We start from the raw sequence: 115,343 nt of genomic DNA on the forward strand, positions 1-115,343 counted from the left end.
CGCCGGCGCCGCGCGCTTGTCGACGCGCAGGAGCGGCTGAGCCGCGACATGACCCCCGACCGCCAGCTGGTGCGCCCCCTGCTGGTGGTTCTCCCCGCCGACACCCCGGAGGCCACCCATGGCTGACAGCGACGCCCTCCTCGTCGTCGAGGACTGGATCAGCGAGCACTTCTTCACCACCGACGCCCGCAAGGAGTCCTACCTGGCCCGCGTCCTGGACCGGGTCAAGCAGTGGCGCGACGCCGAGCACCCCACCACCAGGGCGCGGTTCACCGCCGAGCGCTCCAAGCTGGCCACCGCCATGGCTGCCCTCTACGCCGACGACGACCCGGACCCCGACGCCGCCGCGGCTCTCCACGCCGACCTCCGACGCATCCTCGGCTACGAGCCCGGCCCCTATGAGACGACGGTCAACGGCCCCGTCCGGCTGCTCCGCTCACTCGGCCTCGAACCGACCCTCGCGCTGGTGGAGGCCAAGCCCGCCGCCACGCTGGACGAGCTCTTCGCGCGCCACGCCGAGACCCTCGCCGAGCCGTACGTCGTCGACGACGAGGACCCGATCCTCTCGGCCACCAAGCTGGTTTCCACCCTGTTCCTCGACCACGAGGAGACGAAGTTCGCGCTCATCATGGCCGGCCGCTGGCTGGTGGTGGCGGAGGCCTCCCGCTGGCCTGAGGGTCGCTACTTGGCCGTCGACCTCCACACCGTCGCCGAGCGCGGCGACACCAAGCAGGGCGGCGAGATCGACCGGGCGCTGGTGGCCGTCGACGCCGAGTCGCTGGCCCCCGACGCCGACGGCAACATCTGGTGGGACGCGACGCTGGAGGCGTCCGTCGCCCACACCGTCGGGGTGTCCGCCGACCTGCGCGAGGGCGTGCGGGAATCGATCGAGCTCATCGCGAACGAGGTGGTGGACCGACGGCGCGCCCAGGGCCTCGACCCGCTACCGCAGGGCCAGGCGCAGCCGCTGGCGCTGCAGTCGCTGCGGTTCCTCTACCGGATCCTGTTCCTCCTCTACGCCGAGGCGTCGCCGGAGCTGAAGATCCTCCCCGTGGGGGACCCGGACTACGCCCGCGGCTACTCCCTCGACCGGCTCCGCGAACTGGTGCAGGTGGAGCTGGCCTCCCCGCGCGCCCGCGCCGGCACCCACCTGTACGAATCGCTGGCCCTGCTCTTCCGCCTCGTCGACCGCGGCCACTCGCTGGTTGAGGAGCGAGGGAGCGAAGCGACTGAGCGTCTCGAAACCTATGAAACGCAACCTGATGCAGGAACCGAAGACCGCGAGTACGAGCACACCAACTCAGACCGCCTAGTCGAGCGCGGCCTCGAGTTCCAACCCCTCCGCGCGGACCTCTTCTCACCCCAGGCCACAGCGCTCATCGACGAGGTCGGCCTCGGCAACCACGCCCTCCAGGAAGTCCTGCGCCGACTCCTGCTCAGCAAGGAACGCTCCGGCAAGGAGCGCGGCTTCATCAGCTACGTCGAGCTCGGCATCAACCAACTGGGCGCCGTCTACGAGGGCCTGATGAGCTACACCGGCTCGTTCGCTGACGTCGACCTCTACGAGGTGGCCCGCGACGGCAACCCGGAGAAGGGCTCCTGGGTGGTCCCAGTAGACCGCGCCGACCACCTCGCCGACAAGGACTTCGTTCTCGACACCGACCCCGTCACGGGCCAGAAGAGCCGCCGCCGCTACACCCGCGGCCAGTTTGTCTTCCGGCTCTCCGGCCGCCAGCGGCAGCGCTCCGCCTCCTACTACACCCCCGAGGTGCTGACGAAGTTCACGGTCTCCGAGGCGCTCGCCGAGCTGCTGGACCAGGACGGCCACACCACCACCGCCGAGGAGATCCTCGGCCTCAGCGTCTGTGAGCCCGCCCTCGGCTCCGGCGCGTTCGCCATCGAGGCCGTCCGGCAGTTGGCCGAGCAGTACCTCAAGCGACGGCAGGAGGAACTGGGGGAGAGGATCGACCCCGACGTCTACCCGGCCGAGCTGCAGAAGGTGAAGGCGTACCTCGCCCTGCACAACGTCTACGGAGTCGACCTCAACGCCACCGCCGTGGAGTTCGCGGAGATCACACTGTGGCTGGACACCATGGCCGAGGGGCTGCAAGCCCCCTGGTTCGGGCTCCGGCTGCGCCGCGGTAACTCGCTGGTGGGGGCGTCTCGTTCCTTCTATACGCGCGACCAGGTCAACGACAAGCGCTGGCTCACCACCCCGCCCACGGCTGAGCCGCTCACCGACATCGCCGCCCGCATCGAGCAGGACCGCCCCGAACTCAGCGGCTCCGGCGGTCGCATCCGCCACTGGCTGCTTCCAGCCGCCGGCTGGGGCGCCACGTCAGAATCCAAGGAGGCGAAGGAACTCGTTCCCGCCCGCGTGGCCAAGGTCAAGGCGTGGCGCAAGACGATCAAGAGCAAGCCAAGCAAGAAGCAGCTCGACCAGCTGGTGGCGATCTCCCACCAGGCCGAGGAGCTGTGGGCTATGGCCTATCGCCGCCTGAAGGTCGCCGAAGAACAGTCGGCCCGTCACATCAGGCTCTGGGGCTCTCCGCCTTCGCTGGCTGAGGTGCCGCGGAGCGGCCTCGAAGCCTCAAAGACCCGCACCCCAACAGTGACCCGCGAGCAGATCGAAGAATCCCTCGCCGACGACGACGGCGCCTACCGCCGACTCCGCCGCATGATGGACGCCTGGACCGGGCTGTGGTTCTGGCCGCTGACCGGCGACGAGGTGGCCCCGCCGACCCTCGACCAGTGGATCGACGCCGCCCAGGGCATCCTCGGCACCCAGAAGTTGTCGTCCCGTGGAGCCAAGCAGGGGATGGGAACGCTTTCCCCGGGGGACCAGTGGCAAGCCATGGCCGACCAAGAGAACTTCGAACTCGCCAGCGCCGGCGCCAAACGAGTCAGAGACGTGCTCGACGACCACCCCTGGCTGCGTCTCTGCGAGGAAGTGTCACGCGAGCAGGGATTCTTCCATTGGCAACTCGACTTCGCGACCGTGTTTGGGCGCGGAGGCTTCGACCTGCAGGTTGGTAACCCGCCGTGGGTACGGCCTGACGTCGATTTGGATGCGCTCCTGGCTGAGAGTGACCCCTGGTGGCAGTTGGCTCTCAAGCCGTCGGAGGCTGCGAAAATGGCGCGGCGAGTCGAGACCCTTCAGCTCGTCAGTGCCGGTGTCATCGTGACTGCGGGAGCGGCCGAGATGGTCGCACTCCGCGAGTTTGTCGGCGACGCCACCACGTACCCGGAGTTGTCTGGTCTCAGGCCCGATCTCTATCGCTGTTTCATGGCTCAGACGTGGACACACAGCTCACACCGAGGGACGGTGGGCTTGATCCACCCCGAAACGCATCTGACTGACGAGAAGGCCGGGGGGCTTAGAGAACTCACGTACCCGCGACTCAGACGACACTGGCAGTTCGTGAACGAGCTGCAACTATTCGCGGAGATTGACCATCACGTCAGCTACGGCGTACATGTGTATGGGGCTGTGCATCCGGTGCGCTATCTGAATGCAGCCCGGCTCTACCATCCCGAGACTGTGGAGCGCTCGGAGAAGCATGATGGCTCGGGAGAGGAGCCAGGGCACAAGCACGCGGGGGGGTGGGACCGTCGGCCCCACCGCTCCCGCATCCAGGTAGTTGACGATGCCGAACTTGCCATCTGGCGTGACGTCTTGGAGAGCCCGGACGCCCCAGTGCGTCGAACTCGAATGCTCTACTCCTCTAACCGCTCCTCGTCCCGTGTCCTGAGCGCATTGGCCAAAGCCGAGCGACTAGGTGCTTTCGGTCTTCGCTTCTCGACCGGGTGGAACGAGACCACCGATCGCCAGAAGGGTCGCTTCGTACAGGAATGGGGTCCGGCCACCTGGGAGGACGCCATCCTCCAGGGCCCACACCTGCACGTCGGGAACCCCTTCTCCAAGTCCCCGAACCCGACCATGAGGCACAACCAGGACTGGTCGGCGGTGGACCTGGAGTCGCTCGCACCGGACGCGCAACCAGCGACCTCCTACAAGCCGGCTGGCGACCGAGCCGTGTACGACTCCACTTACGGCACGTGGGAAGGTGACCCGGTTCGCAACCACTACCGAGTCGCCTGGCGTGCGATGGCGGCCAATGCCAACGAGCGAACCCTCTTCGCGGCGGTGATCCCTCCAGGTAGCGCCCACATCCATGGAGTGAGCGCACTCTCGGCCCGCGATCCCAGAACCCTGGTCCTGGCAGCAGCCGTTTGTAGCTCGCTTCTCGCTGACTTCGCGATTCGATCCGCACCCAAAAGCGCCGTGAGTTTTGAAGCCATCTCAAGGCTCCCTTCCCCAGACTTGAATCACGAGTTGGTGCCTCGACTCCACCTCAGGGCTCTCCGCCTCAATTGCCTCACGGCCGCCTATGCACCTTTGTGGCGAGATATGTGGGACCCACGGTTCACAGAGGACAAGTGGTTGCTGGGTGCGGGTGACCCAGAAGAGCTTGAGCTCGGGGCCGTTGGACCGGAATGGACACCTACCACCCCGTTGCGCCGCGATGTCGACCGGCGCAACGCTCTAATTGAGATTGACGCGCTGCTGGCCACAATGCTCGGAGTCACCGCCGACGAGCTCGCCACGATCTACCGCACCCAGTTCGCCGTCCTGCACGGCTACGACCAGAACGACTATATCTACGACGCCAACGGCCGCCTCGTACCGACCCAGGTCCGCCAACTGTGGCGAAAGAAGGGCGACAAGCTCACTTCGGAGGAGCGAACCGCTACCCACCCGGCGGGCACGGTCTACACCTACGAACTTCCGTTCGCCTCGCGTGATCGCGAAGCCGACTTCCACAAGGCGATGGCCCGCATGCGAAAACTGTCGTAGCCCTACACACGTTTGTCTTAAGGGCTGGGGGCATGCGACCAGCCAACTGGATAAGGTTTGCCCACTGCACGAACACGGAGGTTCCATGCGCGATCACTTGGACACAGTCGGCCGCCTCGTCAAGCGGATATTTGAGAGCCATCTCCCGCGCATGGGCGACGACTGGTGGGAGCGTGGCGTGATCAAGGCCCTCTCCTTCCAACAACGCAAGGACGCCGCCGAAAGGGGCTGGAGAGCACTGGACGACCTCGACGTGGCAGCGCTCTTCGTCGCCTTGGACAACAACTGGGACATGTTCATCCGGTGGGGGATTGTCACAAAGGAGGGCCGCAACTGGCTCAAGGAGGCGATCAGCATCCGGCACCGCTACGCTCACGAGCCGGTCGGTTCGACGAGGGAACCTCGCCGCGCATACCGAGACGTGGACACGCTGTTTCTTCTCGCCCAAGCCCTTGACCCTCAAGCCCCCGAGATCGTCGAGCTCGAGGCCGCCCGCGATGCGCTGCTCCCCACAAGGGAAGGAACGGCTCCCCGGGACGAGATGCCAGTAGCCGCGCCTGACGACTCGGACGGCCCTGACTCGGGAGTGGATTGGCTGGTGCCCGCAGCCCTGGTGAGATTGCGAGCACGCCCAGAGATCGTTGGGGTAGTCATGTCGGTCGACCGTGGCCAGGTCGAGAGGACTGCGATGGTCTTCCACGATGGGTCTGCCCATCAATACTTCGAATCCCAGCTGGAACCCCAGTCGACGGGTCCTCAAGAGAAGTTGAACGCAGCAGAGATGCGCACGGGTTTCACGGCCGCAGAGCTGCTCAACCCGGCAGTGAGCCGGCTGTATTCGTTCAACACTGGGCGCATCGAGTACGAGCCCTACCAGTTCCGACCGGTCATGAAGCTCATCAACTCCGACCGGCCTCGGCTCCTCATCGCCGATGACGTTGGCGTGGGAAAGACGATCGAGGCCGGTCTGATCATCAAGGAGCTCCAGGCACGCCAGCGGTTGGACTCCATACTCGTGATCTGTCCCAAGCAACTAGTTGTCGAAAGCAAGTGGCGTCAGGAACTTAGGCGATTCGATGAGGACTTCATAGAGTTGGACAGCGCCACTCTCCGCTACTGCCTCGACGAAGCGCGACTAGAAGGGCAGTGGCCCGCTCGGTACCGCAAGGCGATCTTGCCGTATTCGCTGTTGGACGAGCGGCTGCTGATGGGCCAAGGAGAGGGCAGGTCCAGACGTCATGGATTGCTCTCAATCATCCCGCCGGTGAAGTTTGACCTGGTGATAGTGGATGAGGCCCATCATCTGCGTAACCGCGAGACCTGGCGCCACCGTGTCGTCAGCCACCTGTTGGCCTCCTCGGAGGCGGCTGTCCTGGTGTCGGCGACCCCAATTCAGACCGGCAGCAGTGACCTGTTCAACCTCCTCCGGCTTCTGCGGCCGGACACCTTCACCGATTCCGGAGCCTTCGACCGCATGAAGGAGCCGAACGCTTTCATCGCGGAGGCAGATGCGGTTGCCCGGCGGGGCGGTCCAGATTGGCAACTTGATGCGCTCATCGCGCTGGAAGGGGCGGCGGAGACCGCCTGGGGGAAAGCCGTGATGATGGCCGACCCGCGGATGGATGCGGTTCGGACGCTCCTTGAAGACGAGGACATGACGGAAGAGAAGCGGGTGCGCGTAGTGCGCTTGTTGCAGAACCTCAACACCTTCTCGGGTTTGATCAACCGGACCCGGCGGCGAGACATCGGCAACTTCACGGTACGGAAGCCGGAAACGCACGCGGTGGACTTCACGCCTGAGCAGCAACTTGTTCACGATGAGTTGCTGGACCTGTGCCGACGCATCCTGGCTCCACGTGCCGGCAGCCAGTCCCTGGAGTTCCTGCTGTCGACTCTGCGGAGGCAAGCCTCCAGTTCCCTCAATGGGTTGGCCCCCTTCATTCACGACGTGCTGAACAACCGCCTGGGTGCCGAAGAGCTGAGTGAGGCCGACTTCGAGGGGGAGACCCTCGCCGCTGATGGCCTCTTGTCATTCAGGTCTGAGATCCAGGTCTTGGCACATCGAGCGAGCGAGCTCCGCGAGGATCCCAAGCTAGATTCCCTATTCAGCATCGTCCAGGAGAAGCGGAAGCTCGAGAACAACAAGGTACTGGTCTTCAGCACCTTCCGACACACTCTCGCCTACATCCTTCCCAGACTGCGGGAGGCCGGGGTTAGAGTGGGTCTGGTCCACGGAGGGGTTCCCGATGATGACCGTCGCGAGATCCGGTCGCGCTTCGCTCTGGACCGACAGAATCCAGATGCGCTCGATGTCTTGTTGTCCTCCGAGGTAGGGACTGAGGGATTGGACAACCAGTTCTGCGACGCACTTGTCAACTACGACATCCCGTGGAATCCGATGCGCATTGAACAGCGCATTGGCCGCATCGATCGTCGGGGTCAGAAGAGCGAGTCCATATCTATCAAGAACCTCATCGTGAACGGAACCGTTGACGCTGCCATCTATGAGCGATGCCTGCTGCGGATAGGGGTGTTTCACGACGCGCTCGGTGCGAGCGAAGAGATCCTTGGAGAAATGAGCCGGGAACTCCACTCCATCGCTGAGGACCTCACCCTCACCGACGCCGAACGCGACGCGAAACTTCAGCAGCTCGCCGATAACAAGCTTGCTCGAGTGCAGGAGCAGACCGAACTCGAAGAGCGCGAAGCCGCCCTCTTCGGACTCGCCGTGCAGAAGCTGGATGAGGATGGAGTGGCCGCGAGCGCGAGCCCGTGGTTGGCGACACCACAGATGGCCAGGCTGGTTGAGGAGTATCTGGAGCGACAGGGGCACGATCGCGCGCCTGGGATGTTCGACCGGCCGGTGGCCGTTTTTCGCCCTGATCGACAGACTCGGGCGGTCCTTGTCGATGCGGCAAGGAGCGATCCCGAGAACTCAGGAAACATCCGTTGGCGACGATGGTTGGAGGACGCAGGAGACGCCACCCGTCGGCTCACTTTTGATCCTGCGCTTGCTGAGGACGAGGGTGTTGAGCTGTTGTCGGCCGCTCACGGTCTCGTGAGGGCTGCCGCTCGAGCAATCGGAGTGCCCGATGGCGAAGTCGAAGTTCCTCTGCGAGTTGCCTCTGACGAAGTGCCCTCAGGCCGCTACCCATTCGCTGTGTTCGGGTGGAGAACGCTAGGTCTCAAGGACAACTACGAGTTGGCCGTAGTCGCCACCGAGTCGAAGCTAGGTGGGACGGTGGGCGGATTGTTGCTGCGGGCGGAGGATGGAGATTCTGCGCTGACAGACGCCGAAGCCGACGCGATCGAGGTCCGCCACTACGAAAAGTGGCTTGAGGCCCGCGCCCAGCACATCGAAGAGACAACCGTCCACATCGCAGCCCAACTGGCCTCTCTTGAGCTCAGTCACCGAGCGAGAGTGGCGCAGCTTGAGGATCAGCTTGCAGAAGCGTCGCACCCAAACATCGTCAGGATGCGGGAGAGCGAGCTGCGTTCCGTTGAAGAGGACTTTGCACGGCGCAGGACGGACCTTCAGCGAGCGGAGAGTCGCTGTGACATCACCACGTCCCGAATCTGCCGTGGGGTCCTCGAGGTCGTTTCAGGATGAGTGACCCTCGTTTCGCCAGGCTTTGTCAGGACCGCCGCTCACAGGCGGATGCTGCGGACGCGCTGCTGGGTGATGGACTCAAGACACTGCTCGCAGACCTATATCCTGACCAGGCTCACTTCCTCTACGAGCTGCTTCAGAACGCTGAAGACGCTCGAGCCAGCAACGTGGAATTCATTCTGGAATCGGATCGGTTGCTCTTCAATCATGACGGCCAAGACCTCTTCACCTATGACGACGTAGAGGCCATCACGACAATCAAGTCCACCAAGAAGAGCGACGACACCAAGATTGGCAAGTTCGGCGTTGGATTCAAAGCAGTATTCTCGTACACCGCCCGGCCCGAAGTCAGATCGGGACAGTTCAACTTTGCGATCGAGGATCTGTTTGTTCCCGTCCCGTTATCCGGGCAGTCACGCGCTGGCCAGACGGAGTTCGTGATTCCGTTCGACAATCCAGATAAACCCGCAGCGACAGCTTTCTCTGAAATCGCTCAGGGGCTGTCAGCGATGGAAGCCACGACTCTTCTATTCTTACGGGGGATTCGCTCGATCCAATTTCTGATCCAGGACGGGCGGTGGGGGGAACTGAGTAGGGATGAGCATGAGTACCCATATGTCTCGGTTCAACGGTCTGAGAATGATTCGGTCGCGGTTTCGCATTGGCTGCGACTGATCGGCGGGTCAGAACTCTCCCCTTCCATCCCCTCAGAACAATACGTGTCTGCCGCCTTTCGGATCGAGGCTGCGCCGGAGCCGGTGAAAAAGGGGGCTAGGACTCGATCCACGTCAGTCGTTCCGGTCGAACATGGAGCGGTATGCGTTTACTTCCCGGCCGAGAAACAGGTCTCTGGACTTAAGTTCCACGTCCATGCACCTTTCGAACCGACACCGGCCAGGGACAGTGTCCGGAACACCCCCGAGAATGCGGGGCTGGTAGAGGCAATCGGTGTCCTGGTGGCCAACCACCTGTCGGATCTTCAGAAGGATGGTTGGCTCAGCGACGGTCTGTTGGCCGCCCTTCCCAACGACCAGGACCCGGTAGGCGAACTGTTTGCGTCGGTGACCTCTGCGGTGCGCCAAGCTTTCTGGGACAAACCAATCACCCCGCGGAATGCAGGCGGTCCGCGACGGGCGGCTGATCTTGTGGAGAGTCCCCCCGAGTTCCGTCGCCTGCTGGATTCGAACGACCTGGCGGTCCTGACATCTTTGCATGACGGCACCTACCCTGAGGAGCCGCGCTGGGTTGCTGAACGAAGCGGGAGGGCAGGAGCCCTACTGAGAGGGCTGGGCGTAGCCAGGTTCGGTTGGGATGAACTAGAGGATGTCCTTGACGGCGCTTCTGGTTGGTCTTTCGCGCGTGGTCTTGATCTGACTTCGTTGCAGACCCTCACGCACTGGCTAGAGTCGATGGACACCAGTCATCTGGCAAGCTTCTACGAACTCCTGGGACAGGGAATCGAGGAAGAGCACATCGACACGTGGCGTCTTGAGTCCGGGGATGTACCGCTACTGCGTGTCATCGGGGAGGGGGGAGTCAGCCACCCGAGTCCGCCGAGAGGATATCTTCCTGTCAACGCCGAAGATCAAGCCCCAGGCAGGGTCCCGACCGCACTGTCGTACTTCGAATCGGATCGTCCCAGCCGCAGGAAATCTCGACTAGAAGCCTTCTACCATGCCCTAGGGGTGCGACGCTGGGATGCCCGTGCCCTCATCGATGCGAGGCTTGAGCGCTATTTAGCGATGGATAGTGAGGAGCAGCCTGAGCTCACCATCGCCGAGCATTTCGAGGACCTGAGGACCTTCGTAGCTCACCTCGAGACACAGCCTCAGGACCTCCCGTCAGTCAGAGAGAGAATCTTCCTGTTAGGGGATGTGGATGGGGATCTTCAGTGGATGCGCCCATCGAAGTTGTTCTTGGACACCCCCATCGAGAACACAGGCATCCGTCACCTCTACCGGGGGTTGCTGCCGTTGGCTTCGATTTACCTTGGAAAGGTACCTGCGATCGGGCAGTTCGCCAAGGACCTCGGGGTGGTGCATTCCTTCGCCATCCGTACCCACGACGTCTGGAGCAACCCCGAGCGGCGAGAAGAGTGGTTCCCTCCGGGGACAAGGAGATCCAGTCAAGGCCAGAAGTCGGACTGGGATCTACCAGAGGCCGTTTCGATCCTGCGATCAGGCGACCCAGTCCTACTTCGCTCACTATGGCAGCTGGCAGTGGACTCACCGAAATCCAAAGCATGGGCTACTTTCCAGCTCAACGGGAGTGCTCAGGTGCACCAACTTCCATCTCGGCTCGCGCAGCGGCTGCGAGGCAAGCCATGGGTCCTAGACGCGGCGGGAGATCTGCGGACCGCCGAATCCATGGCCGCCGAGGAACTCCCGCGCGGGTGGCCTGAGCCGCCACGCGGTTCGTTGGCGATGGAACTGGGCTTTGGATCTGATGCGCACAGCCACGCGCGCGAACAGCAGGAGAAGGTCCGGATGGCACGTGAGGTGGGAGTACCGCCACACCTGTTGCCGTATCTCGCGGGCCGAGAAGCGGATGATCCGGTCTGGGCTGCCGTTGAATCTCTCCTCCGAGGCAGCCAGCTCCCCGAGGCCGTGTCGGCAGATCCCGCTAGGCGAGCCGGGGTGGTGGCGGAGGACGCAGGGTTTGCAACCGAGTATGAGACCGAGATTCGAGAGCGGTCGGTTGTCCTCGGCCGGCAGGAACTCCGGGAACAGACACGCCAGTACCTACGCGCCCAGTACATTGGCGAAGACGGCGTGATGTATTGCCAGATCTGCGTCCGTCCCATGCCCTTCAAATTGCGGGGAGAATGGTACTTCGAGACGGTGCAGTGCGTTCCCCGGCGCGTCAAGCAACATCACCAGAATGGACTGGCGGTCTGCCCGCTGTGCGCAGCCTTGTACAAGCACGCACGCGCAACGCCCGACGCCGATGTCATGGAGCGCTTGCTTAACCTTGACCTGCCTCCAAACACGGGCCACGGGCACCTGCCCGTCACTCTTGACGGGCGCGAGCGTCAGGTGCGCTTCACGGGCATCCACCTCTTGGACATTCGTGCCGTCCTCCAAGTGGCGGGCGAGTCGCTCCCCAGCGCATAGGTATTAGATCGATTTTGGGCAGAGCGCATACCGCTGCACTCAATGTTCCGTCTTGAGCAGCGTCGCTGCGGGAAGAGAGGGGCGCTTGTTCGGGGATCGGGTCCGACCGAGCTCTTGCCGTGGGTCACGCCGCCTGGTCGCTGAGTTCCTCAGCGACCTCCGTGAGGGGGGTGAGTCCCTCGTCCACTTCGAGCGCCCAGAACTCCAAACCGCTGATGTTGTGCACATCGAGGAACCTTGCCGCGTCATCTAGGTCGTCGAACTCGTGCTCCCCATCGATCAGTACGGTCCCGTCGTCGGTGATCACTGCGTCGACGACCCAATCCGGATCGACGGGGTCCAGCAGGTCTCCAGGCCGGAGAAGGCCAGCGTCCACCAGTTCGCGAAGCGGTGGTTCGTGGCGCTCGAGTGCGCTGAAGTTGTCGTCCACGGTGCCAGCGGCTCGGCCAGAGCGCAGCTTCGAGAATGCATCACGGGTGACCTGAGCGATCAGATCGCGACGTCTCGCGAGGAACTCGTCGTAGTCCAACAGATGCCAATCCTCCGGCAGGGCATGCCAATACATCTGCTGCTGGAGTTCCTCTCCACGGATGTGCCGGGCCTGCAAGAGCTCCGGCCAGTACTCGGCCGGCGGCCGGTCGGAGATGAGAATGTTGGTCGCCCAATCGGTAGGCGCGTAGTTGGCGATCTGGTTGACCCGCTTCACGTCGTCGATACCGAGCTCACGACCGAGGTAGGCCCGAGGGAACAGGTGGTGCCCCTCCATGCCCTTGACCGTTGGCAGCGTCGGGTCCATCCACTGCGACACTGGCATGTCCAACATGAACATCTTGGCCTCGAGGATGTTGAGAGCGGCCAAATAGCATTGATAGGCGGGCGACAGCGCAGCGTTGGAATACGCAAGCATCTGCGGCATGCCGAAACGCCAGAAGTCCGAAGTCATCTCGGAGTCGACGATCTCGTCCAGCGCTTTGACGAAGCCGTCCGCATCGCCAGTCGCTACCAAGTCCAACCGGCTCAGGTCCTTGCTCAGCTGGGACTCGGCTGAACCTGTGTACCTGCCGGTGAGTTGGGCCATGAAGATCCAACGAGCGATCACCGCTCGGAGGGTCGTGATGTCGACGCGAAACCTCGTGCGCCCCAGGAGGAACAGGATGTAGCTGGAGATCACGTTCAAGGAGGAGGTGATGTTGCGTGCCCGGCGGAATCCTGCCATCTGGATGGCGTGGATGAACTCAGTCCAGTTGACCCGATCGGTGACCACTGGGAGAGCTTGCTGCAGTCGCCTGAGTTGCTCGTGCAGTTTCTCTTCATCCACGTAGCCGGTCTGCGGGTCGCGTGCCTGGAGTGCTGTGTAGGCGTCCTGAAGACGGGCGCGGCCTTGTCCGACGGCCACCAGGGCACGGACCACATGGAACGTCTCAACGGCGAGGAACGGGTTCACGGGTGTCCAGTGGATCGGGCTGCCTGCGATTTCCGACGCCCGTTGGGGCGTGATCCGGGAATGCCGGGAGAAGTCCTCGATCTGCTCCCGCCCTTCAGGCCAGAAAACGGAGAGCCAGGTCAGGATGTAGTCGGACGCTCGGAGGCGGACTCCTTCAGAGTTGATGCGCACGAAGATGTCGGCGACGAGGCCCTTTCCCGACTCGCCGGCGATGTGAACCACGTTGAAGGTGTACTTCTTGAGGTCACCCAGCCGTTCGAAGACCCTGTCCAAGTGGTCCTCCTGCTCGTCGGTCAGCTCGCCGACGGATGACTCGTAGCGCTTGATGAACTCCCGCTCAGTCCTCTTGGACGACTCGAAGTACGTCGCTATGTTCCCGATCCACTGGGGCGACTTCGCGAGAGCGGGAGTACGGACCTCAAACCGCTCCGAGAAGGGATTAAAGGAGATGGTGATCTGCTTCTCCATGTAGTCGGAGTTGCGCACTGGACGGCCCTTGATCGAGGCATAGAGGCTGGTGATCCTTTGCTGACCATCGACTATCTGGTGGCGCCCTCCCAGTCCAGAGCCATGTCCGATCGCGCGGCTGGCCTCGCCAGATGCGTCGTCCCAGAACATCAGTTCGCCGACGGGGTAGCCCCTGTACATCGAGTCGAAGAGGTCGCGGACCTTGGTCGTGGGCCACACGAAGGGGCGTTGCAGATCGGGTAGGCGGATGCTGCCTTGCTCAATGCCGCCTACAAGTTGTTCGACTTGCCAGGAGACCGTCTTGAAGATCGATGCCATAACTCCACTCCGGTGTAGATCACTTCCCCGCACCTTACCCACCGAGTGCCATCCAGAGCAGACGGAGAGGCTACCCTCGATCTTTCATGACCGTCCTGTGTGGGGCTTGTCGGCGCCGGTGGCGTCGAGGTTGTTCTGATTCTTGCAGGTGGGTGCGACAAGGCCCCGCGTGACGTCTGCGGGGCGGGTTTCCAGGCCGAGAGCTTCGAGATTCGGTGGGTCGTGTGGAGGCCTGGGGGTCAGGTGGCGGGTGCCGGGAGGCCTCGTAGTCGTTGGAGACCGTTGATGATCAGCCCACTCCAGGGGGATTGTTCGGTGAGGTGGAGGATGACGCGGCGGGCTCGTCTGGCGAGGGTCGCGGGGATGGTGTAGAGGCGGTAGCGGAGCCGTTTCGGTTCCCAGCGGCGAGCTTGGTGACCGGCCAGCGCCAGCATCCCGCTCCAGGCCTGCAGCTCGGAGGCCAGCGCGACGATCTGGCACCAGATCCGATTCTGGTCGAACCCCTGCAACGGGAGGTTGGCCAGGCCGGTGTCTATCGCGATCCGTATCCGGTCTTCGCAGCGGGCCCGTCGACGATGCCGCAACTCCAGCCGCTGCAGGGTGCCGGTGGTGGTGTTGGTCGCGAAGGCGGTGAGTCGGTAGCCGTCGACGTCATCGAAGCGCAGCTGAGCGCCGGGGTGGGGCCGTTCTCTGCGGACGATCACCCGCATCCCGGTAGGCCAGCCGTCAAGGTTGAGCAGTCCGGTGAAGTCGGCCAGGTCGGCCCCTTCCCGCGGCTGGCCGTCGGCGTTGAGGGCGGGGACCCAGACCCAGTCGGGGACCTGCTGGTAGAGGGCGGGGGTGTCGAGTGGGAGCGTGAATCCCACCGAATACGACACCCGATGAGTCGCGAGCCAGGCGGTGAAGTCCTTCGTGCCGCCGGCCCCGTCCGCGCGGACCAGGACCCTGCGCCCCGGGCGAGGGCTGCGGTCGGGGAGCTGCGCCAACGCCTGCTTGGTGACGGTGATCGCGGTGTTCGAGCCGGCGTTCCCGGGCCGCAGGTGGACCACCAAGGCTTCACCGGTGCCCTCGGGGCCGTGGTCGGCGAACGCCATCAACGGGTGGAACCCGAACCCTCGCTTGAACGTCGGCGCCGCGCGCTGCTTCTCCGAATGCGCGGTGATCAGCGACGCGTCGAGATCGATCACCACCGGATCCTCGGCAGTCGACTCGTGGTCGGGGGCATGCTCACCGGCCAGCGACCAGACCCTGGCGCGGGCATGCTGCCTGGCTGCGGCGATCGCCTTGATGGCCTTGTCCGCATCCTCGGCCGGGGCGGCGATCAGGCGGGACACAGTTGGGTCCGACGCCACCGACCCGTAGACGCCTGGTTCGGCGCGCAGGGTAGCGAGGTCGCTCAACGCTTCACCGCCGAGCACCAGCGACAGGGCCAGATCACAGATGATCTTCCCCGGGTCGTGGATCGCCAACGGTTTCCGCCACCCGTCCAAAGCCTCCGACCGGGCCCGGTCGAGGCCAGCGGCGCGGATGGTTTCGGTCAGCAGGATCCCGCCGGCCTGGCCGACCGCGGTGACCTTGGCGGTATCGACATGAACCCTCGGATAGGAGCCGGTACTCTTCACCTCGAAGGTGCTCCTTCTTGCTGGTCGATGTTTCTCTAGACAAGTCACATCATCCCAAGTCAGGAGCACTTTCGCCATCTCAGGCCGCTACAGTCCACCCACCGTCATGAAAGCGCGAGGCTAGCCGTACGCGCCGAAGTAGGGGGCCAGCCTTGATGCGTCGCGAGGCCAGGCATCGTCGCGTGTAGCCGCCCTGTGAGCAGCCACGGCAACGCGACGATCGGGGAAGGGGCCTTCGCCGGAGTTGGCCGGGTGCCACAGCGTCACGCGGGATGGCGACTTCCTCTGCGCGGGACGGCGTGGCGTTCACCCGAGAGGGATATGTTCAGTCCAAGGCGCAAGCTAGCAGCCTGGGAGGTGTCGTGCGGGACGACTTGGTGACAGGGATTCTGCCAGTGCTGGGGAGGTCGTCGGAGCTTGGCTTCAATGTCTTCGATGTCATGCACCACGGTCTTCACGAGAAGCAGATCTCGAATGTCTTCCGGTGGCTCCTCGATTCGCAGGGAACCCACCGCATGGGCGATACGTCCACGAGAATCTTCATTGACGAGGTCAATCGTGCGAGACCAGCGGAGGACCCGTTCCCCTACGACGGCTACTCGGTTTGGCAGGAGCTGAACACCTCTGAGGCAGGCCAGCCTGCGGATATCGCTGACCTGTTTCTGAAGAGCGAGGAGTCCGGAGTGGTCATCGAGAACTACTTCACTTCCGATGGGCACGGTCATGGCTACGACCAGTACCTCGCCTATAGCCAAACCGGTGTGTTCGGGCTCGGTGATGCGACGGAGGCGCGGGAGGCCGTCCCCCGGCGGGGCGCTGTGGTGCTGCTGTGCAGAGACGAGGATCGCTCGCTCCTGACGAAGGGCTGGCAGAACGCTGTTGTCATCACTTACGCGAGGCTGGTCGAGCGACTCAGGGAGGAACTGGCCGGCGACGGTCGTTGGCAACGCCAAAACCCTGAGGCTTTCATGTTCATCGAGCAGATGCACCGCAAGTTCGTCAGGGGGAGAGGACCCGTGCGGGATCAGGAAGTGCTGGAATTCGTGGTGGCAATGTGCGACACGGGGGAGGCGCGGAGGTATCAAGTACCTAGCAAGACTGTCGCTGCCGAGCAGTTCGCCAGTGACGTAGCCGAGCAGGCCAGGGAACGCTTCGGCGAGGGAGCAGAGTTGCTGCAGCGCGTCAGGACTCGCCTCAGGAGCTACAGCGCCGAGGTGCTCGCGCCTCAGCTCAACGCAACGATGGGCGAAGGGAGGATCGCTAAGGTCAGTGCAAACTTCCGGGGGATCTACCAGTGGACCGTCAACTTCGAACTCGCCTCGGAACAAGGGGACTTCGGCGAACCTCCCCTACAGATCAAGTTCGGTCCATCCGCGTGGTTCGCTATAGAAGAAGACTCCAACTGGCAGCATGCGGTCGATCCAACTGAAGCGGACTACTCGCGGCTATTCCTCACCAGGGCCGCGGTCCGCGAGATCCGGCAGTCGAGTGTGAAGCTGCAGGAAATCCTCGACGGCCTAGAGCCCACGGATCGGCGACTTCACGATGAGATCCTGCAACTGATGGGCGGCGCGGAGGATTCTGCGACTGGGGGTGGGGTCATCTCATGATGCGTTTGAACATGGCTGTGTCGCGCGAGGGTCGCGCGGAACTCGAACGTCAGGAGCTGAAGCCGAAGGCGCTCACCTTCTGGCTGGGAGTTGGCGACGCAAGAGCCAGGTCTCTCTGCGCTGGCAAGTCGGTGTGGACACTGGCTGATTTGGAGTCGGTCTCCGAAGGGCTCGGCGTCGATCTCCCGGAGATGCTTGCTCGATGTGCCGCTCGGCTGCAACCACAGTAGAGGGGGCCCATCCGACAGGTTTGTCAGCGGTACTGGCGTTGCTGAGCTGAAACGATGGCCGCGACCATATCCGAGGGCAACTCCACTACTTCGATGGTCACTCCCAAATCCGAAATTGCCGCCGCTTGCCAGGATGATCCTTGTAGATGCCGGACGGCAGCCGCGTCGCTGATGCAAAGCACAAGCCGTTCAGGAGGAGGATCAATGGAGCGGGCCACCCAATGGAGCTTCACCGCATCTGTCACGAGCTTGCTCTTCTGAGCGACTTTGGCAGGCCCCTGATGTGCCCAGCACTCGACGAGGACGGTGAGGTCCTCGTCAGCGCCGTCCAGCTCGACCCGCGGTCCGGACGGGTGTAGAAAGCGTCGAGGGCTGAGGGCGACTCCGAGCCTCTCCGAGAGACGATCCAGCATGATTCTCTCGGCGGCTCGCTGCTCATGTGACGAGCCTGCTGGTGGCGTGGCGGTGGAGGCTGTTCGATCTAGTCGCTGTGGGGCGTCCACCGGTGTGCTGACTCCGTAGGCCATCGCGGTGTCGTTGGCTTGATCGAGTATCTCGTTCACGATCTTGCCGGCTGGCCCGATGGCTCTGCGCACCAAGCCCTCGGCTGCGAGCTGTCGGCAAATGGCGTTGACGGTTTGGCGGGGCTTGATGCTCGCTCTCTCGGCCAGCTCATCGTCGTCCAGTGGAGTGGGAGAGGTCTTGATCGCACGCAGAACCTTCTGATGGTTACTCAGGCCTGGATCATGGGTCACAGGTTTCCTCCTCAAGCCTCGAACCCCATCCACTGTCGTCAGGGAGTTGTCTCGATCTCGAATCCGAGTCGCTGCAAGTGGGTTGCTGCCGCTGCGGTCGAGACCCCGCCACTGAAGTCCTGCCATTCAAGGGGAACCCCGTGTTGGTATCCGTGGGCCGCTGCCGCGATTGCTTTTGAGTCGTACCTCTTACCGTTGTGAAGCAAAAGGTACTTCCTGGACTCCCTGAAGCCGTAGCGCGAGAGGAAGGTCTCCCGGCCAATGCGGTCGAACTCATCCATGGCTGCCAGTACGGCGGAGCGGTCGGTGAGTTGGGCAAGGGTCATATCGACGAGCTTACAGACGGGTCCGCGGAATTGTCTCTAGTCGCAGAGGATCCGTCACGCCGATCTTCGATAGGTTGGGGCGGTCGAAGAAGACTCATCGTCCGATACGGGAGGAGACGCGTGAGCGAGTTGCTGCCGGGCCGCCAGGCCATGCGCCTGCGTGCCGGCCTGATCGACTACCTCACAACCACATTCGCCCTCGTTGATTCCGACGCACAGGCGGCTCTCCGTGAACTTCTGGAGGACGAGGCGGAGGGGATGTTCAAGGGACCCTATCTCCGCGCCGGTATGTCTTTCAGCGCCGCGCCGCGCCGCGCCGTCTCACCGCTGGACTGGATGCCCGCCGGCTTCGACCCGTATGCCCACCAGGCAGCGGCGTTCCGACGGCTCTCCAGCCTGAACGGTCGTCCCCAACCGATGCTGGTGACCACTGGCACCGGGTCGGGCAAGACCGAGGCCTTCCTGTACCCGATTCTGGACCATTGTCTTCGCGCCCGCCGTCAGGGCGTGGGCGGGATGAAGGCGCTCATCCTCTATCCGATGAACGCACTGGCGAACGATCAGGCGCAGCGCCTTGCCCGGCTGATCACCGGGCGCGACGCGGACGGGCATCAGCCCCTGGGCTCGATCACGGCCGCCCTCTACACCGGCGAGGCAGCCGTCTCCGCCGATGGGAAGCGCTCTGGTCCCAGCACCAAGGTGACTGAGAACGGACTCATCACCGACCGCGCGATCATCCGCGATGATCCGCCGGACATCTTGCTGACCAACTACAAGATGCTCGATCAACTCCTCCTGCGGTCTGCGGACCAGAAGTTGTGGGAGAAGTCGGCCGAGTCGCTGACCTACCTGGTGCTCGATGAATTCCACACCTACGACGGGGCGCAGGGCACGGACGTCGCGATGCTGTTGCGTCGGCTTGGGCTGGCGCTGAAGTCGTACTGGCCGGAGCGGGGGAGTGTGGGGGACACCCACAGTGCGGAGGACTGGGGTCGGCCGTTGGGGCGGATCACGCCTGTGGGGACGTCCGCGACGCTCGGGCCGCGGGAGGATGCGCCGTCGGGTGCGATGGACATCGTCGATTTCGCCACGCGGGTGTTCGGCGAGAAGTTCGACGATGGCTGTGTCGTGGGGGAGCAGCGCTTGGCTCCGGATGAGTGGTCGGAGGCCGGGGTTGGGATGGCCGGTCGGCCGGCGGTTCCTGAGGTTTCGACACGGGGCTCGCTCCGCTCGCGCCCGGCTCAACCAGCGGAAGTGCAGGGCTCGCTCCGCTCGCGCCCGGCTCAACCAGCGGAAACGGAAGTCACCGAGCAGGTTGCCGCCGACGTCGTCGGGCAGATCGACGACGACACCGATCCAGCGGAGCTGTGTCGGATCGTCCTGACCGCTCTTCACGAGGATCCGCACACCGCCGACCTCAAGACGCTCGCGAAGTCCAGCGCATTCATCCGAGACTTCCTCGCGGCCACCGCGCAGGCCACCCACGTCACTGAGCTCGCGCGGCTCGTCCGCGGGACTCCGGAGACGCTGGAGGTCCGCCGTCGGTTCGTCATCGCCGTCCACGGGGCCCTCGGGCACCTGCGAGCCCGCGGTAAGGACGGGGGGCCCGACCGGACCATGCCGTCCACCGAGGCGCACATGTGGGTGCGGGAGCTCAGCCGCATCGACCGCTACGCGGATTCCGCCGCCCGCTTCCGCTGGGCCGACGACGGCCCTCCCGTCGCGAGCGAGGACGCCACCCAGGGCGGCGGCATCGCCTTCCCGGCCATCCACTGCCGGTTCTGCGGCCGCTCCGGCTGGGGAGTCGAGCTCGGCCCGGTCGGCGACACACTCGCGGCCAACGACGAGAACATCCGACGCCACCACGTCACCCGCGAGGGCCGTTTCCGGCCGCTCCTCAACGCCTCGGCCGATGTCGACTCCGACGCACCGGCCGAGACCGGGCTGGCCTGGTTCGATCCCCGCGAGCGCCGGATCACCACCACGCCGAGCGATGTTGATCCCACGGCCGTCCGCGAGGGCCGCGTGCTGCGCGTCGTCACCCACATCGGCGAGGACGCCGACGACGACTCCGCCAAGGACACCTGCCCCAGCTGCGGGCAGACTGACGCCATCCGCTTCACCGGCAGCGCCATCGCCACGCTGATGTCGGTGACGCTGTCCAACATGTTCGGCCAAGCCACCCTCGACGAGGCCGAAAAGAAGTCACTGGTCTTCGTCGACTCCGTCCAGGACGCCGCCCACCGCGCCGGCTTCGTCTCCTCCCGCTCCCACACCCTCACCCTCCGCTCCGTGCTGCGCGCCGCCGGCGACGCGCCGCGATCGCTGCCCGCCCTGGTGGAGCACGCCGTCGAGCAGGCCAAGGACGACAAGTTCAAGCGCTACCGGCTGCTGGCACCCAACCTCACCGCCCGCGAGGAGGAGTTCAAGCCGTTCTGGGAGAAGGACAACCCGGCCGCCAAGCTCACCGCCATCGCCCAGGAACGCCTGCTGTTCTCCGCCACGCTCGAGTTCGGGCTCACCAGCAGCTTCGGCCGCACCCTGGAGCGCACCGGCACCATGAGCGCCCACGTCGCCATCGACGGCGCCGACCTGCTGCGCTCCGCCAGGAAGACGCTCGACTCGCTCGACCCCGGCCTGTTCCCCCACGATGTGGACGACCGGATGCTCACCGCCTGGGCGCGCGGCGTCGTCGAACGCATCCGCACCCAGGGCGGCATCTGGCACCCATGGCTCGAGCGATACGTCACCGAGGACGGCAACCGCTGGCACCTGTGGAGCCGCAAGGGCCGCGCCAAGTACATGCCGCCCTTCCCGCCCGGCCGCTCCACGCCCGCCTTCCCGCGAGTGGGCGGCGCGAAGATCGAAGCGTCCAAGGCGCTGCTCGATCCCGTCACCGGCACCCGCGCCTGGTACGCCCAGTGGGCCCATCGCTGCCTCCTTGTCGACGGCGCCGCCGGCGGAGTGCTGGCCCGCACGCTGCTGGACCAGCTCGCCAAGGATCAGCTGCTCCACGCCGTGGAGACCCGCAGCGGCGCAACCGTCTACGCCATCGAGCCGGAGCGCGTCGTCGTGGCGCCTACCGAGGACTCGGACGTCGACGCCGGCCGCCACACCCTGCGGTGCACCACCTGCCACGGCGAGTTCCCCGTCAGCCTCGACACCGGCGCGGAGCTCGACGGCGGCCCCTGCCTCCACGCCACCTGCGCCGGCACCCTCGCCCCCCACCCCGGTGACGCGGACAACTACTACCGCGCGCTCTATCGCTCCGCCGAGGTGCGGCGCGTCGTCGCCCGCGAGCACACCAGCCTGCTCGACACAGCGAAGCGCCTCGAGTACGAGAACGCCTTCAAGTCCAGCGCCGACGACCCCACCGCGCCTAACGTGCTGGTGGCCACCCCGACGCTGGAGATGGGCATCGACATCGGCGACCTGTCCTCGGTAATGCTCGCCTCCCTGCCCCGCACCGTCAGCAACTACGTCCAGCGCGTCGGCCGCGCCGGACGCCTCACCGGCAATGCGCTGGACCTGGCCTTCGTGCAGGGCCGCGGCGAGTTCCTGCCCCGCCTCGGCGACCCGCTCTCCCTCATCAACGGCGCCGTCACCCCGCCCGCCACGTACCTGAGCGCCGAGGAGATCCTCCGCCGCCAGTACATCGCCCACCTCGCCGACAGCCTCGCCCGCGACCCTCAAGCCATCCACCCCCGCACCACCGGCACCGCTTTGGCGCAGCCCACCGGGGGGAAGGCCACCTTCCTCGACCAGCTCGTCGAGGCCTCCCGGCAGCCCGGTGCCGTCGACCGGTTCCTCGCCGCGTTCGCGGTCGACGGCGACCTCACCGCCACCCTCCGCCCAGACGCCGCCGACGCCCTCCGCGAGTGGGCCACCCCCGGGCCCGACGGCTCCAGCGGACTGGTGGCCACCATCGGCCGCGCCGCCCAGCGCTGGCACGCCGAGCAGCAGGACCTCAAGGACCGCCTCGACCAGCTCGTCGCCGAACTGCCCGACCTCGAGGCCCGCGAGCAGGACAGCGACGACGACGCCCGCGCGCTCAAGGAGGCCCGCGCCGAGCAGCGCATGCTGGAGGCCCAGATCGGCGCCGCGTACGGCGACTTCTGGATCTCCGCGCTGGAGCGGATCGGGCTGCTGCCCAACTACTCGCTGGTCGACGACTCCGTTCAGCTCGACGTCACCATGAGCTGGATCGACTCCGACACCGGCGAATACCACTCCGAGGCCGCCGACTACTCCCGCGCCAGCGCCAACGCCCTGCGTGACTTCGCGCCCGGCGCGTCGTTCTACGTGGGCGGCCACCAGATCGACATCGACGCCGTCGAGGTGGGCCACGACGGCTCCGCCATCCGCACCGTGCGGCTGTGCCCGCACTGCGGCTACAGCCACGACGGCGACGACACCCCCACCACCTGCCCGCGCTGCGGGAAGTCGGGCATCAACGACGTCGGGCAGCGGTTCGAGACCATCGAGCTCACCCGCGTCTCCGCGTTCGTGCGGCGCGACGAGTCCCGCATCGACGACTCCAACGACGAACGCGTCCGCGCCGGCTTCTCCATTATGACTGCGGCCGACGTCGACCCGCAGACCGTGCAGGACCGCTGGTACACGACCGGCGGGCTGGGCGTGGCGTACCTCAAGGGCATGGACGTGCGCTGGTACAACCTCGGCCCCCGCCGCCACACCGCCGGTGAGATCACCATCGCCGGCAACCGGCTCACCGGTCCCCGCTTCCGGATCTGTGAGGCCTGCGGCCACCTCGACCGCACCGGGCTGGCCAACAAGCGCGACGAGCACCGGCCCTGGTGCAAGCACCGCCACAGCCACGAGGAGCACACCCGCTCCGTGCTGCTCACCCGCAAGCTCACCACCGAGGGCGTCGTGCTCACCCTGCCGCAGGGCATCGCGTTCGGCGACGACGTGTTCGCCGTGCCCAGCCTGACCGCCGCCGTCCTGCTCGGGCTGCGCGAGAACTACGGCGGCGCGCCCGACCACCTCGACGTCGCCTTCATCAAGGACCCGCTGCTCGACAACCGCGACGCCCTCCTCCTGCACGACCTCGTCCCCGGCGGCACCGGATACCTGGCCGAGCTCGCCGATCCGCGCGAGCTGTGGCAGGTGCTGACCGGCGCGCTGGAGCGGGTCAAGGACTGCGCCTGCGAAGACGAGGGACGGCTGTCCTGCCACCGCTGCCTGCTGCCGTTCGCCGCCCCCTACAACCGCGAGGTCACCTCTCGGGTCGCCGCGGAGCGGCACCTGCGGACGCTGCTGGGCATCGACGGCGGGGAGCCTCCGCTGGTGCCCTCGTGGAACGTCACGCAGGCCCCGCCCCCGCCGGACCCGACGGGGGAGTCGTGGCTGGAGGAGCGGTTCCGCGCCGCGTTCCTGCGGCTGGCCGGCAAGCTGGGCGGCACCGTCAAGCAGACCCCCAGCGTCTCCGGCAGCAACATCATCACCGTGTCGCTCGGCAGCCGCACCTTCCGGCTCCGCCCGCAGGTGCACGTCGCTAACTCCAAGCCCGACTTCGTCCTCTCCAGCGAGGGCCTGCCCGACGTCGCGATCTTCACCGACGGCTGGCAGTTCCACGCCTCCCCGAAGTGCAACAACATCGCCGACGACGCCGCCAAGCGCCGCATCCTCCGCCAGGGCGGCACCCTCGTGCTGGCGATCACCGCGCAGGACCTGGCGCTCGACGAGGCGGGCGACGGGGTGGCGCCGCCGTCATGGTTCAGAGCGCCGCTGGTCCAGAGGCTGAACGCCGAGCCGACGATGCAGCACACCGCCGCGGCGCGGGAGGCGCTGCTCGGTGGGCCGCTGGCGTTCCTGGCCGGGTGGATGCAGCAGCCAGACCCCGACAATCTGGAGCGTTTCGCCCGGGCGGCCGCGTTCTCGGTGTTCGCCTCCGGCGCCGCTCCTGCGGATGAGCCGGTGGAGGACCTGGCCGTCGGTCTGCTGTCCGGGTCGGGCGGGCAGACCCGGGTCTGGCGGCACGGGAGTCTCGCCGTCGCGGTGAGCGTCCCGGCTCCGTGCTCCGTGCGGCTGGCCGCGGTGCTCGACGACACCGTCGACCTCTCGGCTTCCGAGGCCAAGGATGAGTGGCGCGAGTGGCTGCGGCTGGCCAACGTCATGGCGCTGCTGCCCGCGTCGATCGCCACGTTCGAGGCGCGATCCTTTGCTGCACTTCCGACCGTCCCGGTGGTGGACATCGTCCACCGGGGTGTGGAAGTCGGCGCCGAGTGGCAGCCCATCGCCGAGGAGTTGGCGGGGGAGTCGGCGTCCGTGCTGGAGCTCATCGCCGCGCTCAGCCAGGCCGGGGTGGCCGCGCCGGACGCCGAGGTGGGCTACGAGCTCGACGGCGTTCCTTTCGACCTGGTCTGGACCAACGAGCGGATCGCGGTGCGGTTGGATGCCGAACCGGTGCCCGATCAGCAGGGGTGGCGCATCCTCGCGCCCGACGCGGCCGTGATCGCGGCGGCATGGAAGGAGCAGCCCCGTGGCTGAGAGTGTGATCATCTACCCCAAGCAGGACAAGCTGCTCGACGCGTCGATCAAGCAGAAGGCCTACACCTTCCTCGAGAAGCTCGCCCAGGACGACAGCGCGCCGGGATTGCACATCGAGCCGGTCGCCAACGCTGCAGATTCGCGGGCCCGGACGGGTCGCGTCGACATCCAGTACCGGGCGTTGCTGTTCAAGCTCACCACCCCCACCTCGACCGCCTACGTGGTGCACGGCATCTACAACCATGACGACGCCTACAAGGCGGCCGCCAAGGTGCAGCTGACGATCAACCCGATCAACGGGCTGCCCGAGTACAACGAAGTGGCCAGCGAAGCGGCACCCACGTGGGAACCGCCGGTGGCCGTTCCGCCGCTGCCGGCAGGTCCCGAGCCGTTGATCGCCTTCAGCGCCGCCGACCTCACCGTCTCTCTCGGCATCCCGCCGACCACCTCGGAGCAGGCCGTCGCGCTGACCAGCAAGGACGCGATGCAGGCCTTCGCGCAGACGCTGCCCGAATGGCAGGGTCTCGCGCTGCTGCTGCTGGCCGACGGCGAGTCGATCACGCAGATCCAGCAGGAGCTGGAGATCATGAACCGGCCGATGAGCCACGAGGAGGCCGCCACCCGGTTCGTCGAGCCGGAGCCGGTCAGTGACCAGGAGCTTCTGGACAGCTTCGACCACCCCACCGCCCAGATGGGATTCGCCAAGCTCGCCGGAGCGGACGAGCTGCGCCGGGTCATCACCGGCGGCGACTTCTCCGCCTGGCGCGTCTTCCTCCACCCGCAGCAGCGCACCTGGGTGCGGGGCGACTGGAAGGGCCCGTACCGGATCTCCGGCGGCGCCGGGACCGGCAAGACCGTCGTCGTGCTCCACCGGGCGCGACGGCTCGCCGTCGAGGACCCGGAAGCGCCCATCGTCGTGACCACGTTCACCACCAACCTTGCCGCTGAACTTGCCCGTAGCCTCGAGCGCCTCGACCCCGCCCTGCGTTTCGCCGACGCCCTCGGCGCGCCCGGCCTCCACGTCAAGGGCATCGACGCGCTGGCCCGGGCGGTGCTGCAGTCGGCGGGGGCGGACGTGAGCGAGGCCGTCGCGGCCGTGCTGGGGGTGGGGCGCACCGACATCGGGGGCCGGACCGACACCGACGCCGCCTGGCGGCAAGCCGTGCTGCGGGCCGGTGAGGACCTGGACGAGAAGCTGCGCAAGCCCGCTTTCCTGGCCGCCGAGTACGAGATGGTGATCCTGCCGCACCGCATCACGCAGCTGGCGGACTACCTGAAGGTGGCGCGGACGGGGCGCGGGGTGCGGCTGTCGCGGGCCGGACGCAAGGCGGTGTGGGCCGTTGTCGAGGCCTACCGCGGCGCCGCCCGCGAGGCGGGCACGTTGGATTTCGCTGAGGCCGCCTCGATTGCGGCAGCCCACCTCGAGACGACGGGGGAGCGGCCCGCCCGGCACGTGCTCGTCGACGAGGGGCAGGACTTCAAGCCGTGCCACTGGCAGCTGGTCCGGGCGCTGGCTCCCGAGGTGCCCAACGACGTCTTCATCGCCGAGGACGCCCACCAGCGGATCTACGGGCAGAAGCTGGTGCTCTCGGCGTATGGGATCCGGACGCAGGGACGGTCGCGGGGGTTGAAGCTGAACTATCGCACGACGGCGCAAAACCTGGCGTGGGCCGTGGGCGTGCTGACGGGGCAGGAGGTCGTCGACTCCGACGGCGAGGCCGAGACCATGGCCGGCTACCTGTCGGCGCGCACGGGCCCGAAGCCTAAGCTGCGGTCGTTCCCGACGCTGACGGCGGAGCTGGACTTCGCGGCGGACCTGGTCGGGTCCTGGGTGGGCGGTGGGGACGTCGCGCCGGAGACGGTCGCGGTGCTGGTGCGCGACCGGGTGACCCGCGACCGCGTCGTCGCCGGGCTGGGGGAGCGGGGCGTCGAGGTGCGGGCGCTGGAGGCCGGCACGGTGAAGCCCGGTTACCCGGTGGCGCTGACGATGCACCGGGCTAAGGGCACGGAGTTCACGCGGGTGCTGCTGTTCGGGTTGAGCAAGGACTCGATGCCGATGGGATTGAAGGCCTACGACTTCGACGCCGAGGAGCTCAGCGAGGCGCAGCTGCGGGAACGCTCGCTGCTGTACGTCGCGGCCTCGCGCGCCCGCGATGAGTTGGTGGTGACCTACAGCGGCACACCGTCGTCGCTGCTGCCAAGCTGATCCTGAGCGGATCAGGTGAAGGAGGATTCCGGGCCGCTGACGATACCTGGTCGCCACGGGGTCCACGTCTGAGGATGCGGACCCACTACCAATAGCCACTGCGCAACGCGCTACGCCGCAGTCGATACCTCAGTGGCGAAAAGAGCTGATCTGCCTAGAGTGGCGCGCTTCCGTTAAGGCGTGCGTGGCGCCATAATGGCTCCATGCCGAATATTCAGATCAAGGACGTGCCGGACCAGACGCATGCTGTGCTGCGACAGCGGGCTAGCGCGGCGCACCAGTCACTTCAGGAGTACCTGCGCTCGAAGCTGATCGCCGAAGCCGCCCAGCCGACGTTGGACGAGGTGTTGGCCAGGGCCGGCGGGCGCGCCGGCGGATCGCTGCCGCTGGCCGACGCGGTGAGCGCGTTGCGGTCCGACCGTGCTGGTCATTGACGCCAGCGTCCTGGCCGTCGCACTGCTTGACGACGGCCAGGACGGTGACACAGTGCGGGACAGGCTGCGCGGTGAACGACTCGCCGCACCCGCGCTGGTCGACCTCGAAGTGGCCTCGGTGTGGCGCGGCCTGGCCCTCGGCGGCCACCTGGACCCGCGCCGGGTCCGGCTTGCTCTTGACGACCTGCAGGAGCTGCCACTCCAGCGCGTCGAGCACACCCCGCTGCTGGTTCGCTGTTGGGAACTGCGGGACAACCTCACCATCTACGACGCCGCCTACGTTGCCCTCGCCGAAGCACTCCAAGCGCCCCTGCTCACCGGTGACAGGCGCCTCGCACGATCCACCGGCCCACGCTGCACCATCGAGGTCGTCAAGGCCCACGGTTGACGTCACGGTTGCCTCAGAGGTCGAGGATCTGCCGCAGCCACTCCCCCGACTTCGCGTCGCTTGCCGGCAATATGTTCGTCACCTCAACCAGTCTGCCCCACAGACTTTCGGTACTCTCACGCGCCGCTGGGGCTTCAGGCGATCTTGCTCGGGTAGCGCTGGCGCGCGACCTCTCCGCTGGGCCGACGCAGGCGGCGGGCTTCGTCTGGCCGTTTCCTGCTAGGTGACCGCGACCCCGGCCAGCGCAAGCGCCAAAACCAAGACCACCGAGCCGACGGCGACCCAGGCGCGGTCTCGCGGCTCACGGGGCAGGGCCGGCCACCGCCAGCCCAGGGCCGCCGCAGTCGCCGACGTGAACGTCGCCTGGACCATCCAGATGGGGAAGGGGTCCACCATTCCCATCACGATGGCAGGAAGAACCACCCCGATGAGCGTGGTGCCCGTGACGCTCCACAGCACGTAGGAGAGGGCGCGATGGCGGCTGGGATCGTGCCGCGTGATCCGCCACATCGCCCATCCAGTACCGACGACGGTGGCGAGGGCCAGTGCGGCGGACAGAGCCAGGACGAATGTCTCGCTCATGGCTAGTGCGCTTCGTCCAGTAGGGCGCTCACGAGGTCGCCCTGCAGGGTGAGCAACTGGGCACCGGTGGGCACCGAATTGACGACGTAGGCCAGGCCGCGCCCGGTGCGGGGGCAGAACCCCACGTACGAATGGTGCGACCCGGTCAGCCCGTTGTGGAAGATGAGTTCCTCGCCGCCGGCAGTGGAGGCCCGGACCCACGTGATGCTCATCTGGGCCTCCGGCATCCAGGGCAGGATCGGCGCCGGGGCCACCGGGTCGAGCCCAGCGGAGCCCGGTTGGCGGCCGTCCCGCGTCAGCCGCAGCCAGGACGCAAGATCCTGGCAGGTGGACCACATGCCGCCGCCCGGCCCCAGACCCCCCAGGATCCACGGCTCTGCGGGTCGCCCGCCGAGCAGGCCCTTGGTCCATCCCTCCGGCAGGTCCGCCACAGTCGCGGGGAGCAGCGTGTCGGTCAGTGCGAACGGCTCCAGGATGCGTTCCGTGAGCAGCTCGCCGTAAGTGGTCGCGGCCTTCTCCGCCAGGAGATGGGCGAGCAGGGCGATGCCGGCAGTGGAGTAGGAGTAGCTGCCCCGTCCTTCCGTGCCCTGCTGGAGGATGTCGGCGACTGTCTCGGCCACGTCCTGCCGCAAGCCGTCTGCGTGGAGCAACCCGAACCACGTGTTCTGGCTCCCGGCCGCTTTCGCCGTGAAGTCCGGGAGGCCCGAGGTGTGGGAGGCGAGCTCCCGCAGCGTGACGTCGGCCACCTCGGATCCGCTTGCGTCGGTGATCTCGCCGACGGTGGTGTCAAGGCTCACTTCGGCCTTGGCAACCATGTCCATCAGCACTGCGCCACAGAAGGTCTTCGACACCGAGCCGATCCCGAAGGGGGTGGTCTCGTCGGCGCCAATGCCCGCAAACTGGGTGGCATCCCCGTCGACATAGGCCAGTGCCACGCGATTGAGCCCCCGGAGATGGGGGTCCACGCGCCGGAGCAGCGCAGGATCACCGGTGCGGCCCGCGGCGGCCCCCACCGGGCGCGGGCCAACGAGCGCCAACAGCGCCATCGCACCGGCGCCGGCGCCGGCAGCCAAGAGACCCCTCCTCGAGACCTCGGAAGTGCGCACCCGTCTCGCCGCCCCGCTCAGGTGAGAGCCGAAGCTCGCGCCGGCGGAGCGGCCGCGGTGTCCGAAGGCGCGGGTCGCGATATCTCCGGGCTGGGCCCACGTCGTCGAAGCACGGTGACCAAGTACCCGGCGTATCCGGCGCAGACCAGCGTGGTCGCGGCGAGCATGACCAGTTCTGCCTGCGCATCCGCCCTAGTCAGATTCCCGCTGATGTTGAGGAGGGCGTGGAAGGCGATGAGCGGAACGATCGTGCCGGTAACGGCGAACAGCAGCGCCAGGACGATTCCCAAGGTGACACCGAACGCGATCTGGATTGCCTGATCCAACGGCGCCATTCCCCTGGTGAGGTTCACGATGTGCCCGATGCCGAAAGTGACGCCGGAGATCACAACCGCGCGCGTCAACGTGCTGGTGCGTTGGATCCCGCGGAACAACATGCCGCGGAAGATCAGTTCCTCAAGGAAACCGACAGCGACCATGAGAACGATGATCAGCGCCACCGTGGTGAAGTTGAGGTCGTCCCTGAAACCCTTCGTGAACTGCATCAGCGCGATCAGCAGGAGCGGGATGTATAGCAGCGTCGCGTTGAAATCGCGCCTGCGCAGGGGGCGGACGCCGTAGTACGTCAGCCAACCGTGCTTGCGGAGGCGGACCACGAGCCACACCGCGAGCAGGACCAGCACCGCGCTGGCCCCCGAGTTCGGAACGCCGACAAGCGTGGAAAGCCAGTCGCCGATGTTGACCGCAATCACGTAGATCGCTATCCACGCGACCGCGTGCCAAATGGGACGGTTCTCTTGCAGCCTGTTCATGACAGCCACTTCCTTAGGGGCGGAGACGACCAAGTGGTATCCACCTGCCCTGCCGCTGATACTACGCTGCGTAGGAGAGGGGTGCGGCCTTCAGGGTGGACGGTGAGGAAATGGTTGGTATCGCGTAGCGTTACGCGATACTGTTGTCTTGTGATCGTCAGCTTCAGGCACAAGGGTCTGGAGCGGCTGTATCGGGATGGTTCGAAGAAGGGTGTTCAAGCGGCTCACGTCCCCAAACTGCTGCGCATCTTGTCGCTGCTTGACGTGGCACAGACCCCGGACGACCTCGCGATCCCGTCGTTTCGGACCCACCCCCTCAAAGGGGACCTGGCCGGGCACTGGTCGGTCTGGGTGAACGGCAATTGGCGGATCACGTTCCGCTTCACTGAGAGCGACGTCGAACTCGTCGACTATCAGGATTACCACTGACCAGGAGGTGGACAACATGGTGATGAAGACTCCTGTACATCCCGGCGAGATCCTGCGTGAGGACGTGCTGGGCAACCTGGGGCTGAGTGTCGGGGAGGCTGCGTCCCGGCTCGGGATCTCCCGGGTGACGTTGAGCCGAGTCCTGCACGGCCATGCCCGGGTGAGCCCCAACCTTGCTGTTCGACTGGAGGGGGCGGGCGTTGGTACCGCCCGTGCTTGGCTGGCACTGCAGTCGGCTCATGACCTCGCGGCCGAGCGTGCCGCCGGGCTGCCCTCCGTCCGCAAGCTCGACCCCGTCGCCTGACAACATCCGGATCTGCCGCACCTGGTGCTTCAGGCGACCTTGCTTGCGTAGCGCTGGCGCGCGACCTCCCCGCTGGGCCGACAAAGGCGCAGAGCTTCGTCTGGCCGTTTCCTGCTAGGTGACCGCGGCCCGGCCACCGCCAGCCCAGGGCCTGGGCCGGGGTGGGGGCGGTTCATGAGGCGGTTGGCGAGGCGAGTTCTTGTCGTGCGGGCCTACCAGCGTGAGGGTGCGTAGTCCTTCAGGAAGACGCCGAACAGGTCGTCGCCGGCCTGCCCGCGGACGATCGGGTCGTAGACCCGGGCGGCTCCGTCGACCAAGTCCAAGGGCGCATGGAACCCCTCCTCGGCGAGCCGAACTTTCGTGGGGTGCGGTCGCTCGTCGGTGATCCAGCCGGTGTCGACGCTGGTCATCAGAATGCCGTCGGACTCGAACATCTCCCGCGCGCTCGTCCGGGTCAGCATGTTGACCGCCGCCTTCGCCATGTTGGTGTGCGGATGGCCGGGACCCTTGTAGCCGCGCCCGAAGACCCCCTCCATCGCTGACACGTTGACCACGTACGCCCGGGCCGGACCGCTCGCCACGCTTCTCGCCGCCTCGGCCAGGCGCGGCCGCAGGCGGCTGATGAGGATGAACGGCGCCGTCTCGTTGCAGAGCTGCACCTCGAGCATCTCGAGCGCGTCCACCTCGCCGACGCCCTGGACCCAGCTGTTCGAGTCGTGAAGGTCGGGAACGAGCCCTCCGGCGTCGATCGCTGAGCCGTCGGCCAGACGCGCCAGTGACGACGAGCCCGGAGCCAGAGCCATGTCTGTCAGGCGCTGGGCGTGGCGCGCCGCGGCCTCGGCATCCGCGTGAGTGGAGGCAGAGCCGGTGACCGCGGCGTCCGCCGCCGCGAGCAGCGGGTGGGCCTTGACCGACTCGGCCAGTGCCAGAGGATGCAGGTCTCGTGTGTGCCCGAACGTCAGGAGTTCTGGGCCTTGGCCTTCGGGCCACAATCCGTCCGGGATCGGGATCGACTCGGCGTCGACGAGGGGCGCGTACGCACCAGGCGAGCGCCGTACGGTCTGTGCCGCGTTGTTGATCAGGATGTCCAGCGGGCCCCGGGCGGCCACCGCGTCGGCCAAGGCGATGACCTGGGACGGATCACGCAGGTCGATGCCGACCACGTGCAGTCGATGCAGCCAGTTGGCGGCGTCGGGCATCGCCGCGAAGCGTCGCACCGCGTCGCGCGGGAAGCGGGTGGTGATCGTGGTGTGGGCACCATCGCGCAGCAGCCGGAGCGCGATGTGCATTCCGATCTTGGCCCGGCCGCCGGTCAGCAGCGCTCGCTTGCCGGTCAGATCCGTCCGCGCGCCGCGCTTGGCGTGACTCATGGCCGCGCACGCGGGGCAGAGCTGGTGGTAGAACGCGTCCACCAGCGTGTACCGCTGCTTGCAGATGTAGCAGGGTCGGGCCTTCATGAGCGTCCCGGCCGTCGGTGCCTCGACGCCTGAGGTGAGCGCCAGCCCCCGCGTCTCATCATCGATGCGGTCGGGTGCGCCCGTGGCCGTCCCGGCGACGATCGCCTTGTCGTTGTCCTGGATCGCCGCTCGCCTGACGCCTCGACGGTGGCGCTTGACCGCCTTGAACATCCTGCCGGTCGCCCGTCGGACGGCCACGAAGTCGGGGTGGGCCTCGTCGAGCTCGTGGATGGTGCTCAAGACCCGCAAGGTCGCGGCCAGGTCGTCTGCGTCGACTCCGCTGCCGACCGCCGCCGAGGAGGGTGCTGGAGTGGGCTCGGGCGCTGATGGATTCGACACGGCGCTAAGCGTACTCAGGACTCGGCTGCGGGCACCTCACAGCCCCATGGGTCCATCGAAGCCAAGGCGTCCATGAGTGTCTCAGCCGCGGTGCCTGGAGTCCCCATCCCCTGCCCCCGCTGACCGGAGGCACGGACCAGGGGGGACAGCCCGAGTTGTGAATGTGCGCAACTGCCGAATTGAGAACGTCACGGTGGCGGGGAACCGCTGGATAACGTAGTGCGTGCGTAGTACGCTGAGTTTGTGGGTGAAGGCATCGACTGGCGGCACCGGGGCGAGTACATCTCAAAGCACGGGCTGACGCCGGACGTCGCCGACGAGGCCTTCGCCGATCCGAACAGGCTGGCCATCGACCCAGATCCTTCGTCTGACTCGGGCAGAACCATCCGGGTCATCGGCTGGGCATCCACGACCAGCATGCTGATCACGGTCATCGTGCTCCCGGATGAAGGGATCACCTGGGGAGTCAACGCGTGGCCGTCGAACAGTACAGACCAGCGCCGATACCGAGAGGAACAGTTGGATGTCGATCAGTGATCTCATCGCGGCCGAAGCTGAAGCGGCCGAACGCAACCGAGATGCCGGCCTCAAGCCAGGAAGCAGGGTGACCCGCGGACACCAGCGTGCCAAGACGCTTCAGGTTCGCCTGAACGCCGAGGAACTCGAGGCGTTGACGCGGCTCGCAGAACGACGCGGCCTCCCCGTGTCCACACTGGCTCGGGACATTCTCCTGACCCAACTGGCGGGTTCCGACGAATCCGCCGGGGCGTTGATTGCCAGGATCCGGGCAGAGTTGGACGACCTTGCCTCACGAGTAGCCTGACCCGTCCGACCAACGTCCTGATCTGCCGCAGGTGGATCTGCGGTGCGGTTGGTGTCCACTCCACCCATGGCAGTCACTTGAGCAGCTTGATCGCGACGGCGATCTTCCGCAAGTGCTCGCCGGTCCTGTCCCTGCCACGGAAGGGAGAACGAAGTAAGGATGGCCACAACCGTTCCGAACGCACTGATTTGGCGTCGACACCGGTATACGCCTCCCCACCGAAGACCCGCACACTCGGGCGGTGGACCGCTGATACCAGTGTGGTATCCAAGGGCAGCCGCCCCGTTCCAGCCAGCCGGCTGCCGGTACCCGCAGCAGCTACGCTCACTCACAACAGGACGGTGCTGCCATCCGTGCAGCTGACCGGGACGAGGTGCCATGACGGTGGTGGAACGGTTGGCCGAGCGCTTGGCGCACGGGGTACGGGGATGGATGGCCATCGCGTCGACGCTGCTGTTCGCGGTGTTCACCGCGATGGTGCTGCCCGACCAGGCTGAGGCAGGGGCCTTCTACACGGTCCGCTACCCCGCCCCGGACACGTCCCTGTGGTACTGGCCGGGGGCCCTGTACGCGGCGGCCGAGGCGTGGGGACCAGACGGCCGAGCCGCGTATGTCCAGGCGCGCGTGACGTTCGACGTCATCTGGCCGTTGGTGTACGGGGCGTTCCTGATGACGACACTCGCCTGGGTTTGGGCGCGAGCGACAGCCGCGGGGAGTCGTTGGCGGTCGGTAGCGGTGCTTCCGGTGGTCGTGGTGGCGCTGGACTACGCCGAGAACATGTGCGCCGCGACGGTGATGGCACGTTATCCGGCCCGGACGCCGGTGTCGGCGGAGTTGGCGCCGATCTTCACCGCCGGCAAGTGGCTCACCCTGTCCGTCAGCTTCCTTCTGCTGGTGATCGGCGTGGTCATCGCCGTCACCGCATGGTGGCGGGCCCGCAGGTCGCGGCCACCTCGATCACAGGCCGGGTGAGAAGGCGATCGGCAGCACCACCTCGTTGCGACGGAGGAACCACGGCGTCCAGGGAGGATCGAAGCGGGCGAATCGGGGCGGCCCGCTCACCTCGAGTCCAGCCTGCTCGACGGCGCCACGGAGAGCTGCCAACTGTTGCTGGTAGATGTGCTCCGTCCAGCGTCCGGTGAAGGGCTTGACCGCGGCCACCTGGGCAGGGACCTGCCGCACCTGGATGCGTGGATCGGAAGGTGTCGGCAGCGTATCCAACGTGAACTCGGCCGGCATCACGAAGGCCACCACGTGTCGGCCCGACTCGGCGCCGGGCTGCTGGACCACGGGTGAGGTCATGGCGATCTTGGTCGGTGCCTGCTCCTGCAGCACCGGCGCGGTCATCGTGACCTTGCCCCGGGTGCTGTTGCGGCCGGAGATGAAGGCCACCAGCACCCCGAATGCCTCGTTGCCCGCGCGGGTGAACGAGGCTTCCACCTCCACCTCGGCCACCGGGTGCGCGGGGTAACGGCGCGCCTCGAAGAGAGGGAAGCGCCTGAGGACCTCGTACGGTTGCTGTTCCGTCATGGCACCAGCGTGACACTCCGGACCCGACGGACTGCCCGGAACTCCCACATCCGGCCCGGAAGATGTGGGGGTAGCGGGCGGTTGCTTGCCCGCCTCGGCCTCTTCGAGCCAGGTCAGGCTGTGACGTCGGCGGTCCTGAAGCGGCCCCAGGCCAGCGAGGCGAAGATCGCCACCCAGCCCAGTTGAACCAGAAGGCCGGACGCGAGGACACTCCAGTCGACCTCGAGGCGGAGGAACTCGGCGAAGTCGAACCAGTGATGCGTGAGCAGATAGGGATGGATGGCCGACAGTTGCGGCAGCGTGTCCAGCACCGACGACACCACGGCCACGACGGTCGTCGCGGCCATCGCGCCGACCGGCACCTCCGTCAGGGTTGAGAAGAACAGCCCGACGGCGACCAAACCTGTCAGCGACAGGGCCACAAACGCCGCGACGCCCAGCATCCGGGCCACGCCCGCGCCGAGGGACACCGTGGTGCCGGACAGCAACGTCATCTCCGAAAATCCGAAGAATGCACCGCCGGCGGCGAGAGCGACGATCGTGATCACCAGCACGGCCGCGAACGCGAAAGCGAGTGCGACGAGGGCCTTAGCCGCCAGCAACCGGGTTCTGGCCACCGGTACCGTCAATACGTACCGCAGGGTCCCCGTCTGGGCCTCACCGGCGATGGCGTCGCCGGCCGTGATGCCGATGGTCAAGGGCAGCAGGAACGGCAGGCACATGAACAGTGCGGCGATGACCAGGAAGAGTCCGTTGCCGGTCACCCTGTCGATGAAACCTGGGCCCTGCCCGCTCATGCCGGAGTTGCTGGCAATGAACAAGACGAGGGCGAGCAGGAGTGGCACCAGGGCCAGACCCGCCAACAGGGCCAGCGTGCGCCGTCGCCCGAACAGGAGCCGAAGCTCGCTGCGGACCAGCCGTCCGAACGAACCCCTAGCGCGCGACATCGAAGCCCTCCCCGGTCAGTTCAACGAACAACTGCTCCAAGCTGCGCCGTCGGACCTCGAGCCCGTCCAGGCCGACGCCGGCGTGCACCAGCGCTGCGGCCACCCCCGACGGGGGAGTGGCGCCGAGCGCAGCGTGCAGCACGGCGCCCTCGGCGGTTACCGACTCGAGCCCGAGCCCGCGGAGCACTTCGGCGGCGGTAGCGACGTCGTCGAGGTTGGTGGTGACCACCAGCGTCGCGGCATCGTCGGCGACCAGCGATGCCCGTTCCGATTGGACCAGCAGCCGACCCTGGCTCATGATCCCGATGTGCGTGCAGACCTGTTCGATCTCAGCCAGCAGGTGGGAGGAAACCAGCACGGTGGCGCCCTCGGCCGAGAGCTCGCGGATGAGGTGGCGGACTTCCCGGGTGCCCTGGGGATCGAGGCCGTTGGTCGGCTCATCGAGCACCAACAGGTCGCGGGGCCTCAGGAGCGCCGCTGCGAGTCCCAACCTCTGCTTCATCCCGAGCGAGTACTGACGGTACGGCTTGCGGGCGGCGGCGGTGAGCCCCACCCGTTCGAGAGCCTCGCCGATCCGTTGCCGCGACGAGGACCGGGTGGACGTCGCGTCACAGGCGTCGAGCCGGGCCAGGTTGGCGCGTCCGCTGAGGTAGGGATGGAAGGCGGGTCCCTCGACCAGCGCCCCCACGCGGGGAAGCACCTCCAGGGCGTCTCCCGGCATCGGCCGGTCGAGCAGGCGTGCGGAGCCGGACGTGGGGGAAACGAGGCCCAGCAGCATGCGGATGGTGGTGGTCTTCCCTGACCCGTTGGGGCCGAGGAAACCGTAGACAGCACCGTGCGGTACTGCGAGGTCGACCCCGTCGACCGCCACCTGCCCGGAGCGGAAGCGCTTGGTCAGCCCCGAGGTCTCAATGGCGGGGGCGCTCACGCCATCGCACGCAGCGTCTCGGCGGGCACAGCACCCACGAGCACGCGGCCGTCGTCGGTCATGAGGATGCTGAGCAGCGTGGAACTGAGCAGGCGTCCCTCCGGAACCTCCGTGGTGAGCTGTTCGAACAGCGCTGCGTTGTCGAGCCCCATCCCCCCGGAGTGGTCGGGGGTGAACTCGTCCATCAGTTCCTGGGCCTCGTCCGATCCGACAAGGCGATCGGGCATACCGGACATGGCGCCCGGGTCAGCGGCGAGGAGCTTGGTGAGGTCCATTCCCTGGAGTTCGACGACGCTCTCCCATCCCGAGCCGGTGACCGTCGGCATCTGATGTTGAGTGCCCTCGTGCGACGGCATCGCGCCATCCTGCTCGGGGAGCGGTACGACGACCTCGCGCTCGGTGGCTCCCGCGGGAGGGGAGAAGTCGAACACCGATTCGTTGGGCATCTGGAAGGAGACGTCGGTGAAGGAGATCTCGACGGCTGGCGCTGTCTGGTCCTGGGTGCTCCAGGTCTGTACGCGGAGGGGGGTCATCGTTTCGCCGTCGACGGCCACTACGACGCGCTCCACGAGGGTGGCGTCGGTGTCGGGGGTCACGACGAGCTGGTAGACGTCCCTGCCCGCGATGATCATCTGGGAGTCGACGCTGATGGTGCTGGACTCGTCGGCCTTCGCGAGCGCTTCCGCTGCGGCTTCCTGCGGGGTGGGCAGTTCCGCCTTGCGGGCGAGGACCTCGGCACGGGCCTCCTCGCTCATCGCCTCCAGGCGCGCCCGGTCAGCATCGCTGACGCTGTAGTGCACGGCCTCGTCGTCGGAGCTGGAGTAGGTCCACAGGTCCGCTCCGTCGGCCACGACCGAGTACTCGGACACGGCGCCCAGCAGTGCCACCCGCGACCGCTGCTCGCCGTCGGTCCACACCTTGAGCGTGGAGCTGCCGCCCAGCAGCGACATCGGGTCGGCGCCGGTTGCCTCGGTGAAGAGGAGGTCGGGTAGGCCGAGACGTGCGGTGTGCACCACCGTGCCGGACATCGGCTGCGGGTCGGCCTCGAGCACTCGAGCGACGAGTTCCTCGGCGGAGATGTCGGGCAGATCATTCGATTCGCCCGCGGCCAGCAGTGGCTGGGCGGCCAGGGAGGCAGCGACGGCCACGACGACGACGATCGGCACCGCCCACGGGGAGCGGAGCGGGGAACGGCGGTCAACCTGGGAATCGGTCATGGTGCCACGATAGGCGCCGCTCGCTGAGAGGCTGCTGAGAGCCGGAGCGTGCGGCGCTGGGGTGCGGACGACGCGTGAATGACATGATGAAGCCGTGCGCGTACTGGTGGTCGACGATGAGCGCACCCTCGCGCGCGCGCTCCAACGGGGACTGACCGCTGAGGGTTTCGCTGTGGACGTCGCTCACGACGGTGACGCGGGGCTCACGTTGGCCACCCACGGCGACTACGACGCCATCGTGCTCGACATCATGCTGCCGAGGCGCAACGGGTACGCGGTGACCGCTGAGCTGCGGAAGCGCGGCGTCTGGACCCCGGTGCTGATGCTGAGCGCGAAGGACGGCGAATACGACGTGGCCGACGCCCTCGACCTCGGTGCAGACGACTACCTCACCAAACCGTTCTCGTTCGTCGTGCTCGTGGCGAGGCTCCGGGCTCTGGTTCGGCGACCCTCCGGCGCCAGGCCGGCCGTGCTCGAAGTGGGTGCGCTCACCCTTGATCCGTCCACCCGAGCCGTCACGCTGGGCGGCGCGGCGGTGGAATTGACCGCCCGCGAGGTGGCGTTGCTGGAATACCTGATGCGCCACAGCGACCGCGTGGTCGGCAAGGTGGAGCTGCGTGACCACGTCTGGGAGGGCACCGGCGAGGACCTCAATGTCGTTGAGGTCTACGTCGGCTACCTGAGGCGCAAACTGGGTCGCGACGTCATCTCGACCATCCGGGGCGCCGGCTACCGGGCCGTCGGATGACTGGCCCCGTGCGGTGGGGAGGGCTGTCGCTGCGTCTACGGCTCACCCTGCTGACAGCCGGCCTGCTGGCGGTGGGGCTGTCCTTGGGCGCCGTCGCGCTGACCGCCGTCGTCTCCTCCAGCCGCGTCGCCGAACTCGACCGCGCTGCCACCGCCCGCGTGGAGACCATCGCCCGGCTCGCTTCCGACGACCGGCTCCCGGATCCGCTCCCCGTCACCCAGCCCGGAGAGATCGCGCAGGTGCTCGACACCGATGGGTTGGTGGTGTCGAGCTCCGCGTCGGCCAGCCGAACGCTGCCGCTGCTGAGCGCCGAGGAGGCAGCGCTCGCCACGGAGCGACCCGGGGTCACCTTGCCCACCGCCTACGACGACCGCGCCCGCATCGCCGCCAGGACTGCGACCTGGCGAGGGGAGCGCGTCACCGTGGTGGTCGCGCTGCCGCTGCGCGACGTGGAGGGGGTGCTCGGGGCGCTTCGCGTATCGCTCGTCGGGGTCGTGCCCATCCTGACCCTCGCGCTGGCTGGACTCATCTGGCTCGCACTGGGCAGGGCGCTGCGCCCAGTGGAGGAGCTCCGGGTGGCCGCCGCACGGGTGGCGAGTGAGGGCGGGCCCGGGGCGTTGCCGGTGCCCGACGCGGATGACGAGCTCGCCGCGCTCGCACGCACGCTCAACGAGATGCTTGATCGACTGGATCGGGCGGCGTCGCGGCAACGCCGATTCGTGGAGGATGCCGCGCACGAGCTCAGGTCGCCGCTGTCGTCACTCAGGGCGAGCATCGAAGTGGCCCTGTCACATCCCGACGCCTTCCCGACGGGGGAGCTGGCGGCCGAGCTGGAGCCGGAAGTGCTGAGGATGCAGGCACTCGTCGACGACCTGTTGCTGCTGGCCCGGGTCGGGGCGGCGGGTGGACGTCGTCGTCTGACTGATCTGCGGGCGGTGGCGGAGCAGGTGGCGGGTACGCGCCGCGCAGGGGTGGCGCTCGAGGTGATGGGGGAAGGCGAAGCGACGGTGGACGGGCCGGCCGTGGAGCGGGTGCTGCGCAACCTCGTCGACAACGCGGTGCGGCATGCCAGCTCCCAGGTTCGCATCACGGTTGCAGGGCCCCGCGTCGTGGTCGAGGACGACGGGGCGGGGATCGCGCCGGAGGATCGGGAGCGTGTGTTCGAGAGGTTCGTCCGCCTCGATGAGGCGCGCCAGCGTGAAGCCGGGGGCAGCGGTCTGGGGCTCGCCATCGCTCAGGAGATCGCCCGCGACAACGGCGGCGACGTTGCGCTGGGCGACTCGGAGCTGGGCGGACTTCGGGCGGAGTTGACGCTCGCCGCTCAGCCGCCTCCCTGTTAGACGGCTGTTTCCGGATCGTGAGATATAGTAGAAGGATCAACTACCTCCCTGAAGGATGATTCTGCATGACCTTGGTCGCCCCGCCCGAGCACATCACCGCTAGCCGCATCTTCACCGAGCGGCACACCGCCTACCGCTTCACGTCGGAGCCGGTCACCGACGACGAGCTGGCTCAGGTGTACGAACTGGCGAAGTTCACCCCCACGGCCATGAACAGCCAGCCGCTGCGGATCACGTTCGTGCGCACTCCCGAGGCGAAGGCCCGCCTGCTGCCGTTGGTGGCGGAGTTCAACCGCCACAAGTCGGAGTCGGCTCCCGTCGTGGCCATCCTCGCCGCTGACATCGACTTCCACGAGCACCTGCCCGTCGTCTCGCCCCAGTCCGCCGGAGCGCGCGACCGGTTCGAGGCCGACGATGCGATGCGCGAGGCGTTCGCGCGTAACAACGCGTGGCTCCAGGCCGGCGGGTTCATCCTCGCCGTGCGTTCCGTCGGGCTCGACGCCGGCCCGATGGGCGGCGTCGACCTCGCAGGCCTCGACCGGGAGTTCTTCCCCGGCACGTCGCTGCGCAGCCTCATGGTGGTCAACATCGGCCATGTCGCCGAGGACGGCACGTTCCCGCGGAACCCGCGCCTCGCATTCGACGAGGCAGCCAGCCTGATCTGATCCGCGTCGGCCCCGGCCCCGCGCGAACCTAACGCCGCCACATGAGCCTCTTGTCGCGGGAAAGCGTTACATGTAACGTGGATCCATGAGCGTCAGCGACAGGGTGGGTCAGTACCGCGAGCGAATGCGGGCTCGCGGGTATCGTGCGGTGCAGGTGTGGGTGCCGGACGTGCGGTCGGAGCAATTCGCTCGTGAAGCCCGTCGCCAGGCCGCCCTAGTGGCGGACTCTGACCGCAGACATGACGAGCAGGACTTCATCGAGGCCGTTTCCGTCGACTGGGACGAGGAGTGAAACGCGGCGAACTATGGACGGTGGCGGGCGGTGTCTACGCCTCGAAACCGCAGCCGGCGATCATCGTTCAGGATGATGTCTTCGATCAAACGGACTCGGTGACCGTCGTGCCCCTGACCACGAGGCTCATCGACGCTCCACTGTTGCGATTGCGAATCCCCGCAGGTGGCGCGGGTGGGTTGTCCCAGGACAGCGACGTGATGGTCGACAAGCTGACAACGGTGAGGCGGAGTAACGTGCAGGTGCGCGTCGGCAGGCTCTCCAGCCAGCAGATGGTCGACTTGGAGCGACTCCTCATGACCTTCCTCGGGATGGCCCGCTGACAGATGGCGTCAGCGGGCTCCCGCGTCGATGAACGTGGACTCAGCCGGTGCAGAGCGCCTGCAACTCCGCCATGGAGGCCCCGAACTCAGTGGTGGCCTCGGTGACGTCTCCCATCTCACTCATGTCCTGGTCGACGTAGACCTTCTGGATCGCGTCGCGCATCTTCGTGGCGTCTTCCTGCACGGCGCTGGCGGCCGCCTTGACCTCCGGGTTGACCACGTTGTCCGCGGCCGTGCGGTAGGCCTCGACCAACTCGGTCCAGGTGTCCACGGCTACCTGCGGATCCGTGGTGCCGACCGAAGCGATGTCAGCGATCGCGTTGCTCGCGTCCGCGAGGGGGCCGGACATGCTCGCGCAGGCGTCCGCCACCGGCTGCTGGGCGTCGGTGCCGGCCGGCGTCGACGCGTCGGAGTCCGCGCTGGGGTCGGCGGAGGCGGACTCGGTGGTGGGGTCGGCCGACGCCGACTCGGTGCCGGTTTCGGCGGTGGTGGTGGTGTCCGTTGCGGGGGCTTCGACGGAGGCGGAGGGCGTCGTCGACTCCCCTGGGGTGCCGGAACATGCGGCGAGCCCGAGGGCTGCCATGGCGGCGATGATGGAGGTGCCGATTCTGTGATTCATGATCTTTCCTTTCGGCGAATCTCGGTGCTCCTCATGCAGGAGCCGTAGTCGGAGCATAACTTTCACCCGGTGCACCCCGACCGCTCAACGGGCCGGCGCGATTCGGCCGTGGCCCTCCCGAGGTGGAGGAGCCGGATGCTTAGCTGACGTTCACACTTCTGCCGCCGAGGGGCCCACGTGAAGATCTGGAACGCCACCATCACCGCGCTGCTGTCGGCTGCGCTCGCCGCCACCATGTTTGTCCTGCCGCCCAGCGCGGCGGCAACCGGTCACGCCACCGACACCCCGCCGTCGGCCCCCTCCAACGCGCAGGAGCAGGCAGCCCGCGACGCGTTCACCCGCATCCTCGGCACCGCCGCGAACCGGTTCGAGATCACCGTGCCCGCCGATCCGCCGTCCGGGCAGGACACCTATTCCGTCAGCGCCAGCGGCGACAAGATCAGGGTCACCGCCTCCACGCCCTCGACGGCGGTGGCCGGCCTGAACCATTACCTCGGCAGCATCGGGCAGTCACTCAGCTACACGGTGCGCAACGTCGACCCCGCCGTCGCCTACCCGCTGCCCGACGGCGAACTCGGCCGGACCGCCAATGTCGCCGCCCGCTACTACGGCAACGACACAGAAGATGGCTACACCGGCGCCCACCGCACCTTCGAGCAGTGGGAGCGATTGATCGACGAACTGGCCGCGCTCGGCTTCAACCAGGTGTTCATGCCGGTGGGCTCCGAGGCCGTCTACTTCGACGTCCTGCGCCAGTTCGGCTACACCGCAGCCGAGGCCGCCGCGTGGATCCCGACCCCGGAGCACCAGCCGTGGTGGCTGCTGCAGAACATGGCCGGCTGGCCCGCGGGTACCACCGAGGCCTCGATCGAGGCGCGTGCCGCGCTGGGCCGGCGGATCGCGGACCGGCTCCGCGAACTCGACATGACGCCCGTGCTGCCGGGCTACTTCGGCACCGTGCCGCCCGGCTTCGTGACCCGCAACCCGGGAGCGGTGGTCGTGCCGCAGGGCGGCTGGGTGGGCTTCCAACGCCCCGACTGGCTGGACCCCAACTCGACGGCGTTCCCCGCCGTCGCAGCGAAGTTCTACGAGTCGTCGGCCGCCCGCCTCGGCCGCTCCACCATGTACAAGATGGACCTGCTCCACGAGGGCGGCCAGCGCGGCACGGCCGACATCCCCGCCGCGACCAAGCGCATTGAACAGGCCCTCCAAACTGCCAACCCCGGCGCCACCTGGGTGTTCCTCGGCTGGCAGGCCAACCCCCAGAACGACATCATGGGCGCGGTCGACCCCGCCACCACGTTCATCGTCGACGGCATCACGGACCGCTACCCGGGCAGCAGCCGCGAGGCTGCCTGGCTGAGCCGGCCCTGGGCGTACGGCACCATCTGGAACTACGGCGGCGACACCACCATCGGCGCCAAGCTCAGCCGCTGGAACACCGACTACTTCCGCTTCAAGGACCAGGCAGGGAGCGCCATGCGCGGCCTCGCCGCGATGCCGGAGGGCGGCGACAACAACGGCGCGGCACTCGACTTCTTCGCCAACCTCGCCTGGACCACCGGCCCCGTCGACATCGACCAGTGGTGGTCCGACTACGTCTTCAAGCGCTACGGCTCCCGCGACGCCGACGCCGTGGCGGCATGGCAGATCGTCAGCCGCACCGCCTACACCCTCCCGACCAGCGGTGACTTCGCCGAGGCCCACGACAGCCTCTACGCCGCGATCCCGTCGCTGACGGCGGCCACCTCGTCGCAGTGGTCGCCGACGCGTTCCACCTATGACCTGGCCGAGTTCGCCACCGCCCTGCCCCGGCTCCTCGCCGCCGCCGAGAGGCTCGGCGACAACGCGGCCTACCGCTACGACCTGATGGACGTCGCTCGCCAGGTGCTCAGCAACCACGGGCGCGTCCTGTTGCCCGAGATCCGCAACGCGTTCAACCTCGGCGGCGCAGCGCAGTTCGACGAACTGACCGCCCGCTGGCTCGAGAACATGGCGCTGGTGGACCACCTCGCAGGAACGCAGGAGATCAGCCTGCTCGGGCGCCTGCTCGACGAGGCCCGCAGCGCCGGCACCACCGTCGAGCAGGCCGCGGCCTTCGAGAGGAGCCAGCGCACCCTGCTCACGGTGTGGGCGCAGCGCTCCGGGCACGCGAGCGGGCTCGGTGACTACGCAGGCCGCGAGCACCAGGGCCTCGTCGGGACCTACTACCAGCCCCGCTGGGAGAAGTTCTTCGACGCCCACCGCACCGCCCTCACCACGGGCGGGGCCGTGCAGTCCTTCGACTGGTTCGACGACGCCCAGCCCTGGCTGGCCTCGACCGATCGCACCGGCATCTGGTCGACGCCCCGCGGCGACGTGGTGGCACTCGCGCGGGCGGCCCAGGCCGCCGTCGAACGCCCGCTGCCGGAGCCGCCGCCGGACCCGTGGCTGCCGCGCAGTGACGTGACGGTCACCGGCTGGTCCAGCCAGGAGACGGTGGGTGAGGACGGCGCCGCCGCCAACGTCAACGACGGCGACACCGGCACGTTCTGGCACTCCCGCTGGGACGGGACCGACGTCCCCGCGCCGCCGCACTGGGTGACGCTGCGCGTGGCCGGCGGGCACACCGTCGAGTCGCTGCTGTACGTGCCACGGCAGGACAGCGTCAACGGGCGCGCGAAGCACTACACCGTCTACGCCTCGGCGAGCGACGACGACTGGTCGAACGCGACCGTGGTCGCGTCCGGGGAACGGCCCAACAGCGCAGCCGCGACCACCATCGACTTCACCGCCCCGACGGTGGGACCGTTCATCCGGTTCCAGATCGACGAGTCCTGGACGCAGGCGGTGGGCGGACACCAGTTCGGCACGGCCGCGGAACTGCGGCTGGGCGCCGACGCCACCAATGTGGAGCCCCCCGCCCCCGGCGACCACTACCTGTCGGACCTGCCTTTCCTCGCGGAGGATTCCGGGGCGTTCCCGGTGCAGCGTGACCGGGAGGTGAGCCAGCCGGGCGAAACCCCGCAACCCATCCGCATGGCGGGTGTGGCCTACGAGAAGGGGCTGGGAATGCAGGCGCCGTCGACGGTGTCGTTCCTGCTGGGCGAGCAGTGCAGCCGGTTCAGCGCCGTCGTGGGCCCGGACGACACCATGAGCGGGCCGCAGCAGTTTCCGTCGATCATCTTCCGGGCATGGGGAGACGGTGCGCTGTTGTTCGAGAGCGACGTGCTGCTGAAGGGCCAGACCGCGGCCGTGGACGTCGACGTGACGGGGGTGTCGGAGCTGGAGTTGGAGCTCGATCCGGCAGAGGGCGTCGTCAACGGCGGGCAGACAGAGGCGGCCTGGTGGGATCGGGGCGACTGGGCCGATGCCAAGGTCGCCTGCCCGGCCTCGCCCTCTCCCTCTCCCTCGCCCTCGCCTTCGCCTTCGGTGTCACCCTCGCCGTCGCCCTCGCCTTCGCCTTCGGTGTCACCCTCGCCGTCGCCCTCCGCGTCGCCGTCGCCGAGCAAGTCGTCGAGCCCGAAGCCGACGACCCCCCGCCCCACGAGCACCGCCCCGACGCGCAAGCCGTTCGTGCCCACCGCCCCGTACACGGAGGCCGGGAAGCACACGCTGAACGGGCGCGACTGGATGACCACCTGCGAACCGTACTCACGCACGGAGCGCTGCCGCACCGACATCTGGGCCACCGTCGTGGTCATCGAGGACGGCGAGTTCGTCCGCAAGAGCGGCTGGGCGTTCAACAACCTCACGTACCTGCCGCACATGACCCGCGCGCAGTGGGGTCAGAACCCGCTGGCCAACCACAACGACACCGGGTTCACCTCCGCCGGCCGCCAGTGGCGCACGGAGTGCGACACGGCACTCACCGGCCAGGGCGGGTGCCGCAGTTACACGATGACGACGGTGTACGCCGCCGCCGCGCAGCAGGCGGGGGGCTACGCCTTCAGCCAGCGCAACGAATGGGTCTTCAACAGCATGGTCCTGTTCGGCTGAGGCCGTTCAGAAGATGCCCAGCTCGCCGAGAGGTGAAAGGATGGAGGGCGTGACTGCAATCTGGGCCCACCGAGGTGCATCGGCATACGCACCGGAGAACACCATGCCGGCATTCGAGCTCGCCCTGAAGATGGGTGCCGACGGCCTGGAACTGGACGTCCAGCGCACCGCAGACGGGCAGCTCGTCGTCGTCCACGACGAGGCGATCAACCGCACGTCCAACGGCTTCGGCAAGGTCGTGGACCAGACGCTGGAGGAACTGCACGGCGCAGACTTCTCGCACGGCTTCCCCGGCCGTCGCAACACCAAGATCCCGCTCCTGCGTGACGTGCTGGACCTCGTCAAGGGCACCGACGCGACGGTGAACGTCGAGCTGAAGAACACCGTCGAGCTCTACCCGGGGATCGAGGACGACGTGCTCGCCGCCGTCACGGATGCCGGGATGCTGGACCAGACGCTGTTCTCGTCGTTCAACCACTACAGCTTGGCCAACCTGCGCGGACGGGTGTCGCCGGATCACCTCGGCCTGCTGTTCTCGGACGGCCTCTACGAGCCGTGGGAGTACGCCAAGCGGTTCGGCGCCGGTGCCGTACACCCGCACTACCTGGCGCTGCGCCACCCTGATTTCGTGTGGTTGTGCCACGAGCGGGGCATCAAGGTGCATGCCTGGACGGTGAACAACGACGAAGACGCGCTGCGTCTGAAGAGCATCGGCGTCGACGCGATCATCACGAACTTCCCGGACCGCCTGGGCGAGACCGTCCGTCGCGGTTACCTCTGACCCACCCCGCCGACGGCGCGAGCCGCCCCGCGCGCTCGGGCCGACGTCGCCGAGCCCCGCTCGATAGGGTGGGCGCATGAGCAACCCGTTCCGCCCAGAGCTGTGGACCCCCGTCGAGGGCTTCGAGTTCACCGACATCACGTACCACCGCGCCAAGGACGTGCCCGCCGTGCGGATCGCGTTCGACCGGCCGGAGGTGCGCAACGCGTTCCGCCCGCACACCGTCGACGAGCTGTACCAGGCGCTCGAGCACGCCCGCACCTCGTCCGACATCGGCTGCGTGCTGCTGACGGGCAACGGGCCGTCCGAGAAGGACGGCGGCTGGGCGTTCTGCTCCGGCGGGGACCAGCGCATCCGCGGCCGCGCCGGCTACCAGTACGCGGAGGGTGAGACGGCGGAATCCGTCGACGCCGCCAAGCTCGGCCGCCTGCACATCCTCGAGTGCCAGCGTCTGATCCGTTTCATGCCGAAGGTCGTCATCGCCCTGGTCAACGGGTGGGCCGCCGGCGGCGGCCATTCGCTGCACGTCGTCTCAGACCTCACGCTGGCGTCGCGCGAACACGCCAAGTTCAAGCAGACCGACGCCGACGTCGGCTCGTTCGACGCGGGCTACGGCTCGGCCTACCTCGCCCGCCAGGTGGGGCAGAAGTTCGCGCGCGAGATCTTCTTCCTCGGCGACGTCCACGACGCCGAGGACGCCCACCGCATGGGCATGGTCAACCGGGTGGTGCCGCACGCCGACCTCGAGGACGTCGGCTTGGAATGGGCCGCCAAGATCTGCGGCAAGTCACCCACCGCTCAGCGCATGCTCAAGTACGCCTTCAACGCCATCGACGACGGGCTGGTCGGCCAGCAGATCTTCGCGGGCGAGACCACCCGCCTGGCCTACATGACCGACGAGGCCGTGGAGGGCCGCGACTCCTTCCTGGAGAAGCGCAGGCCGGACTGGTCGAAGTTCCCGTACTACTACTGAGCCATCGCGGCAGCGCAAGGCACGCACCCGCGTCTGACAAGCGACGACTCCCCGCGGAACGCCGGAAAGTAGTACGTCTGACCTCTCGGGGACCACTCTCCAATCGACTCGGCGCTCAGTAGGGTGACCGGGTAGACCTACCGTGTGGAAGTGAGGGTCGATGGTGATCCTGGAGCCCTACTCAGTCGCCGAACTCCGAACTGCCTTCGCCGCGGGCGCCGGGCTTGATCTGTTGCTGTTCCACGGCCACGTGCCGGAACACCCCGGCCAGGTCGACAACGGCTGCCTCAGCGAGCACTATCCCGCGCCGTTCGAGTCCGACGGTGAGCTCTTCCGCACCGTCGAGCACTACCTCGCCTGGCGCAAGGCGACCCTCTTCGGCGACACCCATTCCGCACAGCGCGTGCTGAGGGCAGAGTCGCCGACGACGGCCCGGGCCATCGGCCGCACCGTCCGGCCGTTCAACGACGAGGTGTGGAAGTCGCACCGCTTCGAGGTGGCGGTGGCCGCCAACGTGGCCAAGTTCGCCGCGGATCCGCAGTTGGCCGACCACCTGAGGTCCACCGGGCGCGCGGTGCTGGTCAACGCCTCGCCCATCGACAGGGTGTGGGGCATCGGCCTGTCGGCAGAGGACCCCGCCGCCCAGGACCCCACCTGCTGGCCCGGCCTCAACATCCAGGGCTTCGCCCTCATGGAGGCCCGCCGCCGGCTGCTCAGCTGAGGTGGGAGACGACCTCCCAGGTGGGGTCGTTGGCCGCCTCCACCGGTAGGGCGAGCGCGGTGGCGAGATCGAGCAGCCGCTGCGTCGCCTCCGTGTCGGGCCGGACGTAGGAGTACCACGTGCGCAGGCTGTTGAGGGTTTCGACGGCGACCAGTTCGCCGTCGGCCCCGATGCTCTCGTTGATCATCTCCTCGACCTCATCGGCCGCCGGGCCCCGTAGGTCTTCGAGCCGGAGCCGGATGGTGACGACCTTCTCCAGCAGCGGTTCCCGCGCCACGCACAGCGGCACCCTGATGCGCGCGTGGAGCTCCTTGCCGTCGTAGCGGGTGCCCTGCACCGTGGTCCACGGGCTGACGTCGGGGAGCTCGACGAACCGGGTGCGCACATCGTCGACGAAGCGCCGCAGCGTGACGAGGTCGACGGGGTCCTCCGGCGGGCTGTCCAGGGCCTCGAGCCCATCCACCCAGCACTGCACATGCTCCTCGCCCAGCGCGACGTCGACCATGGCAGCGGCCAGCGACGCCCGCTGCTCGGCGGTGAAGGGCTCGAACAACGGGTGCCACACGCCGACGTCGACGCGGCGCGCCATGTCGCGGCAGGCGATCTGGGTGTCGGCCAACTCGAGGGCGAGCCCGTCGATGTCGAAGGTGACGTCCAGCGGCTCCGGTGAGCGCTTGATGAAGTTCGAGTAGGACCAGTGCCGGTCCGGCGCGGGGGCGCCGTCACGAACCCGGCGGGCCAGCGCCATCAGCCACGGCTGCCCGTGGGCAGAGATGGTGAGGGTGCGACGGCTGCGCCCCGCGTTGTCGTCGATGCGGTAGCCGAGGCGCGAGTCGACGGCGTCGAGCTGCTCGGCGAGCAGCGGCCCGTAGGTGCGGACCGCAGCCTCCTCGGCGCCGGTGTCCAGCAGCGACCCCAGCGCGGCTGAATGCCGCCCCCACCACTGCCAGAACGCGTCGATCCGCTGTGCCTCGTCCATGACCCGAGCCTAGGGCGAGTCGTCAGCCCGCGTAGCTGTAGACCAGCACCGAGTACGGGGCGATGGTGAGCGTGGCGCTGGCGCCGAACCCGTCCTGGCCCTCGTCGTTGCTGTGCAGGTCGCCCGACGGGTGGTCGCCGAAGTCGTCGGAGTACAGGGTGGCGTCGGAATTGAGCTTCAACTCCCACCTGCCGCCGGACGGCAGCCCGATGCGGTAGTGGTCGCGCACCTCGCCGGAGAAGTTCGCCACCACCACGACGTCGTCGCCGATGCCGTGGTCGTACCAGCGCTGGAACGCGACGACCTTCGCGTCATCATTGCGATGGAAGACGTTGACGCCCTGACCCTGCAGCCCCTGCGACTCGCCGAACAGGTTGCGCCGCAGCGTGATGAGGTCGGCGTAGAGCTGCACGATGCCGTGATGCTCCCGCTTCAGATGCCAATCGAGCGGCACGTCGTCGCGGAACCAGTCGCCCTGGAGGAACTCCTGGCCCTGGAACAGCATGGGGATGCCCGGCGCGGTCATCACGAGCGCGGCGCCCAGCGTCGAGCGCTTCTGCGCGAACCAGCCCTGCTGGTCGCCGGGCTGGACCTCCGCCACGACCCTCGCCTTGCCGTTGGCCACCTCGTCGTGCGACTCGGTGTAGACCACCCGGCGGAACGCGTCGCCGTCGTAGTTGAAGGTGAGCGCGTCGGCGATGGCGTCGATGCTGCGGTGCGCGTCGTCATATTCCTGCAGCGCCTTGCGCACCGGGTGCACGAAGTTGGGGTCCCACTGCGCGTGGTAGCCCGCGCCGTCGTGGTCCAGGCCGGTGACCAGCGGGTTGGAGTGCATGTCCTCCGCGATGAGCAGCGCCTTCGGGAACTGGGTGCGGATGTCGCGGTTGATCCAGGACTGCAGGGTCCAGCCGTCGATGATGTCGAAGCCCGTGGCGTCCACGGAGCGCATGTACGGCGTCATGTCGTAGCGCAGCCCGTCGACGCGGTACTCGCGCAGCCACATCAGCGCGTTGTCGTGGATGAAGCGACGCACCTCGGCCCGGCCGTAATCCGGGCGGGTGTCGCCCCACGGGGTGCTGGAGCGGTGGTCGTTGTAGAAGTAGATACCGCCCTTGTCGTTCTCCTGCCACCCGTCGAACTGCCACAGGTCCAGGTCTGACGGGCCGAAGTGGTTGTAGACGACATCCTGGATCACGGCCAGGCCCATGCGGTGCGCCTGCTTCACGAACTCGCGGTAGGCGCGCGGGCCGCCGTAGGTGGATTCGACGGCGAAGATGTGGGCGGGGTTGTAGCCCCAGGAGAGGTCGCCGGCGAACTCGGCGATGGGCATGAGCTGGATGGCGTTGCAGCCCAGGTCCAGGACGTGCTGGAGCTTCTCGGCCATCATCGTGAAGCTGCCGGTGTCGTCGCTCTTGGTGAAGAAGGAACCGACGTGGGCCTCGTAGATGACGATCTCGTTGTGCGCCGGAGGCTCGAAGCTGTCGTCCTCCCAGTCGAAATCGAGGGGGTCGACGATGACGGTGTTGCCGACGGAGTTCGTCACCTCGCGGGCGTAGGGGTCGTTGCGGTGGAGTTCGAGACTGCCGTTGGTGAGGAAGTACTTGTACTCCTGCCCGGCTTCGGCTCCCTCGACGTAGCCGTACCAGTAGCCCTCGTCGTTCTCGCGGGTGAGGGGATGCGCCGTGGTGTCCCAGCCGTTGAAGTCGCCGGTGACGCTGACGCTGTCGGCGTTCGGCGCCCACACCCGGAAGCCGATGCCACCCTCGGCGACGATCGCGCCCATACCCTCTAGAACCACGATGGCCCCCCTTTCTGATCTCGCCTCAGAGTAGGGGATGTGTCCAAGCGTGCGCTGGGAGTGGAGGGTGGCTCAGAACAGCACGAGCAGCAACGCCCATGCCGACGCCACGATCTCGACGACGCCGATCTGCACCGGCGAGCGACGCTGCCGCGGCAGCCACCAGGCGCGCACGATGAGGGCCGCTGCCCACATGGGCCAGCCCCAACCGAGCCAGCCGACGATGGCCGCCGCCAGCACCAGCGCGCCGAGCGCCACGTGGTAGAACAGCGACCGCTTCGCCGAGCGGGGGTCGTTGCGCTCCCGGATGAGTGCCTTCACGTGCAGCACCGTGCCCACGAAGTAGGCCGTGATGGCCACCATGACGGCGACCTCGTCAGCCCGGACGAAGTCCACCCCCGCGGTGCTGCGCAGCACCGCCATCAGGCCGCAGGAGGCGACGATCGTGAGCACCCCGGAGAGCACGGTGCGCTCCCGTTTGGAGGCAGCCAACCACAGCGCGCTGCCGAGCAGGACGGCGTACACCGGCGCCCAGAGCAGCAGCGACCAGCCCCGGAACCACAAGGTGACAAGGCCCGCGACGACCGCGATGGCGCCGTAGACGGCCACGGCGGGATAGTACGAGGGGCGGCGGCGCGGCGCGGCCTTCAGCGCCAGCGTGAGTGCGTGGTAGGCGAAGTACCCGATCAGCCAGGTGACACCCAGCGCGGCGTCGCCACCGTCGAGGGAGCGGTAGGGGGCCACCAGGATCAGCCCGGCGAGGAACGGGACGATGATCATCGCCCAGGCGCCGTGCTGGTTGGTCATCCACCCCTTTGACGCTCGCTTGGCCATGACCCCAACCTATCGACCCCACGCGGGCGTCGAGCGGAGGGGTGTGCCTACTCGGCCAGGCCGTACAGGCGGTCGCCGGCGTCACCCAGGCCGGGCACGATGTAGCCGGCCTCGTTGAGGCGCTCGTCCAGCGAGGCGACCACGACGCGGCACGGCACCTGCAGGTCGCCCAGGAGGTGCTGCAGCTTCTCCACGCCCTCGGGCGCGGCGGTGAGGCAGATGGCGGTGATGTCGTCCGCTCCGCGGTCCACCAGGTACTGGATGGCGCCGCCGAGTGAGCCGCCGGTTGCGAGCATCGGGTCCAGGACGTAGCACTGCCTGCCGGACAGGTCCTGCGGGAGGCGCTCCGCGTAGGTCATGGGCTGCAGGGTCTTCTCGTCGCGGATCATGCCGAGGAAGCCCACCTCCGCGGTGGGCACGAGGCGCAGCATGCCGTCGAGCATGCCGAGCCCGGCGCGCAGGATGGGCACCACCAGCGGTGCCGGCTGCGCCAGCTTCACGCCGGTGGTGGGGGCGACGGGGGTCTCGATCTGCACCTCATGGACGCGCACCCCGCGGGTCGCCTCGTAGGCGAGCAGAGTGACGAGCTCCTCCACCAGCAACCGGAAGACCGGCTGCGGAGTGTTCTTGTCCCGCAGGACCGTGAGCTTGTGATGGACGAGCGGGTGTTCGACGACGTGTAGTTCCACGGGACCAACCTTCGCACATCCGGGCACTTCCGCGTAGCGGGTTGCCCCCCGCGCTGTCTCATTCCGGGGAAGCGTGCAAGGATGGGCGAGGCACCTGGGTTCGTCGGAAGGAGTGGGTTGTGGACGTGTTCGATGAGGATGCGGAGCCGTTCGACTTGAAGAACGACGTCGAGGAAACAGACGACGCTGATCTGGACGATTTCGACGACGACGGTGACGACCTCGAGGACGCCACCGAGGACGACGTCGACCTTGTGGTCGCGCTCTACCGTGAAGACGGTAAGGCCACTGCGGTGCCCATGGATTACGACCTCGCCAACGACTTCGACGAGCTCATCCGTCAGCTGAGCCGCCTCCCAGGCGACTCCGGCGCCGACGGCTGGGTCTCCGTGGCCGGCGAGTTCTTCGTGTTGTGCCGCGTGCGCGGCCGCACCGTCGAGGTGCTGCTGTCCGACGCGACGGCCGCCAACGACTGGCCCCTGGCCCGCGACGTGGTCGACTACCTCGGCGAGGACGTGCCGGACGAGGACGACGACTCCTTCCCGCTGGGCGACCTCGAGATCTACGCAGCCAGCGGTCTGCGCGGCTTCGAGATGGAGGCCATCGCCACGGATTACGACGAGGATTCCGACGTCCTCCTCGGTGTCATCGCGAAGAAGCTGAAGATCGGCGCGGAGTTCGAGCGCGCCGTCGAGTCCTTCGACGACTGACCGACGCCGTGGGCACGCGCTGGCATGACGCGATGCGTCGCGCGCTGGCCGAGGCGTCGGCCGCCGAAGCGCACGGCGACGTGCCGATCGGCGCCGTCGTCCTGAACCCGGCGGGCGAGGTCATCGCCGCCGCCGGGAACGAACGGGAACTCACTGGGGACCCCACCGCGCATGCGGAGGTCGTCGCCATCCGCCGCGCAGCGCAGGCCGTGGGGGAGTGGCGGCTCACGGACTGCACGCTCGTGGTCACCCTGGAACCCTGCACCATGTGCGCCGGGGCCATCGTCGCCTCCCGGATCGGGCACCTCGTGTTCGGCGCGTTCGACGAGAAGGCCGGCGCCGTCTCGTCGCTCTGGGACGTGGTGCGCGACCCCCGGCTCAACCACCGCCCGACGGTGACCTCACGGGTGCTGGAAACCGAATGCGCCGCCCTTCTTGAGCGGTTCTTCGCCGCCAAGCGCTAGGGGAACCCACCTGTCCGGTCATGACAGCTGAGCGCCTGAACCAGGTCAGTCGAGGATGGAGATGCCGCCGCGCAGATCCGGCTGCGCCTTGCGGAACACGATGGCCACCACGAGCGCCAGCACGCCGGCCCCGGCGGCGATGAACAGCGCGCCGGGCGCCCCCACCGCGTCGATCGCCACGCCGGCGACGGCGGCGCACACAGAGGTGCCCAGCAACTGGCCGGTGCCGATCCAGCCGTAGGCCTCCGCGGTGTCGGCGAACGGCACGCTGCCGGCGATGACCGAGGACACCGCCGCCAGCGCCGGCGCGATGCCCACGCCCGCGATGAACAAGGCGGCGGTCAGGCCCCAGAAGCCGGTCAGGATCGCGGCCAACACCAGGCCGACCACCATGATCATCGTGCGCAGGGCCAGCGACCAGCGCGAGATGGGCCGGTTGCCCGCCGCGAGCCCGCCGATGAGCGACCCGAACGACGTGATGCCCAGCACGATGCCGGCGAGGATCGAGCCCTCGTCGAAGCTGGCCACGACACCCACCTCGACGGCGGCGAAGGCACCCAGGAACAGCGCCGAGGTGACCATCATCAGGATCACCGACGGGTTCTGGAGCACGCGGCCCAGCTTGCGGTCCGTCAGCGGGATCTTCATGGTGCGCACGGCCGGCGCCAGCATGAAGGCGAGGCCGCCGACGATCTGTACGGCCACCACGATGAGCAGCGCCACGGTGGTGTCGAACGCGGCCACCAGCATGGTGATGGACACCGGGCCGATGACCCAGATGACCTCCTGCAGCGCGGCGTCGAAGCTGAAGAGCGTCGTGAGGAGGGGGCGCGGGGTCACCCGCGGGTACAGGGTGCGGACCGCCGGGATCACGGGCGGGACGGTGCCGCCGCCAAGGGCGCCCAGCACGATGAGCCAGAACAGGGGGAGGGTGGGGAACAGTGCGAGCGCGGAGAAGGCGGTGACCGACAGGAGGGTGCACACCAGCAGCACCCGGAAGGTGCCGAACCGGCTCAGCAGCCGCGACACCGGCGGCCCGGCCACAGCCATGGCCGCGGAGAACGCGCCCAGCACCAGACCGGCGGCGGTGTAGGTGCCCTGGGCCCGCTCCACGTGCATGAGGATGCCCAGCGTGTACATCCCGGCCGGGAACCGGGCGGCCAGCTGGGCTGCCAGGATGAGCGGGAGTCCCGGGACGCGGAGGAGGGCCGAGATTTCACGCACCGGCCTACTGTACGCGCCGGGCGCGGGTGGCTGGCAAACCACGATTGGTGATCACCGGTGGGAATCACTACACTGGTCTGCGGTGATGTGTCTGAGCGGCCGAAAGAGCTCGCCTCGAAAGCGAGAGTAGGGCAACCTACCGGGGGTTCAAATCCCTCCATCACCGCCGACGAACCCCCGGAAGAGATTCCGGGGGTTCAGTGTTTTCTGTGGGCCCCGGAGCCGAGGCTACGGGCGTGCGTGAGACGGGCTCAGCTCTCCGTCGTCGGCGAGGGGGACGGGGACGCAGGCGCCGACTCGTCCGTGGCCACCGGCGGCCTGCAGATCGAACCACCGGCGGACGACACCTGGTAGATGATCTGCTCCGTGGGCGCGTAGCCCTGCCAGGCGGTGCCGACCAGCACGTCGAGGGTGCCGTCGATGCGGTCGTCGTACTCGATCTTCGGGTCGATGAAGTTCGACATCAGCAGCCGCATGGCGGGGTACTGATCCTTGTTGCCGCGGATCACCGTCTCCTTGATGGTCTCCTCGGTGTCGTCGACGCTCACCACGTTGTACCCGCCGTCGGTCAGTTGCGTGCCGATCCGACGCGCCAGCCCGGTGGTGAAGCCGCCGTTGTACACGTGCACGAACACCATGGTGGGGTTGACGAACTCCGTGGCTTCAGTGACGCACGGCGTGGGCGGTGTCGTCGGCAGCGGCGCGGTGAGTTCGCGCCAACCCCACAGGAAACCCCACCCGAGAAAGCCCAGCAGGCCCAGCAGAATCACCGGGGTGGCTATCAGGCGGAAGATGCGCACTTGTTTACATTCGCTTTCGTCGAGGAGTATCCCTGGTGGGAGATTACTTCAACTCGAGGACCCTGGCGTGCATTGTCTGCCGTTGCTGGAGCGCGGCGCGCAGCGCCCGGTGCAGCCCGTCCTCCAGGTAGAGCTCGCCGCGGTAGGACACGACGTGCGCGAAGAGGTCGCCGTAGAAGGTGGAATCCTCCTCCAGCAGCGCCTCCAGATCCAGGGTGCGCTTGGTGGTCACGAGTTCGTCGAGGCGCACCTGATGGGGCGCGATCGCGATCCACTGCTTCTGTGTGTACCCGTGGTCCGGGTAGGGGCGGGAATCGCCGACTCGCTTGAAGATCACGCCGCCAGCCTACCCAACCCGCCCGCCGCCCGGAGCCAGCGGCGCCCATAGGTGCCCCCGTACGCCGTAAACACGCCCCTTCGACGAGGGTCTGTGGGACGATGCGGACGTGAACGATGCAGCACCGACTGACCAGATCAGGGCCGGCTACACCTTCGAGGCACCCGCAGCGACGCTGGGCGTCCTCGTCGACGGAGAGCCCGCCGTCGACGTGCCCATCCGCATCCCCCTGTCGATGTTCAACAGGCACGGCCTGGTGGCCGGGGCCACCGGCACGGGCAAGACCAAGACCCTGCAGGTGATGGCCGAGGCGCTGTCGGTGGCCGGTGTACCCGTCTTCGCCGCGGACATCAAGGGCGACCTCAGCGGCATGGCCTCGCCGGGCGAATCGAACGAGAAGATCCTCGCGCGCACGCAGAAGCAGGGCCAGCCCTGGCAGCCGACGGCGTTCCCCGCCGAGTTCTACGCCCTGGGCGGGCAGGGCATCGGAGTGCCGGTGCGAGCGGCCGTGTCGTCGTTCGGGCCCATCCTCCTGTCCAAGGTGCTGGGCCTCAACCAGGTGCAGGAATCCTCGCTGGGGCTGGTGTTCCACTACGCCGACAAGAACGGCCTGCTGCTCCTCGACCTCAAGGACCTCGTCGGCCTGCTCAAATGGCTCACCTCGGATGAGGGCAAGCCGGAGCTGAAGGGCATCGGCGGGGTGTCGACGGCCACCGCCGGCGTGATCCTCCGCTCGCTCGTGACCCTTTCGGACCAGGGTGGCGACGTCTTCTTCGGCGAGCCCGAGTTCGAGCCCTCGGAGCTGCTGCGGGTGGCGCCGGACGGCCGCGGCGTGGTGTCGCTGCTGGAACTGCCGCAACTCGCCACGCAGCCCGCGCTGTTCTCCACGTTCCTGATGTGGCTGCTGGCAGACCTGTTCACCTCGCTGCCCGAGGTCGGCGACCTCGACAAGCCCAAGCTGGTGTTCTTCTTCGACGAGGCCCACCTGCTCTTCAACGACGCGTCGAAGGCGTTCCTCCAGGCCATCACGCAGACCGTCCGGCTGATCCGCTCCAAGGGCATCGGCGTGTTCTTCGTCACGCAGACCCCCAAGGATGTGCCCGACGACGTGCTGGCGCAGCTCGGTTCGCGCGTCCAGCACCAGCTCAGGGCCCACACGCCCAACGATGCGAAGGCGCTCAAGGCCACCGTCGACACCTACCCGCACTCCCATTACGACCTCGAGCAGGTGCTGCAGCAGCTGGGCATCGGCGAGGCCGTCGTGACCGTGATGAGCGAGAAGGGCGCGCCCACCCCGGTGGCCTGGACGCGGATCTGGGCGCCGGCCTCCTCGATGTCGCCGACGCCCGAGGCCCAGTTGCGGGCCTCGGTGGAGGCGTCGCCCCTGTTCGCGCGGTACGGCCAGGCGGTGGACAGGGAATCGGCCTACGAGATCCTGACCCGCCGGCTCGAGGAGGGCTCGGCGCAGGCCGAGGCCGAACGGCTCGAGGCAGAGCGGGTGCAGGCCGAGGCGGCCGCCCAGAAGGAGCAGGAGCGCACCCAGCAGGAGTGGGAGAAGCAGCAGCGCGAGAACGAGCGCGAACTGGCCCGCCTGGAACGCGAACGCAAGCAGGCGGAGGCCGAGCGGCGCCGCTATGAGCGGGAGAACCCGTCGCTGATCGAGCAGGTCACGAAGTCGCCGGTGTTCAAGGACGTCATGCGTACCGCCGGTCGCGAGATCGTGCGCAGCATCTTCGGCACCGGCCGCCGGGGGCGGTAGCAGCTCAGTCGACGGTGTAGGTGGGGATGTCCGGATCCTCGCGCACAGCGTCCGACAATGCCTGCAGCTCCTCGGCCAGCGCCTGCGCGCCCAGGTCGCCGCTGAGGAACTGCCCCCAGAGGCGGTTGTAGTCCTCGGACAGGCCATAGTGGGACACGAAGCGCCACGAGTACACGTCCTCCCCGGCGTCTGCCAGGAGGCGGGTCTGCGCGGCCAACGCCGTCGACTCCAGGTCTGCCGGCACCGTGGTGCGCACGACCGTGGGCACCAGGTTGTTCCGTGCGAACGACTCCGCCGCCTCCCTCGACAGCAGGGTCCGCAGGAGCTCCTGCCCGCCGGCCGGGTTCGCTGAATTCTTCGGCACCATGAACTGCTCGATGGGCTGCGCGTGCGCGGCGGACCAGGGCAGCGTCGGCGCGGCCGTGAGCGCGGGCACCGGGGCCACCGTCATCTCGAAGCCCTGCGAAGTGCGGCCGTCCATCTCCCTGGCGATCCAGGACCCCGATGGGTAGAACAGGGCTTTCTGGTACTGCGACCACTCGGCCTGGGCGTCCACGTACGCCCCGCCGTAGCGGACGAAGCCCGCGGCCACGCACTCCGCCAGCGACTGCAGCACGCCTGTGACGGCGGGGTGGTACCAGCCCTCGGGCTCCACGTTGTCGAGCGCCCGGCGCACGTCGTGACCGCCCTCCTTGATGGCCGACGAGATGGCCAGCTCGGCGTAGTAGCCGGCGGCGTCGTCGCCCCACACGAACAGGTCCTGACCCAGCTCGCGGGCCCGCTCGCCGAGCTCCAACAGCTCGTCCCACGCGGTGGGCACTGCCCAGCCCTGGGCCGCGAAGTGGCTGGCGGAGTGCCAGAGCCCGTAGACGCTCAGCGCGTAATCCAGCGCCACGTGGCGGCCGTTGAACGTGCCGGCCTGCACCACGCCGCCATACAACGTCTCCTCGATGGGGACGCCCTCCAGGTTGAGGGACGACATCAGGTCGTCGAGCGGAAGGAGTTCGTCGACGATGTCCGCGACGGCGAGCTGGTGGCTGCCTGAGTTGTCGACGAGGTCCGGCGGGGTGGCGCCGTCGGCGAACAGGGGCGCCACGTCTGCGGTGATGTCGCTACTCGCGGCCACCTGGACCCGCAGGCCCCCATAGGTCTTCCGCATGGCGGTGGCGGCGTCGCGCACGTAGCCGACGCCGAACGCGCCGTCGAAGATGACGGCCTTGACGCTGCTGGGCACCGTGAGCCCGAACGGATGGGTGACCGTGGGGCTGGGCTCCGGCGTGGAGGCGGGGCTCCCCGTCCGGCTCTCGCCCGGGGGCGCCGGCGGCTGGGTGCTGACGCACGCCGTCAGCGGCACGACGGCGGCCGCGGCCAGGAAGTGTCGTCGCCCCAGAATGGTCATGCAGGAACTCTAGCCCCGGGTCCGCAGGGAGCACCCTTCGGCCTGCCCGGCGCCCAGCGCCGGGACGGGGGCCGAGGGGGGGTCAGCGACCGGTGCCCGCGTAGACCGTGGCCTCGTCCGAGCCGTCGAGCCCGAAGGCGCTGTGGGCGGCGCGCACGGCGTCGTCGACATCATCGGCACCGACGATCACCGAGATGCGGATCTCCGAGGTGGAGATCATCTGCAGGTTCACGTCCGCCTTGGCCAGCGCGTCGAAGAACGTGGCGGAGACCCCCGGGTGCGAGCGCATGCCCACGCCCACCACGGAGACCTTGCCGATCTGGTCGTCGTAGAGCACCTCCTCGAAGCCCACCTCGTCCTTGATGGCGTCGAGCGCGGCGATGGCCTTGGCGCCCAGGTCCATGGGGAGGGTGAACGAGATGTCCGTGGCGGCGTCCGACAGGCGCGAGATGTTCTGCACGATCATGTCGATGTTGATGTCGGCCTGGGCGATCGCGCGGAAGATGCTGGCCGCTTCGCCCACCCGGTCCGGCACGTTGACGATGGTGATCTTGGCTTCGGTGCGGTCGTGGGCGACACCGGTGATGATGGCTTCTTCCATGGCTCCGTCTTTCGTGATCTGATCCTGGCTCTTGACCCAGGTGCCGGGCTTGTCGGTGAACGAGGAACGCACGTGCACGGGCACGCCCTCGCGGCGCGCGTACTCGACGCAGCGCAGGTGCAGGATCTTGGCGCCGCTGGCGGCCATCTCCATCATGTCCTCGTAGCCGATCTCGCTGATCTGGCGGGCGGACTTCACGATGCGCGGATCCGCCGTGTAGACACCGTCCACATCCGAGTAGATCTCGCAGTAGTCGGCGCCCAGCGCGGAGGCGAGCGCGACGGCGGTGGTGTCCGACGCGCCGCGGCCGAGCGTCGTCACGTCCTTGGTGGTCTGGGCGACCCCCTGGAAGCCCGCGACGATCACGACGCTGCCCTCTTCGAGCGACTTCACGACGCGGCCCGGGGTGATGTCGATGATGCGCGCGTTTCCGTGCGTGGGGGTGGTCAGGATGCCGGCCTGTGATCCGGTGTAGGACACCGCCTCCACACCGAGGTCCGCCAGCGCCATCGCCAGCAGCGCGGCCGACTGGCGCTCGCCGGTGGTCAACAGCATGTCGAGTTCGCGCGACTTGGGGCTGGGGGAGACCTGCAGCGCCAGGTCCATCAACTCGTCGGTGGTGTCACCCATGGCGGAGATGACGATGATGACGTCGTGCCCTTCGCCGCGGGTGCGTGCGATGCGGCGGGCGACGCGCTTGATGGACTCCGCGTCCTGAACCGAACTGCCGCCGAACTTCTGAACGATGCGACCCATGTGTGAGAACCTCCTGAGGACCGCGTATCAGGATAGTTCTCCTGAGCCCACGAAGCGAGGGCCGTCCGCCGTCGGCGCTCCCACCCCAAATCTTGATCTAGGGTCGCGGACGACGCCGAATCACGATTCGGGTCTATGTGGTCCTCGCGCCGAATCTTGATCTGGGGTCGCGGACGACGCCGAATCAAGATTCGGGTCGCCAGTGCGACCCCCGCACACGCCCCGACGGCGCCCGGCTCCAGCGGGTAATGTCGGGCCCGTGACCGCGCTTCCGATCCTCACCGCAGAAGAACAGCGCGTGCTGGGGTGCCTCCTCGAGAAGGAGATCACCGTCCCGGCCAGCTATCCGCTGACGCTCAACGCCCTGCGCACCGCCTGCAACCAGTCCAGCAGCCGCGAGCCCGTCGTCGACTACGACGAGCGCACCGTCCAGGACGCCGTGCGCTCCCTGAAGGACCGGGGGCTGGCCCGCATCACGTGGCTGGACTACGGCAAGCGCACCCTGAAGTACTCGCAGAGCGCCGTGGAGCCCCTGGCGCTGCCCGACGACGAGCGCGCCCTGCTGACCGTGCTGCTGCTCCGCGGCCCCCAGGCGCCGGGCGAGCTCAAGGCCCGCACCGACAGGCTGCACCGCTTCACGGACAGGGAAGCGGTGGAAGCCGTCCTGCAGCGCATGGCGCAGCGCGAGGAGCCGCTGGTGCGCCAGCTCGAGCGCAAGGCCGGCCACCAGGACCACCGCTGGCTCCACCTCCTGGGCGACATCCCGCCCGACGTCGGCCCTGAGGCCGCCGTGGACCGCGAGCAGATCCTGGCGGAGGGTGTCGACTCCCGCGACGAGGCCATGGTCGTCGCCTATGAGGCGCTGGCAGACCTCGAGCCGGACCCGATGTCGCCCACGGCGTTCGAGGACTGGTTCATCGCGCACGTGGCCGAACTCTCGGGCCCGCACCAGACGGCCGACATCGGCTGCGGCCTGGGCGACACCACGCTCCTCCTGGCGGAGGCCGGTGCGCTGCCCACCGGTTTCGACCTGGCACCGCGCATGATCGAGGTGGCCCGCGAGCGCAACCTCGACGTCGAGTTCGAGGTGGGCGATTTCCGCCGCCTCCTGCGGCCGGGCAACGACGCGGGCTGGGGCGCCATCCTGGCCTGGTACTCCTTCATCCACCTCGCGCCCAGCGAACTGGCGGCCGTCCTCCGGCACCTCGCCCAGACCCTGCTGCCCGACGGCGTGCTCGCGCTGGCGGTCTACGTCGGCAACGCCGTCGAACCGGTGACGCAGTGGGACGGCGAAGAGGTGGCGGTGCCGCTGGTGCTGCACGACCCAGCCGAGATCCGCCGCGCGATGTCCGCGGCCGGCCTGGAATCCGAGTCGTACCTCGTCAGCGGCGACGCGGATCGGGACCGGCTCTATCTCATCGGCCGACGCAGAGCCTAGTCAAACACCCACCAAGCATTATCGAGAGGACTACCCTGTCTGCCATGGATACGGTTCGCTGGGGCATCGTCGGCACGGGAGCTATCGCACACGGAGTGGCTGGAGACTTCCAGTTCGTCCCCGGCGCGGCACTGACCGCCGTCGCGTCACGCACCACCGCCAAGGCCCAGGCGTTCGCCGCCAAGCACGGCATCCCCAAGGCCTTCGGCTCCTACGCCGAGATGCTCCAATCCGAGGACGTCGATGTCGTCTACATCGCCACGCCGCACCCCCAGCACCGCGACGTGGCGCTCATGGCCATCGCCAACGGCAAGGCCGTCCTCGTCGAGAAGGCCTTCACCGCCACCCTGTCCGGAGCCCGCGACATCGTCAGGGCGGCCCGCCAGCGGGGCGTGTTCGCCATGGAAGCCATGTGGACCCGCTTCCTGCCGGTGGTCGAGGCCGCCCGCGAAGTGGTGGCGTGGGGGCGCATCGGCGACGTCGTCTCGGTGCAGGGTGACCTCTACGCGTACCGCGAGTTCCAGCCCGACCACCGCCTCTTCGCCAAGGAACTGGGCGGCGGCGCCATCCTCGACCTGGGCGTCTACGTCGTCAACTTCGCCCAGGCGTTCCTCGGCGACGTCAAGTCTGTGGACTGCATGACGCGCCTGTACCCCACGGGAGTGGAACGGGCCGCCAGCATCAGCCTCGCGCACACCGGCGGTGGGCTGTCGTCGCTGGCGGTCGGCTTCGACGGGCATGGCCCGGCCCGGATGGTCATCATCGGCACCAAGGGCTGGATCGAGGTGGAGCCGCGTTTCCACCACCCGTCGATGATCACCATCCACCGCAACGGCGTGCTGCCGCGCATCATCGAGGCCATGCCCACCGGCCGCGGCTACAGCCACGAGTTCGCCGAGGTCACGGAGCGGATCAGGGAGGGCTGCACGGAGTCGTTGACGATGCCGCTCGACGACACCCTCGAGGTGATGCGGGTGCTCGAGTCATGCCTCCGGCAGGCAGGGATCTCCCACAGCGACGCCAACCTGGCGCTCATCTGAACCGCTCTTGAACTGACAAAGTCGTCAGGTGTCAGGAGATGGGTCGCCCCACCAAGGCCACCCCGATGCCGGGGATACCGACCCGGAGCATTAACCTGACCTTGAGGTCGTAAGACATCAGATTTACGGTTTGACTGCACCTTATGCGTCACTTTGTGTACCGTCACAGGCGGTACTCATCGTCGAGCGACCCCTCCTCGTAGGTAAATCTTGTTCGCAGAAGGATCTTCCCCAGTGCGCCTGCATGCTCTTTTGTCCGCCGCTTTGGGGGCTGTGCTCATCCTCTCCGGGATGGGTCTTCAGTCTTCCCAGGCCACCACCGCGATAGACAACTCCAACATCGAATCCGTCCGCGCTGCTTATCAGCAGCAGCTCAAGCCGGCCTTGGCCGTGCAGCAGGACTGGACCGGGAACCTCGACACCTGCGCGGCGGGTGCCCCCAGCGCCGCGGCCCAGAAGGCCACGCTCGACGCCGTAAACTACTTCCGCGCCATGGGTGGTCTCGCCGCGGTGAAGTTCGACGCCGCGCTGTCCGCCAAGGCGCAACAAGCGGCCCTCATCATGAGCGCCAACAAGCGGCTCGACCATTACCCGACGGATTCCTGGCGCTGCATCAGCGCCCAGGGCAAGGAGGCCGCAGGCCGCTCGAACATCGCGCTCGGCGCGGTGCGCTCCGGCTCCGGCGCGGGCGCCATCGCGCTGTACATGTCTGAGCCGGGCGCGTCGAACACGGCCGTGGGCCACCGTCGCTGGGTGATGCGCCCGCACACGACGACCATGGGCAGCGGTTCCACCACCAACTCCAACGCCCTCTGGGTCATCAGCACCCCCAACGACAACCGCTCCAACCCGGATCCCGCCTGGATCCCGTGGCCCACGGCCGGTTACTTCCCCACGCAGATCCAGCCCAACGGGCGGTGGTCGCTGACCGGCAACTCGTCGACCAGGTTCGACAGCGCCAAGGTGAGCGTGACAGGGCCTAACGGCCCCGTGCAGGTCACCAAGCAGCCGCTGGTCGGCGGCATGGGGAACCCGACGCTGGTCTTCGAGCTCGGCCTGCTGCCGAAGCCGGTGGGTTCCGCGGTGCACACCTATACCGTCACCGTCAGCGGCATCGTCCGCAACGGCGTCACCGTGAGCCACTCCTACGGCGTGAAGCTCTTCGACGCCGACGCGCCGGCCGCCGGGCAGCCCGCCCCGGCGAGCCCCAGCCCCACCATGCCGGCGCCGAGCCAGACGATCTGGGTCACCACCGGCAACCGCACCTCGCCTGCCCCGACGCCCACGCCGCCGAAGCCCACCGCCGGGGGTTTCGTGCGCAGTGCCCCCTACACCCTGCCGGGCATCCACAGGAACGTGAACGGCCGCGACTGGCAGACCCGGTGCGAGCCCTATTCGCAAACCGAACGCTGCCGCACCCACATCTGGGCCACGATCGTGGCCCAGGAAGGCGGGCGGTTCGTGCAGAAGGAGGGGTGGGCGTTCAACAACCTCACCTACCTGCCGCTCATGAGCCGTGCTGACTGGGGCGCCAACCCGATCGCCATCCACAACATGAATGGTTTCGAATCCGGTGGCCGCCGGTGGAAGACGGAGTGCGACACCGCCCAGACCGGCCGCGGCGCCTGCCGCAGCTACACGTTCACCACGGTCTTCCGCGCGACGACGACCACCAGCGGTCTGGTCGTGAAGCAGTCCGGCTCGTGGGTTTTCAACAACCTGGTGCTGTTCCGCTGACCTGTCTGCACCGGGTCGCAATGACATCGGGCCGGCTCGCAGGGTGCGAGTCGGCCCGATGTCGTTGGACGCCAGTGTCAGTCAGTGCCGCTGCTGAGGCTCACGCCTCGGGCAGCACGTCGGGGTTGTTCTCCGTCCAGGCCTTGATGGCGTCGGCCTCCTGGCCCTCGTCGAACTCGTTGACGACGGTGTTCTCGAGCGAGCCGTACTGCTCGTCGTCGAGCTTCAGCTCGCCGATCCACTCGGCGATGTCCGGGTACTCCTCCCCGAAGCCCTTGCGGGCCAGGAAGTGGAGGCTCTCGGTGTCGCCCAGCGCGCCCTCCGGGTCCTCCAGGTCACGGACGCCGAACTCGGCGTTGGCCCAGAACGGACGCCACAGGGTGACGACGATCTCCTCCTGCGCCGCGATCTTCGTCTTCAGCTCGGCCAGCATCGCCGCCGTGGAGCTGGTGACCAGTTCGAAGTCCTCTAGGCCGTAGCCGGGGATGACATCCTCCTGCGACACCCGCGACAGGCCCGCGCCCGGCTCGATCCCGATGATGCGGTTGTCCAACTCGGCCGCATGGTCCTTGACGTCGGCGATCGACTTCAGCTCGGAGTACTCCGGCACGGCCCAGGTCAGCACCGCGCCGTCGTAGTAGGCGCCGAGCGACTCGATCCTGTCGCCGTACTCGTCCATGTAGGTGGAGTGCGTGACCTCGGGCCACGCGGACGGGTAGATGTCCACGTCGCCCTGGGCGAGGCCGACGTAGAGGGGGCCCGGGTCGCCGAGCTCCTCCGTCGAGACGGTGTAGCCCATGTCCTCGAGCTGCGCCTTGAGCAGGTTGCCCATGGAGCGCCCGTCGGTCCAGGACGGGATGAATCCGAGAGTGATGTTCTTACTGGGCTCTGCGGCATCGGTCGCCTCCGGGCCGCACGCGGCGACTCCTGTCAGCAGTGCTGCGCCGAGCGCAGCGATTCCGATCTTGCGGATGGCAGTGAGCTTCACGTTTTCCTTTCAGTGGGGTCACGCAGCGAGTTCTGCGGACTCCCTGGCCTTGGCCTTCTTCTCGCGGGTGGTCTTCCACTTCGCGAGCAGGGATGAGGTGTGCTGCGCGGGCGTGCCCAGCGCGGCGGTGAACCGGTCGAGGAAGATCGCGAGGAACACGATGGACAGGCCTGCCTCGGCGCCGCGGGCGATGTTCACGGTGCCGAGGGCGGCGACGACCTCCTTGCCGAGGCCGTCGGACCCGACGAGCCCGGCGATCACGGCCATCGACAGCGCCAGCATGATGACCTGGTTGATGCCGGCCATGATCGTGGGCACCGCGAGCGGTAGCTGCACGCCGCGCAGGACGTCCCACTCGGTGGCGCCGAAGGAGTGGGCGGCCTCGACGGTCTCCCTGTCCACGCCGCGGATGCCAAGCTCCGTGAGCCGCACGGCCGGCGGAAGCGCGAAGATCACGGTGGAGAACAGCCCGGGGACCGCCCCGATGCTGAAGAACGTGATGGCCGGGATGAGATAGACCATCGCGGGCATGGTCTGCATGAGGTCGAGGACCGGCTTGACGGCGGCGCTTACCCTGTCGCTGCGCGCGGCCCAGATGCCCGTCGGGATGGCGATGACCACCGCCGTCAGGGTGGCGATCAGGACCAGCGCCAGGGTCTGCATCGCCTGGCTCCACTGCCCCATGCTCATGATCAGCAGGAACGAGACGACCACGCCGATGGCCAGCCGCCAGGAACGCACCAGCCAGGCCAGCGCGGCGAAGCCGGCGATCATCGCCAGCGGAGGCGGGGCGAGCAGCACCGCGGCCACCGCGTCGTTGGTCCAGGTGCCCGCGTCCTTGAGCAGGTCCAGCAGGAAGCGCAGGTTCAGGCTGATCCAGTCGACGAGGTCGGCCGCCCAACTGCCCACGGGGATCCGGGGTGGGAATTCGTTCATGCCGGGATTCCTTCGGGTTCGACGGTGTCCTCGACAACGAGGTCGTCCCCGTTGACGGGCGTGGCTGCCGCCAGGAGGGTCACCCGCGGGACGACGCCGACCACGCGGCCGTCGTCCTCCGTCACAACGAGAGGCGCCAGGTGCTGGGCGGAGTGTTCGAACAGTTCGTTGACGGGGGTCTCCGCACCCACGATGGGCAGTTCATGCACCGTCGAGTAGGGCAGCGTGGTGGCGCCGTGCCGCACGGCGTTGGCGACGTCCTCGGCCCACACCATGCCGACGGGGCGGCGGTCGCGGCTCACCACCAGCAGCCAGTTGGGTTGGTGCTCGCGCAGGATCTTGTGCGCCATCCGCGGCCCCTGGTCCTCGTAGAGGACGGCGTAGGGCTTCTCCGCGATGTTGCGGGCCGTCAGCACCCGCGTCCGGTCCACATCTGCGACGAACCTGGCCACGTAGCTGCTGGCGGGATCGTTCAGGATGTCCTCGGCGGTGCCGATCTGCTCGATGCGGCCGTCGCGCATCATCGCGATCCGGTCGCCCAGCCGCATGGCCTCGTTGAGGTCGTGGGTGATGAAGAGGATGGTCTTGCCCAGCTTCTGCTGCAGCTCGACCAGCTGGTCCTGCATGTCGCGCCGGATGAGCGGGTCCAGGGCGGAGAAGGCCTCGTCCATCAGCATGATGTCGGTGCCCGCCGCGAGCGCACGGGCCAGCCCGACGCGCTGCCGCATGCCGCCGGAGAGCTCGTCGGGCCGGTAGCCGCCCCAACCGCCGAGGCCCACCAGTTCGAGCGCCTCGTTGGCCTTCGCCTCGCGGTCGTGCCGGTTCATGCCCCGGATCTGCAGGCCGTACGCGGCGTTTTCGCCCACGGTGCGGTGGGGGAGCAGCGCGAAGTGCTGGAAGACCATGGAGACGTTCTGCCGGCGCACCTGGCGCAGCTGGCCGCTGCTGAGGCCGGACAAGGGCCGGTCGTGCACCAGCATCTCGCCACCGGTCAGCGGCAGGAGGCCGTTGACCATGCGGATCAGCGTCGACTTACCGGAGCCGGAGAGCCCCATGACCACGAAGATTTCCCCGGGATCCACATCGAAGCTGGCGTCGATCACGGCGGCCGTGAGACCCCGTTCCTGAAGCTGCTTCCGGTCCTCGCCCGACTCCAGCAGACGTATGCCGGATTCGGGTCGACGACCGAAAATCTTGTAGACGTGTGAGGCCTGAATTGCGCTCACGAAACTCCTCGGGCTGGTGGATTGGGGACTCCAACACCGTTGCCCAGAACCCGGGGTCAGTCAAAACACAACCGAATTATAACGCTGTTGCTGAGAAATCCTCAGAGGGGATGTCCGACGTCAGCGCGATTTGCCCCCCGAGTCCTAAGAAGACCCTAAGAATTCTTGGCCCGCCCCGGATCATGCCTTCTGGAGGGCGATCTTCAGCCCCAGCTCATCGTCGACATCCGTGGCTTCAGCCACCGGCGCGTTCGTGAGATCGACGGCGAGCACCTCGCCGGCGATGAGGCTCCGGTGGGTCTCGACGGCGTCGCCGAGGGGGCCGTCGGCCTCGACGGTGACGCGGATCCGGTCCGTGATCTCCAGCCCGGCGCGCTTGCGGGCGTCCTGGATGAACCGGATGACCTCGCGGGCCAGGCCGGCCAGCACCAGGGCCGGCGTCAGCTCCAGGTCGAGCGCGACGGTTTCGCCCTGCTCGTTGACCACGGACCAGCCCTCGCGGGGCCGCTCGGTCACGATGACGTCGTCGGCGGACAGCTCCACCTCTTCGCCCTCGAACTCGATCAGGGCGCGGCCGACGTCGCGGAGCTGCCCGGCGAGCCAGGCGGCGTCCAGCTCGGCGATGACCTTCGCCACGAGCGGCGTCTTCTTCGCGAAGCGCTTGCCGAGGTTGCGGTAGTTGCCCTTGGCGGAGAAATCGACGAGGTCGCCGGCCGAATCGAAGGACTCGATGGATTCGACGTTCAGCTCGGCTTTGACCTCTTCCTGCAACTCGGGCGAGAGCTTGGCGAAGATTCTCGACGGCACCAGCATGCGGCCCAGCACCTGGCGAACCTTCATCTTGGACTCGGCGCGCGCGGAGCGGCCCAGTTCGACGGTGCGCTGGGTCAGCTTCATCGCCTCGGTCAGTTCCGGGATGATGAGCGACTCGTCCGCCACGGGCCACGAGGCCAGGTGGACCGAGTTGGGGCCCTCCGGGTCCGCGGCGTAGAAGAGGTCCTGCCACACGCGCTCCGTGACGAACGGCATGATCGGCGCCAGCAGGCGGGTGAGCGTGTCGAGCGTCTCGTGGAGCGTCCACAGGGCGCCCTCGTCGCCGCTCCAGAACCGGCGACGGGAACGACGCACGTGCCAGTTCGACAACGCGTCGATGAAGCCGCCGAGTGCCTGCCCGTAGCGCTGCGTGTCGAAGTTCTCGAGCGCGTCCGTGGTCTCCAGGATCAGCTCCTGGGTGGTGGAGGTCAGCCAACGGTCCAGCACATGGCGATCTGCCACGGCGGGCGCGGTGCCCTTCGGCGCCCAGTTGGTGGCGCGCGCATACAGCGTGTGGAAGGCGACGGTGTTCCAGTACGTCAGCAGCACCTTGCGCACGGTCTCGCCGATGGTGGTGTCGCCCACCCGGCGGGCCGACCACGGCGAGCCGGAGCACGCCATGAACCAGCGCACCGCGTCGGCGCCGTGCTTGTCCATCAGCGGGATGGGTTCCAGCACGTTGCCCAGGTGCTTGGACATCTTGCGGCCGTCGTCGGCCAGGATGTGACCGAGGCACACGACGTTCTTGTACGCCGATTCGCCGAAGACGAGGGTGCCCACCGCCATCAGCGAGTAGAACCAGCCGCGGGTCTGGTCGATGGCCTCGCAGATGAAATCAGCCGGGTAGCGCTCCTCGAACATCTCGACGGAACCCTCGGCGTGCGGATAGCCCCACTGCGCGAAGGGCATCGAGCCGGAGTCGAACCAGGCGTCGATGACCTCGGGCACGCGCCGCGACTCCTTGCCGCAGGTGGGGCAGCCGAAGGTGATGTCGTCGACGAACGGGCGGTGCGGGTCGAGCGCCAACTGGTCCTGCCCAGTCAGCTCCGAGAGCTCCGCGCGGGAACCGACGCACACCTGGTGGTCGTCCTCGCAGCGCCAGATGGGCAGCGGCGTGCCCCAGTAGCGGGTGCGCGACAGGGCCCAGTCGACGTTGTTGGTGAGCCAGTCGCCGAAGCGGCCGTGTTTGATGTTCTCCGGGTGCCAGGTGGTGTCCTCGTTCTCGGCGAGCAGCTGGTCCTTGATGCGCGTGGTGCGGATGTACCAGGAGGGCATGGCGTAGTAGAGCAACGGGGTGTGGCAGCGCCAGCAGTGCGGGTAGCTGTGCGTGTAGTCCAGCTTGCGGAACATCAGGCCGCGCGAGGTGAGGTCCTCGACGATGAACGCGTCGGCGTCCTTGAAGAACATGCCGCCCACCAGGCTGAGGCCCTCCTCGAAGGCGCCCTCCTTGGTGACGGGGTTCACGAACGGCAGCCCGTAGGCGCGGCAGACGGCCATGTCGTCCTCACCGAAGGCCGGGGCCTGGTGGACCAGGCCGGAGCCGTCCTCCGTCGTGACGTAGTCGGCCAGCACCACGAAGTGGGCCTCGGCGGGGAACTCGACCAGTTCGAGCGGCCGCTGGTAGGACCAGCGCTCCATCTCTGCGCCGGTGAAGGATGCGCCCAGCGTCCATTCCTCGCCCAGCACCTGCTCGGCGAGCGGTTCGGCGACCACCAGCGACTTCTGCTCAGGGTGGCTGGCCACCCGGTAGGTGACCTCCGGATGCACCGCGACGGCGGTGTTGGACACCAGCGTCCAGGGCGTCGTCGTCCAGACCAGGAGGTCGACGTCGCCGGCGAGCGGGCCGGACGTGAGCGGGAAGCGCACGTAGATGGACGGGTCGGTGACGTCCTCGTAGCCCTGCGCGAGTTCGTGGTCCGACAGCGCGGTGCCGCAGCGCGGGCAGTAGGGCGCGACGCGGTAGTCCTCCTGCAGCAGGCCCTTGGAGTGGATCTGCTTCAGCGCCCACCACAGTGACTCCACGTACTCGGGCGTCATGGTGACGTAGGCCTTGTCGAGGTTGACCCAGTAGCCCATCCGCTCCGTCAGATCGGAGAACGCGTCGACGTGGCGCAGCACGGATTCGCGGCACCTGGCGTTGAACGCCTCCACGCCATAGGCCTCGATGTCGGCCTTGCCGGAGAAGCCCAGTTCCTTCTCGACGGCGAGTTCGACGGGCAGGCCGTGGCAGTCCCAACCCGCCTTGCGCTCCACGTGGAAGCCGCGCATCGTCTTGAAGCGGGGGAACATGTCCTTGAACACCCGCGCCTCGATGTGGTGGGTGCCGGGCATGCCGTTGGCGGTGGGCGGACCTTCGTAGAACGTCCAGGGCTCACCGCGCTTGGACTTCTCGAGGGACTGGTCGAACGTGCCGCGCTCAGCCCACAACTTCAGGATGTCGTGCTCCAGCGCCGGGAAATCGACCTGGGCGGGCACGGCGCGGTAGCCGGGAGTGGTGCTCATCGGGTGGGTTCCTTCTTCGTCTGCAATGGCGAAGGGACGAGCCGTGGCCCGCGGTACCACCCTTCTTGGACGCGTGAGCGCCCCGCTTCATTCGCTGCCGCAGCCGGTTCTAATGAGTGGAGATCCACCGTTCTTCCGGCAGCTCCGGGGTGATGGCCCCATCCGCGCCGTGCGGTCCGTGCCATTATGCGCCGAGTGCGGCGCCGACTCAAGCCCACGCGGCGGTCGGCGCCCCGCCGGACGACCTCCATGGCAACATTGAGCCGATGGGGATGGAAGGGAGGTGCCTGAATGGCCGATGCTGAGGCCTGGCGGCACTGGGCGACCCTCCGCAACCTGCACTTCTTCCCCGCGTGGGAGGCCATGACGGGTACCTTCCGCGGCGGCGGCCTCCACGTCGGCGGACAGCGCGCGATCACCGTCGGGTGGTCCGGCACCTATGCAGGCCTGCCCTGCTTCGGTTTCCGGGCGACGGCGGGTTCGGACCCGGCCGGTCACCTCCACGTCGTGGCACTGCGGGTGCCGGGGGTGCGGTTCCCTTGGCTGAGCATCGAGGTGGCGGATTTCACCCAGTCTGGCCCCGGCATCCCCATCGAGGCGGATTTCGACCTGGCCTGGCGGGTCAGCGCCGCCCACCCCCAGTTCGCCAACGACGTGCTCAACGAGGCCGTCCGCCAGTTGCTGATCCCCATCACCGCGGACTTCTCGGAGATCTGGTTCGAGCACGACGCCGTCCTGCTGAGCGCGCGCGGCCGCGTCGAGCCCGAGCACGTGGACCGGTACCTGGACCTGCTCCGCAAGATGGTCGACGCCATCGATTCACGGGTGCTCGACGCCATCCGGCCCCGCCCCTACCAGCGCGCCCTGCCCGCCTATCTCACCGCCTCGGCCCCCGCGCTGCGCACCGCGGCGCCGAGGCCCGTCGTCCGACGCGGCACCACCTGGCAGGAGTGGGCGGGACAGCGCGGCTGGCTCTACTACGCCAACGCGCGCGAGATCGTCGAACGCTTCAATCAGGGCCCGGTGCCGTCCGGCAGGTTCGTGCACGGTTTCGTGGGCCGCTTCGGCGACCTCCCGTGCTTCGGCTGGCAGTGGATCTCCGCCCCCGAGCAGGGCACCAAGATCCGCCAGGTGCTCTGCGTGCGACGCCCGGGCCTGGTGATGAACCCCGTGCGGCTGACCGCGGAGAACGCGTTGCTGGCCGAGTTGATGGGCACCAGCGACATCGAGGTGGGCGACCCCACGTTCGACGCCCGCTGGCGCGTCACGTCGTCGGACGCGGACGCCGCCCGGCACCTCCTGGGCCCGGCCGTGTGGCGGTTCTTCACCGCCCCCACCACGCCGGAGTTCAGCCAGTTGTGGCTCGAGCGGGAGGTGGCCGCCGTCGTCATCGAAGACGCCGCGCCGCGCGAACACGTCGACGGGTACCTGCGCTTCCTGCACGACATCATCGGGGCCGTCGCCCACAACGTCGACGGCGGCTGACCCGCGGCGGCTGCCATAGACTCGCCGCCATGACGATCTTCAACGTGCCGCTGGACGAGTTGCGGCAGCGGGGCAGCATCAAGTGGCGCCGCTTCGAGCCGGACGTGCTGCCCATGTTCGTCGCCGAGATGGACGCGGAGATCGCCGTCGCCGTCCGTGACCGGATCAAGCGCGCCATCCGCGATTCGGACACCGGCTACCCCGAACTGCCCGCCTACCAGGAGGCGATGGCCGACTATGCGCAGTGGCAGTGGGACTGGCAGTTCGACCCGGCCGACGCCATACTGGTGGCCGACGTCGTCACCGGCATGCGTGAGGCAGTGCTCGCCTTCACCGAGCCGGGGGACCGGGTGTTGATCAACCCGCCCGTCTACCCGCCGTTCCGCAGCGTCAGCCACGGCCGCGAAGTGGTCACCGCCCCCATGCTGGAGAGCGGGCGCCTGGACCTGGCGGCCATCGAGGCCGCGTTCGTCGAGCACCGCCCCGCGCTGTACCTGCTGTGCTCGCCGCACAACCCCACCGGGGCCGTGCACACCGTCGAGGAACTGCGGGCGGTGGCCGCGTTGGCAGACGCCCACGGTGTCGTCGTCGCCTCCAACGAGATCCACGCGCCGCTCGCCGGCGCTCGGCACACCCCTTACCTCCAGGCGGCGCCGGGCGCGGGCGCGGTCATCATCACGTCCGCGTCGAAGTGCTGGAACCTGGCGGCCCTCAAGGCCGCCCTCATCATCGGCCCGGCAGACCTGCGTGGCCGCATCAACCCCGTCGTGTCGGACTCCGCCTCCTATTTCGGCATCCTCGCCCACACCGTCGCGCTGCGCGAGGGCCGCGAGTGGCTGGCGCAGGCGTCGCAGGAGATCGATGCGAACAAGGCGTTCTTCGCCGAGGAACTGACCCGGCAGCTCCCGCACCTCAGTTACACGCCGTCCGAGGGCACCTACCTGGCGTGGCTCGACTGCTCGCCGCTGGGCTTGGATCACCCCGGCCGGCACTTCCACGACGTGGGCCGGGTGCGGTTCAACTTCGGCACGGACTTCTCGCCTGAATCCACCCAGTTCGTCAGGGTCAATCTGGCCTCGTCGCGTGAGATCATCACCGAGGGCATCAGGCGGATGGCTTCGTCCATCATCTAGTTTCGCGGGTCCTGACCGCTAATCTTCTGCCTAGTGCCAATCCGAGGAGATGACGATGACGCGACCCATGGCTGCATGGCGCACCACCTACACGCCCGGTGCGTGGCTTGCCCTGACCGGGCCGAGCACCCTGGTGGTCATGGCGCCCCCGCCTGCGCGCGCAGCAGCCACTGTCAACGAACTCTGGCTGAGCGTGGTGGCCGCCGGCTCCCTCGACGCGCTGCTGACGCTCGTCTCGCAGGTGGGCCTGGACTCCATGCCGGATCTGGGCGCGTTCCACTGGGACGACGACGGGCTGCACGGCCTCGCGCGCGGCCGCGTGCGGGTGGTCGACACTGATTCCGGGGATGTCGTCCTGCAGGGCGAGGGGAGCGTGACCTGGCGCGAGGAGCACCTGGGCCGCGAGCGCAACCTCGGCATCACGCTGGAGGAGTTCGACGCGGACCAGGCCCTGCAGTTGCCGCTGGTGGTGGGCGCGGCCACGGTCTCGGCCGTGTTCCTGACCACTGACCCCGCCGCCCTCGTGCGGTTCCCCACCGCGGACGAGGCGGCAGGCACGCCGCAGTTCGTCCCCACCGCGGCCCACGTCTCGGACGACGACGCGCCGCTGGACGTCGTCCATGACGAGTTCTCGGAGGCCATGGTCCTCGACGCCCCGCCGTTTGAGGAATTCGACGCGGACGACACCGACGAGGCCGGCCCCGAGGAGATCGCCGCAGCGCTCAGCGCCGTCATCCCGCCCCCGGTCGCGCCCGAGGTGGTCGTGCCCCCCATCGCGGAGCCCGCATCGCTGTCGTCGCCGGCTGAGCGTCCGGCGCCCGTCGTGGTGCCGCGCTCGTTCGGCGAGGTGGAAGAGGACGACGGCGGCACCATCTTCTCCACGGGACTGGCCGCCACACACAAGCCCGCGCCGCCGGCCGACGAACGACCGGACCCGCAGGTGCTGGCCGTGCCCTGTGTCAACAACCACCCCAACGCCCCCGGCAGCCGCACCTGCCGCATCTGCCAGTACCCCGTGGACTCGTCGAACCCGCGGCTCATCCGCCGCCCCGTCCTGGCGGGCGTGCACACCAACCGCGGCGACTTCGCCGACATCGTCGCCGGCATCGTCGTGGGCCGCGCCCCCGATGCGGGCCACGGCCCGTCCGGCAGCCACCTCATGCGGGTGGCCAGCCCCAGCAACGACATCTCGCGCAACCACCTGCTGATCACCACGCAGGACTGGAACGTGCACGTCACGGATCTGGATTCCACCAACGGCACCACTGTGCTCCCCGCCGGCGAACCCCCGTTCACCCTGCGCGACGGGGCCTCGGTCCAGGTGGGGATCGGCACCGTGCTCGACCTCGGTGACGGCGTTTCGCTGCGCATCGAGCCGCCCCGCGGTTAGAAGAGGAGGACCAGATCTCCGTGACGGACGCTCCGCTCGGGCCAGCCAGGCAGGCTGCCCGGCCCCTTCGGATCATCGCCCGTTTCCTCCGGCGGTTCTGGCAGGCCCTCCTCGTCGTCGTCCTGGCGATCGCCCTGGGCGTCGCCGCGTACCTCAGCCCGGGCCTCGTGCAGGCAGACGTGCACCTCGACGAGGGCATCGTCTTCGTCGGCAAGCGTGACGACGGACTCATGGGCACCGTCAACGCCCAGATCGACGAGCTGTCCGCGGCGACGGCCACCGGCGACTCCAGGTTCCAGCTCTACCAGCACCAGGAGCACGCGCAGGCCTTCCTGCCGCAGTCGTCGAACCTGCATCCGTACCTCCCCGGGCGCAACATCCTGGAGCGCGCCACCAAGATGCCGCCCAACGCGGTGGTGCAGCAGGTGGGCGGCTCCATGCTGGTGTTCGACCAGGAGAACGGGCGCGTCTGGCACGGCACCCTCGACGAGATGCTGCGGGTGGACTTCCTCCGCGACAAGCCGGATCTGGAGGTGGGCGAGTTCGGGGTGGCCACCCTGACCGTCAGCGGGAAGGCCATCGGCCTCAACGTCTCCGCCAGCACGCTCGTGCGGCTCGAGGGCGACGTCGTCCTCACCACTGCGGTGCCCATCGAGTTCGACCCCGAGCGCCGCAGCTTCGAGATCTCCGCCGTCGGTGACAACGCCGTCGTCCTGGACCGGCACAACGCCCAGATCTGGGTGGAGGGGATGCCGAAGGCGTTCACCATCAGCGGGCAGTCGCAGGCGGTGCTGCTGCCGCCGGTGGCAGACGTGCTGCACGGTGAGGACGGCGCCCGGGCGCTCTTCGCCAACGAGGCCGGGCTGGGCGCGATCACGCCGGACGGGTTCCGCTCCATGTCCGGGCGCATGGACCTGAGGCCGGTGCGCCCCATCCAGGTGGCGGACTGCCTCTACGGTGCGTTCCAGGGAGGCCCTGGAGTGCTCCGGGTCGTGAAGCGCTGCGCCGGTGAGGAACCGGTGGTCACCGAGCTCGACCACCTCACCAGCGACGGAACCGCCCTGGAGTTCCAGGTCAACCGCACGACGGTGGCCCTCAACGACATGGCCAACGGCACCGTCTGGCTGGTGGACAAGGGCACCGTGATCCTTCCGGAGGCCTGGTCGCACGTGCGGCCCATCGTCGAGCGCGAAGACAGCGAGTACACCGAGGGCGACCCGACGGTGCTACCGGACCGCACCCTCGACAACCGCGCCCCCATCGCCAAGGACGACCGCCTGGGCGCCCGCGCCGGCGTGGCCACCATCATCCCGGTGCTCGACAACGACACGGACCCCGACGGCGACGTGCTGACCATCTCCGTGCCGGACGACCTGCAGATCGACGGCGCCACGGTGCAGCCCGTGCGCGGCGGGTCGGGGCTGCAGATCACCGTCGACTCAGATGCCAGCGGCGAGATCGTCGTGCCCTACACCGTCGACGACGGCCGCGAGAAGACCGCGACGGCCAACGCCTATGTCACGGTCCACCCGGCCGAACCCGGCGCCGGCAACCAGCCGCCCGCGCTGCGCGGGAAGCACGACCCGGACGTGCCGGCACCCCAGCCGCTGCGGGTGACCAAGGGCGATTCCGGCGTGAAGTACCGGGCACTGCTGGATTGGCGCGACCCGGAGGGCGACCCGCTCATCCTGGCCAAGGCCTGGATGGACCCCCAGTTCAGCGACATCGTGCAGTTCCGCCCGGACGGCGAGATCACCTACACCGACGTGGGCACCACCTTCGGGCCCAAGACCATCCACGTCCAGGTGGCGGACCGGCACGGCGCCGTCACGACCGACCAGCTGCAGGTGCTCGTCTCCGAAGAGGTGGTGCCCCCCACCACCTACGGCGACTTCGCCACCACCATGCAGGGCGAATCCGTCACCGTCGAGCCGCTCGCCAACGACATCCGCGCGATCAACCTCACGGAGGTCAACCCGGTCGACTGCGCGGAGTGCGTCGAGACGTCGCTGGCGGACAACCGCTTCACGTTCAACTCGGACAGGGTGGGCGCCCACTACATCAACTACAGCGTCAACAACGGCGCCAGCGGGCTGGTGCGCGTGGACGTGCTGCCGCGGCTCACCAACCGGCCGCCCGTGCCGGTGGACGACGTCGCGCACCTCCCGGCGATGGGCTCAGTCACGGTGGACCCGCTCCTCAACGACACGGACCCCGACGGCGACGTCCTGGTCATCCAGACCATCACGGACGTGCCCCCAACGCTCAACGTCACGATGGAGCGCCGCACGCTGCTGACCATCGAGGCGACGGCGGAGCTCACCGGCACGGAAAAGTTCCACTACCACGTCTCGGACGGCACCGCGTCGAAGCGCGGCACCATCCAGGTGGTCGCCACCGACGCGTCGGACCAGATCGGGCCGCGGGTCGAGGACGACCTGCTGCGCGTGCGCGCCGGCGCCACGGGCGCGGTCAAGGTGCTGGAGAACGACACCTCGCCGGACGGCCGCGACCTCACGATCGACGCCGAACTGGTGGACAACCCGTTCGGCGACAACGCGTGGGTGGAGGGCGACACCGTGCGGGTCAGCGTCCCGGCGGGTTCGGCCCCCGGCGTCAGCCAGGTCCGCTACCGCGCCGTCGACAGCACAGGTGAGGCCACCGACGGCATCGTGCGGGTCACCATCGTGTCCGAGGAGGCCTCCAACGCGGAGCCCCCGCAGCCCCGCCAGGTGATCGACCGCGTGCTCGCAGGCACCACCACCCGCATCCCCATCCCGCTGGACGGCATCGATCCGCAGGGCGACTCGGTGCGGCTCGTGGGTCTCGGCTCCATCCCGACGCACGGTCGAGTCCTCAAGGTGGGGGAGCGGTACTTCGAGTACGAGGCGTTCCTCACCTCCGCCGGCACGGACACGTTCCGCTACGTCGTCGTCGACAGCCATGGCGTCGAGGCCACCGGCGAGATCCGGATCGGCGTGGCCCAGCCCAGCAAGACCAACAACAAGCCCATCGCCGTCATGGACGAGATCCGCACGCGCCCGGGTCGCCAGGTGCAGTTGGACCCCCTCTCCAACGACTACGACCTCGACGGCGACCCCATCAAGTTCGCCAGCGAGGAACCCGCGCGGATGCGCGCCGAGATCCCCGTGCAGCTGGTGGACAACCGCGAACTGGTCATGACGGCGCCGGAGGAGGAGGGCGACTACGACGGCACCTACGACATCGTCGACCTCCGCGGCGAACCGAACTCCGGGCTCATCAGGCTCACGGTTGACGAGGAGGCGCCACTGCTGCCGCCCGTGGCCCGCGACGACCTCGTCGACGTGGCCCAGCTCGCGGATCAGCAGTACGTCGAGATCGACCCCCTCGCCAACGACTACGACCCCGACGGCCCGCGTGACGAGCTCACCGTGGACCTCCCCGACACCGATGCCGAGGACGACCTCGCGCCCCGCCTCACCGACGAGGGCAAGGTTTCCATCGGCGTGCGCGACACCATGCAGCAGATCCGCTACCGGGCGGTGGACGACGACGGCCTGGGCACCAACGGCGTGATCACCGTCCCCGGCCGCGGCGACGTGGTGCCAACGCTGAAGGACCCGGCGCTCCAGATGACGGTGCGGGCCGGTGAGAACCTCCAGATCAACGTCAACGAGGTGGTGCAGGGCACCCAGGGCCGGGAGGTGGAACTCGCCAGCGTCGAGAACATCAAGGGCTACCCCGGCACCGGCCTGGCCCGGGCCGCGGGCCTGAACGCCGTGGAGTACCAGCCGGGGCTGGCAGATTTCGGCCCGGCCGCCGTCGTGTTCGAGGTCAGGGACGTGATGCCCGCCTCCAGCGCCACCACCGACGTGAGCAGCGCGTTCATCTCCATCCCGGTGACGGTCCTGCGCGCGAAGGTCAGCGGCAGCTCAGACCCCGACCAGGAGGGCTACCAGGTCAACCAGGCGCCCGTCCTGCTCACGGAGCGCCCGGTGCTCGAGGTAGGCGCCGCGGAGGATGAGCAGAGCATCGACGTGACGGCCTTCTTCCGCGACCCCGAGGGCGACAGCGTGCGGTTACTGGAGCGTCCGCGCCAGATCCGCGGCGACGCCCCCATCGAGTGGGAGGAGCACGGCAACCGCATCGTCGCGCGCGCCCTCGATTCGGCGCGCAAGGGCCAATCCGTCGTGCTGCAGGGCGAGGTGATCGACGGTTCGGTGGACGCCAACACCGCCCGGTTCGAACTCACCATCCTGGTGGTGGCCTCCCGCTTCCAGAAGGTCTCCGCGTCCGAGGTGGTCGTCGAGGTCGACGCCGGCCAGTCCATGCCGGTGCCGGTGCTCGGCGACAACGTGGTGTCCTACCTGCCGCACGACCAGCAGGTGTTCCTCGAAGGCGCCCGGGTGGTCAGCGGCGGCGGCAAGGCCGTCGCAGACCCGGGGGCCGGCGTCGTGACCGTCTCCCCCGCGCCGGGGTGGCACGGCACGATGGTGGTCAGCTACTCGGTCAACGACGCGCTCCGCGACCCCGAGCGGGTGGTCAGCGGGGTCATCCAGGTGCGGGTGCGCGACGTGCCCGGCCGCCCCGGCAACCCCTACGACATCGTCGCCGGCGACGGTTCGGTCACCTTCAAGTACACCTCCACCGGCACGGGCGGCGACGTGCCGGCCAACGTGACCGGCACCGCGTTGGCGTCCGCGCCGGGCCTCCCGCCCGCGGAGGGCACCTGCTCGCGCGGCATCTGCAGCATCCGTGGCCTCACCAACGGTGTCCCGTACACCGCGACGGTGACCGAGCAGAACTCCGTCGGCCCGTCGGAGATCTCGCCGCCGTCCGCGGCGTTCCACCCCGACGCGAAGCTGCTGCCGCCGCAGGTGGTCCAGGCCGCCACGGGCGACCGGGGCCTCACCGTCTCCTGGGTGCACAACCGGATCACGGATTCGGAGTTCGGTTCCAGCGGGGTCAAGGGCTACCTGGTCCGTCGCTATGTCGACGGCGCCGAACAGCCCGACAGCCCGCAGACGGTCTCGGCGGACCAACGGGCGCTGTGGTGGGCCAACCTCGTCAACGGCCAGTCGTCGCAGTTCCGGGTGCAGGCCCTCAGCGACCACGCGATCGTCTCCAACGCGGCCCACTTCCATTCCGACCTGTCGGACGCCTCGAACAGCGAGTACCCCGTCGGCGCGCCGATGGGCTCCATCGCCGTGACGCCCACCACCATCCAGGACGACATCGGCGGCGGCTTCCGGGTCTCCTTCGACGTGTCGGGGGTGGACCCCAACGGCGACCCCACCATCGCGCAGTACCGCGTCGTCCCCGTGGCATCGGGCCGCGAGCGCACGGACCGTCAGGCAGTGGTGGCGCCGACGGGGGCCACCACCCTCCAGGCGGCCATCCACGGCATGGGCACCGAGGCCACCCAGTTCCGCGTCTACGCGAAGAACCGGCACAGCGAGGTGGCGCTGGGGATGTCGCCGACGCCCATCACCTCGTGGGCCCGGCCGAAGCTCACGTCCGTGGAGGCGACCCCGGGCGACGGCCAGATCACCGTCAGCGTGGCCCACACCATGCCGCGCAACTCCCCGGGCGTGATCCAGTACTCGATGGGCGACGGTTGGCACCAGCTGCCCGGCGACGGCGTCATCAAGCCGCTCGTCAACGGCCGCCGGTACCAGTTGCAGGTCAAGGCGGTGCTCGACCAGATGGAGTCCGCCGTGGAGACCCGCACCGGCTTGCGTCCCCAGGGCGCCGAGCCCACGCCTCCCCAGGTCGCCTCCTACTCAGCCGTCGACGACACCCGGGTCACGGCGCGCCTCAGCGGCAGCGCCGACGACTGGGAGGCCACCAACGGCTGGGACCCGTCCGCCTTCGAGTTCTGCTATCCGGGATCGAGGGGCTGCGTCTGGTCCAGCCAGCGCAGCGGGGCGGTCCCCTACGGCGAGCAACAGATCCCGTGGCGCGTCAACAAGCAGAGCTTCAGCCACCTCCCGGCGATCTCCGCGGTGTCGACGGCGCCCGTCCTCCCGCAACTCCAGAACGACCAGCTGACCTTCAAGTTCAGCTACGTCGACTCCGGCAGCTGCACCATCGAACTGAGCGGCGAGGGCAAGCAGCAGCAGGAAGTGGTGCCGGCCGGCAGCGACGGGGTCATCTACTACCAGCCCACCGAGCAGTACATCTCGGCGGACCCGGTGACCGTCACCCCCAGCCCCGCGGAGCCCGGTGGCCCCACCCCCGAGCCCACCACCTCCACCCCGCCGGACATCAAGCCCACCCGGATCGACGTCACCTGCACGCTGAACGGCTCCACCCAGACCTGGAGCAGGATCAGATGAGCCCGAACGAAGGAAACCAGAGCCAGTGAATCCCGAACAAGCCCGGTGGTTCGGCGAGAACTTCGCCAACATCGTCGCCAACATCGAACGCGTCATCATGGGCAAGACGGAGGCCGTCCGGCTGGCCGTCACCTGCATGCTCGCGGAAGGGCACCTCCTGCTCGAGGACTACCCGGGCACCGGGAAGACCACGCTCGCGCGCGCCATCGCCCAGTCCGTGCAGGGCACCAACAGCCGCATCCAGTTCACGCCGGACCTGCTGCCCTCGGACGTCACGGGTGTGACGATCTTCGACCAGAAGTCCGGCGACTTCGAGTTCCACCAGGGCCCCATCTTCGCCTCCATCGTCTTGGCCGACGAGATCAACCGCGCCTCCCCCAAGACCCAGTCGGCGCTGCTGGAGGTGATGGAGGAGTCGCGGGTCACCGTGGACGGCCAGTCCTACAACGTCGGCCAGCCCTTCATGGTGATCGCCACCCAGAACCCCATCGAGCAGGCCGGCACCTACCGCCTGCCGGAGGCGCAGCTCGACCGTTTCCTCATGAAGACGGCGCTCGGCTACCCGGACCACGACGCCACCATGCGGATCCTCGCCACCGGCGGCAGCCGCCCGCGCTCGACGGCGCTGCCGTCGGTGCTCTCCACCTCCCAAGTGGCGGAGATGAGCCAACTGGCCGCGTCCGTGCACATCGAGTCGTCGATCTTCGACTACATCACCCGCCTCACGGAGGCCACCCGCCACGTCGACGACGTGCGGCTGGGCGTCTCCGTCCGTGGCGCCCTGGCGCTGGTGCGCTCCACCCGCGTGTGGGCCGCGTCGCTGGGGCGGCACTTCGTGGTGCCGGACGACGTGAAGATGCTCGCCATCCCGTGCCTCGCGCACCGTCTCATCCTCGACCCGGAGGCCGAGTTCAACGGGGTCCAGGCGGTCGACGTCATGGCCGAGGTGGTCGGTTCTGTGGAGCCTCCGACGGAGCGTCAGTCCGCCTGATGACCGCAACTCCCGCGCGGTGGGAAGCTCCCGAAGTTGTCGACCCACCCACGTTCGACGGCCTGCGCCGGTTCTATGACCGGCTCCGCCGCGTCACCGGCCTGCGCACCAGCGGCTGGATGGCGCTGGCCGCCGGCGCCCTGGCGTTGGCGCTCGGCCTGGGTTTCGGGTGGCTGGAGTACACCGTCGCGGGAGTGCTGGCGGTGGTCACCGTCGGGCTGTGCCTGCTGTTCACCATCGGCCGGCCCACCCTCGAGGTCGGGCTGCGGCTGGCCGGCCGCGCCGTCGTCGTGGGTGACCCGGCCCAGGGGGAGTTGCTGGTGCGTAACGCCGCACCCCGCCGCCACTGGGGTTCGCGGCTGGACCTGCCCGTCGGGCCCGTGTCGACGAGCTTCTCGCTCCCGTCGCTGGTCTCCGGGGCCGTGTCGCACAACACGTTTCGCATCCCCACGGACAAGCGCGGTCTTGTCACGGTCGGCCCGGCCCAGACGGTGCAGGGCGACCCCTTCGCGCTTGCCGGCCGCTCCACCACCTGGACGGAGGCCCTCGAGCTCTACGTCCACCCCCGCACCGTGCGGCTGCCCGGCCGGCAGGCCGGCTTCGTCCACGACCTCGAGGGCCACGCCAGCTCCCACATCTCGTCGGCCGACATGAACTTCCACGCGCTGCGCCCCTATGTCGCCGGCGACGACCGGCGCCACGTCCACTGGCGCTCCACCGCCCGGGCGGGCGAGTTGATGGTGCGGCAGTTCGAGGAGTCGCGCATGTCGCGCGTCGTCGTCGCGCTCGACACCGGCCGCGGCGCCTACCTCGACGACGCCGAGTTTGAACTCGCCGTGTCCTGCGCCGCCTCGGTGGCGCTGCAGACGCTGTACTCCGAGTCGCCGCTGGCGGTGCTGACCACGCACGAGACCCTGATGAGCGTCACGCCCACCAGGACGCTGGACGAGTTGTCGCTCGTGGGGCAGAGCACCCGCGGCGGCATCGCGGACCTGGTGCACACCACCATTCGGCGCGAGGCGTCGGCGTCCGTGGCGGTCTGCATCACCGGCTCGACGGCGACCCTGGCTGACCTGCGCCGCTCCTGCGCCCGGTTCGACGTCGACACCCGCGTCGTCGGCATCCGCGTGGCCGACGGCGCGGAGTTGAGGGCCCGTTCCGCGAGCAACGTGACCGTGCTGCAGGTGGGCACCCTCGACGAGCTGCCCCGCGCCATGCGGAAGGCCATGCAGTGAGCGCCACCGCCCGCCGGGCCCTGCCGGCGCACGACGCCACCCCGTACGAGCTGTCCCGACGTTGGCGCTGGGCCGCCGTCGACGCCACCGCGATCCTCGTGCTGCTGGCCCTGGTGGCGCTGGCCTTCTACCCGGTGTACGGCACCGGCTGGCTGTTCGTGGCGGTCCTCGGCTTCGGGGCCGTGGGCATCGGCCTGGCCGTCGTGTCGGCCCTGCAGCACTGGTCCTCGGGCGTCACCGCCCTGGCCGCCGCCGGGGCGTGGTTCCTCTTCGGCGGCCTGCTCACCATGCCGTCGTCGACGATCGGCTTCGTCGTCCCCACCCCGCGCACGCTGTTCGGCCTGCTCGTGGGGCCAGTGACGGCGTGGCGCGACATGCTGACACTCGACCCGCCCATCGGCGAGACCTACAACCTGCTGACCGTGCCCGGGCTGGTGGGCCTGACTGCCGGCCTGCTGGCAATGGTCATCTCGCTGCGCTCGCGTCGGCCGGCGATGGCCTGGCTCCCGCCGGTGCTGGGCTACCTGATCGGCGTCGTCGTCGGCTCGCAGGTGGCCTACCGCCCCCTGGTGGTGGGCGGCCTGCTGTTCGTCGTGGTGCTCGTGTGGACGAGCCACCGCCGCGCCGTGGTGCGCGGCCAGCTCGCGGGCAGCGCGAACCGGCTCAAGCCGTTGCGCGCGCTGCTCGGCGCCGGCGTGCTGGTGGCCGCCTTCGCGGTGGCGCTGGCCGCCGTGCCGTTCATCTCGCCCACCCCGGCGCGCGAGACCCTGCGCACCGCGATGGAGCCGCCCATCGACCTGGAACAGTTCGCCTCCCCCCTTCAGGGGTTCCGCGCCAACATCACTCAGCACCGTGCGGAGGTGCTGTTCGACGTGCTGGGGGCGCGCCCGGACGACATCGTGCGCATCGCCACCCTCGACAAGTACGACGGCATCAGCTACCGGGTCTCCACCCTCGACGACACCGCGGTGCAGGCCACCACCTTCACCCGCGTGGGCCAGTGGATCGCCGACGACACCGAGGGCGACGACCTCTCCGTGCGCGTCACGGTGCGCGGATACGACGGCGTCTGGACCCCGACGGTGGGGCGCAGCACGCAGGTGGCGTTCCAGGGGCCGCGCCGCGTCGAGCTGGGGGAGAACTTCTTCTACAACCGGAGCTCCGGCACCGGCCTGAACGTGGCCGGGCTGCGGGAGGGCGACACCTACGAGCTCGGCGCCCGGGTCGCGCCCCGTCCCCCGGACGAGGAGATCGCCAAGGCGCGTGCCGGCCGGTTCGACCTGCCGGAGACCAACGGTGTTCCGGACGAGCTGATCGCCGCGGCCCGCGCCTGGGCCCGCGACGGCGGCACGGCCGGCCAGCTCGCGCTGACCCTGGAGGAGCGGCTGAGCAACGGCTACTTCAGCCACGGCCAGGCCGACGAGGTCGCCTCGCTGTCCGGCCACTCCGAGCGGCGCCTGATCGATCTCCTCGCGGACCCGGAGTTGATGGTCGGCGACCACGAGCAGTACGCCGTCGCGATGGCGCTGATGTCGCGGGAGCTGGGCATCCCGGCGCGAGTCATCTACGGCTACCAGGTGGACACGGGCAGCGCGATCTCCGGCGGCCACGTGGGCGCCTGGACGGAGGTCTACCTCGAGGGCCTGGGATGGGTGGTGTTCAATCCCACGCCGCCCGAGGACCGCGAGCCGCCCGAGGACGACGAGCGCACGCCGCCTGAGCAGCTTCCCTTCATCGAGAACCCGCCCCCGCCGCCGCAGCGGCCGGAGGTGCCGCCCCCGGACGAGTTGCTGCCCATCGAACCGGGCGAGGCCCCGGAGCCGGAGAGCCGCATCGACTGGGCGCAGATCGGCGCCATCGCGGCGCTCACCGCCATCCCGCTGCTGACCATCGTGGCGCCGTTGGCGCTGGTCATCGGGCTGAAGCTGCGCCGTCGCTCCCGTCGGCGCAACGACCCCGTCCTGGCCAACCGGATCGCCGGCGCCTGGGCGGAGTTGGTGGACCGCGCCCGCGACGTGGGCCGCTCGCCGTCCATCTCGGCCACCCGGTCCGAGCAGGCCGAGGCCCTCGTCGGGGACTTCCCCAAGGTGGGCACGGTGGCGGATCCCATCGCGCTGGCGAAGGAGGCCGACTGGTTGGTGTTCGCCCCGGGCGAGCCCAGCGAGACCACCGCCCGCGAGTACTGGCGGTCGTCCGCCGCCATCAACCGCGGCATGCGGCGCTCCGTCAGTTGGGCGCGTTGGCTGGCCAGCTACCTGTCGACCAAATCGTTCCGGAGGATCAAGTGATGCGGGGATGCCCATCTCACCCCACCGGCCGCCGTGCCGGCTGGCACCCCTACCGGTATCCTCTGCATGTATCTGGTCTAGGAGGAGCTAGGTGAGTCGGCTGATCCCACGCGGTGCCGTGGTCGCTGGGCTGGGGAAGCGATTCCTCGCCGCAGTGATCGACGCGCTGCCGTTCCTCGCCATCGGCGCCCTGGGCGCGTTCGCCGGGCGGTCCGCCAGCGAACCGACGGTGGCCCTGGTCATCGTCATCGGCGCCGGCGTGCTGTCCCTGGCCTTCGCCCTGTACCAGTGGTGGGCCTATGCCGTCCGCGGCGCCGGGCTCGGCGCGCAGGCCATGGGCCTCCGGCTGGTGTCGCTGAAGGACGGCGAACCCATCGGGTGGTGGCGCGTGTTCCTGCGCCACGTCGTGTTCTCCGCGGTGATGGGCACCGTCATCGGCGGCATCGCGCTGCTGATCTTCCTCGTGATCCACGAGCGTCGCCAGGGGTGGCACGACATGGCCGTGTCCGCCGTCGTGGTGCAGCCCAGGGAGGCCGAGGCCCGTTCCGGGGGCGCTGCGCCGCGGAAGACGGCCCAGGCCAGCACCGTCGGGTTGCCGCCCCACCTGTCGAGCTCGTTCAGCCCTCAGCCCGGCACCACCGCCACACCCAACTGGGATTCCTTCGCGCCGCGCGGGGCCCAGCAGGGCGCTCCGCAGGGAGCGCCGCACGGAGGCGTCCCCGCGCAGCCCCGCACCCAGCTGTCAGCGCCGGACTGGTTGCCCGGCGTCCAGTCCGAGCCCGTCGAGCCTGCGCCGCAGCAGGCGCCCTTCCAGGCATCGGCACAGTGGCGGCCGCCGGCCGCCAAGACCCCCGCCCCGTCGCCGTGGCAGGCCCCGCAGCCGCCCAAGCCGGTGCTGCCGGAGCCGACGCCCGCTGAGTCGCCCAAACCTCCCCGCGCCTGGATCCCGCTGCCCACCCCGACGTCGGTGATCGAACCGTCGATGAAGGTGCGCCGCCGAGACTTCGGCGAGGTGGAGGACAACGAAGGCACCCGCATCGCCAACCTGCCGTCCACGGCCAGTCGCGGCGGCGGCGAGGGCTGGTATCTCCGCCTCGACGACGGCCGCGAGGTGGAACTCACCGTCACGGTGCTGCTGGGCCGTAACCCGCAGAAGGGCCCGGAGGACCCGGAGGTGCACCTGGTGCCCGCGTCGGGCGACGGCCGGATGATCTCGCGCACCCACGTGCAGATCGGGACGGACCCCCGCGGCGTGTACGTCGTGGACCGCGGCTCCACCAACGGCACGGCCCTCGTCACGCAGGGCGGCGAGCTGGAACCCTGCCCGTCCGGCACCCAGGTGCGGGTCAGGGAGGGGCAGCAGGTCAGCTACGGCAACCGTTGGTTCACCGTCCTGCGCCGCCCCGTCATCGTGTGAGCACGCCTCTGGGCCGGTCGCCGCGGCGTTAGGATCGACCACATGCTGCTGAGCGACCGCGACATCCTGGCCGAAGTGCACGCCGGGAACATCCTGCTGGACCCCTGGGATCCCGCCATGGTGCAACCCGCGTCCGTCGACGTGCGCCTGGACAAGCTGTTCCGCGTGTTCGAGAACCATCGCTACCCGTCGATCGATCCGTCGGTGGAGCAACCCGAACTCACGCGCCTGATCGAGGTGGCGGACGGCGAACCGTTCGTGCTGCACCCGGGCGAGTTCGCTCTGGCGTCCACGTACGAGCGCATCACGCTCGGCCAGGCGTTGGCTGCCAGGCTGGAGGGCAAGTCGTCGCTGGGCCGGCTGGGTCTGGTGACGCATTCGACGGCGGGCTTCATCGACCCGGGCTTCTCGGGCCACGTCACCCTCGAGCTCTCGAACATGGCCACGCTGCCCATCAAGCTGTGGCCGGGCATGAAGATCGGCCAGTTCTGCTTCTTCCAACTCAGCTCCCCGGCAGAGCACGCGTACGGCTCTGAGAAGTACGGCTCCCGCTACCAGGGGCAGCGCGGGCCCACGCCGTCGCGCTCGCACCTCAACTTCCACCGAAGCCAGGTCTGATCCGCCCATGAGCGTCGGCAGGGGGATGGGCGGGGGCCGGGTCCTCGGCCGGCTCGCCACTGGATCCGAGATCCGTGACCACAAACTTGACCGCGGCACCGCGCGCCGCGTCATCGCCTACGGCGGACCCTTCAAGGGCCTGATCCTGCTCTTCCTGGCCAGCGTCACGCTCGGGAGCGCGCTGTCGGTGGTGCCGCTGCTGCTGTTCCAGCGGATCATCGACGACGGCGTGCTGGCGGGCAACGTCCGGCTCATCGTCGTGCTGTCGCTGGCGGTGGCGGGCATGGCCATCGGTTCCGCGGCGCTGTCGATCGTCGAGCGGTGGTGCTCGGCGCGCATCGGCGAGGGGCTCATCTATTCGATGCGCACCCAGATCTTCGACCACGTGCTGCGCATGCCCATCGCGTTCTTCAGCCGCTCCCACACCGGCAAGCTGGTCTCGCGGCTCCACTCGGATGTCAACGGCGCGCAGCAGGCGTTCACCTCCACGCTGTCGTCGCTGGTGTCCAACGGCGTCACGCTGCTGCTGGTGCTGGGCTCCATGCTGGCGCTGTCGTGGCCGCTGACGCTGGGCGCGCTGGTGCTGCTGCCCATCTTCATGGTGCCCGCCCAGTTGGTGGGCAGGCGGTTGGCGGACCTCTCCCGTGACCGGATGCAGCACCAGGCGGAGATGTCGGCCACCATGACCGAGCGGTTCTCCGTCTCCGGGGCGCTGCTGGTGAAGCTGTTCGGCGACCACGCCACGGAGAACGCCACGTTCGCCTCGCAGGCCAGGGCGGTGGCCGACGGCGGGGTGAAGATCGCCATGACCTCGCGGGTGTTCATGACCGCGATGACCTTCGTCGGGGCGTTGGCCACGGCGCTGTTCTACGGCTTCGGCGGCTACGCCGCGGTGGAGGGTCAGCTCACCGTCGGTACCCTCACTGCGCTGGTGGCCCTGCTGGCCAGGCTGTACGGGCCGCTGATCCAGTTGAGTTCGCTGCGGGTGGATGTGATGACGGCGCTGGTCAGCTTCGAGCGGGTGTTCGAGGTGCTGGACCTGAAGCCGCTGATCGTCGACGCGCCGGACGCGAAGCAGTTGACCGGGCCGCCGAGTGTCGCCTTCCGTGACGTGTGGTTCACCTACCCGGACGCGCACCAGGTGTCGTTGGAGTCGCTCGAGCCCGCCATGGCCGTGGGGGAGTCGGCCAACGAGCCGGTGCTGCGGGGCGTGACGTTCGAGGTGTCGCCGGGGCAGACGGTCGCGCTGGTCGGCCCGTCGGGCGCGGGGAAGACGACCATCACGCACCTGCTGGCGCGGCTCTACGACGTGGACTCGGGCAGCGTGGAGATCGGCGGCACGGATGTGCGCGAGCTGGCGTTGTCGTCGCTGCAGGACGAGATCGGCTACGTGACGCAGGACGCCCACCTCTTCCACGACACCGTGGGCGCGAACCTGCGCTACGCCAAGCCGTCGGCCACCGAAGACGAGCTGTGGGCGGCGCTGGAGGCCGCCCAGATCGCGGGGTTGGTGCGGCGGCTGCCCGACGGGATGGACACCGTGGTGGGCGAGCGTGGCTACCGGTTGAGCGGCGGCGAGCGGCAGCGCTTCGCGATCGCCCGGCTGCTGTTGAAGGCCCCGCCCATCCTGGTGCTGGACGAGGCGACGGCGCACCTGGATTCCGAATCCGAGCACCTGGTGCAGCAGGCGCTGGACAACGCGCGGGAGGGTCGCACGTCGATCGTGATCGCGCACCGTCTCTCCACCGTGCGGCATGCAGACCAGATCCTGGTGGTCGAGTCCGGCCGGATCGTGGAGCGGGGCACGCACGCTGAGCTGCTTGAGTCCCGCGGCCATTACGCCACGTTGTACTACACGCAGTTCTCCGACGACTGAGCGCTGGGCGGGGCCACGCGCCGTGGGGTTCAGCCCTTCACAGCGCCGGAGACGAGGCCCTGACCCATCCGGTTCTGGACGACGGCGAACAGGATCATCACCGGCACCGCGATGAGGGTGGAGCCGGCCATCACTCCGCCCCAGTCCGAGCCGCGCAGACCCTGCTGGAACGACTGGAGCCAGATCGGCAGCGTCACCGCGGTGTCCCGGGACAGCACGATGAGGGCCAGGGTGTATTCGTTCCAGGCGTGGAGGAACGCGAACACGCCGGTGGAGATGAGGCCTGGCAGGAGCAGCGGCAGCGTGATGCGCATGAACGCCCCGATGCGGGAGCAGCCGTCCACCATCGCGGCCTGTTCCAGTTCCTGCGGCACCCCGTCGATGAAGCCCCGCATCATCCAGATGACGAAGGGCAGCACGCCGCCGATGTACAGCAGGGAGAGACCGGACACCGAGTTGAGCAGGCTCCAGCCGTCGAGCATCCGGTACTGCGAGAGGAACAGTGCCTCCGCGGGGATCATCTGGATCACCAGGATGGCGACGATGAGGCTCCGCCGGCCACGGAAGCCGAACCTGGAGAGGGCGAGTGCCGCGAGGAGGGAGGCGGCGGTGGTGAACGTAACGGTGATCAATGCCGTGAACAGCGACATCCGCAGCGCCGACCAGAAGCTCGGGTCGCTGAGCACACCGGAGTAATTCTCCAGCGTCGGGTTGGGCGGCAGCAGGTTGGGGGGCGTCGAGAGAAGGTCTGACCGGTCCATGAAGGAGGAGTTGACCATCCAGTACACGGGCAACGCCCAGATCAGGGCGATCAACCCCAGCCCGAGACCCGCCCAGCGCTGGCCGGCGCGCCTCCGGTTCCTGCTCCTGGTCCTAGACATTGGCGTTGCCACCCTTCTTGAAGAGCATCCGGAGGTACTGGAGCGTGATGAGCACGGTGACCAGCAGGATCACCGTCGCGATGGCGGAGGCGGTCCCGTAGTCGCCTCGGGCCACGCCCACCTGGTAGACGTAAGTGCCCAGCAGGTTCGTCTCCGTGGAGATGCCGCCGGACTGCTGCAGGACATAGATCTGGGTGAAGACCTTGAGGTCCCAGATGATCTGGAGGATCCCGATGAGGGCGACGACGTTCGCGATGGTCGGCAGCACCACGTGGCGCAGCCGCTTGAGGTAGCCCGCGCCGTCGATCTGGGCCGCTTCGACGACAGCCTCGTCCACCTGGGTCAGCGCCGAGTAGATGGTGATGGAGGCCAGGGGCACCGACGCCCAGATGATGACCGCCGACGCGACGAGGTAGAAGGTCCAGAAGCTGGACGCCAGCCACGAGAATCCCTCGAACTGCCCGAACCCCAGCGAACTGAGCAGGAAGTTGAGGAGGCCGAAGTTGGGGTCGACGAGCCACTGCCACACCGTGAGGCTGGCCAGCACCGGCATGGCCCACACGACGATGAGCACGATGTTCATGACGGTGCGCATGAGGGGAGACGCGGCGCGCATCAGCAGGGCGATCAGCATCGCCATGCCCATCGTCAGTCCAGCCGTCCAGGCGGCGAACCCGATGGACTTGGCCAGGACCGCCCAGAAGTACGGATCCTTCAGGATGGAGAGGTAGTTGGCCAGCCCGACCCACTCGGCGGGCTGGCCGAACTGCTGCGCCAGCCCGAACTCCTGGAACGACATGGTGAACTGCTTGAGCATCGGGTAGCCGAGCACAATCAGGATGAAGGCCGCGGCCGGTGCCAGGAGCAGCCACGGGGCGAACTGGTGGCTCAGGCGCGATCGGCGACCCGTCCTGCCATTGACCGTCATATGAGTCCTTGTGGGTGGGGCTCCAGCCCTGGGGAGGGCTGGAGCCCCGTCGGAGGTGAGGGGGATCAGGAGTTCAGGGCTTCTTCGAACTTGGCGTTGTACTCCTCGGACACGGCAGTGACGTCGCCGCCCTGCGCGATGGCGGTGAAGTAGTCGCGTACGAGGTTGTCGCCCGCGGCGACGGCCCACGAGGGGGTGTTCGGCGTCAGGCGGGAGTTCTCAACGACCTCAGCCGAGATCTTGCCGAACTCACCGGGCACCTCGTCGCCGAACGCAGTGTTGCCGGGCACCCAGCCGTCCGCCGCGATGAGCTTCTGGAAGCCCTCGGAGAAGATCACGCCCAGCGCGGCCCTGGCCAGCTCCGGGTTGGGGGAGTTCTGCGACATGGAGATGTTGGACCCGCCGGCGAAAGTGGCGCCGACCTCGCCGGGGGCGTTACCCGGTAGGGGCATGACGCCGACCTTCCCCTCGTCCCAGAAACGCTGGTCGATGTTGCCGGTGACGTTCCCGGTGCCCACCAGCACGCCGACCTTCTCCTCGTTGAAGTACTTCCAGAACTCCTTCTGGGAGGCCTGGGAATCCAGCGCGTAGGCGGAACCGTTCTTGAACAGGCTGGAGACGCGCTCCATCGCCTCGATCGACTCCGGCGCGGTCAGCTTGCCCACCCACTTGTCGCCCTCCTGGGCGGCCCAGTGGCCGCCGCCGGCGAACCAGACCGATTCTGCACCGTGGATATCGACAGCGGCCAGATACATGCCGGAGAAGCCAGGCACCCCGTCGGGATTGGCGCCGTCGAGCTTGATGACGGCGTCATGGAACTCGTCCAGGGTGGTCGGGACCGCGATGTCGGCCTTCTCGAAGAGGTCCTTGCGGTAGTAGAGGCCACGTGCGCCGGCGTACAGCGGGTACGAGTAGTTCTTCCCCTCCCACAGGCCGGCGTCCACGAAGCTGGGGATGAGCTTGTCGCCGCCCAGGCTGTCGTAGAGGTCGCTGACGTCGGCGAAGGCCCCGACGCTGGAGAAGGCCGCCGACTGCGTGTTGCCCGTCTCCACCAGGTCGGGCGACTCGGACTTCGACGCGAGAGAGGTCTGGATCTTGCTCACGATCCCGTCCCACGGCTGGATCTCCACGCTCATGGTGTTGCCGGGGTACTCGCTCTCGAAGGTCTCCTTGAGGTACTTCTGGGCGCCCTCGCTGATCGAGCCCTCCATGAACCACACACGCACGGTCTTGCCGGTGATCTCGCTGGCGTTGCCGGTCGGCGTGGCGCCGGTCCCCGTGGTGCTCCCGCACGCGGTGAGCCCCAACACGGCCGCGCCGGCGACGGATGCGGTCAGGAAGCCTCTTCTGGTGAAGTTCGACGACATTGTCTCTCGATTCTCGGGGAACCCCGCTCATGACGATGGACGAAGATGTCCATTTCCGTTACACGAGGGTAGACACATCGCTCGGTTCATGTCAATCAATGTGACATTCCCAGGATCGTGTCGACGATGCGGTCGAAGCCCCTGTGGTCCCGCTTCAGCAACTCGAAGGCCGCGGCGACGACGGTCTCGGGGTTCGACGTGGCGGAGGCGCAGGTGACGCGCAGCGTCCGGGTGATCAGGGGGAGCGCACGTCGCTTGATGGCCTCGCGCACCGGTTCGGCGTACAGGTCGCCGGCGCCGGCCACCGGGCCGCCCAGGACGATGAGGTCCGGGTCCAGCAGGTTGCACACCGACGCGAGCGCCTCGCCCATGAGCGTGCCCGTCTGGTCGATGATCCGTTGCGCGGCGTAGTCGCCGCGCCGGGCTGCGGCGATCCCGTCGGTGATACTCGCGCCCGGCCCCAGAATGGCGGCGAACTCCTCCTCGAGGAACTCAGAGCCCACGTACCTCCCGAGGCAGCCGCGGTTGCCGCACTCGCACGGGCGCCCGTTGTGGTCGATGCTGAGGTGGCCGAGTTCACCGGCGCCGCCGTGGCTGCCCGCCGCGATCTCGCCGTTGATGATCTGGCCCATCGCGACGCCGCCCGTCAGGTGGGCATAGATGAGGTTGCGTGCCTCCGGGTGGGCCAGGTGCTCGACGAAAGCGAGTAGTCGGGAGGAGTTCTCGACCTTCACGGGGGAACCCAGCGCAGCCTCCACCATGGTCTTGGGATTGACGTCCACCCAGGCCGCGGAGGCGCGGCCGCCGAGGATCTCGCCGGTGGTGCTGTCCGTCTGCGAGTTGACGGCGACATGGCTCAGCAGGATGGGGACCTCGCCGAGGCCCAGGTCGACCTGCAGCCGCCGCACCATCTCGATGGCCGACTGGAGGCGCATGGATCCGCTGTCGAGCGCGCCTCCATGCTGGACCTCGGATCCCAGGAGGCGGCCGTCGAGCGCCGCGATGCCAACGGTGAGGGTGGTCCGCCGCGAGACGATCGACACCAGCAGTCCGCACCGCTGGGAGATGGCCAGGCGCTGCTTCTTCGGCGTGCCGGTTCCCGTCTCGGCGGAGTCGTCCCCGGCCGAGAGGATGCCCTTCGCGACGAGCGGTGCCACCACGTTGGTCACGGTGGTGCGTGACACGCCCATCACGCGCGCCAGGTCCGCTCGGTGTGTGGCTCCGTCGCGCAACAGGAGCGCGACGACGGTGTCGCGTGGGGTGGTGATCACGGGAGCCTTCACTTTCCGGGGGTGGCCTCCTGGTATCGTCGCACCAGAACGTCACGTAAGTTAACACTAATCTTCTCGGGGAGAACACTATGAGCGAGCTTAGCTCCAGCCGGTCCGCCATTCCATCGCCAGGCCGCGAGGAGAGCCCGGCATACGGCTGGCGAGGGTTCCACCTGGATTCGGCCCGCACGTTCTGGCCGGTCGAGGATGTGCTCGAGATCCTGGAGCTGATGGCGCGCTACCGGCTCAACCGGCTGAGCTGGCACCTCACCGACGACCAGGGGTGGCGTTTCGCCGTGCCGGGCTACGAGCGACTCCTCGACATCTCTGCCCAGCTCCCACGCACCTCGTTCGACAACTACGACAACGCGCTCCCCGCCAAGCGTGAGGCGCTGCACGAGGAGTACAAGGACCGGCCCTGGGGCGGTTCCTACTCCGACGACGAGATCCGCCGCGTCGTGGCCCGCGCCGGGGAGCTGGGCATCGACGTGCTGCCGGAGGTGGACCTCCCGGGGCACATGGCCGCCGTGATCGAGGCGTATCCGCACCTTGGTAACCCCGCCCTCGCGGCGTTGCCCCGCCCGGAATGGACCCGCAACGACCTGTTGTGGCCCACCCCCGAGTCCTACGGCTTCCTCCGTGCCGCGCTGACCCGGGTGACCGAACTGTTCCCCTTCTCCATCGTGCACATCGGCGGCGACGAGTGCCGCTACGAGCTCTGGGAGGGCGACGCGGCTCTCATGGCCGACTCCGCGTCGAGGGGCGTCTCCGGGGCCGCTGCCATCCAGGGGGAGTTCACCAGGTTCGCCAAGGATGTGCTCGCCGAGCGCGGCCGCACCATCGCCGGCTGGGACGAACTCGCCCGCACGCCCATCGAGGGAGACGAACTGCTCCTAGCCTGGCAGGAGGGCGTGGGCGTGGCCAACGCGCTGGGCACCCAGAACCCGTGGCTCTACTGCGACGCCGACTACCTGTACTTCAACCGCCTCCAGGGGGAGCCGGAGACCGAACCGTGCGGCATGTGGCCCACCATCACGCCCAGAATGGTCTTGGAGGCGCCCATCCCGGACAACGACAGGCTGGTGGGCGTCCAGGCATCGATCTGGTGTGAGTTCGTCACGAGCCGGGAACTGCTCTGGTACCATGTGTTCCCGCGGCTGCTGCCCTACGCCGAGCGTGCCTGGCATGGCGCCGACGCCCTGCCCTACGAGGAACTGGAACCCCTCATCCGTCGCGAACTGGAATGGCTCTCGGCGCGCGGGATCCAGGCCCGCCCGCTGGACTGATCGGGTGTCCCCCGCCTCGGCGGGGGACACCCCAACAATCAGTAGTCGTCGTCGGAGTCGACGTCGGCCTCCGGCGCCTCACCCGATTCAACGCCTTCAGCGCCCGCGAGAACCGAGGCGCTGCCGCTGAGGCCCAGGCGCGTGGCGCCCGCTTCGGCCATCGCGTTGGCGGTGGCGTAGTCGCGGATCCCGCCGCTGGCCTTCACGCCCAGGCGGTCGCCGACGGTCTGCGCCATCAGCGACACCGCGTGCACCGATGCGCCGCCGCTGGGGTGGAAGCCGGTGGAGGTCTTGACGTAGTCGGCGCCGGCGGCCTCGGCGGCCCGGCAGGCCGCGACGATCTCGTCGTCAGTCAGGGCGGCCGACTCGATGATGACCTTCAACAGCACGTCCGGGGCGGCCTCGCGCACGGCGCGGATCTCGGCCTCGACCAGGTCCGCACGGCCCTCCTTGAGGAGGCCGATGTTGATCACCATGTCCACCTCGTGGGCGCCGAGGCGGGCCGACTCGGCGGCCTCCGCAGCCTTCGCCGCCGGGGTGTGGTTGCCGGACGGGAAGCCGCAGACCGTGGCGACCAGCACGTCGCCCAGTTCGACGTCGATGGGAAGCATCGACGGGGAGACGCACACCGAGTACGTGCCCAACTCTCGTGCCTCGGCCACCAGCGCGGCCACCTGGGCGCGCGTGGCATCCGTCTTCAGCAACGTGTGGTCAATCATCTGGGCGAGTGCCGAGCGGGTGATCTGCATTGCGGTCCTTTCGTTTCTTGCATCGTAGCTGTCCATTTGGCGGGTGTTGCGCACTATGAACGAGCGCTTGTCGTCTCGACGTGCCCGCGACAAGGGGCGACGGTTATGGTCGCGGGGAGGTGTGGGCACATCGAAGCGCCCGCCAATGAGAAGGGACTCGGATGTCCACAGTGACAACACGACACGTGGTGGCAGGCATTGCCGCCGGGGCGTTGGCGTTCGGGGGGTTGGTATTCCCCCAATCCGCTACCGCAGCGTACGAATACACAGCCATTCCGCAGAGCCAGATGACGGTGGTCGACGTCAATTCCGTCGAGGTCGGCGGCGAGGGCGCCAACGGTGCCGCCGAACTGGTGCTCGACGGCAACCTGGAGACGTACTGGCACACCCAGTGGTCGGGCACCCTTGTCCCGCCGCCGCACCACCTCACCGTCAAGGTCGCCGACACCCCGGTGCAGCTGGGCCGCGTGCGCCTGACGCCGCGCCAGTCGTCCAACGGCTCCGGCCGCGTCAACGGGTACGAACTCTGGACCTCGGCCAGCGCCTGCACCGCCGACACGAGCGACTTCGTCAAGCGGGCCCAGGGCAACTTCGACGGCCTCGTCGTCAACAACAAGATCGAGCGCGAGATCACGTTCCCGCCGGTGGACGCCACCTGCGTCAAGGTCGTCTACCTCTCCACCTGGGGTGGCCACGTCGCCGGCGAAGAGACGTCCCGCACCGAGAACGTCGGATCGCTGGCGGAGTTCAACGCCGATACCGCCATCGGCGACGGCCCGACCGTCAGCCCCACTCCCACCGACCCCACCGTCCCCCCGGTCACCGACATCGTGATCCCCGAGGGCGCCACCGAGCTGGTCGACGGCGACCTCAAGGTGCGGCTGCACCCGGACTTCCCGCAGGTGGTCGACTACCGCCTCGGGGATGACCAGTTGGCCGGCCGCATCGGCGCCGCGCTGACCACCATCCTCGTCAACGAGGTTGAGCAGCCCGTCACCGTGGCAGATCCGGTGCGCGCCGCCGACGGCCGCTCGGCGAGCTACGCGCTCACCTTCCCGAACCTGACCGGCGTGTCCATGACCGCCCGCATCGAGGTGGCCGACGAGGCCCTGCGGTTCACGCTCACCGACATCGTCGACCCCGACGAGGCCGTCAACCGGGTGCGCATCCCCAACCACAACCTCGTCACCGTCACCGGCAACGGCGCGCAGTTGACCGCCGGCCTGATCGGCGTCAACCGCAACGTCTCGGGTGACAGGTTCGAGCCACTGGCCACCACCCCCGCCGGCGCGATCCAGGGCTCCTGGATGGCCATCGCCAACAACTCCAGCGTCGCCGCCACCCTCGACTCGAACGCCACCGAGGACAACCGCGGCCCGGCGTCCACCGCGGGCCGTGTTGCGGTCGGCAACAACCGCCTGCAGCGCCAGATCACCACGGTCGACGGCGTCAAGCACGGCGCCGTCTGGTCGGGCACGTGGACCTGGCTCAGCGAGCCCGTCGAGCAGCACGAGGGCGTGATCGGCCGAGACGCCGACCCGTACGTCACCGTCAAGCTGACGCGCGACCGCAACGCCGACTCCGTGATCGACTGGCAGGACGGCGCGATCGCCCATCGCGAGATCGTCGAGTCGCCGCTGGGCGCCGACAACGTCAAGAACGAGGTCGTCGCGCGGATCCCCTTCAACATCGTTTCGCAGGCGACGCACCCGTTCCTCCGCACGCTCGACGACACCAAGCGCATCTCGCTCGAGACCGACAACCTCGGCCAGCGCGTGCTGCTGAAGGGCTACCAGTCCGAGGGCCATGACGCTGCCCACCCCGACTATGCCGGTCACTACAACCAGCGGGCCGGCGGCTTCGACGACCTCGAGACGCTGACCGAGACCGGCGCCGACTACAACGCGAAGTTCGGCGTGCACGTCAACGCCACCGAGAGCTACTCCGAGGCCTACTCGTTCTCGGAGGACCTCCTGCAGATGCCGCCGAAGAAGGCCTGGGGCTGGATGAACCAGTCGTACTACATCGACGGCCCCAAGGACCTCGCCACCGGTGCAGTGCTGGACCGCTTCCAGGACTTCTACGACGAGAAGCCGGCCAACCTCACGTGGCTCTACGTCGACGTCTACTACCCCTACGGCTGGGAGATGGAGCGCTTCGCCTCCGAGCTCGCGGACATGGGCTGGGAGCTCTCGTCCGAGTGGTCGGACCGCTTCCCGAACCAGACCCTGTGGTCGCACTGGTCCCAGGACGAGAACTACGGAGGCGCGGAGAACAAGGGCCTCAACTCCACCGTGATGCGCTTCACCTTCAACCACGAGCGTGACACCTGGAACCCGCACCCGATCCTGTCGAACAGCAACGTCGTCGAATTCGAGGGTTGGAGCGGCGGCAACAACCACAACGCGTTCCTCCGCAACGTCTGGGAGCGCAACCTGCCCGCCAAGTTCCTCCAGCAGTCGCCGATCGTGAAGTGGGAGACCAACCGGATCGCGTTCGCCAACGGCACCGTGGCCACCTCGCCGCTCACGACCATCCCCGGCAGCACGGTCCCGACGAACCGTGAGATCACGTTCGACGGCGCCACCGTCTTCGCCGACGGCGGCTACCTGCTGCCCTGGCAGAACGGCGGCGAGAACCGTCTGTACCACTACAAGATCGGCGGCGGCACCACGCAGTGGACCCTGACCGACGCGTTCGCGGGCCAGACGTCGCTGAAGTTGTTCAAGCTGACCGACACGGGCCGTGAGGCGCTCGCCGACGTCCCCGTGGTCAACGGCAAGATCTCGCTGACGGCAGAGGCCAACACCGCCTACGTGCTCTACCCGACGACCACCGTTCCGCAGGTCCAGGACCCCAACTGGGGCGAGGGCAGCAACATCGAGGATCCGGGCTTCTTCTCCGGCACCCTCGACGCCTATGAGACGACCGGCAACGTCGCCGTCGAGCGCAACGCGCGCCGCAACTACGAGGCCCGGATCGGCGCCGGCGAAGCTTCGCTCTCGCAGACCCTGAACCTCCCTGCGGGCACCTACTCCGCGTGGGCCTCGGTGGAGATCGACCCGCTCAAGACCCGGGATCTCACGATTGAAGCCTCCGGTACCGGAGTCACCGCGGCGGGTTACGCCGAGACGGACGGCGACGGAAACGTCGTCAACACCATCTCTGCCTCCACCGTGCGCAACTCCACGGCCTCGGATCAGAAGCGTGACTTCTATCACCAGCGTCACCGTGTCACCTTCACCACCGCCGGTGGTGACGTCACCCTGGCGTTCAAGGCCGGCGACGGGGATGCCCGCATCCTGATCGACGACCTGCGCGTGGTGGAGTTCCTGGCACCGGTTGACCCGGACAGCTTGGAGCGCCCTGACACGGTGTTCTTCGAGGACTTCGAGAACATCGACACGGGCTACTACCCGTTCGTGACCGGCGCCACCAACCGCGGTGGCGACGCACGCACCCAGCTCGCCCGTCTGCACGCTCCGTACTCGCAGAAGGGTTGGTGGGGCGTCGACAGCACGAACAACGTGGTCGAGGGCGGCAAGCTCAACGACAACGTGCTGCGTGGCGACTGGTCGTTGATGGCCAACAACGAGAACACCGGCGAGATCCTCAAGACCGCTCCCGGCGCGATCCCGTTCGAGGCAGGCCAGCGTTACCGCGTGTCGTTCGACTACCAGACCACCTATGCCGACCAGTACCGCGTCCGCATCGGAAGCGACGTGGTGACCGCCACAGGTGTTCGCACCATCAACACCGTGTCGGCCGTCCTGGGCCAGCAGCGTGTCACCACCACGTACTCGGCCGAGCTCGACACCGCATGCGGTGCCAACGCGTTCATCGCGATCGACAAGCTGGCCGGGGCCAACACCCAGCACAACATGACGATCGACGACCTGCGCGTCGAGCATCTGGGCGAGGCTGAGTCGGGCGCCTGCATCGAAGGCTCCATGTCCGTCACCGGAACCGCTCAGGCGGGTCGCGAGCTCACCGTCACCACCAACGTGGTGTCGGTGCTCGGCGCGGGCACCGAGGTCAAGCACGAGCTGACTGCTCCCGAGGGATGGACCACGACCGTGGCCACCCCGGGCGCGACCGAGCTGGCCGAGGGCGCAACCTCGACCCAGGTGTGGAAGGTGCTGTTGCCGGAGGGTGTCGAGGACGCCGTCCTGCAGTTCCGTGGATCGATGACTCAGGGCGGGGAGACGGCCATCGTCGAACGCTCTGCGAACGTCACTGTCATCCCCCCGCTTCCCGGCGGCCAGGTCTACCTCTCCGACATGCGTGAGCGCATCGTCGGAACCCCGACCAACGGTTGGGGGCCCATGGAATGGGATCTGTCCAACGGCGAACAGGGCGGCGGCGACGGCGGTCCGTTGAAGATCGACGGCGTCACCTACCCGAAGGGCATCGGCATGCACGCTCCGGCGAGCGTCACCTTCAACCTCGAGGGTGAGTGCCAGGCGTTCAGCTCCTTCATCGGCATCGACGATGTGCAGACCGGGCGCGGCACTGTGCAGTTCGTGGTGATCGGTGATGGCGAGGAACTGTTCCGGTCGGAAACCCTCCGCCACGACAGCGCCGTCGTCGAGATCAAGGACCTCGACATCACCGGCGTGCAGGAGTTGACGCTCAAGGCTGAGACCACGGCCGACGGCAACGGCAACGACCACGCCGACTGGGCAGAGGCCCGCGTCACGTGCAACACGGTCGAGGACGTCACCGGCCCGGTGGTGGACACCATCACCGCTCCGGCCGACGCCCAGGTGGGCAAGGCGCTGAGCATCGCCGTCACGGCGACCGACGCGTCGACCCCGCTGACCTACGCCGCCACCGGCCTGCCGGCCGGCGTGACCATCAACGCCGACACCGGCGTCATCGCCGGCACCCCGACGGCGGACGGCACGTTCAGCGTCACGGTGACTGTCACCGACGCCAAGGGCAACAAGACGGACTCGACGTTCACCCTCGTGGTGGCGAAGAAGGCCGGACCCACGGTGTCGCCGAGCCCGTCGGTGTCGCCGAGCCCCTCGGTGTCGCCTTCGGTCAAGCCGTCGGTGAAGCCGACGGTCACGCCTTCGGGCAAGCCGACGACCACGCCGGCCTCGGACAAGTACGTCCCGACGGTGCCCTACACCCTGCCGGGGAAGCACGAGTTCAACGGTCGTCAGTGGTTCACGCAGTGTGAGGCGTACTCGCAGACGGAGCGGTGCCGCACGGAGATCTGGGCCACCGTGGTCAAGGTCGAGGACGGGAAGTTCGTCCGCGAGTCGGGCTGGGCGTTCAACAACCTGACCTACCTGCCGTACATGACCCGGGCGGCGTGGAAGGGCAACCCGCTCGGCCAGGCCGGCACGTTCACGTCGGCTGGTCGTCAGTGGAAGACCGAATGCGACACCGCCGCCACCGGTCGGGGCGCGTGCCGCTCCTACACGATGACGACGGTGTACGCGGCCACGGCGAAGCCTGCGGGTGGCTACACCTTCTCGCAGAGCAACGAGTGGGTCTTCAACAACATCGTGATGTTCGGAGGACCCGAGAAGCGAGGCTGACCCTCACCTGAGCCGGGCTTCCCCGTCCGGCTCAGTCGGTCAGCCCAGTAGCTGAAACGGAACCCCCGGGCTCCCAGGCAACACGCTTGGAAGCCCGGGGGTTCTTCGCGTCAGCGCGTCGGCTCTCGGCCGCTGGGGCTCCCCGTGGGCGAAGGCAGCCAACGCGTCAGCTGGGTGGTGCCCAGCGTCGTCCGGCGGCCTGAGCTTCGCTTCACTGCTGGGTTTGTGCCCGAGGACGGCGCCACTTCCAGCACTGAAGCGGGGCGGAAGTGTTCAATGCTGGGTTTGATTCCAAGGACGGGTTCAAACCCAGCACTTGCGTGACCTGAAGTCCGCCCTGGCGCCTGGCCCGTGCCCAGCTCCGGCATTGCTGCCTTGCCCAGCGGAAGCATCCAGCGCCTCGACGTCCAACGGGAGACCCCAGCCCACCGAAGGATGCGTCACTGGCTCGCGCCTGCGCACGGGTGTCGTTCACTGCGGGGTCGTCGAAGTGGCGGGCTGGAGCCGCCCGTCGATCAGTCGACGGGGGCCAGCGGCAGCGTCACGGTGAACGCCGTCCTGCCGGGCCTGCTCGACACCATCGCCGACCCGCCGAAGCCCTCGGCGATGGCACGCACGATCGCCAGCCCCAGCCCCGTGGACGGAACGGTGGAGTGGGTGCGCGCATCGTCGGCCTTCGTGAACCGCTCGAAGACGCGGGGGAGGGTGTCGGGCGGGATACCGGGACCGTTGTCGGCGACCTCGATGACCGCGCGGTCCCCATGCCGCCGCACGCACGTGCGCACGATGGTGCCGGGCGGCGTGTGCGTCCGGGCGTTGCTCAGCAGATTGATCATCACCTGGTGCAGCTGGTCCGCGTCGGCCAGCACCATGACCTCCGGCTCCGGCAGGATCAGTTGCCACTGGTGGTCGCGGCTCGCGGCCTGCGCGTCGCTGACCGCGTTGACCACCACCTCGACGGCGTCGACGGGCCTCGCCTCCACCTGCGTGTCGGCATCGAGCCGGGCCAGCAGCAGCAGGTCGTTGACCAGCTTGGTCATGCGTCGGGATTCGGAGTCGATGCGCTGCAGCGCGAAGGACTTCTCGCCCTCGGGTGCGCGCTCCGCCAACTCGCTGTAGCCCCGGATCGCGGCCAGGGGGTTGCGCAGCTCGTGCGACGCGTCGGCGACGAACCGGCGCAGCTTCACCTCGGACGCTTCGCGCGCGGCCAGCGCGCCCTCGATCCGGTCCAGCATGTCGTTGAAGGCGGTGGCCAGGCGGGTGACCTCGTTGTTCTCCGGCAGCGCGCCCACCGAGACCCTCGGTACCTCGACGCGTCCCCGTTCCAACTGCAGGTGGCTTACCTGGTCTGCCGTGTTCGTGAGCGCGGTCAGCGGCCGGGTGGCGCGGCCCAGCACCTCGCGCGTGACCAACGCCGTGACGGCGACGGCCGACAACGAGATGCCCGCCGCGAACAGCGTCAGCCACAGCAGGGAGCGGTCGATGTCGCCGGTGGGCAGCCCCACCGACACCTTGCCCAGCCGCGTCTCCCGCGCCTCGACGCGGTACTTGCCCATCCCGGGCAGCATCACGGAGCGCTTCTCGCCGTCGGCCGGCAGTTCGACGAGGCGGATCATGGCGGCCGTGGTCACGGAGTCCACCTCGCCGTCCTCGATGACGCTGCCCACGGCGCTGCCGTCGGGCAGCTCCAGGGCGATCACGGTGCCCACCCTCATGCCGGGCGTCTCGATGCCGGGCACGCGGTCGCCGCTGCTCCAGCCCGGCCCGCGGCCCTGCCGCACCTGTGCGCCGTCCAGCTCCGTGTCGAGTTGGCGGTACAGGATGGTGGCGGCCGCGAAGACGGTGACCATGCTGACCACGAGCGCCAGCACCGCGACGGTGATGACGACGCGGGGCTGGATCTGGGCGGCGAGGGAACCGCGTCGCTGAGGGCTCATCCGGCCGCCGGCCGCAGCACGTAGCCCGCGCCGCGCATGGTGTGGATCATGGGGTCGCGGTTCGCGTCGATCTTCTTGCGCAGGTAGGAGATGTACAGCTCCACGACGTTGGCCTGGCCGCCGAAGTCGTAGTTCCACACCCTGTCCAGGATCTGCGCCTTCGACAGCACCCGCTTGGGGTTGCGCATCAGGAAGCGCAGCAGTTCGAACTCGGTTGCGGTGAGGTTGATGTGTTCGCCGGCGCGGGTCACCTCGTGGGAGTCCTCGTCGAGGATCAGGTCGCCGACGATGATCTGCGTGTCGGGGCGGATCGACGTGGCACCGGAGCGGCGCAGCAGCCCGCGCAGCCGCGCGATGACCTCCTCGAGCGAGAAGGGCTTGGTGACGTAGTCGTCGCCGCCCGCGGTCAGCCCCGCGATGCGGTCCGTGACGCCGTCCTTCGCGGTGAGGAAGATCACCGGCACGTCCGGGTCCTCGGTGCGGATGCGGCGCATCACCTCCAGCCCGTCGAAATCCGGCAGCATCATGTCGAGCACCAGGGCGTCGGGCTGCGCCTCGCGGGCCACCTTGACGGCCTCCGTGCCGGAGGTCGCCGTGTAGACGTCCCACCCCTCGTACCTCATGGCCATCGACAGCAGCTCGATGAGGCTGGGTTCGTCGTCGACGGTGAGCACGCGGATGGGCGTGCCGTCCGGGCGGGTCAGGGTGTCAGCATGGGCCATGGGTCCACTCTCCCACTGCCGGGTGGGTGAATGCTATGAGGTTTCTGTGGGATACCTGTGAGAGCCCGCCGCCGGTTCGTCCGGCACCGGGTAGGAGGCCGGCCGGTCGCGGGGGTCCGGTTCGATCAAGCGCTCCCCGGCGTCGTCGCGCGGCCGCAGGAACAGGTAATCCAGGCCGGCGCGGCCGGAGCCGAAGGCCAGGAAGATCAGGCCGAAGGTGGCCAGGACGGCGTTGTACTCCCAGCCGCGGTCGTGCTGGTAGAAGCCGGCGTCGAGCCGCGTCGTGAGCATGACCGCGCCGTTCTGGACGATCATGCCGAGGCCGATGAGCGGCGTGGCCAGCCCGAAGATGAGGAGGGCACCCCCGATGAGTTCGAAGGCGATCGTCGCGATGACGAGGCCCTCCGCACTGGGCAGACCCACACCTTCCAGGATGTTGGTCTGGTCCTCGAGGCCCGTGATGTTCCAGCGGTACCAGCCGTGCGCCATCAGCGTCACGCCCAGCACGATCCTGGCCACGAGCAGCGCGAGGTCACGCACTACCTTCAGGAAGGCGTCCATCGCAGCTCCTAGTCCTCGGTGAGCTCCTCACCGTGGATCAGCTTGCCAGAAGAACCGGCGCCGAGACGCTCCAACGCGAGGCGCGCCACCATTTGCTGGTTGGTGACCACCCGCTGTGAGCGGCCGTTCGTCACGAACGTGATGAACCAGCTCAGCAGCGTGGTGATGCGCTGCTTGAACCCCGCGATGTAGAGGAGGTGCAGGAACAGCCACGCGAGCCACGCGATGAAACCGGTCAGCTGGATCTTGCCGATCTGCGTGACGGCGGCGAACTTGGAGATGGTGGCCATGGACCCCTTGTCGCGGTACCTGAACGCGCCGGGCTCACGGGAGTTCTCGACGGTGGCCCGGATCGTCTTCGCCGCGTGCTTCGCGCCCTGGATGGCGCCCTGGGCGACACCCGGCACTCCCGGCATCGACGCCATGTCACCGATGACGAATACCTCGGGGTGCCCGGGGAGGTTCAGGTTCTCGTCGACGACGACGCGGCCCGAGCGGTCCAGTTGGGCGTCGGACTGCTCGGCGAGGGTCGCGCCCAGCTCGCTGCCCTGCACGCCGGCGGCCCACACCTTGCAGCCCGCCTCGATGCGCTCGGTGCTGCCGTCCTTGCGGCGGAAGGTCAGGCCGTCGTCGTCCAGGTCCGTGACGATGGCACCCAACTGCACCTCGACGCCCATGCCCTCCAGCGTCTCCTGCGCGTTGCGACCCAGCCTGGGGCCGAACGGCGGCAGCACCTGGTCGGCGCCGTCGAGGAGTACGACGCGGGCGTCGGACGGATTGAAGGAGCGGAACTCGTTGCGCAGCGTGGAATCCGCCAGCTCGCGGATCTGGCCCGCCATCTCGACGCCGGTGGGGCCGGCGCCCACCACCGCGAACGTCAGGAGCCGGCGCCGCTCGTCGGGATCGGTAGTGAACTCGGCCACCTCGAACGACTTCAGGATGCGGGCCCGCAGCTCCAGCGCGTCGTCGATCGTCTTCATGCCCGGCGCGAACGTGCGGAAGTGGTCGTTGCCGAAGTAGCTCTGGCCCGCGCCCGCAGCCACGATCAGGGTGTCGTAGGGCGTCTCCTGGTGCCGGTTGTGGTAGCGCCACTTCACCGTGCGCCCGGTCAGGTCGATGTCCTCCACCAGCCCCAGCAGCACCTTCACGTTCTTCTGCCGGCGCAGGATCTCGCGGGTGGGGGGTGCGATCTCGCCCTCGCTGAGCACGCCGGTGGCCACCTGGTAGAGCAGGGGCTGGAAGAGGTGCGTGTTGGTCTTGGCGAGGAGGGTGATGTCCACGTCCGCGTGCTTCAGGGCCTTGGCCGCGAACAGCCCGCCGAAGCCGGACCCGATGATGACGACACGATGCATGTGCCCAGAGTAATCCGCAACATAGTCGTGGCGAAAATATCCCGTATCGATTCCACTAGTCTGGCGCGGTGCGTAACTGGCTGTGGGTGACGATCGGGTTCTCGGCGGTGCTCGTCATCGTCGGTGCCGCGTTCGTCGACGCCCCCGGGCTGCTCGAGGGCCCCGCCTCCTGGTGGCGCGTGATCGTCTCCTTCACCGGCCATTGCGCGCTGCTGCTCGCCTGGTGGCAGTTGGGCCCCCGCTGGCACCGCCCGCTGACGACGGCGGCCCTATGGTCGCTGCCCATGCTGGTGTCGCTGCCGCTCCACTCCCGTGATGCCTACGCGTACGCGGCCACCGGTTGGCAGGTGGCCCGCGGCATCAACCCGTACGAGACGGCCATCGGCGATGCGGGGCAGCCGGGCCTGCTCGTGGGCACCCACTGGCACACCACCACGTCGGTTTACCCCTCGTTGCAACTCGACCTGTTCGGCCTCGTCTCCCGGCTGACCGCCGGCGACATCCTCGCCACCCCGATGGCGATGCGGATCCAGAGCGTGCTCGCGCTGGCGATCCTCGCGTGGGTGCTGCCGCGGCTGGCGCGGCGCTTCGGCGTCGACCCGGGCCTGGCGCTGTGGGCGGGGCTGCTCAACCCCGTGATCCTCGTGCAGTGGATCGGCGGCGCGCACAACGACGCCCTGATGGTGGCGCTCGGCGTGGCGGCGTTCCTGGCGGTCACCGACCTGGGCTGGCGCGGCTGGCGCGGGCTCGTCGTCGCCGGCCTGCTGCTGGGCGTCGCGATGGGCATCAAGCAGTCGGCCGCGCTGTACGGGCTCGGTGTGGTGGCCGTCGCCTGGAGCCTCCGTCGGCCCGCCCGGTCCTCGTGGTGGGGCCTGGCGTGGGTGGCCGTCGTGCCGGGAGCGGTGACCGTGCTGACGTTCCTGGCCACCTCGCTCCACTGGGGCCTCGGCTGGCGTAACCCGACGGCGGGCCAGCCCATCGGCGCCACCAGCAACGCCCCGCTGTCATGGGTGGCGTCCTTCGCGCGCTACCACGAGATCTTCCCGGAGGGGGTCTCCGACGGCGTCATCAATCTGCTCTCCACCCTGCTGATCGCGGTGGTCGTGGTGCTCCTGTGGGTGAAGTGGGGCCCGAAGGGGCGGGCGGCGGGGGACCGGCCCTGGCTCTTCGCCGTCGCCGTGCTGGTGGCCTTCATGGTGTGCGCGCCCGCGCTGCAGCCGTGGTACCTCACGTGGCTGCTGCCGCTGTATGTCTTCTGCCCGCGGTCGCCGCTGACGGACCGCGTCTGGCTGGTGGTGGTGGCCGCGTTCGCGCTGCTGCCCGCGCTGCAGGATGCGATGGCGCCCTATGTCGCCATGGTGGTGGTGGGGGTGCCGCTGTGGTGGTGGTGGCGCCGCGGAATCCCCGCCATCGAGCAGCGACCCGCACACTAGACTCCACCCCATGCTCTACGTCTCCACCCGTGATGCCTCGGGCGCGCCCGGCAAGCGGTTCAGCGACATCCTGCTCGAGGGTCTCTCCGCCGACGGCGGGTTGTACCTGCCGGACAGCTATCCGCAGGTCTCCGTCGCCCAACTCGATGCCTGGCGCACGCTGCTGGCGGAGGAGGGCTACGCGGCGCTCGCGTTCGAGATCGTCGCGCTTTTCGTCGACGACATCCCGGCCGAAGACCTGCGCGGCATCGTGGAGCGGGCCTACGCGCCGTCGAAGTTCCTCGACCCCGCCGTCGTGCCGCTGACGCAGCTGAGCGACGGCCTGTGGTTGGCGCATCTGAGCAACGGCCCGTCCGCCGCCTTCAAGGACATGGCGATGCAGCTGCTGGGCGAGCTGTTCGCCTACGAGTTGGAGCGCCGCGGGGAGAGGATCACCATCCTGGGCGCCACCAGCGGCGACACCGGGTCCTCGGCCATGTACGCGCTCCGCGGCAAGCCCGGCGTGAAGGTGTTCATGCTGTCGCCGCAGGGCCGGATGACGCCGTTCCAGCAGGCGCAGATGTTCTCCATCGACGACCCGGACATCGTCAACATCGCGGTCGACGGGGTGTTCGACGACTGCCAGGACATCGTCAAGGCCATCAACGCGGACGCCGACTTCAAGGCCCGGCACAAGATCGGGGCCGTGAACTCCATCAACTGGGCACGTCTGCTGGCCCAGGTCGTCTACTACTTCGCCGCCTGGCTGCAGCTCCCCGGGAAGCTCGCGGGGCCGGTCAGCTTCGCCGTGCCGTCGGGCAACTTCGGCAACATCGCCGCCGGCCACATCGCCCGCGAGATGGGCCTGCCCATCCACCGGCTCATCCTGGCCACCAACGAGAACAACGTGCTGGAGGAGTTCTTCCGCACCGGCGTCTACCGCGTGCGGGCGGGCGCCGAGACGCACGCCACGAGCTCGCCGTCGATGGACATCTCGAAGGCCTCGAACTTCGAGCGCTTCGTCTTCGACCTGCTGGGCCGCGACGCCGCCCGCGTGCGGGAGTTGTTCGTCGACGAACTGGGCTCCCACGGCTCCTTCGACCTGAGCGACACCCCGGAGTTCCGCGGCCAGATCGAGCGGTTCGGGTTCGTGGCGGGGACGTCCACGCACCAGAACCGGCTCGACCAGATCCGGCGGGTCTTCAGGGCCGACGGCGTGGTCATCGACCCGCACACGGCCGACGCCGTGCAGGTCGCCGGCAGCCTCCCCGTCGACGGCCCGGTCATCGTGCTGGAGACGGCGCTGCCGGTGAAGTTCGCCGAGACCATCGTCGAGGCGATCGGCGTGGTGCCGTCACGCCCGGCGCGCTTCGAGGGGATCGAGGACCTGCCCCGCCGCGTCGTCAGCGCCCCGAACGACGCCGTCGCCGTGCGCGCCATCATCGAGCGTTCCGCGTAGCCAGGCAAAGCCCACATAGCCGTACGTTTTCACCCCCGCGAACCGGTCGTCGGGTAGGAATGGTGCATGCAACCATTCGAGTTCCTCGGTGACTGGTCCGGTCAACTGATCGCCACCTCCATCCACGCCGGGCATGACCTGAGCCCAGAGATCGCCAGGTCCATGGTGCTCGACGAGGAGGTGCGCTTCCGCGAGGAGGACCCCTTCACGGACCTCATCGCCGGTCGCATCCCGGCCCGGGTCAACGTGCACCTGTCGCGGTTCGAGACGGACCTCAACCGGATCCGCACCAAGGCCGTCTACCGCACCCCGGACGACTGCTGGGGGCTCAAGGTCTGGGACACCGACGAGCTCCCCGAAGACGCCGTCGACATCGCGCTGGCGGGCTACGACGCGTTCTACGCCGCCCTGGCGAAGCGCCTGGATGTGGTCGCTGAGCGCGGCCCGTTCGTGATCTACGACGTGCATTCCTACAACCATCGCCGCGACGGCGCGGACGCCCCCGACGAGCCGGTCGAGGACAACCCGGAGGTCAACCTGGGCACCGGATCGCTCAACCACGAGACGTTCGGCGACGTGGCGGGCGCCTTCCGCGAATCGATGCTGGGCCAGGGGTTCGACATCCGCGAGAACGTGAAGTTCAAGGGGCAGAACCTCGCCTGGTTCGTCCACGAGCGCTACCCCGGCGTGGGCTGCGTGCTGGCCATCGAGTTCAAGAAGACGTTCATGGACGAGTGGACGGGGGAGCCGGACCAGCAGCACATCGAACGGCTCGCCGCAGCCCTCGAACAGACGCAGGGCCCGGTGCTGGCGGCGCTCGCCGAGATCCCCGAGCGGCACATCCCGCAGCACCGGGATCCCGAGCAGGCCATGGCTGGCGAGGGCGGATGAGTAACAACCCGCTCTCGATGGTGGACCAGGCCATCGACCTGCAGCTGTCGCAGCTGAGCACCAGCTTCCGGTTCATCCTGGACGTCACGCCCATCGACGCCAACGACGTGAAGGACGCCTTCATCGCCGGCGACGTGCGGGAGCCGGAGTTCGCCTACCGCGACTACATCATCGAGCCGGAGGTGCTCCACACGGTGCTGCACAGCATCGACGTCACCCGCGTGCAGGACGCGACGGTGGGCGCGCTGTTGCGCAACAAGCACCGCGAGCTGGACCTCCAGTTGTCGATGTTGCGCTGCCGCGGCTCGCAGGACTTCCGCAACCTCTCCATCGAGCTGTTCGGCGGGGTCCACCAGGACCTGCTCACGGCGGCCGAGGCGATCCTCAGCCGGATCGACGCCTCGACATGGTCCGGTGAACGGCTGACGGCCGAGGAATTCCTGGCCTTGGCCAACGAGGAACTCGACTACTACCGGGGGCTCGAACCCGACGTCGACATCCACGCGGAGATCCGGCCGGATTCCACGGGAGTGATGGTGTCGGGCAACCTCCTGCTGATCGGGCCGGAGGCTTCCGTGTCGGCGGACCGCGCCAACGCGCTGATCCAGCACGAGGTCGGCACGCACCTCGTCACCCAGGTCAACGGGTCCCACCAGCCGCTCCAGGTGCTCGGCACCGGCCTGGCCGGGTACGACGAGACCCAGGAGGGCCTGGCCGTGCTGGCGGAGGTGGCGTGCGGGGAACTGACCGCGTCCAGGCTCCGCCAACTCGCCGGCCGCGTGCTCACCGTGTCGCGCATGCTCGGCGGGGCGTCGTTCCGCGAATGCTGGGAGGGCCTCGTCGACGACGGCTTCCACCCCGGAGGCGCTTTCTCCACCGTGATGCGCATCTTCCGCTCCGGCGGGCTGACGAAGGACGCCTGCTACCTGCGCGGCCTCATCGACATCCTGGGGCACCTCCGCTCCGGCGGCGACCTCGGCGCCTTCTTCCTCGGCAAGTTCGCCCTGGAGGACCTCCCTCTCATCGAAGAACTCAACGCACGAGGGGTGCTCAGCGCCCCCGTCGTGCTGCCCCGCTGGTTCGACGAGGCCAGCAGCCGTGAGCGGCTCCTCGTCGCAGCCCAGACCACAGACCCCACCGAACTCATCCAAGGAGTTGCAGCATGAAGATCGGATTCGTCGTCAACGACGTCATGACCGAGAAGGCCGAATACACCACCACCAGGCTGGCCATGCACGCCACGAACATGGGTCACGAGGCGTGGCTGATGGGGATGGGCAATTTCGCCTACGAGGCCGACGGCTCCCTCAGCGCCCGCGCCCGCGCCGGGGCCGGCAAGAACTACCGCTCACTCGAGCGCTATATCGAGGACGTGCAGAAGCCCACGTCTGAGGAGCGGCTACCGCTCAGCGAGTTCGACATCGTGATGCTCCGCTCGGATCCCGCCGACGACGCGCAGGGCTCGGCGTGGGCCAACAACGCGGGGGTCGCCTTCGGGCAGCTCATCGCCTCGACGGGGGTCCTGGTGGTCAACGACCCCACCAGCCTGGCCAACGCGTTGTCGAAGGCCTACTTCCAGCACTTCCCGGAGGCGGTGCGCCCCACTACGCTCATCTCGCGTGACGAGGCCCAGATCGTCGACTTCGTGAAGGATCTCGGCGGCCGTGCCGTGCTGAAGCCGTTGCAGGGTTCCGGTGGCAGCGGCGTCTTCCTGGTGAACACGGACGAATCCCCCAACATGAACCAGATCATCGAGGCGATCTCCCGCGACGGCTACGTCGTGGCCCAGGAGTACCTTGAGGAGGCGAAGAACGGCGATGTGCGGATGTTCGTGATGAACGGCAAGCCGCTGATGATGAACGGCAAGTGTGCGGCCTTCCGACGCCGGTCGAGCGGGTCGGACCTGCGCTCCAACATGTCGGCCGGGGGCAAGGCGGAGGCCGTCAAGGTCACCGATGAAATGCTCGAGATGGTGCATGTGGTGCGCCCCAAGCTCGTCGCCGACGGGATGTTCCTCGTCGGGCTCGACATCGTGGGCGACAAGCTCATGGAGGTCAACGTCTTCAGCCCCGGCGGCCTGGGCTCCTGCGCCGCGCTGTACGACGAGAACTTCGCCATCGCGGTGATCTCGGACCTGGAACGCAAGCTCGAGATCCGTCGGCACTACGGCACCGAGATCTCCAACATCAGCCTGGCGGCTCTCTGACAGGGGGAAGGCCTAGGGTCGTGGTCATGGACGTTCAACGATTGCGCGCAGGGGATGCGGATCGCGATCACACCCTCACCATCATCCAGCGGGCCTACGAGGCCGGCCGGCTCGACCTCGACGAGATGCGGGAGCGTCAGGAGAAGGCGCTCAAGGCCGTCTTCACCGACGAGCTGCCCGCGCTCGTCGCGGACCTCCCGGAGGGCAGTGACCTGATGCTGCAACAGGACCAGATGGGGCCCCTCCCGCCGCACCATGAGGCGCTGCCCGCCACCGCTCAGGGCGACGGCGGGTTCACCGTCGCCATCATGAGTGGCCGCGACATCCTCGTCGAGCCGGGTACCCGCGACGTCGGCTGCCTCGCCTTCTGGGGAGGCAACAACTACGATCTCACCAAGGCCATGGGTCCCGGCCGCATCGTGACGCTGACGTTGAACGCCATCATGGGCGGGTGCGACGTCTACGTGCCGCCGGGCGTGCGCGTCATCGACCAGTCGGTGGCCATCATGGCCGGCAACGACATCCACGCCGACGCCCAGGGCGACGGCTCCAACGGCACCGTGGTGCTCAAGGGGCTGCTCTTCTGGGGCGGCAACGACGTCAAGCTGCGGAAATAGGAGTTACATGTCGCACCAGTACAGCCGGGTCGATCCGGAGTCCCGAGAGGTGCTCGAACAGCACATGAGGCTCGTCCCCGGTGGGGTCAACGCCATCGCAGACCCGGTCGCCAGGCGCGAGGCCTCCGACGCACTGGCCGCAGCCGGCATCGAGGCGGCCGGCGGTCCCGATCAGAGGGTGGGCCGTGAGGACCTCGTCGTCCCCGGGCTGGACGGCGACCCCGACGTGCCTGTGCGCGTCTACCGCCCCGCCGACGCAGCGGGCCCGTTGCCTGGCATCTTCTTCATCCACGGCGGAGGCATGATGATGGGCTCCGTGGCGGGGGAGGACTCCACGGCCGCCGTCTACAGCCTCGCCGCCGGCGCCGTCCTGGTCTCCGGCGGCTACCGGTTGGCCCCCGAGTACCCGCATCCCGCCCAGTCGCGTGACACCTACGCCGGCTTCTCCTGGATGATGGACAACGCGGAGGCGTTGGGCATCGACCCGTCCCGCGTCGCGATCGTCGGGGGCTCCGCAGGTGGCAACCTGGCCCTCGTGACGGGGATGCGGGCCCGCGACGACGGCCGCCCCTCCCCGCAGTTGGTGTTGGCCGCCTACCCGATGCTCGACCCCACCAACACCACCGCCTCCAGCCACGCGGTCACCGAACTGGGAATGTGGGACAGGGGCACCAACATCGAGGCCTGGCAATGGTTCCTGGGCGGCGCGGAACCGGACAGGTACGCCTCGCCCCTCCTCGAGACCGACTGGGCCGGTTTCGGGCCGGTCTTCGTGGACGTCGGCACGGAGGATGCGTTCCGCGACGAGGACCTCGCGCTGGTCGCCGCGATGGTGAAGCAGGGGGTGTTCGTCGAGTTCCACCTCTACCCGGGGGCGTATCACGCCTCAGAGGCGTTGGCTCCAGAGGCCGAACTTTCGCGACGGATCACGGCCACCCGCCTCTCCGCAGTGCGGCGCGCCCTCGCCTGACGTCGCACGGGAGCGACGGCCCCCGGCGCCCCTGGAAAGGGTCAGGGTTCTCCAGGGTTGAGCCGGATAAGCTCAACTTTGACTTGAGCGCGGGCGGGGTCTGTGGTTAGCTTGAGTCAACCCCGCTCAAGGGAACTGATTCGATCTCAACAGCTTCACAGCAGCTAACACCCAGGAGGAAATCCCATGGCTCGTGCAGTAGGCATCGACCTCGGCACCACCAACTCGTGCGTCGCCGTCCTCGAGGGCGGCGAACCCACCGTCATCCCCAACTCTGAAGGCTCGCGCACCACCCCGTCCGTGGTGGCCTTCTCGACCTCCGGCGAGGTCCTCGTCGGCGAGGTCGCCAAGCGTCAGGCGGTCACCAACGTGGACCGCACCGTCCGCTCCGTCAAGCGCCACATGGGCACCGACTGGAAGGTCGAGATCGACGGCAAGGACTACCGTCCCCAGCAGATCTCCGCGTTCGTGCTGCAGAAGCTGAAGCGTGACGCTGAGGCGTACCTGGGTGAGTCGGTCACCAACGCCGTGATCACCGTCCCGGCCTACTTCTCCGACGCCGAGCGCCAGGCCACCAAGGAGGCCGGCGA

General features: G+C 68.3%; 84 protein-coding genes and 1 tRNA gene (2 of these 85 cut by a window edge). 50 read left to right on the plus strand and 35 right to left on the minus strand.

The window, feature by feature from the left end:
* The 4 genes from ACZK4S_RS10500 to ACZK4S_RS10515 all read left to right on the plus strand — a co-directional run.
* Positions 1 to 126, plus strand: partial view of a helicase-related protein gene (locus ACZK4S_RS10500; RefSeq protein ID WP_463644212.1) — the final stretch only. 2,709 nt of this gene lie to the left of the window's left edge; 126 of the gene's 2,835 nt are visible here — the last part of the coding sequence; the start codon falls outside the window, past its left edge; it ends in the stop codon at positions 124 to 126.
* On the plus strand, positions 119 to 4,858 hold the full coding sequence (locus ACZK4S_RS10505; protein WP_463644213.1) for an Eco57I restriction-modification methylase domain-containing protein: 4,740 nt from the start codon (positions 119 to 121) through the stop codon (positions 4,856 to 4,858). Before ACZK4S_RS10500 ends, ACZK4S_RS10505 begins: the two co-directional genes overlap by 8 nt.
* A gap of 85 nt (positions 4,859 to 4,943) precedes the next feature.
* Complete coding sequence (locus tag ACZK4S_RS10510; protein WP_463644214.1) at positions 4,944 to 8,468, plus strand: DEAD/DEAH box helicase; 3,525 nt, start codon at positions 4,944 to 4,946, stop codon at positions 8,466 to 8,468.
* Positions 8,465 to 11,581 carry a sacsin N-terminal ATP-binding-like domain-containing protein gene (locus tag ACZK4S_RS10515; protein ID WP_463644215.1) on the plus strand — a complete coding sequence of 1,039 codons (3,117 nt, stop codon included), beginning with the start codon at positions 8,465 to 8,467 and terminating at the stop codon, positions 11,579 to 11,581. Before ACZK4S_RS10510 ends, ACZK4S_RS10515 begins: the two co-directional genes overlap by 4 nt.
* Positions 11,582 to 11,705: 124 nt before the next feature.
* Here the strand turns inward: ACZK4S_RS10515 and ACZK4S_RS10520 are convergent, their stop codons facing one another.
* Together ACZK4S_RS10520 and ACZK4S_RS10525 are read right to left on the minus strand one after the other, a co-directional pair.
* Complete coding sequence (locus ACZK4S_RS10520; RefSeq protein ID WP_463644216.1) at positions 11,706 to 13,811, minus strand: GmrSD restriction endonuclease domain-containing protein; 2,106 nt, start codon at positions 13,809 to 13,811, stop codon at positions 11,706 to 11,708.
* Between the two features lie 239 nt (positions 13,812 to 14,050).
* The gene (locus tag ACZK4S_RS10525) at positions 14,051 to 15,433 is read right to left on the minus strand and encodes an IS1380 family transposase (RefSeq protein WP_463644217.1); all 1,383 of its coding nucleotides are present in this window, start codon (positions 15,431 to 15,433) and stop codon (positions 14,051 to 14,053) included.
* 362 nt (positions 15,434 to 15,795) lie between these two features.
* Here ACZK4S_RS10525 and ACZK4S_RS10530 point away from each other — a divergent pair, with 362 nt between their 5' ends.
* Positions 15,796 to 17,043, plus strand: coding sequence for a PD-(D/E)XK nuclease family protein (locus ACZK4S_RS10530; RefSeq protein ID WP_463644218.1), 1,248 nt, complete (start codon positions 15,796 to 15,798; stop codon positions 17,041 to 17,043).
* Between the two features lie 253 nt (positions 17,044 to 17,296).
* Here ACZK4S_RS10530 and ACZK4S_RS10535 read toward each other — a convergent pair whose 3' ends face one another.
* Entirely contained in the window at positions 17,297 to 18,028 is a 732-nt protein-coding gene (locus ACZK4S_RS10535; protein ID WP_463644219.1) for a hypothetical protein, read from the minus strand.
* Positions 18,029 to 18,066: 38 nt separating this feature from the next.
* Entirely contained in the window at positions 18,067 to 18,354 is a 288-nt protein-coding gene (locus ACZK4S_RS10540; RefSeq protein WP_527252167.1) for a ScoMcrA-related endonuclease, read from the minus strand.
* Positions 18,355 to 18,474: 120 nt separating this feature from the next.
* Between ACZK4S_RS10540 and ACZK4S_RS10545 the strand changes: the two genes are divergently transcribed.
* The 4 genes from ACZK4S_RS10545 to ACZK4S_RS10560 all read left to right on the plus strand — a co-directional run bounded on the left by ACZK4S_RS10545 (position 18,475) and on the right by ACZK4S_RS10560 (position 27,895).
* Positions 18,475 to 24,867 carry a DEAD/DEAH box helicase gene (locus tag ACZK4S_RS10545; protein ID WP_463644221.1) on the plus strand — a complete coding sequence of 2,131 codons (6,393 nt, stop codon included), beginning with the start codon at positions 18,475 to 18,477 and terminating at the stop codon, positions 24,865 to 24,867.
* Positions 24,860 to 27,073, plus strand: coding sequence for a UvrD-helicase domain-containing protein (locus ACZK4S_RS10550; RefSeq protein WP_463644222.1), 2,214 nt, complete (start codon positions 24,860 to 24,862; stop codon positions 27,071 to 27,073). The genes ACZK4S_RS10545 and ACZK4S_RS10550 overlap by 8 nt, the downstream gene beginning before the upstream one ends.
* A 203-nt stretch (positions 27,074 to 27,276) precedes the next feature.
* A complete protein-coding gene (locus ACZK4S_RS10555) occupies positions 27,277 to 27,507 on the plus strand; it encodes a FitA-like ribbon-helix-helix domain-containing protein (RefSeq protein WP_040283599.1) in 231 nt (76 codons plus the stop codon).
* The gene (locus tag ACZK4S_RS10560; protein WP_463644223.1) at positions 27,494 to 27,895 is read left to right on the plus strand and encodes a type II toxin-antitoxin system VapC family toxin; all 402 of its coding nucleotides are present in this window, start codon (positions 27,494 to 27,496) and stop codon (positions 27,893 to 27,895) included. The genes ACZK4S_RS10555 and ACZK4S_RS10560 overlap by 14 nt, the downstream gene beginning before the upstream one ends.
* Positions 27,896 to 28,114: 219 nt before the next feature.
* On the opposite strand, the gene ACZK4S_RS10565 is transcribed toward ACZK4S_RS10560, so the two are convergent.
* Genes ACZK4S_RS10565 through ACZK4S_RS10575 form a run of 3 tightly spaced genes read right to left on the minus strand, consistent with a single transcriptional unit; the run spans position 28,115 to position 30,395 of the window.
* A complete protein-coding gene (locus ACZK4S_RS10565; RefSeq protein WP_463644224.1) occupies positions 28,115 to 28,477 on the minus strand; it encodes a hypothetical protein in 363 nt (120 codons plus the stop codon).
* A 2-nt stretch (positions 28,478 to 28,479) separates the two neighbouring features.
* The gene (locus ACZK4S_RS10570) at positions 28,480 to 29,550 is read right to left on the minus strand and encodes a serine hydrolase domain-containing protein (protein ID WP_463644225.1); all 1,071 of its coding nucleotides are present in this window, start codon (positions 29,548 to 29,550) and stop codon (positions 28,480 to 28,482) included.
* Between the two features lie 50 nt (positions 29,551 to 29,600).
* Positions 29,601 to 30,395 carry a CPBP family intramembrane glutamic endopeptidase gene (locus ACZK4S_RS10575; protein ID WP_463644341.1) on the minus strand — a complete coding sequence of 265 codons (795 nt, stop codon included), beginning with the start codon at positions 30,393 to 30,395 and terminating at the stop codon, positions 29,601 to 29,603.
* 150 nt (positions 30,396 to 30,545) lie between these two features.
* On the opposite strand from ACZK4S_RS10575, the gene ACZK4S_RS10580 reads away from it, so the two are divergent.
* Positions 30,546 to 30,824 (plus strand): type II toxin-antitoxin system RelE/ParE family toxin, encoded by a 279-nt coding sequence (locus ACZK4S_RS10580; protein ID WP_459396839.1) that lies wholly within the window; start codon positions 30,546 to 30,548, stop codon positions 30,822 to 30,824.
* A 16-nt stretch (positions 30,825 to 30,840) separates the two neighbouring features.
* Positions 30,841 to 31,128 carry a HigA family addiction module antitoxin gene (locus tag ACZK4S_RS10585; protein ID WP_459396840.1) on the plus strand — a complete coding sequence of 96 codons (288 nt, stop codon included), beginning with the start codon at positions 30,841 to 30,843 and terminating at the stop codon, positions 31,126 to 31,128.
* 212 nt (positions 31,129 to 31,340) lie between these two features.
* Here the strand turns inward: ACZK4S_RS10585 and ACZK4S_RS10590 are convergent, their stop codons facing one another.
* Positions 31,341 to 32,924: an SDR family NAD(P)-dependent oxidoreductase gene (locus tag ACZK4S_RS10590; protein WP_463644226.1), complete on the minus strand. Its 1,584-nt coding sequence runs from the start codon at positions 32,922 to 32,924 to the stop codon at positions 31,341 to 31,343.
* 243 nt (positions 32,925 to 33,167) lie between these two features.
* Here ACZK4S_RS10590 and ACZK4S_RS10595 point away from each other — a divergent pair, with 243 nt between their 5' ends.
* The 3 genes from ACZK4S_RS10595 to ACZK4S_RS10605 all read left to right on the plus strand — a co-directional run bounded on the left by ACZK4S_RS10595 (position 33,168) and on the right by ACZK4S_RS10605 (position 34,719).
* Positions 33,168 to 33,461: a BrnT family toxin gene (locus tag ACZK4S_RS10595; protein ID WP_463644227.1), complete on the plus strand. Its 294-nt coding sequence runs from the start codon at positions 33,168 to 33,170 to the stop codon at positions 33,459 to 33,461.
* Complete coding sequence (locus ACZK4S_RS10600; RefSeq protein WP_076063487.1) at positions 33,448 to 33,747, plus strand: YlcI/YnfO family protein; 300 nt, start codon at positions 33,448 to 33,450, stop codon at positions 33,745 to 33,747. The genes ACZK4S_RS10595 and ACZK4S_RS10600 overlap by 14 nt, the downstream gene beginning before the upstream one ends.
* Before the next feature lie 378 nt (positions 33,748 to 34,125).
* Entirely contained in the window at positions 34,126 to 34,719 is a 594-nt protein-coding gene (locus tag ACZK4S_RS10605; protein ID WP_463644228.1) for a hypothetical protein, read from the plus strand.
* Here the strand turns inward: ACZK4S_RS10605 and ACZK4S_RS10610 are convergent.
* The 4 genes from ACZK4S_RS10610 to ACZK4S_RS10625 form a co-directional block, all read right to left on the minus strand.
* The gene (locus ACZK4S_RS10610) at positions 34,705 to 35,277 is read right to left on the minus strand and encodes an SOUL family heme-binding protein (RefSeq protein ID WP_463644229.1); all 573 of its coding nucleotides are present in this window, start codon (positions 35,275 to 35,277) and stop codon (positions 34,705 to 34,707) included. The two genes, ACZK4S_RS10605 and ACZK4S_RS10610, sit on opposite strands and share 15 nt — an antisense overlap.
* Positions 35,278 to 35,390: 113 nt before the next feature.
* Positions 35,391 to 36,224, minus strand: coding sequence for a DUF2705 family protein (locus tag ACZK4S_RS10615; RefSeq protein ID WP_459396843.1), 834 nt, complete (start codon positions 36,222 to 36,224; stop codon positions 35,391 to 35,393).
* Positions 36,211 to 37,152, minus strand: a complete 942-nt coding sequence (locus tag ACZK4S_RS10620) for an ABC transporter ATP-binding protein (protein WP_463644230.1) — start codon at positions 37,150 to 37,152, stop codon at positions 36,211 to 36,213. Before ACZK4S_RS10620 ends, ACZK4S_RS10615 begins: the two co-directional genes overlap by 14 nt.
* Positions 37,149 to 38,369 carry a LolA family protein gene (locus ACZK4S_RS10625; protein WP_463644231.1) on the minus strand — a complete coding sequence of 407 codons (1,221 nt, stop codon included), beginning with the start codon at positions 38,367 to 38,369 and terminating at the stop codon, positions 37,149 to 37,151. The genes ACZK4S_RS10620 and ACZK4S_RS10625 overlap by 4 nt, the downstream gene beginning before the upstream one ends.
* A gap of 94 nt (positions 38,370 to 38,463) precedes the next feature.
* On the opposite strand from ACZK4S_RS10625, the gene ACZK4S_RS10630 reads away from it, so the two are divergent.
* The 5 genes from ACZK4S_RS10630 to ACZK4S_RS10650 all read left to right on the plus strand — a co-directional run bounded on the left by ACZK4S_RS10630 (position 38,464) and on the right by ACZK4S_RS10650 (position 41,737).
* Entirely contained in the window at positions 38,464 to 39,117 is a 654-nt protein-coding gene (locus ACZK4S_RS10630; RefSeq protein WP_076063502.1) for a response regulator transcription factor, read from the plus strand.
* On the plus strand, positions 39,114 to 40,457 hold the full coding sequence (locus ACZK4S_RS10635; RefSeq protein WP_463644232.1) for an ATP-binding protein: 1,344 nt from the start codon (positions 39,114 to 39,116) through the stop codon (positions 40,455 to 40,457). Before ACZK4S_RS10630 ends, ACZK4S_RS10635 begins: the two co-directional genes overlap by 4 nt.
* Positions 40,458 to 40,522: 65 nt before the next feature.
* The gene (locus ACZK4S_RS10640; RefSeq protein WP_463644233.1) at positions 40,523 to 41,122 is read left to right on the plus strand and encodes a malonic semialdehyde reductase; all 600 of its coding nucleotides are present in this window, start codon (positions 40,523 to 40,525) and stop codon (positions 41,120 to 41,122) included.
* 85 nt (positions 41,123 to 41,207) lie between these two features.
* The gene (locus tag ACZK4S_RS10645; protein ID WP_076063509.1) at positions 41,208 to 41,414 is read left to right on the plus strand and encodes an antitoxin MazE family protein; all 207 of its coding nucleotides are present in this window, start codon (positions 41,208 to 41,210) and stop codon (positions 41,412 to 41,414) included.
* Positions 41,411 to 41,737 carry a type II toxin-antitoxin system PemK/MazF family toxin gene (locus ACZK4S_RS10650; RefSeq protein WP_463644234.1) on the plus strand — a complete coding sequence of 109 codons (327 nt, stop codon included), beginning with the start codon at positions 41,411 to 41,413 and terminating at the stop codon, positions 41,735 to 41,737. Before ACZK4S_RS10645 ends, ACZK4S_RS10650 begins: the two co-directional genes overlap by 4 nt.
* Positions 41,738 to 41,777: 40 nt before the next feature.
* On the opposite strand, the gene ACZK4S_RS10655 is transcribed toward ACZK4S_RS10650, so the two are convergent.
* On the minus strand, positions 41,778 to 42,356 hold the full coding sequence (locus ACZK4S_RS10655; RefSeq protein ID WP_076063513.1) for a hypothetical protein: 579 nt from the start codon (positions 42,354 to 42,356) through the stop codon (positions 41,778 to 41,780).
* A 177-nt stretch (positions 42,357 to 42,533) separates the two neighbouring features.
* Here ACZK4S_RS10655 and ACZK4S_RS10660 point away from each other — a divergent pair, with 177 nt between their 5' ends.
* From ACZK4S_RS10660 to ybiA, 4 genes are all read left to right on the plus strand, one after another.
* Positions 42,534 to 46,334 (plus strand): alpha-N-acetylglucosaminidase TIM-barrel domain-containing protein, encoded by a 3,801-nt coding sequence (locus ACZK4S_RS10660; RefSeq protein WP_463644235.1) that lies wholly within the window; start codon positions 42,534 to 42,536, stop codon positions 46,332 to 46,334.
* Between the two features lie 49 nt (positions 46,335 to 46,383).
* Positions 46,384 to 47,115 (plus strand): glycerophosphodiester phosphodiesterase, encoded by a 732-nt coding sequence (locus tag ACZK4S_RS10665; RefSeq protein ID WP_459396850.1) that lies wholly within the window; start codon positions 46,384 to 46,386, stop codon positions 47,113 to 47,115.
* A gap of 76 nt (positions 47,116 to 47,191) precedes the next feature.
* A complete protein-coding gene (locus ACZK4S_RS10670; RefSeq protein WP_182766342.1) occupies positions 47,192 to 48,088 on the plus strand; it encodes a 1,4-dihydroxy-2-naphthoyl-CoA synthase in 897 nt (298 codons plus the stop codon).
* 160 nt (positions 48,089 to 48,248) lie between these two features.
* Positions 48,249 to 48,809 carry a riboflavin biosynthesis intermediates N-glycosidase gene (gene ybiA, locus ACZK4S_RS10675; RefSeq protein ID WP_463644236.1) on the plus strand — a complete coding sequence of 187 codons (561 nt, stop codon included), beginning with the start codon at positions 48,249 to 48,251 and terminating at the stop codon, positions 48,807 to 48,809.
* Here the strand turns inward: ybiA and ACZK4S_RS10680 are convergent.
* The 4 genes from ACZK4S_RS10680 to upp form a co-directional block, all read right to left on the minus strand.
* Complete coding sequence (locus tag ACZK4S_RS10680; RefSeq protein WP_463644237.1) at positions 48,802 to 49,788, minus strand: hypothetical protein; 987 nt, start codon at positions 49,786 to 49,788, stop codon at positions 48,802 to 48,804. The two genes, ybiA and ACZK4S_RS10680, sit on opposite strands and share 8 nt — an antisense overlap.
* A gap of 22 nt (positions 49,789 to 49,810) precedes the next feature.
* The gene (locus tag ACZK4S_RS10685) at positions 49,811 to 51,586 is read right to left on the minus strand and encodes an alpha amylase C-terminal domain-containing protein (RefSeq protein WP_463644238.1); all 1,776 of its coding nucleotides are present in this window, start codon (positions 51,584 to 51,586) and stop codon (positions 49,811 to 49,813) included.
* 72 nt (positions 51,587 to 51,658) lie between these two features.
* Positions 51,659 to 52,420, minus strand: a complete 762-nt coding sequence (locus ACZK4S_RS10690) for a YwiC-like family protein (RefSeq protein WP_463644239.1) — start codon at positions 52,418 to 52,420, stop codon at positions 51,659 to 51,661.
* A gap of 47 nt (positions 52,421 to 52,467) precedes the next feature.
* Positions 52,468 to 53,109, minus strand: coding sequence for a uracil phosphoribosyltransferase (gene upp / locus ACZK4S_RS10695; protein WP_076063531.1), 642 nt, complete (start codon positions 53,107 to 53,109; stop codon positions 52,468 to 52,470).
* Positions 53,110 to 53,228: 119 nt separating this feature from the next.
* Between upp and ACZK4S_RS10700 the strand changes: the two genes are divergently transcribed.
* On the plus strand, positions 53,229 to 53,819 hold the full coding sequence (locus ACZK4S_RS10700) for a tRNA adenosine deaminase-associated protein (RefSeq protein ID WP_076063533.1): 591 nt from the start codon (positions 53,229 to 53,231) through the stop codon (positions 53,817 to 53,819).
* A gap of 32 nt (positions 53,820 to 53,851) precedes the next feature.
* The gene (gene tadA, locus ACZK4S_RS10705) at positions 53,852 to 54,283 is read left to right on the plus strand and encodes a tRNA adenosine(34) deaminase TadA (RefSeq protein WP_463644240.1); all 432 of its coding nucleotides are present in this window, start codon (positions 53,852 to 53,854) and stop codon (positions 54,281 to 54,283) included.
* Between the two features lie 45 nt (positions 54,284 to 54,328).
* Here tadA and ACZK4S_RS10710 read toward each other — a convergent pair whose 3' ends face one another.
* Positions 54,329 to 55,507 (minus strand): MFS transporter, encoded by a 1,179-nt coding sequence (locus ACZK4S_RS10710; RefSeq protein ID WP_076063536.1) that lies wholly within the window; start codon positions 55,505 to 55,507, stop codon positions 54,329 to 54,331.
* An 81-nt stretch (positions 55,508 to 55,588) separates the two neighbouring features.
* Between ACZK4S_RS10710 and ACZK4S_RS10715 the strand changes: the two genes are divergently transcribed.
* Positions 55,589 to 55,673, plus strand: a tRNA-Ser gene (locus tag ACZK4S_RS10715).
* 85 nt (positions 55,674 to 55,758) lie between these two features.
* On the opposite strand, the gene ACZK4S_RS10720 is transcribed toward ACZK4S_RS10715, so the two are convergent.
* Entirely contained in the window at positions 55,759 to 56,307 is a 549-nt protein-coding gene (locus ACZK4S_RS10720; RefSeq protein ID WP_463644241.1) for a LytR C-terminal domain-containing protein, read from the minus strand.
* 43 nt (positions 56,308 to 56,350) lie between these two features.
* Positions 56,351 to 56,644 carry a type II toxin-antitoxin system VapB family antitoxin gene (locus ACZK4S_RS10725; protein WP_076063541.1) on the minus strand — a complete coding sequence of 98 codons (294 nt, stop codon included), beginning with the start codon at positions 56,642 to 56,644 and terminating at the stop codon, positions 56,351 to 56,353.
* Positions 56,645 to 56,753: 109 nt separating this feature from the next.
* Between ACZK4S_RS10725 and ACZK4S_RS10730 the strand changes: the two genes are divergently transcribed.
* Positions 56,754 to 58,403 (plus strand): helicase HerA-like domain-containing protein, encoded by a 1,650-nt coding sequence (locus tag ACZK4S_RS10730; RefSeq protein WP_463644242.1) that lies wholly within the window; start codon positions 56,754 to 56,756, stop codon positions 58,401 to 58,403.
* A gap of 4 nt (positions 58,404 to 58,407) precedes the next feature.
* Here ACZK4S_RS10730 and ngcE read toward each other — a convergent pair whose 3' ends face one another.
* Together ngcE and ACZK4S_RS10740 are read right to left on the minus strand one after the other, a co-directional pair.
* Positions 58,408 to 59,802, minus strand: a complete 1,395-nt coding sequence (ngcE, locus tag ACZK4S_RS10735; protein ID WP_463644243.1) for an N-acetylglucosamine/diacetylchitobiose ABC transporter substrate-binding protein — start codon at positions 59,800 to 59,802, stop codon at positions 58,408 to 58,410.
* A gap of 82 nt (positions 59,803 to 59,884) precedes the next feature.
* Complete coding sequence (locus tag ACZK4S_RS10740) at positions 59,885 to 61,159, minus strand: aspartate kinase (protein WP_463644244.1); 1,275 nt, start codon at positions 61,157 to 61,159, stop codon at positions 59,885 to 59,887.
* 259 nt (positions 61,160 to 61,418) lie between these two features.
* Between ACZK4S_RS10740 and ACZK4S_RS10745 the strand changes: the two genes are divergently transcribed.
* The 3 genes from ACZK4S_RS10745 (at position 61,419) to ACZK4S_RS10755 (ending at position 65,374) form a co-directional block, all read left to right on the plus strand.
* Positions 61,419 to 62,597 carry a DUF480 domain-containing protein gene (locus tag ACZK4S_RS10745; protein ID WP_463644245.1) on the plus strand — a complete coding sequence of 393 codons (1,179 nt, stop codon included), beginning with the start codon at positions 61,419 to 61,421 and terminating at the stop codon, positions 62,595 to 62,597.
* Between the two features lie 35 nt (positions 62,598 to 62,632).
* Positions 62,633 to 63,637 (plus strand): Gfo/Idh/MocA family protein, encoded by a 1,005-nt coding sequence (locus tag ACZK4S_RS10750; protein ID WP_463644342.1) that lies wholly within the window; start codon positions 62,633 to 62,635, stop codon positions 63,635 to 63,637.
* A gap of 291 nt (positions 63,638 to 63,928) precedes the next feature.
* Positions 63,929 to 65,374 (plus strand): CAP domain-containing protein, encoded by a 1,446-nt coding sequence (locus ACZK4S_RS10755; RefSeq protein WP_463644246.1) that lies wholly within the window; start codon positions 63,929 to 63,931, stop codon positions 65,372 to 65,374.
* Between the two features lie 100 nt (positions 65,375 to 65,474).
* On the opposite strand, the gene ACZK4S_RS10760 is transcribed toward ACZK4S_RS10755, so the two are convergent.
* The 4 genes from ACZK4S_RS10760 to ileS form a co-directional block, all read right to left on the minus strand.
* Positions 65,475 to 66,362, minus strand: coding sequence for a glycine betaine ABC transporter substrate-binding protein (locus ACZK4S_RS10760; RefSeq protein ID WP_182766333.1), 888 nt, complete (start codon positions 66,360 to 66,362; stop codon positions 65,475 to 65,477).
* 18 nt (positions 66,363 to 66,380) lie between these two features.
* Positions 66,381 to 67,298: an ABC transporter permease gene (locus ACZK4S_RS10765; protein WP_463644247.1), complete on the minus strand. Its 918-nt coding sequence runs from the start codon at positions 67,296 to 67,298 to the stop codon at positions 66,381 to 66,383.
* Entirely contained in the window at positions 67,295 to 68,524 is a 1,230-nt protein-coding gene (locus tag ACZK4S_RS10770) for a quaternary amine ABC transporter ATP-binding protein (RefSeq protein ID WP_463644248.1), read from the minus strand. Before ACZK4S_RS10770 ends, ACZK4S_RS10765 begins: the two co-directional genes overlap by 4 nt.
* A 180-nt stretch (positions 68,525 to 68,704) precedes the next feature.
* Positions 68,705 to 71,839 (minus strand): isoleucine--tRNA ligase, encoded by a 3,135-nt coding sequence (gene ileS / locus ACZK4S_RS10775; RefSeq protein WP_463644249.1) that lies wholly within the window; start codon positions 71,837 to 71,839, stop codon positions 68,705 to 68,707.
* 291 nt (positions 71,840 to 72,130) lie between these two features.
* On the opposite strand from ileS, the gene ACZK4S_RS10780 reads away from it, so the two are divergent.
* The 10 genes from ACZK4S_RS10780 (at position 72,131) to ACZK4S_RS10825 (ending at position 90,592) form a co-directional block, all read left to right on the plus strand.
* Positions 72,131 to 73,324 carry a hypothetical protein gene (locus tag ACZK4S_RS10780; protein WP_463644250.1) on the plus strand — a complete coding sequence of 398 codons (1,194 nt, stop codon included), beginning with the start codon at positions 72,131 to 72,133 and terminating at the stop codon, positions 73,322 to 73,324.
* Between the two features lie 29 nt (positions 73,325 to 73,353).
* Positions 73,354 to 74,457 carry a MalY/PatB family protein gene (locus ACZK4S_RS10785; RefSeq protein WP_463644251.1) on the plus strand — a complete coding sequence of 368 codons (1,104 nt, stop codon included), beginning with the start codon at positions 73,354 to 73,356 and terminating at the stop codon, positions 74,455 to 74,457.
* Between the two features lie 55 nt (positions 74,458 to 74,512).
* Positions 74,513 to 75,847, plus strand: a complete 1,335-nt coding sequence (locus ACZK4S_RS10790) for an FHA domain-containing protein (protein WP_463644252.1) — start codon at positions 74,513 to 74,515, stop codon at positions 75,845 to 75,847.
* Between the two features lie 20 nt (positions 75,848 to 75,867).
* A complete protein-coding gene (locus tag ACZK4S_RS10795) occupies positions 75,868 to 82,167 on the plus strand; it encodes an Ig-like domain-containing protein (RefSeq protein WP_463644253.1) in 6,300 nt (2,099 codons plus the stop codon).
* A 25-nt stretch (positions 82,168 to 82,192) separates the two neighbouring features.
* Entirely contained in the window at positions 82,193 to 83,158 is a 966-nt protein-coding gene (locus ACZK4S_RS10800) for an AAA family ATPase (protein WP_076063068.1), read from the plus strand.
* Positions 83,158 to 84,393, plus strand: a complete 1,236-nt coding sequence (locus ACZK4S_RS10805) for a DUF58 domain-containing protein (protein WP_083665625.1) — start codon at positions 83,158 to 83,160, stop codon at positions 84,391 to 84,393. The genes ACZK4S_RS10800 and ACZK4S_RS10805 overlap by 1 nt, the downstream gene beginning before the upstream one ends.
* A complete protein-coding gene (locus tag ACZK4S_RS10810; protein ID WP_463644254.1) occupies positions 84,390 to 86,681 on the plus strand; it encodes a transglutaminase-like domain-containing protein in 2,292 nt (763 codons plus the stop codon). Before ACZK4S_RS10805 ends, ACZK4S_RS10810 begins: the two co-directional genes overlap by 4 nt.
* Before the next feature lie 91 nt (positions 86,682 to 86,772).
* Positions 86,773 to 88,098: an RDD family protein gene (locus ACZK4S_RS10815; protein ID WP_083665626.1), complete on the plus strand. Its 1,326-nt coding sequence runs from the start codon at positions 86,773 to 86,775 to the stop codon at positions 88,096 to 88,098.
* 42 nt (positions 88,099 to 88,140) lie between these two features.
* Entirely contained in the window at positions 88,141 to 88,716 is a 576-nt protein-coding gene (gene dcd / locus ACZK4S_RS10820) for a dCTP deaminase (protein ID WP_076063075.1), read from the plus strand.
* A gap of 7 nt (positions 88,717 to 88,723) precedes the next feature.
* Entirely contained in the window at positions 88,724 to 90,592 is a 1,869-nt protein-coding gene (locus ACZK4S_RS10825) for an ABC transporter ATP-binding protein (protein ID WP_463644255.1), read from the plus strand.
* Positions 90,593 to 90,621: 29 nt separating this feature from the next.
* Here the strand turns inward: ACZK4S_RS10825 and ACZK4S_RS10830 are convergent, their stop codons facing one another.
* From ACZK4S_RS10830 to ACZK4S_RS10845, 4 genes are all read right to left on the minus strand, one after another.
* Entirely contained in the window at positions 90,622 to 91,473 is an 852-nt protein-coding gene (locus ACZK4S_RS10830) for a carbohydrate ABC transporter permease (RefSeq protein WP_076063080.1), read from the minus strand.
* Entirely contained in the window at positions 91,466 to 92,401 is a 936-nt protein-coding gene (locus ACZK4S_RS10835; protein ID WP_083665627.1) for a carbohydrate ABC transporter permease, read from the minus strand. Before ACZK4S_RS10835 ends, ACZK4S_RS10830 begins: the two co-directional genes overlap by 8 nt.
* 65 nt (positions 92,402 to 92,466) lie before the next feature.
* Positions 92,467 to 93,768 carry an extracellular solute-binding protein gene (locus tag ACZK4S_RS10840; protein ID WP_463644256.1) on the minus strand — a complete coding sequence of 434 codons (1,302 nt, stop codon included), beginning with the start codon at positions 93,766 to 93,768 and terminating at the stop codon, positions 92,467 to 92,469.
* 95 nt (positions 93,769 to 93,863) lie between these two features.
* Positions 93,864 to 95,039 (minus strand): ROK family protein, encoded by a 1,176-nt coding sequence (locus tag ACZK4S_RS10845; RefSeq protein ID WP_463644257.1) that lies wholly within the window; start codon positions 95,037 to 95,039, stop codon positions 93,864 to 93,866.
* Positions 95,040 to 95,128: 89 nt separating this feature from the next.
* On the opposite strand from ACZK4S_RS10845, the gene ACZK4S_RS10850 reads away from it, so the two are divergent.
* Positions 95,129 to 96,325, plus strand: coding sequence for a family 20 glycosylhydrolase (locus ACZK4S_RS10850; protein ID WP_463644258.1), 1,197 nt, complete (start codon positions 95,129 to 95,131; stop codon positions 96,323 to 96,325).
* Positions 96,326 to 96,363: 38 nt separating this feature from the next.
* Here ACZK4S_RS10850 and deoC read toward each other — a convergent pair whose 3' ends face one another.
* Positions 96,364 to 97,074: a deoxyribose-phosphate aldolase gene (deoC, locus tag ACZK4S_RS10855; protein ID WP_076063085.1), complete on the minus strand. Its 711-nt coding sequence runs from the start codon at positions 97,072 to 97,074 to the stop codon at positions 96,364 to 96,366.
* A gap of 161 nt (positions 97,075 to 97,235) precedes the next feature.
* On the opposite strand from deoC, the gene ACZK4S_RS10860 reads away from it, so the two are divergent.
* Positions 97,236 to 102,626, plus strand: coding sequence for an endo-alpha-N-acetylgalactosaminidase family protein (locus tag ACZK4S_RS10860; protein WP_463644259.1), 5,391 nt, complete (start codon positions 97,236 to 97,238; stop codon positions 102,624 to 102,626).
* A gap of 515 nt (positions 102,627 to 103,141) precedes the next feature.
* Here the strand turns inward: ACZK4S_RS10860 and ACZK4S_RS10865 are convergent.
* The 4 genes from ACZK4S_RS10865 to ACZK4S_RS10880 are packed head-to-tail and all read right to left on the minus strand — an operon-like array spanning position 103,142 to position 107,198.
* Complete coding sequence (locus ACZK4S_RS10865) at positions 103,142 to 104,563, minus strand: sensor histidine kinase (protein WP_463644260.1); 1,422 nt, start codon at positions 104,561 to 104,563, stop codon at positions 103,142 to 103,144.
* Positions 104,560 to 105,285 (minus strand): response regulator transcription factor, encoded by a 726-nt coding sequence (locus ACZK4S_RS10870; RefSeq protein ID WP_076063093.1) that lies wholly within the window; start codon positions 105,283 to 105,285, stop codon positions 104,560 to 104,562. Before ACZK4S_RS10870 ends, ACZK4S_RS10865 begins: the two co-directional genes overlap by 4 nt.
* A 33-nt stretch (positions 105,286 to 105,318) precedes the next feature.
* Positions 105,319 to 105,846, minus strand: a complete 528-nt coding sequence (locus ACZK4S_RS10875; RefSeq protein ID WP_463644261.1) for a DoxX family protein — start codon at positions 105,844 to 105,846, stop codon at positions 105,319 to 105,321.
* An 8-nt stretch (positions 105,847 to 105,854) separates the two neighbouring features.
* Entirely contained in the window at positions 105,855 to 107,198 is a 1,344-nt protein-coding gene (locus tag ACZK4S_RS10880; RefSeq protein WP_463644262.1) for an NAD(P)/FAD-dependent oxidoreductase, read from the minus strand.
* A gap of 68 nt (positions 107,199 to 107,266) precedes the next feature.
* On the opposite strand from ACZK4S_RS10880, the gene mptB reads away from it, so the two are divergent.
* The 8 genes from mptB to dnaK all read left to right on the plus strand — a co-directional run.
* Positions 107,267 to 108,631, plus strand: coding sequence for a polyprenol phosphomannose-dependent alpha 1,6 mannosyltransferase MptB (gene mptB, locus ACZK4S_RS10885; RefSeq protein ID WP_463644263.1), 1,365 nt, complete (start codon positions 107,267 to 107,269; stop codon positions 108,629 to 108,631).
* 10 nt (positions 108,632 to 108,641) lie between these two features.
* Positions 108,642 to 110,069 carry a threonine synthase gene (gene thrC / locus ACZK4S_RS10890; protein ID WP_463644264.1) on the plus strand — a complete coding sequence of 476 codons (1,428 nt, stop codon included), beginning with the start codon at positions 108,642 to 108,644 and terminating at the stop codon, positions 110,067 to 110,069.
* Between the two features lie 66 nt (positions 110,070 to 110,135).
* Positions 110,136 to 110,960 (plus strand): N-formylglutamate amidohydrolase, encoded by an 825-nt coding sequence (locus ACZK4S_RS10895; RefSeq protein ID WP_463644265.1) that lies wholly within the window; start codon positions 110,136 to 110,138, stop codon positions 110,958 to 110,960.
* Positions 110,957 to 112,126: a peptidase MATCAP family protein gene (locus ACZK4S_RS10900; protein ID WP_463644266.1), complete on the plus strand. Its 1,170-nt coding sequence runs from the start codon at positions 110,957 to 110,959 to the stop codon at positions 112,124 to 112,126. Before ACZK4S_RS10895 ends, ACZK4S_RS10900 begins: the two co-directional genes overlap by 4 nt.
* On the plus strand, positions 112,123 to 113,166 hold the full coding sequence (locus tag ACZK4S_RS10905; RefSeq protein ID WP_463644267.1) for a glutathione synthetase: 1,044 nt from the start codon (positions 112,123 to 112,125) through the stop codon (positions 113,164 to 113,166). Before ACZK4S_RS10900 ends, ACZK4S_RS10905 begins: the two co-directional genes overlap by 4 nt.
* Positions 113,167 to 113,192: 26 nt before the next feature.
* Positions 113,193 to 113,783, plus strand: coding sequence for a DUF1707 SHOCT-like domain-containing protein (locus tag ACZK4S_RS10910; protein WP_463644268.1), 591 nt, complete (start codon positions 113,193 to 113,195; stop codon positions 113,781 to 113,783).
* Between the two features lie 7 nt (positions 113,784 to 113,790).
* Positions 113,791 to 114,753 (plus strand): alpha/beta hydrolase, encoded by a 963-nt coding sequence (locus ACZK4S_RS10915; protein ID WP_463644269.1) that lies wholly within the window; start codon positions 113,791 to 113,793, stop codon positions 114,751 to 114,753.
* Between the two features lie 186 nt (positions 114,754 to 114,939).
* Positions 114,940 to 115,343, plus strand: partial view of a molecular chaperone DnaK gene (gene dnaK / locus ACZK4S_RS10920; protein ID WP_076063116.1) — the beginning only. Its footprint extends 1,447 nt past the window's final position; the window shows 404 of its 1,851 coding nt (coding positions 1-404); it begins with the start codon at positions 114,940 to 114,942; the stop codon falls past the right edge of the window.

The sequence above is a fragment of the Tessaracoccus zhenghani genome, assembly GCF_055326325.1.

Coding starts and splice junctions, on each gene's coding strand:
- ACZK4S_RS10505 (WP_463644213.1), top strand. CDS start 119: ATGGCTGACAGCGACGCCCTCCTCGTCGTCGAGGACTGGATCAGCGAG.
- ACZK4S_RS10510 (WP_463644214.1), top strand. CDS start 4,944: ATGCGCGATCACTTGGACACAGTCGGCCGCCTCGTCAAGCGGATATTT.
- ACZK4S_RS10515 (WP_463644215.1), top strand. CDS start 8,465: ATGAGTGACCCTCGTTTCGCCAGGCTTTGTCAGGACCGCCGCTCACAG.
- ACZK4S_RS10520 (WP_463644216.1), bottom strand. CDS start 13,811: ATGGCATCGATCTTCAAGACGGTCTCCTGGCAAGTCGAACAACTTGTA.
- ACZK4S_RS10540 (WP_527252167.1), bottom strand. CDS start 18,354: ATGACCCTTGCCCAACTCACCGACCGCTCCGCCGTACTGGCAGCCATG.
- ACZK4S_RS10555 (WP_040283599.1), top strand. CDS start 27,277: ATGCCGAATATTCAGATCAAGGACGTGCCGGACCAGACGCATGCTGTG.
- ACZK4S_RS10565 (WP_463644224.1), bottom strand. CDS start 28,477: ATGAGCGAGACATTCGTCCTGGCTCTGTCCGCCGCACTGGCCCTCGCC.
- ACZK4S_RS10575 (WP_463644341.1), bottom strand. CDS start 30,395: ATGAACAGGCTGCAAGAGAACCGTCCCATTTGGCACGCGGTCGCGTGG.
- ACZK4S_RS10585 (WP_459396840.1), top strand. CDS start 30,841: ATGGTGATGAAGACTCCTGTACATCCCGGCGAGATCCTGCGTGAGGAC.
- ACZK4S_RS10600 (WP_076063487.1), top strand. CDS start 33,448: ATGTCGATCAGTGATCTCATCGCGGCCGAAGCTGAAGCGGCCGAACGC.
- ACZK4S_RS10605 (WP_463644228.1), top strand. CDS start 34,126: ATGACGGTGGTGGAACGGTTGGCCGAGCGCTTGGCGCACGGGGTACGG.
- ACZK4S_RS10610 (WP_463644229.1), bottom strand. CDS start 35,277: ATGACGGAACAGCAACCGTACGAGGTCCTCAGGCGCTTCCCTCTCTTC.
- ACZK4S_RS10615 (WP_459396843.1), bottom strand. CDS start 36,224: ATGTCGCGCGCTAGGGGTTCGTTCGGACGGCTGGTCCGCAGCGAGCTT.
- ACZK4S_RS10625 (WP_463644231.1), bottom strand. CDS start 38,369: ATGACCGATTCCCAGGTTGACCGCCGTTCCCCGCTCCGCTCCCCGTGG.
- ACZK4S_RS10635 (WP_463644232.1), top strand. CDS start 39,114: ATGACTGGCCCCGTGCGGTGGGGAGGGCTGTCGCTGCGTCTACGGCTC.
- ACZK4S_RS10640 (WP_463644233.1), top strand. CDS start 40,523: ATGACCTTGGTCGCCCCGCCCGAGCACATCACCGCTAGCCGCATCTTC.
- ACZK4S_RS10645 (WP_076063509.1), top strand. CDS start 41,208: ATGAGCGTCAGCGACAGGGTGGGTCAGTACCGCGAGCGAATGCGGGCT.
- ACZK4S_RS10655 (WP_076063513.1), bottom strand. CDS start 42,356: ATGAATCACAGAATCGGCACCTCCATCATCGCCGCCATGGCAGCCCTC.
- ACZK4S_RS10670 (WP_182766342.1), top strand. CDS start 47,192: ATGAGCAACCCGTTCCGCCCAGAGCTGTGGACCCCCGTCGAGGGCTTC.
- ybiA (WP_463644236.1), top strand. CDS start 48,249: ATGGTGATCCTGGAGCCCTACTCAGTCGCCGAACTCCGAACTGCCTTC.
- ACZK4S_RS10680 (WP_463644237.1), bottom strand. CDS start 49,788: ATGGACGAGGCACAGCGGATCGACGCGTTCTGGCAGTGGTGGGGGCGG.
- ACZK4S_RS10690 (WP_463644239.1), bottom strand. CDS start 52,420: ATGGCCAAGCGAGCGTCAAAGGGGTGGATGACCAACCAGCACGGCGCC.
- tadA (WP_463644240.1), top strand. CDS start 53,852: ATGCGTCGCGCGCTGGCCGAGGCGTCGGCCGCCGAAGCGCACGGCGAC.
- ngcE (WP_463644243.1), bottom strand. CDS start 59,802: ATGACCATTCTGGGGCGACGACACTTCCTGGCCGCGGCCGCCGTCGTG.
- ACZK4S_RS10740 (WP_463644244.1), bottom strand. CDS start 61,159: ATGGGTCGCATCGTTCAGAAGTTCGGCGGCAGTTCGGTTCAGGACGCG.
- ACZK4S_RS10755 (WP_463644246.1), top strand. CDS start 63,929: ATGGGTCTTCAGTCTTCCCAGGCCACCACCGCGATAGACAACTCCAAC.
- ACZK4S_RS10765 (WP_463644247.1), bottom strand. CDS start 67,298: ATGAACGAATTCCCACCCCGGATCCCCGTGGGCAGTTGGGCGGCCGAC.
- ileS (WP_463644249.1), bottom strand. CDS start 71,839: ATGAGCACCACTCCCGGCTACCGCGCCGTGCCCGCCCAGGTCGATTTC.
- ACZK4S_RS10780 (WP_463644250.1), top strand. CDS start 72,131: ATGGCCGATGCTGAGGCCTGGCGGCACTGGGCGACCCTCCGCAACCTG.
- ACZK4S_RS10785 (WP_463644251.1), top strand. CDS start 73,354: ATGACGATCTTCAACGTGCCGCTGGACGAGTTGCGGCAGCGGGGCAGC.
- ACZK4S_RS10790 (WP_463644252.1), top strand. CDS start 74,513: ATGACGCGACCCATGGCTGCATGGCGCACCACCTACACGCCCGGTGCG.
- ACZK4S_RS10805 (WP_083665625.1), top strand. CDS start 83,158: ATGACCGCAACTCCCGCGCGGTGGGAAGCTCCCGAAGTTGTCGACCCA.
- dcd (WP_076063075.1), top strand. CDS start 88,141: ATGCTGCTGAGCGACCGCGACATCCTGGCCGAAGTGCACGCCGGGAAC.
- ACZK4S_RS10825 (WP_463644255.1), top strand. CDS start 88,724: ATGAGCGTCGGCAGGGGGATGGGCGGGGGCCGGGTCCTCGGCCGGCTC.
- ACZK4S_RS10830 (WP_076063080.1), bottom strand. CDS start 91,473: ATGTCTAGGACCAGGAGCAGGAACCGGAGGCGCGCCGGCCAGCGCTGG.
- ACZK4S_RS10835 (WP_083665627.1), bottom strand. CDS start 92,401: ATGACGGTCAATGGCAGGACGGGTCGCCGATCGCGCCTGAGCCACCAG.
- ACZK4S_RS10840 (WP_463644256.1), bottom strand. CDS start 93,768: ATGTCGTCGAACTTCACCAGAAGAGGCTTCCTGACCGCATCCGTCGCC.
- ACZK4S_RS10850 (WP_463644258.1), top strand. CDS start 95,129: ATGAGCGAGCTTAGCTCCAGCCGGTCCGCCATTCCATCGCCAGGCCGC.
- deoC (WP_076063085.1), bottom strand. CDS start 97,074: ATGCAGATCACCCGCTCGGCACTCGCCCAGATGATTGACCACACGTTG.
- ACZK4S_RS10860 (WP_463644259.1), top strand. CDS start 97,236: ATGTCCACAGTGACAACACGACACGTGGTGGCAGGCATTGCCGCCGGG.
- ACZK4S_RS10865 (WP_463644260.1), bottom strand. CDS start 104,563: ATGAGCCCTCAGCGACGCGGTTCCCTCGCCGCCCAGATCCAGCCCCGC.
- ACZK4S_RS10870 (WP_076063093.1), bottom strand. CDS start 105,285: ATGGCCCATGCTGACACCCTGACCCGCCCGGACGGCACGCCCATCCGC.
- ACZK4S_RS10875 (WP_463644261.1), bottom strand. CDS start 105,846: ATGGACGCCTTCCTGAAGGTAGTGCGTGACCTCGCGCTGCTCGTGGCC.
- ACZK4S_RS10880 (WP_463644262.1), bottom strand. CDS start 107,198: ATGCATCGTGTCGTCATCATCGGGTCCGGCTTCGGCGGGCTGTTCGCG.
- thrC (WP_463644264.1), top strand. CDS start 108,642: ATGCTCTACGTCTCCACCCGTGATGCCTCGGGCGCGCCCGGCAAGCGG.
- ACZK4S_RS10895 (WP_463644265.1), top strand. CDS start 110,136: ATGCAACCATTCGAGTTCCTCGGTGACTGGTCCGGTCAACTGATCGCC.
- ACZK4S_RS10900 (WP_463644266.1), top strand. CDS start 110,957: ATGAGTAACAACCCGCTCTCGATGGTGGACCAGGCCATCGACCTGCAG.
- ACZK4S_RS10905 (WP_463644267.1), top strand. CDS start 112,123: ATGAAGATCGGATTCGTCGTCAACGACGTCATGACCGAGAAGGCCGAA.
- ACZK4S_RS10910 (WP_463644268.1), top strand. CDS start 113,193: ATGGACGTTCAACGATTGCGCGCAGGGGATGCGGATCGCGATCACACC.
- ACZK4S_RS10915 (WP_463644269.1), top strand. CDS start 113,791: ATGTCGCACCAGTACAGCCGGGTCGATCCGGAGTCCCGAGAGGTGCTC.